Consider the following 114,278-nt stretch of genomic DNA (forward strand, 5'->3'; position numbering starts at 1 on the left):
GTCTCGAACACGGCCATGCCGATCTTCCGGTGCCCGAGCGAGGCGAGGTGGCGGAGGGCGATCCCGGCCCCGGCCTCGTGGTCGCTCCGGACGGACTCGAGCTGCGTGCCGACGGGTGCCTCGGTGAGGGAGCGCTCGACGACGACCACGGGCATCGGTGCCCGGTCGAGGAGCTCGAGGGTGTCGACGGCGTCCGCGACGGTGGTCGTCACGAGGAGCCCGTCGACCCCGGCGGCGATGAGACGTTCGACCTGCTGTCGTTCGCGGTCCGGGTCGTAGCGGGACACCCCGAGGACGACCCGTCCGCCGAGGGCCTCGGTGCGCTCGGCGACGCCCGCGACGATCTTCGGGAAGTAGTAGCCCGGGTCGGGGACGACGAGTCCGAGGGTGAACAGCGAGCCGGGTTCGGTCGCGGTCCGCGTGGTCGGCTCGGGTCGCGGTGCCGGACGGTGCGGTGCGCCGGCGGTGGGCAGTGTCTCGACCGACACCGCGCCGCCGTGCACACGTCGCACGAGTCCGCGGTCGGCGAGTTCGGACAGGTCGCGGCGCACCGTCATCGCCGAGATCCCTTCGCGCGCTGCGAAGTCCGAGGCGGACAGGCTGCCGTGGACACGGAGTTCGGCCAGGATCCGTTCCTGCCGTCTGGTCGGGTGCATCGTCGCTCCCATGTTCGTTTCGTGTGCGGGTGAATACGCCCGCTTGACCGTCATCATACGGACGTCCCAGGATGACGAAACCGCCACCGGAGGTCCGGCCGCGGACCCCAGCCACGTGAGCAAAGGAGCCACATGAGCGCGACGATGGTCGACCCGGCCACCGAGACGCGGACCCCACGGTCCGACGGCGTCCCGGTGGCCCGCAAGGTCCCGTTCACCGCGAGGTTGCGACGGGACTACCCGCTGCTGATCATGGTCGCGCCGGCGGTGGTCCTGCTCCTGCTGTTCGTGTACGTCCCGATGCTCGGGAACGTGATCGCGTTCATGGACTACCAGCCGTACATCCCGATCGCCCAGAGCCCGTGGGTCGGGTTGTCGAACTTCCAGGTGCTCTTCGCGGACCCGGACTTCTGGCGCGCGACGCTCAACACGCTGGAGATCACGTTCATCCAGCTGGTGCTGTTCTTCCCGGTGCCGATCGCCCTCGCGCTGCTCATCCACTCGCTGGTGTGGCCGTGGCTGCGGGCGACCGTGCAGTCGGTCCTCTACCTGCCGCACTTCCTGTCCTGGGTCATCGTCGTCGGGTTCTTCCAGCAGTCGCTCGGCTCGGGCGGTGTCGTGAACCACGCGCTCCGGCAACTCGACGCCGGCACGATCAGCGTGATGAGCGACCCGTCGACGTTCAAGCTGCTGCTGACGAGCCAGGTGATCTGGAAGGACGCCGGCTGGGGGACGATCATCTTCCTCGCGGCCCTCGCGGCGATCGACGACAACCTGTACGAGGCCGCCGCGATCGACGGCTCGGGTGCGTGGAGCCGGTTCTGGCACGTGACGCTGCCCGGCATCCGGCCGATCATCGTGTTGCTGCTCATCCTGCGGCTCGGCGAGGCGCTGTCCGTCGGCTTCGAGCAGATCATCCTGCAACGGAACGCCGTGGGGGCCGATGCCGCGGAAGTGCTCGACACCTACGTCTACTACCACGGCGTCGTCGACGGCAACTGGTCCACGGGCATCGCCGTCGGCCTGATCAAGGGCCTCGTCGGGTTCGTCCTCATCATGGCGGCGAACAAGGCCGCCCACATGCTCGGTGAGCAGGGAGTGTATTCGCGATCATGAGCACCATCGTCCGTCCGGTCTGGGCCGGGAAGCCCAAGCCCGTCGTCCTCGCGCTGAAGGCCGTCGCGATCGTCCTGATCCTCGCGGTGGTGCTGTTCCCGTTCCTCATCGTCTTCTCGACGAGCGTGTCGAGCCAGGCCGACGTCACGGCCGCCGGCGGCTACGTCGTCTGGCCGCGGTCCTTCGACCTCTCCGCCTACGTGCAGATCCTGTCCGGCGGGGTCGTCACCCGCGCCGTGGTGGTCACGCTCCTGGTGACGATCGTCGGCACGGCGATCAGCCTCGCGTCGACCGTCCTCGCCGCCTGGGCGCTCAGTCGGCAGGGATCGCTCTTCCAGCGGCCGCTGCTGACGTTCGTCCTCATCACGTTCCTGTTCGCGCCGGGGATGATCCCGCTCTACCTGATGGTCAAGCAGCTCGGGCTCCTCGACAACTACTGGGCGCTGATCCTGCCGAGCGCGTTCAGCGTGTTCAACATGGTCGTCGTCCGCGGCTTCATGATGAGCATCCCGCAGGAGCTCATCGACAGCGCGAAGATCGACGGCGCCGGCGAGTTCCGCATCCTCTGGCAGATGGTGCTGCCGCTGTCGCTCGCGGTGATCGCCGTCGTCGGGCTGTTCTACGCGGTCGGGTACTGGAACGCGTTCTTCAACGCCCTGCTCTACCTGTCGGACTCGACGAAGTGGACGCTCCAGCTGGTGCTCCGGACGTACGTGCTGCAGGGATCGAGCCTGGTGTCCGGCGCCGGGTCGGACGCGACCATGCAGCCGCCGGCGGAGTCGATCCAGATGGCGGTGGTGATGATCGCGATCATCCCGATCCTCGCCGCCTACCCGCTCGTCCAGCGCCACCTCACCAAGGGCGTCCTGACCGGCGCCGTCAAGGGCTGACGCGGCCCCGCCGATCCACCCTCCACCCGAACGCTTCAAGGGAGAAGCCATGACCGACACGACCACCGCCGGCCTCAGCCGACGGACCCTCCTCTCCGGCGCCGCCTTCGGCCTCGTCGCGTTCAGCGCGGCGGGCGGCCTCGCCGGCTGCTCCTCCGGCGGCACCGCCGCGACCATCTCCGACACGGTCGCCGCGCTGCCGACGTACGTGCCGATCACGAAGGGTCCGAAGCCGGACCTGCCCGGCAACGACGTCGTGCAGCCCGTGTACTACTCGTACCCCCAGGACAGCGAACTCTTCACCTCGGTGAGCGGGAAGGTCGCCGACGGGTCGAAGACGTCCGGGTTCGTCGTCACGTACACGGCGCCGCCGCCCGCCGACAACTCGTTCCTCGACTACATCGGTGGTCTGACGAACACCGAGTACGACCTGACGTTCGTCCCCGGCGACTCGTTCGACACGAAGTTCGCCACGATGACGGCGGGCAACGACATCCCGGACATCGTCGAGTTCCTGACCTTCGCGATGCCACCACGGTTCCCGCAGCTGCTCGACGCGAAGTTCTCGGACCTGTCGGAGTACCTGTCCGGCGACGCCGTGAAGGACTACCCGAACCTCGCGAACATCCCCACCGCCTCGTGGCGGAGTGCCCGCATCAACGGGAAGATCTACGGCGTCCCGGAGCACCGCCCGCCGTTCGGCTCGGTCATGGTCTGCCGCCCCGACCTCATCGAACAGCTCACCGGCGCAGCACCCACGCCGAAGGACAAGGACGAGTTCACCGAGCTCTGCAGGGCGGTCACGGACACCAAGGCCGGCCGGTACGCGATCGCCGGCGGCGGCGGGTCGAGCGGCGTCGACTGGTCGTACGACTTCATCGGCGCGACCTTCGGCGTCCCGAACCAGTGGAAGCAGTCCTCGGGCGGGACGCTCACGCACAAGAACGAGACCGGTGCCTGGCTCGAGATGCTCTCGTACATCAAGAAGCTCTGGAACCTCGGGATCTACCACCCGGACACCCCGAGCCTCGAGAGCGCCAAGGCGAAGACGTACATCAACAACGGCACCGTGCTCATGCACCTCGACGGCATCTCGGCGCTGCTCGACGTCACCATGCCGAAGGGGATCGTGACCGGCGGCATCGTGCCGTTCGGTGCCGACGGCGGGAAGGGCGCGAACTACCAGGGCACGTCGAGCTTCTCGTTCGCCGCACTGAAGAAGACCACCCCGGCGAGGATCCGCTCCCAGCTCCGGCTGCTCGACTACCTGTCGGCACCGTTCGGCTCGCGCGAGGCCTTCACGCTCACCCACGGCAAGAAGAACGTGCACCACACCGGCAGCGGACCGGATGCGGTGCTCACGAAGACCGGCGAGCAGATGATCAACGCCAGCTCGCTGTACCGGCTCGCGGCGGGTCCGCAGGTGCTCAACACCGCGGTCCGGATCGACGAGCAGCTCCGCCAGTCGCACGCGTGGCAGGTCGCCACGCAGGACATGCTCGTGAAGAACCCGGTCGACGGCTTCTACTCCCCCTCGGCCACGTCCACGCAGTCGGCGAACCAGGCGTTCAACAGCGTCTGCAACGACTACGTGCTCGGTCGGACGAACCTCGCCGCCGTCAAGGCCGGGGTGAAGACGTGGACCGCTGCCGCAGGCGACAAGATGCGCAAGGAGTACAGCGAGGCGATGGAGAAGCAGGGCTGAGCCCTGGGCTCCGAAACCGAGCGCCCGGTCAGGCGGTCCAGGCCGCCGGGTGCCGCCGCTGCCAGCGGAGCCGTCGCTCGAGCTGCGCGCCGATCGCCAGGAGCACCCGTTCGCCACCGGGACGCCCGATGAGCTGCACGCCCATCGGCAGTCCCGCGCCGTCCGGGTGCTCCTCGTCCGTCACACCGACGGGCAGCGTGATCGCCGGCAGCCCGGCCACGTTCGCCATCGACGTCCACGGCGAGTAGGCGCACTGGCGGCGGAAGTCCTCCTCCGGGTCGGACCCGTACCAGCCGAGCGGCCGCGGCGTGAGCGCGAGGGTCGGCGTGAGGACGGCGTCGAACCGGTCGAACGCACCGATGAGCGCCGCCGAGAAGGTGTCGAGCGCCGTCATCGCGTCGAGCACCTGCGTGCCGGTCAGCGCGCGGCCGCGGTCGACGAGCCACGACACCAGCGGCGTCAACCCGGACAGGTCGATCCCGGGGACCATCGGCAGCCGGGCAGCGCTCGACTCCCACGCCACCCGGAAGGCGTCGGCGTACGGCGCCCGGGGCATCCGGACGTCCTCGACGCCGTGCCCGACCTCGCCGAGCACCCGGACGGCGGTCTCGACGGCGGCGCGCGCCGCGGGGTCGACCACCACGTCGACGGTGTCGTCCCACGGGGAGCCCTCGAGCAGTCCGACGACGAAGCGCCCCTCGCCGCGGACGGCCGCGGCGGTGAACGGCCCCTCGCCGACGTCGGGCGTGACCAGCGCGTACGGGTGCGGCTCCGGGAGCCCGGTCGGCGCCACGAGCGCGTCGAGCAGCATGCCCGCGTCCGCGACGTTCCGCGTGATCGGCCCCGCCACCGACAGCCCGCCGACGCCCGAGCGCCCGGGCATCGATGGCACACGACCACGGCTCGGCTTCAGCCCCACCAACCCGGTCGCCGCCGCCGGGATCCGCACGGAGCCCCCACCGTCCGACCCCACCGCGGCCGGGAGGAGTCCGGCCGCGACCGCGACCGCCGCACCGCTCGACGATCCCCCGGGCGCGCGGCTCGTGTCGTACGGGTTCCGGGTCACGCCGAACCGGGTCTCCGACGACGAGGACATCCCGAACTCGGGCGACGCCGTCTTGCCGAGGCTCACCGCGCCGGCGGCGTCGAGCGCCGCGACGAGCGGGTGGTCGGCTGCCGCGGGGCGGTCGGGCAGACTCGTGGTTCCGTTCCGCGTGGCGACGCCGGCGCGGTCGTACAGGTCCTTGTCGGCGGACGGGAGGCCCCACAGCGGCCTCGACGTCGGCACCCGGTGGCCGAGGTGCTCGGCTCGGTCGCGTGCGGCGTCCCCGGTCACCGTCACGAAGGCGCCGAGACCGGGATCGAGCCGGGCGATCCTCGCCAGGTAGTGGTCGGTCACCTCGAGCGCGGTCGCCTCACCGCGTCGGATCCAGTCCCAGAGTTCCTGCGCGGCGAGGTGGTGGAGTTCGAACATCAGACCCCAGCCTAGACAGACCCGGAAATTTCCCTGAGTATCCATTCAGTGACGTGTCCCTCGTTCGGGGGCCGATCGGGCGGGATCCACGAGCCACCCTCACCCCGAGCCTGGACGATCCACCGACGGACTGCGGACCGGACGGGTTACGGTTCCGCGTCGCACCACCAACCTCAGGAGGAACGGGCCACGTGTTGACCAGGGACAACGACAGGGAACACCACGGGGGGCACAGGGACGACAGGGGGAAGGGGCGTCGCAGGGGCGCCCACGAGCAGAACGGACGGATCAGGACGCGACGAGTCGTCGCCGGCATGGCGATCGTCGCGGGCGGAGCCCTCGTGCTCGGGCTCTCGCAGCACGCGAACGAGACCGACGCCGCCACCCGCGCAGCGACGACGGGACGGACCACGACCGAGGCTCCGACCAGCGAGCCCTCCGCCACGAGCACCGCCGCGGCCGCGCCGACGACCACTCCGCCGCCCGCATCACCGGCGGCGCGACCCTCGGCCGCCTCGGCACGGATCACCGCGCGACCGTCGCCGGCCGCCACCGCCGCCACCGCCACCGCCACGCCGGTCCCCGCCGCTGCGGCCGGCACCTCGACCGCGTCGACGTCAGTACCCCGCGGCGACGTCACCTCGAACGGCCGGACGTGGAAGCAGGCGTACGCGGAGGACTTCACGACCAACGCGGCCCTCGGCAGCGTCCTCAGCACCTACCCGCAGCTCGGGGCCTACTCCGGCTACAGCGACACCAGCGGACGCGGGTACTACGCGCCGGACAAGGTGCTCAGCGTGTCGAACGGGAACCTCGACTTCTGGCTGCACTCGGAAGGTGGTCAGCCACTCGTGGCCACGGTGCTGCCGGACGGCTACCAGCCGCACACGACCGGCCGCGTCTCGATCCGGTACAAGACCACGAACACGGACGGCTACAAGTTCGTCGGCATGCTCTGGCCGAGCAGCAACGACTGGAACGAGGGCGAGATCGACTGGCCCGAGGGCGACCTCGGCAGCACGGTCCGACCGGCGTCCGCGATCCCGGGCACCATGAGCAACGGCATGATGACGTTCGACAGCTCGATCCAGCAGCACTCGGCATCCACCCAGAGCAGCGGGTACCACGTGGCGACCACCGAGTGGGACCACGGCGCGGTCCGGTTCTACTGGGACGGTGCGCTCGTCTCGACGACGCACAGTGCGGTCCCGACGGATCCCATGCGGGTCACGCTGCAGGCGGAGACCGCCATCGGCGGCGACGTTCCGGCGTCCGCGAGTGGCCACGTCGACGTCGACTGGGTCTCGATCTGGGACTGACCGAGTGAAGGACTGGAGGCGGGGGGGGCGCGGGCCCCCCGCCCCCCCCCCCTCCAGTCCGTGGTCCTCGCGTCCACGTCCTTGCATCCTTCGGAGGAACCCCGCGGAGTGCGTCCCTTCGCCGGTCGTCCGTCGGACGCCCCGTTCGTAGCGTCGATGCCATGACGATCACCACCGAAGACCGGCACACCGCCGGCACCGGCACCGCCCGTCGGACCGGGGTCCGCGGGGTCATCACGCGGCACCCGCTCGCCTCCTTCGCCACCCTCGCCCTCGGCCTCAGCTGGCTGGCGTGGATCCCCTACATCCTGTCGCCGCACGGCCTCGGCGTCTGGGACCTCCACTTCCCCGAGTTCCTCGGCACGGCGCAGTTCACCGGCGTCCTGCCGGGAGCGTTGCTCGGCCCCCTCGGCGGTGCCTTCCTCGTGACGGCGATCGCCGATGGCCGCCGCGGACTCCGCCGCTGGGTCGGTCGGCTCTGGCGCTGGCGGGTCGCCTGGTACTGGTACGCCCTCGCCCTCGTCGGCGTGCCCGCGATCATCGTCGCCACGGGGCTGCCCTTCGCCGGCGGCCAGGTGCAGGCGCCGAGTGCGCTCGCGCTGCTCGCCCTCGTCCCCGGACTCGTGGTGCAGCTCTTCTCCACCGGGCTGTCCGAGGAGCCCGGCTGGCGCGACTTCGCCCTGCCGCGACTGCAGGAGCGGTTCGGCCCGTTGGGCGCAGCCGCCGTCCTCGGCCCGCTGTGGGCGCTCTGGCACATGCCGCTCTACCTCAGCGACTGGGGCGGGTGGCCGGACGCGCACTGGACGGAGCCGGTCGTGTTCGCCCTGTTCACCATCACCTTCAACGTCGTGATGACGTGGGTGTTCAACCGCACCGGCGAGAGCCTGCCGGTCGCCCTCCTCCTGCACGTCGGCGTCAACAACACCATCTCGACGCTGTGGGCCGACATGTACCCGGGGATGACCGCCGGCACGATGATGCACGGCCTCGCGATCGTGTCGACCGGCGCGGCCCTCGTCCTGCTCGTGGTGACACGGGGGCGGCTCGGCTACACCGGCGGCGGACGCGGCGGCAGCGGCCGCGCCGTCGGCACGCCCCGACTCGTAGGATCGAACGATGGCACCCGCTGACGCGCCCGACCGACGCGACGCACGCGGCGTGCCCACCCGACGACGCCGCTGGACCGACCCGCTCGTCGCCGCCGGTACCGCCGTGATCACGCTCGGACTCCTGCTCGGCCTGCCGCCACTCGACGCCATGGACCCGGACACCACGGACACGATGGGAGCAGGCCCCGGGTTCCCCGATGTCGGCGGGAGCGCGTGGACCCTCCTCGCGATCACCCTGGTCGCCCAGTCGGCCCTGCTGCTCGGCGCCCGCCGAGCACCCCGCTCCGTGCTCCTCGCCGTCGGTGCGCTGCCGATCCTCCTGGCCCTCGTGTCGACGAGCGCCGCGGTCGGCCTCACCGCGCTGCCCGTCGTCGTGGCCGTCGTGCTCGCCACGCTCCGGGTCCCGCTCCCCCGCCTCTGGCCGGCCGTCGCGGGATCGGCGGTCCTCGTGGCGGTCGGCACGGGGATCACGTGGGCCCACGGCTCCGGCGCGATGCGGAGCGGCGTCGTGTCCGGGCTCGGCGCGTCGGCCGGGCAGGGCGTGCTGCAGGCCGTCGGTGCAGTCGGACTCTCCCTCGTGGTGACGCTCATCGTCCGGTCCCGCCGCGAGCTCCGTGCCGCACGCCGGGCCGAGTCGGACGCCCGCACCGCAGCAGCCGACGCCCGCACCGCAGCAGCCGACGCCCGGACCGCGGCAGCCGACGCGCGGACCGCCGAGGCAGCCGCCCTCGCCCGGGAGCAGGACGCCCGCGTCGAGGCGGCCGTCTCCCGCGAACGTGCCGCGATGGCCCGCGAGCTGCACGACATCGCGGCCCACCACCTGTCCGGGATCGCCCTGATGTCGGCCGTCGTCGACCGCCAGATCGACACCGACCCGGACGGCGCGCACGAGGGTGTCCGGCAGGTTCGCGAGCAGAGCACGGCCGTCCTCGAGGACCTCCGCCGCCTCGTCGGACTCCTCCGCGACGACACCCCCGCCGAGACCGTGGTCGAGACCGTCGCCGGCATCGTCGACCTCGTCGAGGCCGCCCGCACCCGCAGCGCGGTCGAGCTCACCGTGCAGCCGGGCGACCACCCGCTGGCGGCCGGCGTCGGTCCGCTCACCCAGCTCGTCGCCTACCGCACCGTGCAGGAGGCCCTCGCCAACGTCGCGCTCCACGCCGCAGGCGCACCGTGCCGGGTGACCGTCGACGACCGCGATCCCGACCACCTGACGGTCCGCGTCGAGAACGGGGTGCCCACCGCACCGTCCGTCGGCAGCTCGCCGTCGGGTGGGAACGGACTGCGCGGCATGCGCGAGCGGGCAGAACTGGTCGGGGCGCGCCTCCAGGTCGGACCCACCGGTGACGGTGGCTGGACGGTCGAGCTGGTGACGGCTCGGGAGGCGCGACCCGACGCCGACACGTCGGCCGACGCGCCGGAGGTGGCCGGGTGATCCGCGTGCTGGTGGCGGACGACCAGCCGCTGGTCCGCGCCGGTGTCTCCGCCCTCCTGTCCGCAGAGCCCGACATCGAGGTCGTCGGGGTCGCCGCCGACGGCGGCGAGGCCCTCGCGCTCGCCCGGAGCACCCGGCCCGACGTCGCGTGCCTCGACATCCGGATGCCGGTGCGGAACGGCATCGAGGTCACGCGCGAACTCTGCGCGCCCGGGGCCGACCCCGCGGTCCCGGTGCTCGTGCTCACCACGTTCGACCTCGACGACCTCGTGTTCGGTGCGCTCGAGGCGGGTGCGTCGGGCTTCCTCCTGAAGGACGCCGAGCCGGACGTGATCGTCGGAGCCGTGCGGCAGGTCGCCGCCGGGAACGGCACCATCGACCAGGCGCTCACCCGTCGCGTGCTGCGCGAGTTCGTCGCGCGGCGGAGCCTGCAGCCGGTGTCGGGCGACCGGGCGGACGAGGTCCTCACGGCTCGCGAGCGGGACGTGCTCCTGCTGCTCGCCCAGGGGATGTCGAACGAGGAGATCGCCGCCGCGCTCGTCGTCGAGGTCTCCACGGTGAAGTCGCACCTCGCCCGGATGCTGCCGAAGCTCGGGGTGCGGTCGCGGCTGCAGGCCGTGGTGTGGGCGTACCAGAACCGGATCGTGACGGTGCCGGGGGCGAACGGTTAGCTGCGGCGGCGGTACCGGATGTGGGTCGTCAGCGGCGAGTGCAGGACCTCGACGGGCTCGAAGTCGAACGACTCGGCGCCGTCCTCGAAGATCCGCTCCCCGGAGCCGAGCAGCACCGGGGCGACGTCGAGCGTGAGTTCGTCGACGACCCCGGCGGCGAGCGCCTGGCGGACCGTCGAGGCGCCGCCGGCGATGTCGACCCCGGCGTCACCGGCCGCCTCGACCGCGCGGGCGTAGGCGGCGTCGAAGCCGTCGGTGACGAAGTGGAAGGTCGTGCCGCCGTCGAGTTCGATCGGGTCGTGCGCCGTGTGCGAGAGCACGAAGACGGGTGCGTGGTACGGCGGTTCGTCGCCCCACCAGCCCGTCCAATCATCGGGCCGCTCGGTGCTGGGCGGCCCGAACATGTTCTGTCCCATCACGTACGCGCCGCGGGGTCGCATGAGCCAGCCCGCTGCCGTGCGGTCCGCCTCGCCGACGTCGGCGCCGGGCATGTGCCAGGTGTGGAGCTCCCCGCCCCGGCGTCCGAGGGGTTGGTCGAGGCGCTGGTCGGGCCCGGCGACGAAGCCGTCGAGGGAGATCGACATGTGGCAGGTGGTGTCGGTCATCAGGTGCGCTTCCGTTCGGGGGCTCCGGCTCGGGGCTCAGCTCCGTCGAGGGCTCCGGCTCCGACGTGTTCTGCGAGCACGTCCTTCACCGTCGTCCAGCCCTCTGCACCGTACCGCTCGTCGTCGACGTGACGCAGTGTGGCCTCACCGCTGAACATGCTGACGAAGTACTGCATGCCCTGCCACGCCGGGAACGGCTCGTCGTCGCCGGCCTTCGACAGGCGTCGTCCGACCCGGGCCATCGCCGAGAGCGTCGACGCGGTTCCCGCCCACTGCAGTCGGAAGGGGGTGCCGGTGAGCCGGGACATCGTGTCGGCGATGCTCCGCGAGGTCACCCGGTCCCCCGCGACCTCGACGAAGCGCGGTGCACCCGGGTCGAGCGCGACGAGGGCGGTGGTGCGGGCGACGTCGTCCTTCGTGGTGAAGTCGAGCACTTGGTCGGCCGAGGACCAGTAGAGCACCCGCTGTCGGTCGAACAGGATGAGCGGCGCCTGCCCGGTGAGCATGTCGGTGAACGCGCCGTTCAGCACCGAGGTCGCCCGGATGCGTGCTGCGTCGAGGTCGGCGGCGAACTCGCGGCGCAGCTCGAAGTTCCGGTTCGTCCCCGGGGTGATGGAGCGGTAGTCGGCGGCGTAGTCGGACGGGATGAACCGTTCGACGCCGGCGTCCACCGCTGCCCGGAGCAGGGCGCGCTGCGCGTCGACGATCACCGAGCGCGTGCCGCTCACCGCGGACACCACGACCTCGGCCCCGGCGAGCGCCGAGGTCAACGCTGCGTGGTCGTCGTAGTCCGCGCGGACGATCTCGACGTGGTCGTCGCCTTCGGTCGGCGCAGTCGCCGTGGACCCGGGGCGGGTCAGGACGCGGACGTGGGTGTCGTGCCGACGGAGTGCCCGGACGATGCGTCCGCCGAGGTCACCGGTCGCGCCGGCGACGAGGACGGTGGTGGTCACGCCTTCTCGACGTCGGAGAAGAGCCCGGTGAAGGTCGCTCCGGTGGCGCCGAGCTGGCCGAAGAACGCGCCCGCTTCCTCGCCGGCGACGGCTGCGGAGGCGTCGTCGTAGGAGTCGAAGTACAGGTCGAGCGTCCGGTGGGCCGGGGTGGGCGTACCGTCCTCCTTCGGCCAGACCTTGCCGGCCTCGAGGCGGCGGAGCTTCGGCAGGGCGCCGGCTGCTTCCTCGAGTGCGGGGTAGGCCTGCTCGAAGGCGGCGGGGTCGGTCGGGTTGTCGATGATGAGGGTGATCTTGGTCGTCATGGGGCCAGTGTTCTCCCTCGTCGCTGTCGCCGTCCGGAGGGGTCGGATCTCGTCGGTGCGCGCCCACTCGTCGCCGTCGCGTTCGGCTGGTCACCGGATGGTTCGGGGAGGTTCTGGTCCGCGATGCGACGCCGACTCGTGCGGTACGGCTGGCCCGAGCGAGCCCTCGGTCGCCCGCCTCGGTGGCCGATCGGCTGACGAGCCGAGCTCGCAGGCCTGTGGCTGGACGCGGCGAGTGTCAGACGCCCACCTGCCCAGGCGGACCGCAGACTGGCCGACCGGTGGAGCACCTCCCCCTCTCGGTGGATGCGCGGGCTCTCGCGCAGCTGTCAGGCTCCGACCGGCGCAACGCGTCATACCGATGAGGGGATCGAACGTGAATACAAGAACATACGCACTTCGACGCACGGCCTTCGTGAAGACCGCCCGGAACAACTGCAGTTGAGGTGCAACCGATGTTGCTGAAGTTCATCCCGATCCCGATCATCATCCTCGGCTTGATCGGTTTCCTCGCCGACATCAGTTGGTGGTTGCTCGCCATCCTCGGAGCCGCCTCGGCACTCGCCCTCATCGCCGGGGACGCCCTGATCGCTCGACGCAAGCGGCAGACGTCAGCACGCCGTTGAGACAACGAGAGCCCCAACACCCATCGGTGCTGGGGCTCTCGTTTCCCACACCGCAGCGTTCCTCGAATGCGAATCCGGTCGGAGTAGCGCAACTCAGCGTGACACTCATCACCAGAACGCCCCGCCCCGCCTACCGAACACGCGTGCGGGAGAGGATCGGCTAACGGGGCGCGATGTGCGCGACTGCTCCCGGCCTTGCTCGGTAGCGTAGGAACGGTGCCCCGATCGAAGCTTGCATTGTCTCCGATGACTCAGCGTCAAACACGACTGTCTCGCGCGTGCGTCGCAACGACCGCGAATGTCGCCCGATGACGGTTGCTCTCGGGATCCTGGCGGTGGTGGTTTGTTTCGCGCTCATCGTCGTGCGCGCCACTCGATGGGGCAATGCCGCTCGTGATCGAGTTGAGGGAAAACCCCGGAAGCCCATCACTCCGGGGACCTGGGTCGTGTTCGGGATCGTCCTCGCTCTCGCGGCGACCTCGCTCGTTGTACAGCTTGTGAGCAACTAACGCTTTGCCATCGGCAGCGCTGGTCCGACAGAGAGGACCGGTCATGGACCCGTGGAACGGGGGCACCGACGTCTCGTTGAACGATCGGCTATCGAACGTCCCGTTCGTCGCTTCGCTGTCGCCACTCGCCGCCAGCGTAGTCAAGCGTGTACAGCCCACTGATCGTGAGTGGAGAGATCGCCAGGAACACGATCATCGAGTCGACGCGGAACAACAGGAGCGCAGCGACACCCAGGAGAACGACCCCTACGAGCACCAACGTCCATAGCGGGAGGCGTCGACCTGATCGCCCAAGAGTCGTCGTGTTGGTGAAGCTATCCGGAGGTGGCCGGTAGCGGATCGGCTTACGTGCCCCTCTGTGGTCAGAGCCACGAGGATCGGCCACACTGGTCGGGTGCGTCTCGATACCGTACTGACCGAGGCGGACGTCCCCACCGTCCGAGCTGAGGTTGCTGCGCTCCGGCTCCCGGGACGTCGACTAGCGCGAGGCGTGACCACGCGACGCGACGGGCGTAAAGGCCCCTCGCAGTTTCAAACCGTCGTCGACGAGCGGAACAAGAGCTGGACGTTCGACCAGCAGGGGTATGCGCACCGCGACCGCTACCAGGACGGCGTCCTCCACACCGTTGACGGGTCTTCGGAAGTCAGCTTCGCTCGCAGCGGCACGGTTGCCTCTCCCGTCCGCCTGCTCACCCCTGAGTTGCTCCTCCTCTGGGGCTCACCCGCGAGCTACGCCCCGGTGCTCGTCCAGCGCGTCAGGGGTCATTGGCTGCTCTTCACGTTCGAGCACGAGCTCGACCCCGCACAACGCACGACGCTTGTCATCGACGAACGTGACGGAGTCGCCTACCGCTCGTACGGAGTGGATCAGGTCACGGTGATCACCGAGCTCCGCATCTTGGACGACGACGAGTCGATGCCTCCGCGCCCGCGCTTCCCGCGATTGCAGGAGTGGCCCCGGCTCGAGTACTGAAGCCACGCGCCTGTGGCGGCGACCGGTTGCCGATCAGATGTCGAGACCTTGCTCAGGGCCCGACGCTTGTCCGACCAGTCATCCGGATCGCACATGGGTGACAGGATGCTGGTCATGCCGACCATGAATGCGCTTCTTGTCATCGATCTGCAGCGGGGCGTGATGAGGAACTGTTTCGACGCGGAGGGTGTGCTCGCGCGGACCGCCCGACTCGTTGATCGTGCCCGAGCAAGCGATGTGCCTGTCGTGTGGGTGCAGGATCACGACGACTTCGCGGAGGGGTCCGCAGACTGGCAACTGGCGGCGCCGCTGGAGCGGCGATCGAACGAGCCACTGGTGAAGAAGGCGTACCGGGACTCGTTCTCGGACACGGACCTCGACGAGGTCCTGGATCGCTTGGGCGTGCGGCATCTCGTCGTCGCGGGTGCGCAGAGCGACTACTGCATCCGGACGACGACCCAGGCCGCGGCCGCGCGCGGCTTCGACGTGACGCTCGTGTCCGACGCACACACGACGACGGACGCAGAGCACGACGGTGTCCGCATCAGTGGGGAGCAGATCATCGCCCACACGAACATGTACTTCGGCGGGCTCAGGTACCCCGGCCGGCACTACGCCGCCGAGCGACACGACCGAGTGGAATTCGCGCCCGGTCCCTGACGGATCGGCTACCGGATGAGCTCCTGGATCACATCGAGGCCGTCGCGGCAGCGCTGGACGTACCCGGCGTACAGATCCGCACGGTTGTCGAGCGCCCAGCGGGTGACGTCGACGAGGTGCAGAGCGGTCGTCATCGCGAGTTCATCCCGCACCCGGTCCGAGCCGATCTGGGAGGCGGCAACCCGGTGTCCGGATCTACGCCGTCACCGCCGCGTCCCGACAAATCGGGAACACGACGAAGCCGCTGACGTTGGTACCGATGATACCCCCTGAGGGTATGGCTGAGCAGGAGCAAGCCTCGGAGATCGGAGCAGCATGGACACACATGAGCACCACCAGATGACCGGCCACGATGGCGGGAACGGGGCGTCATGGTCGATGGCGGCTCAAGCGACGCTGCATTGCCTGACCGGCTGCGCGATCGGTGAGGTCCTCGGCATGGTGATCGGTACTGCCGCTGGGTTCCACAACGCCGGCACGGTCGTGCTGTCGATCGCCCTCGCGTTCATCTTCGGCTACGCCCTGACGATGCGTGGCGTCATCAAGTCCGGCCTGTCCCTCGGAGCAGCGTTCAAAGTCGCGCTCGCGGCGGACACCGTCTCGATCGCCGTCATGGAGCTGATCGACAACAGCGTCATCGTCGCGATCCCCGGCGCGATGGACGCCGGGCTCGGTGACTGGCTGTTCTGGGGCTCCCTGCTGCTTTCCCTCGCGATCGCGTTCGTGGCTACCACCCCAGTGAACCGATGGATGATCAGCCGCGGCCTCGGCCACGCCGTCGTCCACGGCTCCCACTGACCCGGTCAGCAACCAGAGGATTCCCGGACACCATCCGAACAGGTCCCAGCGCAGCGGGCGTCGGATCGTCGCGCGGGGCCGAGCAAACCGTCGAGGAGTGAGGCAATCAGTTGCCGGGAAAACCAGCGGGATGCATTGCCCAGCTTCCAAGCAGACCCAGCGCCTCTGCGGACGGTGAGCCTGGCTCGGCGAGGTAGGTCACGATCACTATGCCGTCGCTGGACGGCAGGGTGAGTGTCTCGAACGACAGCGTCATCGGACCGACCACCGGGTGGTTGATCCGCTTGGTGCCCGTCACGTGCGTACGGACGGTGTGCCCACCCCACCAGGTCCGGAACTCGGTGCTGCGGGTCGCGAGCTCCCCGACGAGCGCCATCAGTGCACGGTCGGTCGGGTCCTGCCCCGCGAGGAGCCGCAGGGCGGACACGGCCTCGCGGGCGCTGGTCTCCCAGTCCGGATAGAACGTCTTCGCCCGCTCGTCGAGGAACAGGTACCGGGCGCCGTTCAACGGTGCCGCGCCGGCGGGGAACAGGTCGGGGAACAGTGCGCGACCGAGCGCGTTCGAGGCCGCCGAGGTTGTCACGCGGTTCATCGCCACCGCGGGCACGTCCCGCATCGTGTCGAGCAGCTGCACCACCAACGGCGACACCGCCGCTGCCGGCTTCGCCTGGCGGGTCCGTCGGATACCGCCCGCGGCCGTGCGGGCGAGGTCGAACAGGTGCGTGGATTCGGCATCGTCGAGCTGCAACGCGCGGACCAGTGCGTAGAGGACGGACTCGGACACACCGCTGAGGTCGCCGCGTTCCATCCGCGTGTAGTAGGCGGTACTGACGCCGGCCAGCTGCGCGACTTCCTCCCGGCGAAGACCGGGCACGCGTCGCTCGCCGCCGAAGGTCGTCAGCCCAGCGCGTTCCGGTGTGATGCGGGCACGGAGCGCCGTGAGGAACTGCTGCACATCGTTCACGGAGGCCATGAACGCGACGGTAGACCCGCGGCGAAGGTTCGTGGGAGTCACTGGTGTTCGCTCCCAGACGTCCGCCTGGGGGCTAACGCTGGTGGCTCCCACTCGAGCAGATCACGAACCTACGGTGAATCCACTCACCCACTTCCAAAGGAGCACCACCGTGGAGTACACCCGTCTCGGCACATCCGGCCTCAAGGTCAGCCGGCTCACCCTCGGCTGCATGAGCTTCGGCACCCCCAACGACTTCCAGCCCTGGGCCCTCGACGACGACGCCGCGGCACCGTTCTTCAAACAGGCCGTCGAACTCGGCATCACCACCTGGGACACCGCCAACGTCTACGGCGGCGGCACTTCCGAGGAGATCGTCGGCCGCGCCATCCGGGAGTACGCCTCGCGCGAGCAGATCGTCCTCGCAACCAAGATCTACTGGCCCATGTCACAAAACGCCGGCGGCGGCGGACTCAGCCGGAAGGCGATCCTCGAACAGGTCGACGGGTCACTGACCCGCCTCGGCACCGACTACGTCGACCTGATGCAGATCCACCGCTACGACCCCGACGTCCCCGTCGAAGAGACCATGGAAGCGCTCCACGACGTCATCAAGGCCGGGAAGGTCCGCTACATCGGCGCCTCGTCAATGTGGGCATGGCAATTCGCCAAGATGCAGACCACCGCCGAACTGCACGGCTGGACGAAGTTCGTGTCCATGCAGGACCAGTACAACCTCCTCCAGCGCGAGGAAGAGCGCGAGATGCAAGGCCTCCTCGCAGACCAGGGCGTCGGCAACCTCATCTGGTCGCCGCTGAACGGCGGCACCGTCGCGCGGCCCTGGGGAGACACCAGCAGCTCCCGCGCGGCATCGACACCGGCCACCGACCAGTTCGGTCGACCCCTCTTCCAGAACTCCGACAAAGCGATCATCGACGCGGTGGAGCGCATCGCGGCCGACCACGGCATCTCGATGGCGACCGTGGGCCTCGCTTGGGCCCTGAAGAACCCCGTCGTGGACTCCCCGATCGTCGGCGCGACGAAGGAGAGACACCTGACCGACGCCGTTGCCGCGCTCGACCTCGCCCTCTCCGACGACGAGATCGCCGCACTCGAGGCGCCCTACACGCCCCGCGAGCCGACCTTCTTCTGAGCACAGCTCCACCATCGAGGCGGGCGCCGGACCACTCGTCCGGTGCCCGCCTCCGTCATCTGCCTCGAACGGGAACCGTCTCGGTAGCCGATCGGCTACCGGATGAGCTGCTGGATCACATCGAGGCCGTCGCGACAGCGCTGGACGTACCCGGCGTACAGATCCGCACGGTTGTCGAGCGCCCAGCGGGTCACGTCGACGAGGTGCAGAGCGGTCATCATCGCGAGTTCATCCCGCGCCCGGTCCGAGCCGAGACCGGCGGCTTCCACGAAGTCGTCGTACTCCTGCCGATCGACCGATTCGTCGATGAAGCACCACTCGAAGACCCGCCGAGCGTCGGTCCAAGGCGTTGGTCCGGTCTCGGCGCCGCCCCAGTCGATCAGGACGGGTGGGACCTCCGGGCCTTGGGAGATGAGGTTGCGTGGCGCGAGGTCGCCGTGTGCCAGGCCGTGTTCGTAGGTCCCACTGGCCAGGTGGGCGAACATGCGATCGAGGACTGCTCGTTGCTCGTAGGCGCCGTCCGTGAAGAGCACGTCATCCTGCCCGAGGGAAGTGCGGTTGTAGTCGAGGTGCGCGGCCCACGCGGTGTCGAGGTCCTTCCCGAACCGGGAGTAGAGGGACAGTGGGGCGTCGTGCAGGGGCACCCTAGCGACCGTGCGGGCGTAGGCGCCGAGCCACGACCACGGCCGCAGGACCGCGCGGTCGTCAGGTGCGACGTAGGTCGACAGCGAGAACCGAACCCCGCCCTCCACTCCGTGAGCGAGGGGTTCCGCGGTGGCGATGCCCGTTCGGGCGGCAGCGTCCGCCGCCCAGGCCTCGACTGGGAACTCATCGGCACGGAGCGGATCGACCGGGTACCGGAGAACGACGGGGTTGCCTCCTGCGCGTTCGATGCGGAACGTGTGGTTGACCGTGCCGCCCGGGAGCGGTTCGAGACGTGTGGGCGTTCCACCGATGCTCCGCATCACCGCGCTGAGCCAGGCGTCGTCGACCATGGTGGTGTCCACCCTCCCATTGTGATGCGGATGGAGCCCGCAGCTGCGGGCCGACCGGTCGTCCGCCCGCACTCCTCTGGGTGGCGGCTGAGCGCGAGACGGGGACGGCCAGCAAGATGGATCGGACCACGCGAGCGCGGCGGTCGGAGAGGACACCGTGACGAACGACAGCAGCGATGCCGGACTGCAGGCAATGATCGACCGAGCCGGGCAGATCACCGCCGACGAGGCAGAGTCGCTCGACATCGCGTGGAAAGCCGACGAGGCGATCCTGCTGCCGGAACCGAGTGCCTCCCTCGCGATCCAGGGAGGCGCTGACGGGCGGATGGTCACGAACGCCGACCTCGTGGCCGCTTGGCAGCACGCGCTCGAGGCCGCTGGCGCAGCGGGACGCGTCGAGGAGATCGAGGCCGCGCAGGAGGCTGGACGCGCGGTGCGACAATCGGAGGCGCACCTCCGGGATCGTGCGGGCGCCGAGGAAGCAGTCCGATCCGCGGTGCTCGCGAGCGGGGTACGCGACCTCGTCTCGGACGACGAGTACGCCACGCTGACGGCCGTCTGGCGCAAGGTGCTCGGAGAGGTCTGAATCGTCGGCTGGTCGCGCTCCACCCAGAGTGCCTCGTCACCTGGTGTCGAGCCGGCGGGTCAGGGGCGAGCGACGCCGCTGAAGTCCGGGGAGCCGTCCGGCGCCGCCGGCACCGGCGTCCCGTCGACGTAGCGCGGCCACGCGAGCGCGCGGGCACCATCCGGTCGACGTTCGTAGAGCAGACCGTCGCTGCCCGTGACCGTCAGCGCCGTTTCCTGGGTCGTCGAAGCGCCGTCTGCTCGGGCCGACCGGGCCGCCTCAGCCGGAGGCACCTCGTGGTCGACGAGCCGCCCGGATGCCGCTGGAGGGACGGCAGGTCCGGGCACGCTCGTCCACTCGCCGACGGGCGGAACGGCTGCAGCGTGCCGCTCCGAGCCTGACGTCGCCGTGGGCTCCACCACCGGTGGCGTGGTGGAGGCCGCACCGTCCGGCGTCGAGGACGGTCGTGGCCACACGGCTGCGGACGGCGCGGAGGACCCACCCTGGCCCCCGCGGTCGTGGTCACGCGGTCGGAACAGCGCGTTGCTCAGCGGCACGACGACGGTTCCGAGCAGGTCGAGGATGACCACGACCCACACCAGTCGCCAGAACCCGCTGGCGAGGTCGAGGTCGGGAGCGAGGAGGGGCACCGACAGCAGCAGGGCGAGGAGCGCGATCACCCCGACGGTCGCCTTCGCGACGAGCTGCAGAAGCGGGGTCGGGTACCGCCGGTGGATGACGAGGAGCAGGTGCACGTGCAGCAGCGCGAAGCGTGCGACGAACACGATGCCGATCCACTGCATGAACCGTTCGCCGACGAGCCAGATCCCGTCCCCACCGAGCGGGTCGACCGGCACGATCCAGACCTTGGCCAAGCCGGTCACGAGCAAGTACAGCGAGACGACGATGCTCGCGAACGCGAACCTCCCGGACCGCCGCGACGACACGTCGGCGTCGTACCAGGACAGGAGCGCGAACACGACGACCACGACGACGGTCAGCAGGAGTTGCACGGCGACCCGGCCGAAGTCCCCGAGGAGCACCGCGACGATGCCGACCAGGCCAGCAGCGACGACGGCACCGATGATCGTCCGGAACACCAGTGGACGGACTCTCGCCCACCGTGGGTCGATCGTGCCCGTCACCACATCCGTGCTCGCCATGCGCGCCCTCCCTCACGTCGATGTCCCCGAACACTAGCGGCGCTCGACCGTCCGCACAGCACCGTGAACGGGGGCCGCTCGGTCCGCGCACGGCCGTCCCTTCGACCATCGGTCAGTGATCAGATGCCCGTGACGCTGTGCGCTCGGAAGAAGTACCCGTCCTGTCCGGCGGGGTAGGGCTCCACCTCGAACCGCACGGCCTGGCCGGGCCGCAGCGAGAGGAAGCCGGGACCATCCAGGACGGAGAAGTGCACGAAGACGTCAGACTCGAGCGCTTCCGAACGAAGGGCACCCCAGCCGTCGTCGTCACTCCACCAAACGCAAACGCCTTCGACGACCTGCACGACCGCAACGTACCGCGTGGAGGCAACCAGCTGGTGAAGGTCAACCACAGCGGGATCATCGGTCGGGGCCGTCCACGCCTGTCGGCGACCAATCGCTGCCCCATCCGCTGGCGCGCGGGTCGGCGACCACGCTGTTGGTGGCCTCCGACATCGCCCGCAGCGAAGTGAGGCCTACGGACCCGGCCCGGCTCGAACGGGCAGCCACCCTCGCCGTGCTGCGGGCAGGACGCACCCGTACCGGGTAGATGCGCCTTGGACGGGCTCGCGTGGAGCCTACAGCCGCTCAGCGAGCAGTCGTTCTGGGTCCTGTCGGCGGGCATCTGTGCGAACCGGCGGTCGTCGTGACCGTCGGCGCGCTCCGTGCTCGCCACGCGGGCGAGCGGTAGCGGTCCGCCGAGCAGCTGACTCCAGCACTTTCGACGACCGATCCGCTTGCACGACGACGGAGCGGGTAGCGTCCCCCTGGTGAGCACTCTGTGGATCGGGCTGGCGGCCGTGGTCTGCCTTGCTTGGGGCAGTGTCCTGCTCACCTTCCCCGAGCCGATCGCACGGTTCTCTCGGAAAGTGCAAGGCGAGTTCTGGGGAGGTCAGTTCACCCCGGAGTTGTCGAGGTTCATCGGGTGCGGTTTCGTGCTCGGCGGTGTGGTGGTGGCAGTGTCGCTGCTCGTGCACATCCTTCGTGGTTGAAGGAGCGCCTCTTCGGAGGAGCTCCCACCGAGCCAGGTCGGTCGTCCGAGCAGTCAGCTGTCGAGTGCGATGACCATGACGCCCCACGACGAGCACTTCACAAGACGACCGAGACACCGGATCAGCGCAGGTGCACGAGTCCAGCGCGCGTCGGGAAGAACCCGCAGGCCCCCTCGTAGAACGGCACCATGTCCTCGCCGTAGTCGACGAACAACCACTCGCAGCCGGCAGCCCGGACCGCGTCCACCGCGAAGCGGACGACCGCGGTCCCGAGGCCCTGGTGCTGACGAGACGGATGTGTCTTCGTGTCGATGAGGAACGCGTGGTCGGCGCCGTCCCACGCGACGTTCACGAATCCGACCAGGGCCCCGTGCGTGTCCCGGGCCGCGACCCAGCCGAGCGAGTGCGGGCGGACCCGATCCCACCAACCGGGCTCGGGCGTCCCTCCGTGCGCCGCGGTGAGGTCCACGAGCTCGTCGTCGCCGATGCTCGAGCGCCAGGTCAGGGTCACGTCCAGGTGGTGCATCGTCCCAAGCTCCCACGAGGGAGTCGGCTGCACCAGGGGCGTCAGCACGGACCGGCGTCCGACCGACCACGCCCGGAGCGGCCGTGCGAGGATCGGAGCCGTGGGGGGAACGAGAGTGTTGCCAGCGGACGCGCCCGAGGTCGCAGAACTCGAAGCGCAGGGGTGGAGCGTCACCGCCCGGTCGTTCGGCGCCCAGCTCGACGCCGACCGGATCGACCGGCAGCGGCTGCAGGCGCTCGTGGACCGCACCGCCGACATCGGGACGACGCGGCCGCTCGGTCCCGACGACGTCGACGCGGTCCTGCGGCTCGACGCGCTGACGGCCCACGACTACCCCGGCGGCGTCGCGACCCAGCACGAGCCGCTCGACCGCGGGGCAGCGACCCCGACGACGTCGAGGCCCGCGTTCGGCACGGTCACGCCGGCCGGCGAACTCGTCGCGATGACGTTCGTCGACACGGACGGGCCCCACGCGGAGACCCGCTTCACGGTCGTGTACCCCGGTCTGCGCGGCCGCGGGCTCGGACAGACGGTCAAGGCTGCGTCGGTGCTCGCGTTGGCGGACGCGGGCACCACCCGGTTCCGCACCGGCGGTTCCGCGGAGAACACCGCGATCACAGCGGCGAACGCCGCCCTCGGCTACGTCCGCGACGAGGAGTGGGTGACGCTCGAGCCGCGCCCTCGGTGAGGACGTGCGCACCGTCGGACGGGAGGCGCGGGTCGGGCCCGCGCCGCGCCTCCCGTCCGTCAGACCAGCCGCTGGGCGATGCTGCCGACCGGTCCGTCGAGCACGGCCTCGTCCTGGTGCAGCTCAGCTCCGCGACGACGCGTTCGGTTCCCAGAACTGGAGCCGGTTGCCGAACGGGTCGATGACGAGCATCGTCCGTCCCCAATCGTCGGAGTCCAGGCCGGGCCGGGACCGCGGGTGCCGCTGCGCGAGCAGGACGTCCCGGTAGGCGGCGACGTCGTCGACGACGAGCATGACGGCCCCTCCCGGTGTGGCGTCACCGTGGTGCTCGGTCAGGTGCAGCACCTTGCCGTCGAGCGACACCTGCGCGTACACGGGGAGGTCCGGTTCGAACCGGTGTTGCCATTCCCACTCGAACCCGAGGTAGTCGCAGTAGAAGGCTCGGGCGACCGCGTGGTCGAACACCCGCAACACCGGGATGACCCTCGGCGCGCTGCGCTGCTCCGAGTCTTGCCGGTGGTGCAACGCGGCCAGGGTGTTCCAGTCACGGAGGCCTGCTGCGTGGGCGGCTGCCTCGAGCACCTTCGAGTGCGGGATGTCAGTGCCGGTGCTGAGCTCGCGGGCGAGTCGCTTGGCTTCTTCGATCGTGATCACGATGTTCCAATCGCGCGATGGGGCCTGGTTCCTGCGTTGCCAGGGATCGCGGAAGGATCGAGATCGACCGGAAGAGGATCGTTCGTCGGTGTTCACCGGATGCAGGGGCTGGCCACCGGAGCCGACGTCAGCCTACCTCCGGGCGTGCTACCGGTCGAGGGTCGCTGAGCGCACGGCGCTCCGGTCGTCCGGTCGGCGTGCGCACCGACGGACGGGAGGCGCGGGTCGGGCCCGCACCGCGCCTCCCGTCCGTCAGACCAGCCGCTGGGTGATGCTGCCGACCGGTCCGTCGAGCACGACGTCGGCGAGCGCGCCGTTCACCAGCGGCATCTGCGGCGGCTGGTGGCCGGTGTCGAAGTCGAGCACCACGGGGATGCCGAGGTCGCCGAGTGCGTGCCGCACGGCCTCGTCCTGGTCCAGCTGGGGCACCGCCGCTCCCTCGGTGCGCCCGATGAGGACGCCGTTCGCGTCGTCGAACCAGCCGGCGAGCCGCAGCGACGTGAGCATCCGCAACGCGGTGACCGCGTTCGACTCCGCGACCTCGAGGTACACGATCGTGCCCTCCGGCGCGTCCCGCCGGGCGAAGCCGGGGACGTCGCCGTAGGGGGTGCCGGCGAGCAGTGACACGGTCTCGAGGCACCCGCCGATGAGGCGTCCGCGGATCGCGACCTGGGACGCGCCGTCGAGGGCGCGCCAGCGGGTCGGGGTGTCGTAGGCGCCGTCGCGGTCGAGGACCTCGTCGACCCACGCACCCCACGGGCGGCTGCGACGACGCGGGGCACTGCGCTGCTCGACCGTGCCGCCGGTTGGGAGCGCTGCGACCTCGGTCCACCTGGCGAACTCGGTGGGGAGCTCGTACGGCTCGTCCATCAGGTTCGCACCGTGCAGGGTCGCGAGGCCCGTCATCGTCGTGAGCGGGAGGAGCAGGGTCGAGATGTCCGACCAGCCGGCGAACCAGGCGCGCGAGGCGGCGAGGGCGTGCCAGTCGACCGACCCGACGAGTTCGATCGCGAGCTCACCACCCCACGGCGGGAGGACGACGTCGGCGCTCCGGAACGCGTCGTGCAGGTCGGCGACGCGTTCGGTGACGCTGGCCGGGACGAGCCCCGGTGTGGTGGCGTGCGGCCGCACGTGCACGCTGAGTCCGCGAGCCGTCAGGGCGTCCGCACCGTCCTGCAGTCGGCCGTGCAGGTGCTCGGGGACGCCCATCGACGGTGCGGGGACCTCGACGCGCCCGCCGGCGACCAGGGGCCTCGGGTAGGTGATGCCCGCCATGCTCAGGCGGGGGCCATCCGACCGGCGCCGACCGGCAGCGGTCCGGCGCGGTACACGAGCGACACGTCGGTCGCGGTCACGGTCCTGGTGGCTGCGCCGAAGCGCCACACGCGGTTGTAGAGGTAGACGCCGATCTCCGTGCCGCCGTCGTCCGGGACCGCCCACGTGCCGGTCCCCCACTGCGCCGGGTGCCCGACGCCGTCGATCGTCACGGTCGGTCGGGCGAACCAGGTGAGCATCGGGCGGGTGATCTCGAGTTCCACGCGACGCTTGGTCGTGCCGGACGGCTGTGTCGTTTCCACCGTCGCAGGATACGGGGCCGCCGCGTGCGACTCAGCCGTCGCGCATGTGCGCCGCGATCGCCGCGCGGTCGGCGGGGTCGAGCGGCGCCACCGGGTACCGGCTCGTGTCCTCGCGGAACTCGTACCCGTCCCCGGAGGCGCGCAGAGTGACGTGCAGGTGTGCGTGGGGGACGCCCTGGTCGGCCACGGAGCCGTTCGACATCACCAGGTTCGTCCCCTCGACGGCCGCGCCGAGCACCTGGCGCAGTGCACGGTCGGCGCGCTGGGCGACGAGGGCGAGCTCGGTGACCTCGCGGGTGTCGAGCGCGGCGAGGTCGGTCGCGTGCCGGAGCGGCAGCACGAGCAGGTGCCCCGGGTTGATCGGGTGCCGGTCGAGGACCGCGACGACGAGGTCGCCGCGGACGACGACCTCGAAGGAGTCGGCCGCGAGGGCGGCGCAGAAGTCGCAGTCGTGGTCGTCGGTCGTGCCCTCGACCGTACCGGGACGGATCGCGGTCGCCGGTTCCCGGACCGGCACACCGTCGAGGGGTGTAGGCCAGGAAGCACCTTGCAGGGAAGGTCGGTGGACGCCGTGGACGCCATGTCAGGAAACCGTGCTCCGCACCGACGGTTGCGGACGGCCGTCGCGGTCCTCGGCGCCGTCGCGCTCGCAGCGGGGATCGCGGCCCTGCTGCTCCCGCACGCGACGCTCGTCGCCGTGGTCTGGGTGTTCGGCATCTACCTCGTCGTCGCCGGGGGCACGCTCCTCGTGCGCGCCGTCCCGGGCGGGGCGCCGGTCTGGCGACGCGTCGCGCTCGTCGTCGTCGGCGTGCTCGTCGTCGTCGCGGGCGTCTTCGCCATCGTGCACCCGCCCGTCGGCGCTCGGTGGCTGGCCTTCGCCATCGGGTTCGCGTGGCTGCTCGAGGGCATCACCCTGCTCTACGCGCCGGACACCGGCCACCGAGCGCTCACGGTCGTCGCGGCCGCACTGAGCTTCGTGAGCGGACTCGTCCTCATCACGCTGCCGGCACTCGGCGCGGTGTTCGTCGTCGCGGTGGTCGGCGGCGTCCTCATCGTCTCCGGCATCGTCCAGCTCGTCATCGCCTTCACGTGGGGGAACATCCCCGGCACGAGGAACACCGAGAACACAGGGAACACAGGGAGCACGGGCACATGAGCACAGCAGCCATCGGACGCATCGTCGTCGGGTACGACGGATCGGAGCCGGCCGACGCCGCGCTCGAGCGCAGCCTCGGCCTCGCCGCACGACTCGGCAGCCCGGTCGAGGTCGTGACGTCCTGGCGGTGGCCGATCACCTGGAGCACCCTGCCGGTCGCGAACAGCTGGTCACCGCTGCACGACGCCGAGGAGATCCGGCAGCAGGCCGTCGACCTCGTCGAGCGACACGGCCCGCTCCCCGTCGAGGTCACGACCCGCTCGGCGGAGGGCGGTACGCCGGAGGTGCTCCTCGACGCCGCGTCCGACGCCGGACTGCTCGTCGTCGGCAGCCGCGGACGCGGTGGGTTCCGGGGGTTGCTGCTCGGTTCGGTGAGCGCTGCCTGCATCCAGCACGCGACGTGCCCCGTGCTCGTGGACCGGGGGCGAGCGGCGACCGGGACGGACGGCAGCGGTGCGTCCGGTGCCGGCGGGGCCGTCGTGGTGGGCGTCGACGGCTCCCCCGAGTCCGGGCGCGCCCTGCGGTTCGCGATCACCCTCGCCCGCGGCCTCGGGCTCCCCGTCCGGACGATCACGACGTGGCAGTGGCCGGAGGCCCTCAACCGCGACGAACCCCCGTTCGACCACTGGTCCCCCGAGCAGGACGCCCTCGCGACCGCCTCCCCCGCGCTCGAGGCCGCCGAGGACCTCATCGACGACGACGACGACGTCACGTCCGACCTCGTCGAGGGCCGCCCCGCCGAGGTCCTGCTCGACGCGAGCCGCGACGCCGCACTCCTCGTGCTCGGCAGTCGTGGCCTCGGCGGGTTCCGCGGGCTGCTCGTCGGCTCGGTCACCCAGGAGTGCGCACAGCACGCGTCCTGCCCGGTGGTGGTCCACCGTTCGTGACGGACCCCGCCGGTAGGTTGACAGCGTGACGACGATCGACCTCAACAGCGACCTCGGCGAGGGCTTCGGCGCCTGGACGATGGGCGACGACCGGGCGATGCTCGACGTGGTCTCCTCGGCGAACGTCGCCTGCGGGTTCCACGCCGGCGACCCCGCGATCATGCTCGACACCTGCCGCCTCGCCGCCGAACGGGGCGTCGCGGTCGGGGCGCATGTCGCCTACCGCGACCTCGTCGGGTTCGGTCGTCGCGCGGTCGAGGTCACACCCGACGCGCTCTACGCCGACGTCGTCCACCAGCTCGGTGCCCTGCTCGCCACGGCCCGGGTCGCCGGCACCGCGGTGACGTACGTGAAGCCCCACGGCGCCCTGTACAACACCGCCTGCGCCGACCCGGTCCAGGCCGAGGTCGTCGTCCGTGCCACGGCCGACGTGGACCCGTCCCTCGCGGTCCTCGCGCTGCCGGACTCGGAGCTCCTCCGCGCAGCGACCGCGCACGGGCTCCGCGCCGTGTCCGAGGTCTTCGCCGACCGGGCGTACGAACCCGACGGGTCCCTCGTCCCGCGCAGCCGTCCGGGCGCCGTCCTGCACGACCCGACAGCGGTCGCCGACCGGGTCCTCCGGATGGTCACCGACGGCACCGTGACCGCGGTGGACGGCTCGGTCGTCCCGGTCCGGGCGGACTCGGTGTGCGTGCACGGCGACTCCCCCGACGCCGTCGCGATGGCCCGGGCGATCCGCGCGCTCCTCGACCGGCACGGGGTCGCGACCACCCCGTTCGCCCCCACACCGTGAGCGCGCCGGCCGAGCACGCCGGACCCGCCCTCGACGTGCGTCGTGCGGGTACCCGCGCGGTGCTCGTGACCTTCGGGACGCTCGCCGAGGTCACCGCGTTCCGCGCCGGACTCGAGGCCGAGCGCGTGCCGGGCGTGACCGAACTCGTGTCCGGAGCCCGCACGCTGCTCGTCCGCTTCGACCCGGAACGCACCGATCCCTCGCGACTCGCACCGCGCCTCCAGGCCGTCGAACCCGTCGTGCCCACCCGAGCCGACGTCGGCGAGGTGACCACGATCCCCGTCGTCTACGACGGCGAGGACCTCGACACCGTCGCCGCACTGGTCGGCACCACAGCCGCCCAGCTCGTCGCCTGGCACACCGGCCAGACCTGGACGAGCGCGTTCTGCGGCTTCGCACCCGGCTTCAGCTACCTCACCGGCTCCGCCCCGTCGCTCGACCTGCCCCGACGCACCAGCGCCCGCACGTCCGTGCCCGCCGGCAGCGTCGCCCTCGCCGGCGAGTTCAGCGCCGTGTACCCGCGAGCGTCGCCCGGCGGCTGGCAGCTCATCGGCCGCACCGACGTGGCGATGTGGTCGCTCGACCGCGACCGGCCCGCGCTCGCGCCGGCCGGCACCCGGATCCGGTTCGTCGACGCCGGCCGAGCATGAGCACCCTCACCGTCCTGCAGGTCGGCCCCGGCACGTCGACGCAGGACCTCGGCCGGCCCGGGTTCAGCGACACGGGCCTCGGCGCCGCGGGTGCCGCCGACCGCGGGGCAGCCGCACTCGCCAACCGGCTGGTCGGCAACCGTCCCGACGCGGCGGTCCTGGAGGCGCTGCTCGGCTCCGTCACGCTCCGCTCGGACGCGCACGTGGTCGCGTCCCTGACCGGCGCACCCTGCCCGGTGACGGTCGAGTCCGCGGACGGCCGGGTCCGCGGCGCGGCCTGCTTCGAGGTCGTCACGCTCGCACCGGGCGACGTGCTCCGGGTGGGTACTGCCACCGCGGGACTGCGCACGTACCTGGCGGTCCGCGGAAGCCTCGCCGTCGAACCCGTGCTCGGCAGCCGCTCGTGGGACTCCCTTGCGCGCCTCGGTCCGCCTCCCGTCACGATCGGGGACGTCCTGCCGATCGGGGACGCCGCGGGTGCCTGGCCGCTCGTCGACGCCGTCGCCCCGCCGCGCTGGTCACCACCGGGCGAGGCGGTCGTGCTCGACGTCACCGCCGGACCCCGCGACGACTGGTTCACCCCGGACTGGCGGACGGTCCTGGCCGGCCAGGTCCACCACGTCACCCCCGACAGCGACCGGGTCGGCGTGCGGACCACCGCTGCCCGGCCGCTCGTCCGCGCCGTGACCCGCGAGCTGCCGAGCGAGGGCGTCGAGACCGGCTCGCTGCAGGTCCCGCCGACGGGCCACCCCGTCCTGTTCCTCGCCGACCACCCCGTCACGGGCGGCTACCCCGTCGTCGCGGTGCTCACCCCCGCGTCGGTCGACCGCGCCGCCCAGCTCCGACCGGGCGACGCGGTCCGCTTCCGCGTCCTCGACTGACTCAGCCGGCGTACTTCGGATCGGCCGCGGGGTCGTACGGCTGCCATCCCCACGAGTCGTCGTCCGACGACGGGGCGGGGTGCTCGTTCTGCCAGAGCAAGTCGACCGCGGACCACTCCGACGCGTCGCACCAGTCGAACACGTACGCGTCGTGGGCCACGGGCGCCACGAACAACGACGACCTCGGGATCCGACCGAGCGACTCCCCCCGGGCGGTCATGCACCCCTGCAGGCGGTCGAAGGCCGCGAGGTACTCGCTCCGGGTGACGACGCCGTCCTCGGTCGCCTGGTCCTGCGCCGCGCTCGCCGCGGGCATCGGGGGTGTGCGCAGCCAACCGTACGACAGCGTCCACCCGAGGTCCCCGTCCACGCTGAGCCGGATCCGGTGCCCGGCGATCTCCGACGCCGCGTACGAGCCCGTGACGTGCGACCCGGCGGCGCACGACGCCTTGCCCCCGTCGACCCCGGACCCGCGCTCGGTGATCTCGCCTCTCCCGGTGCGACACGTGGCGACCCAGGTGAACGTGTCGGCACGGGCGGGAGCGCGTCCGACCGAGATCGTCTCGTCCGACGACCCGACCCGCCCGACCGGGCTGCCGACGACCCGCAGGTACGTCGCGCCCGACCCTCCGACGACCGTCGCGGCCTGGCTCTGCGCCCCGAGGGCGGCCGGGTCCGGACTCGCCGCCGCGGTGATCGCACCACCGGCGGCGGCGCCACCGAGGACGCACACCACCGCTCCCGCGATCGTCGCCGCTCGCCACCGTCGACGCCGCCGGGGCGTGCGCTCGACCGTGTCGACGAGCAACGCCCGCAGTGCCCGGTCGCGGTCGTCGGTGTCCCTGTTCGTGGAGGTGCTCATGATCGTGCTCCGTTCCGTTCGACGGCCGGCTGGGTCGTGGGCCCGTTCGCGGTCAGTGCCGCGGCGAGGCGGGTCCGTGCGCGGGAGAGGCGCGACTTCACCGTTCCCGGCGCGATGCCGAGTGCGGCGGCGATCTCCCGCTCGCTGTAGCCCTCGAGGACCGACAGCGTGATGATCTCCTGGTCGCGGTGCCCGAGCTGCCGGAGCGCCCGGACGGCGTCCCCGTCGTCGTCCCGGTCCGCGTGGTCGGGGACGGGTTCGGGTGGTGGCAACCGGTCGAGCGCGGCCCGGTACCGCCGGGCCGCACGGGTCTGGTTGCGGGCGACGTTCGTGGCCGTGACGAGCAGCCACGGCAGGAGTGACCCGTCGACCAGCCGGACCCGAGCCCGGTTCCGCCAGGCCTCGAGGAACACGATCGCGACCGAGTCGGCCGCGTCCGTGTCGACCGGCACGAGCCGCATGCAGTGTCGCTGCACCCGGTGGCGGTGCCGGTCGAACACCCGCCCGAACGCCTCGCCGTCACCCTCGAGCGCCATCGCCCAGTCCCCGCTGTCCATACCCTGCAGTGTCCGGGACGACCGGATCGGTTCCACCCCGCCGCACCGGTCGACGGCGAGTCCGGAACACCCCGCTGCCGGGTGCGGTTGCATCCGGCAACGACGACGAAAGGTGCACCATGTCGATGACCGTCCTGCTCGAGGTCCAGCTCCGGAGCGACCTCCCCACCGAGACCACCGAGGCCGCGATCCGCGAGACCCTCGCCCAGACCGGTGCGTTCGCCGGCAACGAGTCGCTCGAGGTCCTCGTCGACGACACCGACCCGTCGCGGGTGGTCGTCGTCGAGCGCTGGACGACGCCTGAGGCCCACGACGCCTACGTCGCCTGGCGCGGCACGCCGGAGGGTGCGGCGAACGCCCTCGCCGCCGTCGTCGCCGCCCCGCCGGTCACCCGTCGGTTCGGTCGGACGATCACGCTCGACTGACGCGACACCGCTGACCCGGCCCCGCTCCGGTCGATGGTCCGCCGCGGGGATGGGACGATTGGGGCATGACCGCCACGCTCGTCGCCAAGGGACTCTCCGGCGGGTACGCCGCACGCACGCTCTTCGACTCCCTCGACCTCACCGTCGCCCCGGGGGACGTCATCGGCGTCGTGGGGGTGAACGGCGCCGGCAAGTCGACCCTGCTCCGACTCCTCGCCGGGGTGGACGAGCCGCTGGCCGGCACCGTGTCGCTCGCACCGACGGACGCGTTCGTCGGCTTCCTGCCGCAGGAGCACGAACGCCTCGCGGGTGAGACCGTCGCCGCGTACATCGCCCGGCGGACCGGGTGCGCCGAGGCCACCGCGACGATGGACGCCGCAGCCGCTGCGCTCGGCGACCCCGACGCCGGTGACGCCGCGGCGGACGCCTACTCGGCGGCGCTCGACCGCTGGCTCGCGGCAGGCGCGGCCGACCTCGACGACCGCATCCCCGTCGTGCTCGCCGACCTCGGCCTGGCCGTCGGGTCGGAGGAGGACGGCGTCGGGCCGGAGTCGCTCATGACCGCGTTGTCCGGCGGGCAGGCGGCCCGCGTCGGGCTCGCCGCACTGCTGCTCTCGCGGTTCGACATCGTGCTGCTCGACGAACCGACGAACGACCTCGACCTGGACGGCCTCGACCGGCTGGAGGGCTTCGTCCGGGGCCTCCGCGGCGGTGTCGTGCTCGTCAGCCACGACCGCGAGTTCCTGGCGCGCTCGGTGACCGCCGTCCTCGAGCTCGACCTCGCGCAGTCCACCAACCGGCTCTTCGGCGGCGGGTACGACTCCTACCTCGAGGAGCGCGAGATCGCACGGCAGCACAAGCGCGATGCCTACGAGGAGTACGCGTCCACCAAGGCCGACCTCGTGTCCCGTGCCCGGACCCAGCGCGAGTGGTCGAGCCAAGGCGTCCGGAACGCGATGCGGAAGAGTCCCGACAACGACAAGATCCGCCGCCGTGCCGCCTCCGAGTCGAGTGAGAAGCAGGCGCAGAAGGTCCGGCAGATGGAGTCCCGCATCGCCCGGCTGGACGAGGTCGAGGAGCCGCGCAAGGAGTGGCAGCTCGAGTTCACGATCGGCAGCGCGCCCCGGTCCTCGGCGGTCGTCGCGACCCTGTCCGACGCGACGTTCACCCAGGGCGACTTCACGCTCGGGCCGGTCTCCCTGCAGGTCGACGGCGGTGACCGCATCGGCATCACGGGTCCGAACGGTGCCGGCAAGTCCACGCTCCTCCGGGCGCTGCTCGGCAAGCAGGCGCCGACGACGGGCACGGCGTCGCTCGGGTCCAGCGTCGCGGTCGGCGAGATCGACCAGGCACGCGCGGCCTTCACGGGTGACCAGCCGCTGGCCGACGCGTTCGAGGCGATCGTGCCCGAGTACACGACGGCCGACGTCCGGACCCTGCTCGCGAAGTTCGGGCTGAAGGCGGACCACGTCGGCCGTCCGGCGAACGCGCTCTCCCCCGGGGAGCGGACACGCGCCGGCCTCGCGCTCCTGCAGGCCCGCGGGGTGAACGTGCTCGTGCTCGACGAGCCCACGAACCACCTCGACCTCGCCGCGATCGAGCAGCTCGAACAGGCCCTCGATTCGTACGACGGCACCCTGCTCCTCGTCACGCACGACCGCCGCATGCTCGAGACCGTCCGCCTCGACCGGCAGTGGCGCGTCGAGGCCGGCCGCGTCACCGAGGCCTGACGCGCCCGGCCTCCACCGTGATCCGTAGGCTCGGACCATGGTCGACCTGCAACTCGCGCTGAACGGGGACACCACCCACCCGGCGATGCCCCGGACCGCCGACGAGATCGCCCGGGACGCCGCGGCCTGCGTCGCCGCCGGCGCCAGCCTGCTGCACCTGCACGCGTTCGACGACGACGGGGACGAGTCGCTCGCCGCCGGTCCAGTCGGCAGGATGCTGCGCGCGGTGCGGGCGGCGTGTCCGGGCATCCCGGTCAACGTCACGACGTTCGCGGCGATCGTGCCGGACCCGCGGGAACGCCTCGACCTTGTGTCGTCGTGGACCGAACTGCCCGACCTCGTCGCGGCGAACCAGGGCGAAGCGGGCATCGACGACGTGAGCGAGGTGCTCGCGCGGCGCGGCGTCGGCATCGAGGCGTGCCTGCTCAGTGTCTCCGACGCCGATCGGTTCGTCCGGGCCGGTCGCCACGAGCGGTTCGTCCGGGTGGTCGTCGAGCCCCTCGTGGAGGACGTCGACGACGCCCTCGCGCTCGACGCCGAGCTGGAGTCGATGCTCGACGCCGCCGGTGTCACGCTCCCCCAGCTCCACCACGGCATCGGCGCTGCGTCGTGGCAGGTCAGCCGACGTGCCCTCGCCCGCGGGCACGCGATCCGCACCGGCCTCGAGGACACCTCCGTGCTCGAGGACGGGACCGCGGCGACGTCGAACCGTCAGCTCGCCGCCGCCGCGGCCGCGATGGTCAGCGGCGGAGCGCCAGCCGCTCGATGACCTCGGCGCTCTCCTCCTGCGGGGTCCGGTCCGCCGCGACGGTGATGTGGGCCTCGTCGTCCTGCGGCGGCTCGAGGGTGGCGAGCTGGGACTGCAGGAGCGAGGTCGGCATGAAGTGCCCGGAGCGCTTCGACATCCGGTCCTCGATGAGGGACCCGTCGCCGGCGACGTGCACGAACACCACACCGGGTGCCCGGAGGACGTCGCGGTAGGAGCGCTTCAGCGCCGAGCAGGTCACCACGCCGGGGGTGCCACCGTCGAGGTGCGACCGGATCCACGCCGCGATCACGTCGAGCCAGGGCCAGCGGTCCTCGTCGGTCAGCGGGGTGCCGGCGTGCATCTTGTCGACGTTCGCCTGCGGGTGCATGGCGTCGCCCTCGGCGAAGTCCCACCCGAGCTGCTCGGCGACCATCGCGGCGACGGTCGACTTGCCCGATCCGGAGACCCCCATCACCACGAGGACGCGGGCGTCGAGTGCGGTGTCGGCGCTCAATGGATGAACACCCCCGCCAGCATGACCCCGGCGAGGCCGAACACCGAGATGAGGCACTCGAGCATCGTCCACGTCTTGAAGGTCTGCCCCACCGTGGTGTTGAGGTACCCCTTCACGAGCCAGAACCCGGCGTCGTTCACGTGCGACAGGAAGACCGACCCGGCGCCGATCGCGAGCACGAGCAGCGAGGTCATCGGCGAGGACAGGTCGTGCGCGATCGGCGCCATGATGCCCGCGGCCGTGACGGTGGCGACCGTGGCCGACCCGGTGGCGACGCGAACGAGGGCGGACACCACCCAGGCGACGAGCAGCACCGAGATGCCGGAGTCCTTCACGGCGTCGGCGATCACCCCGCCGATCCCGGTGTCGATGAGCACCTGCTTGAAGCCACCGCCGGCGCCGACGATGAGCAGGACGCCCGCGACCGGCGGCAGGGCGCTCTCGAGGGACTTCGACACGGCGGAACGGTCCATGCCGCCGCCGATGGCGAAGAAGATCATCGCGTAGACGGCGGCGATGCCGATCGCGATCATCGGCGACCCGAGGAAGTCGAGCAGGCTGACCCACGAGCCCGAGGCGTCCGGGACGGTGGCCTCGCGGATGGCCTGCGCGAGCATCAGGACGACGGGCAGCAGGATGCCGACGAGCGCGACCGTGAAGGACGGGCTGCGCGGCTCGCTGATGACGCGGGTGAAGTCGCTCTTGCCGTGGGGCAGGGATGCGGTGTCCTGCGTGGCGGGGCCGCGCCGCGCCTCCCGACCCGCGTGTGCCGGGTCGTCGCCGACGGGACCCGCGTCGGAACCGCGCGACCCGAACATGTCGGGCGCGGGGATGTCGACCCAGCGGGCCGCGAAGCGCGCGAACACCGGGCCGGCGAGGACGATGACGGGGATCGCGAGCACGATGCCGAAGGCGAGCGTCGTGCCGAGGTTCGCACCGACCGTCGAGATGGCGACGAGCGGGCCGGGGTGCGGCGGCACGAACGCGTGCATCGTGGAGAGCCCGACGAGGGCGGGCACGGCGATCTTCATGATCGGGACGGAGCTGCGCTTCGCCACCAGGACGATGATCGGGATGAGCAGGACGAGGCCGACCTCGAAGAACATCGGCAGGCCGATGAGTGCGCCGATCAGGGCCATCGTCCACGGCAGCGCCGCCTTCGACGACCTCCGCACGAGGGTATCGACCACGCGGTCGGCCGCACCGGAGTCGACGAGCATCTTGCCGAACATCGACCCGAGGCCGACGAGGATGCCGACGCTCGTCATCGTCGCACCGAAGCCGTTGCCGAAGCTCGTCACCGCCTTGTCCGGAGCGAGACCCGCGCCGATCCCGACGCCGAGCGCCCCGATCGTGAGCGCGATGAACGGGTGCACCTTCAGCCAGGTGATGAGGGCGATGATCACGACGATGCCGATGATCGCCGCGATGATCAGCTGCGCGACCGGCCCCGACGGGTCGACGGCTTCGGTGCCGGCTGGTTCCGCCGCCAGGACGGTGACCGCGTGGGTCGCGGCCGCGTGGACCGTGGCCGGATCGGCCGGGAGAGCGTGAGGCATCGGTGCCCCTTCCTGGAGCCGCTGCCGCGCGGCTCCGTCGCCTTCGTGTCGAGGACGGCCTGGCGTGCTGCGCGTCGACCGTCAATAATCTGATTAATCAGACTATACGACGATCCACCGCGCGGCATCCGCCCTCCGGGGCAGTCTGCCGATTCGATGGACACCGTGTCACGCGCCGTGCGTGCCGCGTACTGCACGGAGGAACGATGGCGACCGGCCGCGGACTGCACGCCCAGGTGCTCGAGACGCTCGGGCAGCGGATCGTCGACGGCGTGCTCGCCCCGGGCACCGTCGTCCGGCCCGAGGCCGTCGCGGCGGAGTTCGGCGTGTCGAGGTCGGTCGTCCGTGAGGCGCTGCGCGTCCTGCAGTCGCTCGGGCTCGTCGAACCCCGCCAGCGCGTCGGCACGCTGGTGCTCGACATCGTGTCGTGGGAGCTGCTCGCGCCGACCGTGATCCGGTGGCGCGGCGCCTCGCCCTGGTACTTCGCCCAGCAGCGGGAACTGCTCGAGCTGCGCCTCGGCGTCGAGCCCGTCGCCGCATCGCTCACCGCGGGGACACCGGGTGCCGCAGCGGTACTCGCCGCCGCGACCGACATGATCGACGCCTGCGGTCGGGAGGACAGCCGCGCCTACCTCGAGGCCGACGTCCGCTTCCACCGAGCGCTCCTGACCGGTTCCGGCAACGCCGTCTTCGCACACTTCGCCGGGACCGTCGAGGCGCTGCTGCGGACCCGCACCTCGGAGTCGCGGGACACCATCACGCGCTGGACCCGCGATGCGGCGGCACGGCACGAGGCCGTCGGGCTGGCGCTCGTCGCGGGCGACGGCGGGGCCGCGTCGGCTGCGGCGCGCGAGCTGGTGCGGGTGACGCGGGACGAGTTCATCGCGGAGGCGCCGAGGTCCTGACCCGAGGGCGCGGCGAGGGCCGCCGGGGTCGCCGGGGTCGCCGGGGTCGCCGGGGTCGCCGGGGTCGCGCAACACGCCACGTGCGGGTCGCCGAGGTCGCACGACACGCCGCACGCGCGCGACGGGAGCGGCCGAACGCGCGACCTCGCGTGCCCGGGTGGCGCCGTGTGCGCGCGCCGGAAGCGGCAGATCGCGCGACCTCGCGGGCCCGAGACGCGACCGACGGACGGACTGGAGGCGCGGTGCGGGGCCGACCCGCGCCTCCCGTCCGACCATGGCCGGGTCGCAGGACACGCCGCGCGTTCTCCGCCGAGGTCGCGCAACACGCCGCGCGCGCGCGACGGGAGCGGCCGATCGCGCGACCTCGACGCCGGCCGCGCGCGCTACTTACGCGCGAAGAGGCGCGGACCGCGCAGGCGCAGCCGCATCGTCACCGTGCCGAGCCACCGGTCGTACTTGTAGCCGACCTTCCCCATGCGGCCGACCTCCTCGAAGCCGAGCCGCTCGTGGAGCCGGATCGACGCCTCGGCCTGGCGGTCGGCGATGACGGCGACGACCTCGCGGACGCCGGCCGAACGGCACTCGTCGATCAGCGCCTCCATCAGGGCCCGCCCGAGCCCCTTCCCGCCGGACGCGGCACCGAGGTAGATCGAGTCCTCGACGACGCGGTTCGAACGGTCGCGGGGGTTCCACGGGTCGACGAGCGCGTAGCCGAGCACCTGCCCGGAGGGGTTCTCGGCGACCAGGAACGGCAGACCCCGACGACGGATCTCGTCGTACCGACGCTTCCACGCGGCGAACGTGAACGCCGACGGGTCGAAGGTCACCGAGGAGTTCCGGACGTAGTGCGTGTGGATCTCGCGGACGTCGGGGAGGTCGCTGGGCTCGGCAGCCCGGATCGTGTAGGTGAACGCGGCTTCGGCGGGGACCGGGGCGCGCAGGTGTCGCGGCAGGACCCGCCGTCGCTGGTATTCCTCCTCGAGCACGGGTCCGAGCCTATGCCGCGGGCAGGATCCAGTCGACCGGTTCGGCGCCCTGGGCGACGAGCAGCTCGTTCACCTGCGAGAAGGGGCGGCTGCCGAAGAACCCGCGCGAGGCGCTGAGCGGGCTCGGGTGGGCGGACGCGACGACCGGGGTGTCCCCGAGGAGCGGCCGGACCGAGGCCGCCTGCGCACCCCAGAGCACGGCGACGAGGGGCTTCCCGCGGGCGACGAGGGCACGGACGGCCTGGTCGGTGACGGCCTCCCAGCCCTTCCCTCGGTGGCTGCCGGCGGCTCCGGCCTCGACGGTGAGGACGCGGTTGAGCAGCAGGACGCCCTGGGCCGACCACGCCCGCAGGTCCCCGTGTGCCGGCGGCGTCACCCCGAGGTCGGCCTCGAGCTCGCGGTAGATGTTCGCCAGGCTGCGCGGGACGGGTCGCACGTGCGGGTCGACCGCGAACGACAGGCCGATCGGGTGCCCGGGAGTCGGGTACGGGTCCTGTCCGACGACGAGGACCCGGACGTCGTCGAACGGCTCGGCGAAGGCGCGGAGGACGTGCTCCCCGGCCGGGAGGTACTGCCGACCGGCACCGGTCTCGGCGCGGAGCCAGTCGCCCATCCGGTGGACGTCGTCCTCGACCGGGGCGAGGGCCTCGGCCCAGCCGGGATCGACGAGGTCGGCGAGCGGTCGCGCCTGCACGGGGCTAGGCGCCCATCGTGGCGACGGCGACCGAGTCCTCGCCGGCGACGACGCGCCAGACGCTGCCGGTGCCGCGGACCTCGAGCGCGCCCTCGCCCACGACCAGCGTGGTGTCCTCGTCGATCGCCAGGCACGCGGTCACGAACTCGGCCTCGGCGCTCGCGATGAGCCGGGCGAGGGTGCCGGCCTGGACGGCGTGCACGTCGATCGTCAGGTCGACCAGGCCGAGCCCCTCGCGGAGTTCGACCTCGTCGAGGCCCTCGGAGGCTTCCTCGGGGCAGATCTCGACGCCGCCGATGCGCCAGCCGCCGACGAGGGCACGATCGGCGGCGATCATCGCGCCGGCCGAGTAGCCGAGGTAGGGCAGGCCGTCGGAGACGAGCAAGCGGATCTGGTCGACGAGCGGTGCGACGGCGTCGAGGTAGTCCGGCGTGACCCCGCCGCCGACCACGAGGGCGTCGACGTCGCTCAGGACCGTGGTGTCGAACACCTGGCCGGCAGCGATCTCGGTGACGAGGACCTCGGCCGTGCGCGGACCGGCGAGCACCTCGGCGATGTCGGCCGTGCTGGACGGGCTCGCACCGGACCCCCCGGCGACGGAGAGCAGGGCGATGCGCGGGACCGTGCGGCCGACGGCTGCGGAGCGGACCGTGGCCTCGGCAACGAAGGGCGCGGCGGCGTCCGAGGCGGCGAAGGGTCCGCCGCCGACGAGGTGGATGCTCACGACTCGGCCGTCACCGGCGCGAGGGCGCTCCACGGGAAGGTGATCCACCCGTCGACGCGACGCCAGACGTGGTCCGGCTCGAGCACGGTGCCGGGCTTGGAGTAGAGGCAGGCGCTGCGGACGTCGGCGCCGGCGTTCCGGATGATGTCGACCACCAGGCGGAGAGTCCGGCCGGAGTCCGACACGTCGTCGACGACGAGGACGCGCTTGCCGGCGAGGCTCGGGGCGTCGAGCGCCGGCGACAGGATGACCGGCTCCTCGAGGCGCTGCTCGACGTCGGTGTAGAACTCGACGTTGATCGAGCCGCACTCCTTGGTGCCGAGGGCGTAGGCGACCGCGCCAGCGATGATGAGCCCGCCGCGGGCCACGGCGACGACGACCTCGGGTTCGAAGCCGGAGGACAGGACGTCCTTGGCGAGCAGGCGTGCTGCGTCACCGAACTCGAGCCATCCGAGCACCTCGGGCCCGCTCGTCACGGTCACGGTCGAGGGAGCCTGGGCGGGTGACCCGGATTCGCTGCTGATCGGCATCCGACAACGGTACCGGCACGGACCCCGCGCCCGCGACCCGCACGTGCGGCCCGGGCGCGTGCGGGACGGGTGCGGGCCGGGTGCGCGGCACCCGCGGGGATCACACCCGCGGGGTCAGCTTCCCCCGCGCGAGCTTGTGCTGGGCCGACTGCGCCACCGGGCGGATCGTCACGAGGTCGAGGTTCACGTGCGCCGGCAGCTCGACCGCGTGCACGATCGCCTCGGCGACGTCCTCGGCCACGAGCGGCTCCGGCACGTCGTCGTAGACCGCCGCGGCCTTCTCCGCGTCGCCACGGAACCGGGTCAGGGCGAACTCGTCGGTCTTCACGAGGCCCGGCGCGATCTCGACGACCCGGATCGGCTCGCCGTTCAGCTCGAGCCGGAGCGCGGCCACGAGGGCGTGCTCGGCGAACTTCGCGGCATTGTAGCCGCCGCCGTTCTCGTACGCCACGTGCCCGGCCGTGCTCGTCACCGTGACGATGTCGGCGCTCCCGGCGGCCGCCGCACGCCGACGGAGGTGCGGCAGCAACGCTGCGACGACCCGCTTCGTGCCGATCACGTTCACCTCGAACATGGCGCGCCAGTCCTCGACGTCCGACTCCTCGACCGACGCGGACCCGAAGGCACCGCCGGCGTTGTTCACGAGCACGTCCGCTCCCCCGAGCTCGTCGACACGGGCGGCCAGCGCCTCGACGTCGGAGGCGCTCGTGATGTCCGCCACGAGGACGTCGGCTCCGGTCGACCCGGCGAGCGCCTCCAGCTTCGAGGCACGGCGGGCGACGGCGAGCACGTCCCACCCGTGCGCGCGGAACAGTCGGACGGTCGCTGCTCCGATGCCCGAGCTCGCTCCGGTGACGACTGCGCGACGAGATGCCATGTGCTTCCTCCAGAGGGACGGGGTGGGATGTCCCAACCGTACCGATCCGGCAAGGTCACGATCGGGTAACGTGACGGGCGATGACGACGGACGCCGCCCCTCCCGCGCCCTCGGCGCCCGCCTCGCAGCTCGAGCCCGGACGTGCGAAGCGCCGTATCCCGATGTGGGACACGGCGCGGTTCCTGGCGGTCACGCTCGTGGTGATCGGCCATGCGATCCAGCGCCAGACGGCGGCGAGCGAGCACGCCCTCGCGCTGTACACCTTCATCTACGCGTTCCACATGCCGGCGTTCGGTGTCATCAGCGGGTACTTCTCCTCCGCCGACACCCCGACCGCGAAGCGCATGCGCCGGACGATCACGGACATCGTCGTGCCGTACATCATCATGCAGACGATCTGGACCGTCGTGCAGGCCCTGGTCGAGGGCGGGAAGAAGTTCAACCCGACGCAGCCGACCTGGACCCTCTGGTTCCTGCTCGCGCTGGGGATCTTCAAGCTGATCCTCCCGTACCTCGCGCAGCTCCGATGGCCGCTGTTCTGGGCCGTCGTCTTCAGCATCGGCGTCGGCTACTTCGACAACGTCGACTCCACGCTCTCGCTGTCGCGGGCGATCAGCCTCCTGCCGTTCTTCCTGCTCGGCTGGCAGGTGAAGCAGTGGGGCGTCTTCGACCGCTGGTACGAGGCTCCGCGGCGGATCGTGGTCCGGGTGCGCATCGCGGCCGGTGCCGTGTTCGTGGCGTGGGCGGTGGCGTGTGCGATCTGGATCCCGCAGTTCAAGCAGTTCGACCTGCACCACTGGTTCTTCTACGACGACTCGTACTCGGGCCTCGGCGAGGACGCCTGGTGGGCCGGTGCGGTCCGCTTCGGGCTGATGCTGCTGGCGACCGTCCTCACCGCGTCGTTCCTGCTGCTCGTGCCCCGTCGGAACATCTGGATCACGCAGTTCGGCGCGGCGACGATGTACGTGTACCTGCTGCACACGTTCGTGCTCTACCCGATCCGCGAGTCCGGGGTGCTCGCCGGGCAGCACTCGGCGTGGCCGTACGTGCTGCTCATGGTGGCGATCGCCTGCGCGGTGAGCCTGTTCCTCGCCCAGCCGTTCGTCCGCCGGGGAATGCGCTGGCTCCTCGAACCGAACGTGCGCTGGCTCTTCCGCCGCGAGTAGTGAGACTGCGCCCGCGCGTCCGTACTGTGCGAGCCTCCGCCCACGGTGCGAGGGAACGAGCGTCCCACGGCGCGCGGAACCTCGCACAGTGCGGCGCGGGCCAGGAGGCGCGGCTCGCCTCCGCCTCGGTCGTTACGTCCCGAGGCGGGCGCGCTGGTGCCGACGCGACCACCTGCGTACCGTGACGGGCGACGCACAGCCGCGCCGCGCCTCCTGGGCCGAGCGCTGGGCGACCCGACGACCCGACGACCGCCACCGGACAGGAGCACGAGATGACCCAGAACGACGCCGCCCAGTGGCGGTTCGAGACCACGCAGATCCACGCCGGCGCACAGCCCGACCCGACCACGGGGGCCCGCGCGACGCCGATCTACAAGACGACCTCGTACGTCTTCGCGAACTCCGACGAGGCCCGTGACCTCTTCGCCCTGGCGAAGCCGGGCAACATCTACTCGCGCATCATGAACCCGACGAACGACGTCGTGGAGCAGCGGATCGCGGCGCTCGAGGGCGGCTCCGGGGCGCTCCTGGTGTCGAGCGGCCAGGCGGCGGAGACCTACGCGGTGCTCAACATCGCGGGCGCCGGGGACCACATCGTGTCCTCGTCGTCGATCTACGGCGGCACGTACAACCTGTTCAAGTACACGCTCGCGAAGCTCGGCATCGAGACCACGTTCGTCGAGGACCAGGACGACCTCGACGAGTGGCGCCGCGCGATCCGACCGAACACGAAGCTGTTCTTCGCCGAGACGATCGGCAACCCGAAGATCAACGTGCTCGACATCACCGGTGTCAGCGAGGTCGCCCACGAGTCCGGCGTGCCGCTCATCGTCGACAACACGATCGCGACGCCGTACCTCATCCGTCCGTTCGAGCACGGTGCCGACATCGTCGTGCACTCGGCGACGAAGTTCCTCGGCGGGCACGGCACCGTCATCGGCGGGATCATCGTCGACTCCGGCAAGTTCGCGTGGTCGCAGCACCCGGACAAGTTCCCCGAGTTCAACACGCCGGACCCCTCGTACCACGGCGCGGTCTTCGCCGAGGCCGTCGGCAACGAGCTCGCCTACATCGTCAAGGCCCGGGTGCAGCTGCTCCGCGACCTCGGTGCGTCGAACTCGGCGGACACCGCGTTCGCGCTGCTGCAGGGCATCGAGACGCTGTCGCTCCGCATCGAGCGGCACGTGTCGAACGCGCAGGAGATCGCCGAGTGGCTCGACCGGCACCCGGACGTCGCGACCGTCGCCTACGCCGGGCTGCCGACCTCGCCCTGGTACGCCGCGGCGAACCGCTACGCGCCGAAGGGCGTCGGGGCCGTGCTGTCGTTCGAGCTCAAGGGCGGCGTGCCCGCCGGCAAGGCGTTCGTCGACAACCTGCAGCTGTTCTCGCACCTCGCGAACATCGGCGACGTGCGCTCCCTCGTCATCCACCCGGCGTCGACCACGCACTCGCAGCTGACGCCCGAGCAGCAGCTCACCACCGGGGTCACGCCGGGGCTGGTGCGGCTGTCGGTGGGGATCGAGAACGTCGAGGACCTCAAGGCCGACCTCGAGGCCGGGCTCGCCGCTGCCCGTGCGGTCGCGCAGGAGGGCCAGCGCGCGTAGCGGTCCCGGCGCCGGGCGCGGGGGCTGTCGCGGACCCTCGCGCTCGATGCGTGTGCACCATGCGACGTCCCACGAGTCGATCGACTCGTGGGACGTCGTTGGTTGCGCACACATCCGGTGCGTGTGCATGGTGCGACGATCCACGCGTCGAACGACGAGTGCGATGTCGGAACATGCGCACGCACGCAGCCGCACCCGCCCGCACGCACGCAGCCGCGAGCACCCGCGACCCGCCGCAGTGGACCCGCGACGCGCCGGACGTGACGTAACACTGGCGGCCCGCGCCGCGCCTCCCGGCAGACTGGACCCGATGGACTGGCAGACGACCCCCGAGGACTCCGTGCCGTCCACCCTCGTGCCCGGAACCGAACTCGGCACGCTCGGCAAGCCCCCGGTGACCGGCGCCTGGCGCCCGGGCGACCACCCCGGCTCCCGGCACTTCGCGTCCCTCGGTGAGCAGTGGGTGCGGGGTGGACGCATCCCTGCCGTGCGCGTGGCGTACGAGACCTGGGGCACGCTCAACGCCGACCACGACAACGCGGTCCTGGTGTTCCACGCGCTGACCGGCGACTCGCACGTCGCCGGAGCACCCGGGCCCGGACACCGCACCGCCGGCTGGTGGGGCGACGTCGTCGGCCCCGGCCGGGCGATCGACACCGACCGGTGGTTCGTCGTCGCACCGAACATGCTCGGCGGCTGCCAGGGCACGACCGGGCCGTCGTCGGTGTCGCCGGACGGCCTCGAGTGGGGATCCCGCTTCCCGTTCGTCACCGTGCGCGACCAGGTGGCGGTGCAGGCGCAGCTGGCCGACCGGCTCGGCATCGACGTCTTCGCGGCCGTCGTCGGCGGCTCGATGGGCGGCATGCACGCGCTCGAGTTCGCCGTCACCCACCCTGCACGGGTGTCCCGGCTCGCGGTGCTGGCGAGCACGGCGCAGACCACCGCCGACCAGATCGCCGCGAACTCGCTGCAGCGCGCTGCCATCCAGATGGACCCGGCGTTCGCGGGCGGCGACTACTACGAGGCCGACGCCGGCGAGGGCCCCCACCGCGGGCTGGCGCTGGCTCGGCGGATGGCGTTGATGACCTACCGGGCGTCCGACGAGCTGAACGGCCGGTTCGCCCGCTCGTGGCAGAGCGACGTCTCACCGCTCGGCGACGACGGCCGATTCTCGGTCGAGAGCTACCTCGACTTCCACGGCAACAAGTTCACCCGTCGGTTCGACGCGAGCTCCTACGTGACGCTCACCCACGCGATGGACTCGCACGACGTCGGAGCCGGTCGGGGCGGGATCGCGGCGGCGCTGGCGCAGGTGACGGCACGCACGCTCGTGGTCGGGGTGTCGAGCGACCGGCTGTTCCCGATCGAGGACCAGCACCGCATCGCGGCCGGCGTGCCGGACACCCTCGACGGTGACCGCGCGGCCGTGATCGAGAGCGAGTTCGGCCACGACGGGTTCCTGATCGAGCACGAGGCCGTGGGGGCGCACCTCCGGCGGCTCTTGGACGCATAACGCTTGCAATAACAATCGCGGAACCATCCGACACGGGATGGCGCGCCGAACACCCCCCAACGGGTGTCGCGCGTGGAATGATGGCGTGGTGCCCAGCCTGAACCAGGCTCGGTTTTCCCTCAGCCACACCGCCACGACCAGGACACCGATGGACTTCATCGCACAGGAACGCGACCGCTTGCTCCGGTCGACGACCCGTGTCGTCGGCATCGTCTGCGCCCTGGTGTCGGTCGTCGCGGTGATCTGCGCCCTCGCGGTCCCGGTCGTCCCGCTGCTCGGCGGGCTCGCCTGCATCGCGATCATGATCGCCGGCTTCCTGGTCTTCGGGTGGAACGGCTCGGTGTGGTGGACGGCGCTCATCCTCGCCTCGGGCCTCGGCGCGCTCGCACTCCTGCTGCTCGGCGTCGACGAGACAGCGCGTCCGATCATCGCCTCCGCGGTGGTGCCCCTCGCCGCCGGCAGCATCTCCGCACCGCTCATGTCCCAGCGCGGGAAGCCCGTGGGACTCGGGCTGACCATCGTCGCCGGGGCGGCCGTCGTCGTCGCGATCGTCTGGGCGAGCGGCAGCGTCCTCGCCGCCCCGGTCACCGGCGCGCTGCTCGGGTGGGTGCTCATCGCCGTCGTGACGATCTGGATCTCCCGGAGCATCCCGCGCGTCGCCCGCCGGATCTACAGCATCGGCACCGCGCACCGCGCCGAACGCCAGGCGAGCGAGACCGAGGCGCAGCGACGACAGGGTGCCCGGCTCCTGCACGACACCGTGCTCGCCACGCTGACCCTCCTCGCGCACTCCGGCGTGGGCGTCTCCGAGCAGGCGATGCGTGAGCAGGCCGCCGAGGACGCCCGACTCCTCCGCCACCTCCGCCTCGGTGCGACGCCGCAGCCGCAGCAGTCCGGCGACTACTCGCTCACCCGCGAGGAAGAGTCCCCGCTCGGCCAGACCCTCGAGTCGGTCAAGCAGCGCTTCGGCCGCATGGGCCTCGAGGTGAGCTGGCACGGCACCGGGCAGGTCCTGCTGCCGTCGAACGTGCTCGACGCCTTCCTGCTCGCGCTCGGCGAGTGCCTCGAGAACGTCCGCCGCCACGCCGGCGTCGGCGAGGCGCACGTCACGATCGTGCACGACAACGAGATGGTCCGCGCGATGGTCACCGACTCCGGCGTCGGCTTCGACCTCACCCACGTCAGTGCCGAACGGCTCGGCTTCAAGGAGAGCGTGGTGAACCGCCTCCGCGAGGTCGGCGGCGACGCGAAGCTCTTCTCCGCGCCGGGATCCGGCACGACCGTCGTCCTGGAGGCCCCCAGATGAGCCGCGTCCCCGAGGACACCATCAGCCGCGGGCTCCCCGGCGAGACCGTGCAGCCCGCTCCGCGGACCCGACGGGAGGCGCGGGAGCGGTACCGGGGCAGCGAACGTCGGCAGGCGCGCGGCCTCCCCTCCACATCGACCGGCGCGCGCTCGCTGCGGCAGGCCGCCAAGCCCGGCGCCTCGCTCGGCGCCGGCTACCTCGGACTCGGCGCCGCGGTCCTCACCGGCATCGAAGCCGTCGCGGGGATCGTCTTCTTCCTCATCCGCTGGACGGAGTTCACCGACCCGTGGCTGCCCGCGGCGGCCTGGGCGCTCTACCTCGTCGCCGCCGTCGGGGTCGGGCTCAGCCTGCTCACGTACGGCGAACGACTGACCGGGCTCGCCTTCGCGTTGATCTGCGTCGTCCTCGGCTGCGTCGTGACGCTCGACTTCATCGGCATCTGGCCCGAGCACGACATCGCCCACTCGGCGTCCGCGTCCGTCGCCGCCGGGTTCGCGCTCCTGCCGGTCGCGACCCTGCGCCCGGCCCGCGAGGTCGCCGCCGCCATCGCCGTCCTCGGCCTCGCGTTCGTCGGGATGGCGGTCGCCTCGACGCCGATCACGAGCGACACCCTGCCCGCGATCGTGTCCACCGTGGCGCTCGTGACCGTCCCGCCGTCGATCGCGCTCTTCGTGGTGCACCGGTTCCGCCAGCTCGTGCAGCGTGAACTCGACCGGGTCCTCGTGCAGAGCAACGTGCAGGCACCGCAGTTCGCCGTGGGCATGCTCGCCTCCGACGAACTCGCCCGGCTCGACCTCGCCGCCGAGAAGCTCCTCGACGCCGTCGCCAACGGCAGCGACCCCCTCCCGCTCTCGGACGCGTCCGCCTCGGTCGCCGCGTCGCTCGCCACCGAGCTGCGCCTGCACCTCATCGAGGGCCGCCGCGAGACCTGGCTGTACCACGCGATCACGGAGTCCGACAACCTCGGCCGCTCCGTCAGCGTCGCGGATCCGCAGTCGCTCGCGGGCCACCTCTCCCCCGCGCAGCGCGACGGCCTGCTGCAGACGCTCTGGCAGATGGTCGGCGACGGCAAGCAGACCCAGGCCGGATCACCGGTCGTCTCCGTGACGCTCGGCCCCGTCGGCTCGGACGGGCACCCCGTCACCGACGAGACGATGGACGTCCCGGTCGTCTTCGAGTCGCGCGGTGTCCCCCGGCGTCGACTCGGCCCGACCGCGTGGAGCGCCCTGCAGCGGATCGGCCCGTACCAGGACTCCGTCCGCGACGGCGTGCTGCACGTCGTCGCGCACTGCGTCGTCGACCGACATCCGTCGATGTAGTCGTCGCACGGAACCGGCTGGCCCGACTGCCGGACACCCTGACCAGCCTGCCCGTGCCCCGTGGTCCGTCCCCCTAGGATCGGCCCACGACCGCCCCCGAGAAAGGACGCCACCATGGCGACTCCAGAGGAACCGATCCGACTCGCACTCGTCGACGACCACAGGATGCTCCTCGGCGCGCTCACCGAGTGGATCCGGAACGCAGCCGACGACATCACGCTCGTCGCCGCCGTCACCACCTGGCCCGAGCTCCTCACGAGCCCGGCGTTCCCGGTCGACGTCGTGCTGCTCGACCTCGACCTCAAGGACTCGATCCCGGTCTCGTTGAAGATCTCGACGCTCAAGACCGCCGGTGTGAAGACCGTCGTGATGAGCACCTACTCGGAGCCGAACGTCGTCCGCGAGGCCCTCGCCTCCGGCGCCCTCGGCTACCTCGTGAAGAGCGAGGACGCCGAGATGATCGTCGAGGCCATCCGCTCCGCCCAGCGCGGCGAGCAGTACGTCTCCGCCGAGCTCGACCTGGCGATCAACAGCGGTGACGTCGGTGGCGTGCCGAAGCTCAGCGCCCAGGAGCGTCGCGTCATGGCGCTGTACGGCGGCGGCGAGCCGGTGAAGAGCGTCGCGTACCAGCTCGGCATCTCCGAGGAGACCGCGAAGAGCTACCTCAAGCGCATCCGCGAGAAGTACCGCGTCGCGGGCTTCGACGTCGGCACGAAGGTGGCGCTGCGGAAGCGCGCGATCACCGACGGCATCATCGTCCAGGACGGCAGCCCGCTGGGTCTGTAGCGCGCCGCGCGCCGCACGCGCCGCGCGCCGCACACGCCGCACGCTTCGTGAGCAGAAGAGGTCGGGTCCCGTCACAGGACCCGACCTCTTCTGCTCACGATCAGCGGTCTGCCGCACCGTGCGACGGACTGGAGGCGCGGTGCGAGGCCGCCCCGCGCCTCCTGGCCGGTGGGACCCGCGTCAGCCCAGCGGGACGGGCGCGGTGATCGGGCCGGTGGACGGCGACGACGACCGGAGCGACGCACGGCGGGTGCTGCGGCGCTCGGCGCCGTAGCTCACCATCGTCATGAGGACGCCGAGCAGCGCCAGCACGATGCCGAGCCATCCCGGCGCCTTGAAGCCGAACCCGGCCGCGATGACGGCGCCGCCCAGGGCCGCACCGATCGAGTTGCCGATGTTGAACGCCGAGTGGTTGAGCGCCGCCGCGATGGTCCGTGCGTCTCCGGCGACGTCCATCAGGCGGGACTGCACGGCCGGCGGGATCGCGGACGAGGTCGCACCGAGCAGGAACGCCCCGAGGAAGACCCCCCACACCCACTGCGCGGTGAGGACGGTGACGAGCAGGGCGCCGATCAGCGCGAACATGCCGACGTAGATCGTGCGCTTGACGCTGTGGTCGGCCAGGTGCCCGCCGAGCACGCCGCCGATGACCATGCCGATGCCGACGACCACGAGGACGAGCGGCACGAACGACTCCGACAGCCCGGTGACGTTCTGCACGAGCGGCGAGATGTACGAGTAGACCGCGAAGAAGCCTCCGAAGCCGACGGCTCCGAGGCCCATGACCATCCAGACCTGCGGCACGCGGAACGCCCGGAGCTCGCGGCCGATCGTCGCGTGCTCGTCACGGGCGCTGCGCGGCACGAAGGCCCACACCGCGAGGAACGTCAGGGCGAACAGGACGGCGACGACGCCGTACGCGATGCGCCAGCTGGCGACCTGCCCGACCCAGGTGATCGCCGGGACGCCCACGACGTTCGCGACGGACAGGCCGAGCAGCACCATCGCGATGCCCTTGCCGCGCTTGCCCGGCCCCATGATGTCGCCCGCCACGATGGACGCGATGCCGAAGTACGCACCGTGCGGGAGTCCCGCGACGAACCGCGCCACGAGCACGAGGCCGAAGGACGGCAGGATCGCGCTCGCGACCGTCGCCAGGACGAACCCGACGAGCAGCACGAGGATCAGGCCCTTGCGCGGGAACTTCGCCGACATCGCCGCGATCGTGGGGGCACCGACGACGACACCGAGGGCGTACGCGCTCACGAGCCAGCCGGCGTGCGCGATCCCGGCGTCCGGGTCGAGGCCGTACTGGCGCGGCAGGAGTGCCTCGGCGATGTTCGGCAGGAGCCCCATCGCGACGAACTCGGTCGAACCGATGGCGAACCCGCCGAGGGCGAGGGCGATGAGCGCGAGTGCGCGACGCGCAGGCGTGAGCTGGGACATGGTGCCTGTTTCGGGACGGGAGGAGCGGGACGGGTTCCGGACGTCGACTCGCGTGAGTCGGCTGGGACCGTCGGTGCGCGTGGTCGCCGCACCGTGCCTCCGTCGCGTCGACGTCGCTGACGGTGCGACCGGGGACGGGCGGAGGGTGGTCCTGGTTCAGCGTCGAACGTGGACGACCGGCCGCCGAGAGCGACCGGTCTCAGCAGTGTAGACCGCTCCAAAGGCCGAACGGAAGTCGCCCGGCCGAATCGATTCGACCCGCGTCAGGCGGCGCGACGCTCCGGCTCCGCGTGGGCTGTGACGACGAGCCCCGGGAGTTCGTCACGGTGGACCCACCCGGCGCCGCACTCGGTGCAGCTCGCCCAGGCGGTGTCGCCGTGCTCGTCCGAGTCGATGACGACCGTCCGCAGGTCGCAGTCGGGGCACCAGCCGTCGTGCATCATCACGAGCTCCTCGTCGTCGTGCGGACGCGTTCCGTCCGACACCGACAGGACACACCCGACCACCGACATCCGTGGGAGGCGCTCGGCGTGTCGCTCAGTCGTCGAGCGCAGCCTCGAGCCGCTCGAGCTTGCCGTCGATCTCGCCGGTGTGCCCCGGGCGGATGTCGGCCTTGAGCACGAGGGACACCCGCGTGCCGTACGCCCCGACGGCCTCGGTGGCGCGCTTGACCACGTCCATGACCTCGTCCCACTCCCCCTCGACCTCGGTGAACATCGACGAGGTGCGGTTCGGCAACCCGCTCTCACGGACGATCCGCACGGCGCCCGCGACGGCGTCGTGCACGGACCCGTCCGAGCTCGCGGAGGGACCACCGGACGGGGCGACGGAGAACGCGACGATCATGCGTCCATCCTGCCCCCTGCCGGGACGACCGGCACAGCGGTGGCACGGGCCCGCACGCCGAGCCGGACGATCGCGACGACGCTCCAGACCAGCACCCCGACCTCGAGCGCGTTCCGGAGCGTGAGGACCACGAGCACCCAGGGCTGCACGGTGAGCACCTGGTCGTAGAACCCGGGGTAGATCACCTGCGTCAGCAGCGCCATCGGGATCGCGGCGACGGCGACGGGCAGGAAGCGCCGGGCGCTCGGACGACCGGCGACGAGCCCCCACACGATCGGCACGGCGAACCACCCGATGTACTGCGGCGACCCGACCTTGTTCGCGGCGACCAGCGCGGCGACCAGGAGCAGTGCCAGCAGCGGCGCGGCCTCGGCCCGGTGCGCGCCGCGGTGCACGGCCCAGAGCGCGAGCAGCACCCCGCCGACGACGACCACGGCCATGAGCGGCGTCGACACCGCGGCTGCCGCGTGCGTCCCGGCGCCGGACACCTCGAACGTCAGGATCTGCTGGTCGTAGTAGACCGCGACACCGGGGACGCCGAGCGCCGCCGCCCACATGAAGGGGGTCGCGAGGGGCGCCTCGATCTGCAGCGCACGGCCGCTCTGCTGACCCACGAACGAGAACAGGTGGGCCGCTCCGCCGTACAGGACGTCGACGAGGACGATGAGCGCCGTGAGCACGAGCGCGCCGACGAGCACCCCGCGGCGGTGTCCACGGCGGAGCAGCAGGAGCACGCCCACGAGCGCCGCGGGCCACACCTTCGTCCACGCGCCGGCGGTGAACAGCGCCGAGGCGACGGCCGGCCGCGACGCGACGAAGGCCACCCCGACCAGGGCGAGGACGGTCGCGACGGTGTCGATGCGTCCGAGGCCGATCGGCCCGAGGGCGAGCAGGAAGGCGAGCCACCACCACACGACGCGCACGCCGAGCCCACGGAAGCGCCACAGGAACGCGCACGCGACGGCGTCGAGCACGACCATGAGCACGAGCCACCCGGTGCCGATCGACGTCACGCCCCCGACGGCGGCAGCGGCCATCGGGACGATCGCGAGGATCGGGTACACCCAGTCCTCGTCGATCCCGACCCAGAACCCGGACGCGTGCCCGGTCTCGATCCAGCGCCGGTACGTGATCGTGACGTCGCCGAGCGGCAGGTTCGCCGACACGGAGGTCAGCCACCAGAGGACCGCGTGCACGGCGGCGAACGCCACGACGAACGCCGCGACCTCGGGCCACTGCGAACGCCACCGCGAACGCCACACCGTCCTCTGCACCGGACGAGCGTAGCGGCCCGCCCGTCACAGGTTCCCCCGAGCATGACGTGTCACCGTTCCCCTCGTGACCTCCGACACCCCGCGCACGCGCCGCAGAGCCGTCATCTGGATCGCGGTCGTCGCCGCGGTCGTCGTCATCGGCGTCGTCGCCGCGATCGTCGGCACGAACCTCTACACGAGCAGCGAGAACGCCAAGACCTCCGCCGCCCCGAGCGTCGCCGCGAGCCGCGCCCCGTCGACGCTCGACGCCGCGGACCTGTCCGGCGCCTGGACGGTCGGCGGGGACTCCGAGGCCGGGTACCGCGTCCACGAGGTCCTGAACGGCTCGGACGTCACCGTCACCGGGCGCACCGACAGCGTCACCGGCAGCGCGACCGTCGACGGCACCGCCATCACGAAGGCGACCATCACCGTGCAGGTCGCCGACATCGCCACGGACTCGGCCCAGCGCGACTCGTACTTCCGCGACTCGGCGCTCGACACGTCGGCGTTCCCCACCGCGACCTTCACGCTCACCGAGCCGATCGCGGACGCGGTCACGCCCGGCTCCGGCACGACCAAGGTCGAGGCCACCGGGGACCTCACCCTGCACGGCGTCACGAAGTCGGTCGCCGCGACGCTCGAGGTCGGGCTGAACGGCGACGGCGTCGACGTCTCCGGCTCGATCCCGATCACCTTCTCGGACTTCGGCGTGCAGGCCCCGAGCCTCGGCTTCGTGCAGGTCGACGACGCGGGTGCGGTCGAGTTCCTGGTGCACGCCACCCCCGCGAGCTGACGCGCACGACGCGCGTCACGCCCCGGACGTGACCACCTGACGGCCAGGAGGCGCGGTGCCGGCCCGCACCGCGCCTCCCGTCCGTCGCCGCTCGCGGCTACCCCCGGGCGTCGCCGTCGACGACGAGGTCGCGCACCACGCCCGGCAGCTGCTCGACCAGCGCCGCCATCGTGAACGGCCCACCCCCGGACGCCCGTCGCGCCGCGATCCCGTGCACCACCGCAGCCGAAGCGGCCAGGTGTGCCAGGTCGGACGGCGACAGCGACGACCCGGACGCCTCCGCCGCTCCCTGCCGAGCCGCCACGAGCGCCCCCAGCACCCCGCCGAGGACGTCGCCGGCACCGGCGGCCGCGAGCCACGGTGTCGCCGACGAGGCCACGAGCCGCACCGACCCGTCGGGTGTCGCGACGTGCGTGGCGGACCCCTTCAGGAGCACGACGCTCCCGGTCTGCGCGGCGGCACGGAGCGCGGCCGCGGCCGGGTCCTGCTCGATCGACTCCCGCGACTCGTGCAGGACGCCGGCGAGCTCCCCCGCGTGCGGCGTCAGCACCGCCAGGGGACCGAGCTCGACGAGCGGGATCGCCCCGGCGTCGACCACCACGGGGACCCCGTCGTCCGAGGCGTGCCGGAACCCCTCCGCCGTCACGTCGTCCAGGTCGTCGAGCGAGCCCGCGGAGATCCCGGAGCCGACGAGCCACGCCTGCACCCGTCCGAGCCCGGCGACGACCTCGGGACGCCGCGCGAGCACGTGGTCCGACGCGCGGGACGGTCCCACGTACCGGACCATCCCGACGCCGGTGTGCACGGCGGCGTCGACGCCCAGCACGGCGGCACCCGGGTACTGGTCGGAGCCGGTCGCGACGCCGAGAACACCCCGCCGGTACTTGGTGGAGTCGCCGTGCGGGGCGGTGGTCCAGGCGGCGGCGTCGGTCGGGGCGAAGGGGACGAAGTCGTTCACGAGACGCCACGTTACGGTGGAGCGCATGAGCCTGTTCCTGCCCGGTCGTGTGGTGGTCTTCGACTACGGCGAGGTGATCAGCCGGACGCCGCACGCCTCGCGGGACGCCCTCGTCGCGGCGACCGGAGTGCCGGCGGACGAGCTCTTCCCCGTCTACCAGGAGCTCCGGCACGACCTGGACCGCGGCGACCTCTCCGTCGTGGACTACTGGCGCGCGATCGCCGAGCGCACCGGCCGGACGTGGCGCATCACCGACATCCACCGGTTCTGGGCGATCGACTTCACCGGCTGGTTCGAGGTCGAGCCGGAGACCCTCGCGATCGTCGAGGAGCTGCACGACGCCGGCACCCGGGTCGCCCTGCTGTCGAACGCCGGGTTCGACTTCGGTGACCCGTACCGCCGGTCCCCGATGGGGTCCCTGTTCGAGACCGTCGTGGTGAGCGCCGAGGAGCACGTCCTGAAGCCGGACGCCTCGATCTACCTGGACACGTGCGCGCGCCTGGGAATCGACGCCGCGCAGATGGTGTTCGTCGACAACAGGGCCGAGAACGCCGCCGGCGCGGAAGCGATCGGGGCGGTCGGCCACCATTACACGTCGCCCGCCGGACTCCGCGCGTTCCTGCAGGGACTCGCGACCGGGGCGACCGCCGAGAAGGAGCCCGCGTGACGCACGCCCTGTTCGAACCGATCACCATCCGCGACCTGACCGTCCGCAACCGCATCTGGGTCTCCCCGATGTGCCAGTACTCGGTCGAGGCGCAGGACGGCGTGCCGACGCCGTGGCACCTCGTGCACCTCGGCGGCTTCGCCAAGGGCGGTGCCGGCGCGGTCGTGGTCGAGGCCACGGGCGTCGTGCCGGAGGGGCGGATCAGCCCGCAGGACCTCGGGCTGTGGAACGACGAGCAGCGCGACGCGTTCCGCCCGATCGTCGACTTCATCCACTCGCAGGGCGCCGCCGCGGGCGTCCAGCTCGCGCACGCCGGCCGCAAGGCGTCGACGTTCCGCCCGTGGGAGTCGACGCACGGCTCCGTCCCGGCGGACCAGGGCGGCTGGAACACCGTGGCACCGTCCGCGGTCGCCTTCGACGGGTACGCCGAGCCGCGCGAGCTCGCCCCCGAGGACATCCGCGTGGTGGCCCTGGCGTTCGCCGCTGCCGCTCGACGCTCGGTCGAGGCCGGCTTCGACCTCGTCGAGATCCACGCCGCGCACGGCTACCTGCTGCACCAGTTCCTGTCGCCGTTGAGCAACCACCGGACCGACTCGTACGGCGGCTCGCTCGAGAACCGCGCCCGCGCCCTGCTCGAGGTGCTGGACGCCGTCCGTGCCGAGGTCGGCGCGGGCTTCCCGGTCGTCGTCCGCTTCTCGGCGACCGACTGGGTCGAAGGCGGCCTGACGCTCGAGGAGACCACGCAGGTCGCGCGCTGGGCCGCCGAGCACGGTGCCGACCTCGCGGACGTCTCGACCGGTGGCAACGTCGCGAGCGCCCCGATCCCGGTCGGCCCGGGTTACCAGGTGCCCTTCGCCGACGCGATCAAGCGCGACGCCGGCATCGGCACGATCGCGGTCGGCATGATCTCGGAGGCGTTCCAGGCCGAGCAGATCGTGGCGACCGGCCAGGCGGACGTCGTCATGGTGGGCCGCGAGTTCCTGCGCGACCCGGGCTTCCCGCTCCGTGCCGCCGTCGAGCTCGGCGTCTCCGTGGACTACGAGCCGCAGCAGTACCACCGCGCGCGCGTCACGGCGTAGGCCGTTCTGTACGTTCTCTCGGCTTGGCCGCACGCCAGGCAGTACGATTGCCTCACTGTGGACGATCCCCCGAACAGTTCTTCGCCTCACTCATCCGCCGCTCACTCGGTGAGCTGCACTGCCTCGCGCCCTGCGGGAGGTGAATCATGAGTCCGATCGACATCGTCATGCTGATCGGCGGCATCCTGCTGACACTCGGCACCGGTGTCTTCGTCGCGTCCGAGTTCGCGCTGGTCAACCTCGACCGCGCCGACGTCGAGGCCCGACGAGACCGCGGTGAGACCGGCCTCGCACCCGTCATCGGTGCGTTGAAGGTCACCTCGACGCACCTCTCCAGCGCGCAGCTCGGCATCACGCTGACGACCCTGCTGACCGGCTACCTGCTCGAGCCGTCGATCGCGAAGCTGCTCGAAGCGCCGTTCCTCGCGATGCGGCTGCCCGAGGCGATCGTCGAGACCGTCGGCTCGATCGTGGCGCTCGTCATCGCGACCCTGCTGTCGATGATCCTCGGTGAGCTCGTGCCGAAGAACTTCGCGCTCGCGCTCCCCCTGCAGACCGCGAAGCTCGTCGTGCCGCTGCAGATCGCGTTCACCACGGTGTTCAAGCCGGCCGTCGCGGTGCTGAACGGCACCGCCAACGCCGTGCTCCGGGCGATGGGCATCGAGCCGCAAGAGGAACTGTCCGGTGCGCGCAGCGCCGAGGAGCTCACCTCGCTGCTGCGTCGGTCCGCGTCCGAGGGCTCCCTCGAGCAGGACACCGCGACGCTGCTGGAACGGACGATCTCGTTCTCCGAGCTGAGCGCCAGCGACGTGATGACCCCGCGCCCCCGGCTCTCCACGATCCGCGTGTCCGAGTCCGCCGACGACGTCATCGCGCTCGCCCGGAAGACCGGGTTCAGCCGCTTCCCCGTCATCGAGGAGGACGCGGACGACGTCGTCGGCATCGTGCACGTGAAGCAGGCCGTCGCCGTGCCCCGCGAGAAGCGCCCCGAGGTCCCCGTCGGCGCCCTCATGACCGACGCCGAGCGCGTCCCCGAGACCATGCCCGGCGACACGCTGCTCGCCGAGGTCCGCGGTCGCGGCTACCAGATGGTGATCGTCGTCGACGAGTACGGCGGCACCGCGGGGGTCGTGACGCTCGAGGACCTCATCGAGGAGATCGTCGGCGAGGTGTCCGACGAGCACGACCGTGCACGGATCGACGTCGTCCGGTCGCGCAACTGGCTGACGTTCCCGGGGCTCCTCCGCCCGGACGAGCTCGAGGACCGCGCCGGCGTGAAGGTCCCCGAGGACGGCCCGTACGAGACCGTCGGTGGGTTCATCATGTCGACCCTCGGGCGGCTCCCGGCCGTCGGCGACGAAGTACCGCTCGAGGACGGCGTGTTCCGCGTCGAACGCCTCGACGGGCGCCGCATCGACCGGATCCGCTGGACGCCCACGCCGCCGGAGACCCCGGCGACCGGCATCATCATCCCGGCCACGAAGGCCACGGCCACGAAGGCCTCTGCGAAGGGCGGCACCCGATGAGCTCCGACTGGTGGGGGATCTTCTGGCTCGTCGTCCTCCTGATGGGCAACGCCTACTTCGTCGCGGCCGAGTTCGCCGTCATCTCCGCACGCCGCTCCCAGATCGAGCCGCGCGCGGAAGAGGGCTCGCGCGCCGCACAGATGACGCTCTGGGCGATGGAGCACGCCACCCGCATGCTCGCCACCACCCAGCTCGGCATCACGGTGTGCTCGCTGCTCATCCTCAACGTCTCCGAGCCGGCGATCCACCACCTGCTCGAGGTCCCGCTGCACCTCACGGGCTGGAGCGTCGAGGTCATCGGCGTCGTGGCCTTCGTGTTCACGCTGCTGCTCGTGTCGTTCCTGCACGTGGTGTTCGGCGAGATGGTCCCGAAGAACATCTCGTTCTCGATGCCCGACCGTGCGGCGCTCCTCCTCGTGCCGACGCTCTGGTACATCGGCCACGGCCTGCACTGGGTGGTCGTCGGCCTGAACGAGGTCGCGAACGCCGTGCTCCGGCTCTTCCGGGTCGAGCCGAAGGACGAGGCCGTGAGCGCGTTCACCGTCGAGGAGGTCCAGACCATCGTCGAGCAGTCCCGCCGCGAGGGCACCCTCACCGACGACGGCAAGCTCGCCCTGGCGTTCGAGTTCACCGAGAAGAAGGTCAAGGACGTCGCCGTGCCGATGGCCGAGCTCGTCACCCTCCCCGAGGACGCCACCCCGGGTGACGTCGAGCGGGCCGTGGCCCAGCGCGGGTTCTCGCGGTACGTGCTCGTGGCCGAGGACGGCTCCCCCACGGGCTACGTGCACGTGAAGGACGTCATCGACCTCCGACCGGACGAGTACGACGACCCGGTGCCGCCGAAGCGGATCCGGCAGCTCATCTCGCTGTACACGGAGATGGACCTCGAGGACGCCCTCGCGACCATGCGCGCCGCCGGTCGTCACGTGGCGCGGGCGTTCGACGCCGAGGGCCGGACGCTCGGTGTGCTCTTCCTCGAGGACATCCTCGAGGAGCTCGTCGGCACCGTCGAGGACGCGACCCGACGGCGGTAGACGCGCGATTGACGGACGGGAGGCGCGGTGCCAGCCGGCACCGCGCCTCCCGTCCGTCCGTGGTCGCCACCCGAGACTCGGCTGGGCGGACAGTTTCGCGGCCTGTGTGCCACGAAACTGTCCGCGGGGCCGAGTCTCGCCGCCCCCGCGCGCTACCAGCTGACGGGGAGCGGCTTGCCCTCCTCGTAGCCGGCGGCCGACTGGATGCCGACGAGCGCCCGCTCGGAGAACTCCGCGAGGGACGACGCCCCCGCGTACGTCGCCGAGCTGCGGACACCGGTGGTGATCATGTCGAGCAGGTCCTCGACGCTCGGCCGCTCCGGGTCGAGGTAGATCGTCGACGACGAGATCCCCTCGGCGAAGAGCGCCTTGCGGGCCCGCTCGTAGGGGTCGAGGCGCTCGAAGCGCTCCCGGACGGCCTTGGCACTGGCCATGCCCCAGCTCTCCTTGTACGCCTTGCCCGCGGCGTCGCGGCGGAGGACTCCGGGCGCCTCGAGCGTGCCCGCGAACCACGAGCCGATCATCACGGCGGACGCGCCGGCGGCGAGGGCGAGCGCCACGTCGCGCGGGTACCGGACGCCGCCGTCGGCCCACACGTGCGCGCCGAGCGACCGGGCCGCGGCGGCGGTCTCGAGCACTGCGGAGAACTGCGGGCGACCGACGGCGGTCATCATGCGCGTGGTGCACATGGCGCCGGGTCCGACGCCGACCTTGATGATGGTCGCGCCGGCCTCGACGAGGTGGGCGACCGCGTCGGCGGTGACGACGTTGCCCGCGACGAGCGGGATGTCGAGACCGAGGGCGGCGACGGTGCGGAGGGCGCGGAGCATGCCCTCCTGGTGGCCGTGCGCGGTGTCGAGGACGAGCACGTCGACGCCGGCGGCCGCGAGCGCCTGCGCCTTCGCGGCGACGTCGCCGTTGATGCCGATCGCGGCGGCGACCCGCAGGCGTCCGGACGCGTCGACCGCGGGCCGGTAGATGTCCGAGCGGATCGCGCTGGTCTGGCTGACCGTGCCGACGACCTTGCCGTGCCGCATGACCGGCGCGAAGTCGACCTCGGCCGCGGTCAGCACGTCGTACACGTGCCGGGGCGTACCGGCGTCCTCGGCGTCGATCGCGGTGGAGGCGCCGTGCAGCAGGTCGCCGAGCGTGGCGTCGGGACCCGCGTCGCCGAGGCGCCCGGCGGGGACGCAGCCGAGGTACTCGCCGGCGGCGTCGCGGACGACCACGCCCCGTCCCGCGACGGGCAGGAGCTGCTCGAGGGCCTCGGCGACCGTGGTGTGCGCGCCCATGTCGTAGGCGGTGTCGAAGTCGACCGGCTGGTCCTTGACCCAGCGGATCGCGGCGTCGAGGTCCTGCAGGTGCATGTCCTGCGGCAGGACGCCCAGGCCGCCGCGTCGGGCGAGCGTCGCGGCGAGGCGCGGCCCGGTGACCGAGTTCATGTTGGCGCTGACGATCGGGATGGTCGCACCGGACCCGTCGTTCGCCGAGAGGTCCACGTCGAACCGGCTCGTCACCGCCGACCGGCTGGGGACGAGGAAGACGTCGGAGTAGGTCAGGTCGTGTGTCGGCCGCGTCTCGTAGAACCTCATGGGCCCCACTGTACGGCTCCGCAGGGTGGCCGGTCTGGGCGGCTCGGCACGCCTCCGGTGCGACACGCGCGACACCCGGTCGGGAGGCGCGACCCGCCTCCGCCTGACACCGAACGGTCATCTGCGAGCGGCTAGGCTTGGGACCTGTGCGAGGCAGGGTTGCCACGCACGACACACACGAGCATCTATCGACGGAGAGTGGGCGATCGGCTGTGTCGAGCCATCTGACCGGAACGGACGAGACCGCGGGCGAATTCGGGGCGAACGAGTGGCTCGTCGACGAGCTCTACGAGCAGTTCGTCGCCGACAAGGAGTCCGTCGACAAGTCCTGGTGGCCGGTCCTCGAGAGCTACCACCGCACCCAGGGTGGCGACGCGTCCGCACCGGCTCCGTCCCCCTCCGCCCCCGCTGCTCCGGCCGCCTCCGAGCAGCAGCAGTCCACGACCCAGCAGCCCGCGACCGGTGACGCCCCCGGCGAGGCGAAGTCCGGGCCGATCCAGGCGAAGACCACGTCGCGCCAGCCCACGCCGCAGCCGATCCCGGCCGAGGCCAACGACGAGGCCGACGACCACGAGGAGACCCACGAGGACGTGGCGACCCCGCTCCGGGGCATGGCGAAGACGCTCGCCTCGAACATGGACGCCTCGCTCACGGTGCCGACCGCGACGAGCGTGCGGACGATCCCGGCGAAGCTGATGATCGACAACCGCATCGTCGTGAACAACCACCTGCGTCGGGCCCGCGGCGGCAAGATCTCGTTCACGCACCTCATCGGGTGGGCGATGGTGCAGGCACTCAAGGACTTCCCGAGTCAGAACGTCTTCTACGAAGAGCGCGACGGCAAGCCCTTCGTGGTGGCTCCCGCGCACGTCAACCTCGGCATCGCGATCGACGTCCCGAAGAAGGACGGCTCGCGCTCCCTGCTCGTCCCGAGCATCAAGCGCGCCGAGACCCTGACGTTCGGCCAGTTCCTCTCCGCCTACGAGGACCTCGTCAAGCGTGCCCGTGACAACAAGCTCACGCCGGCCGACTTCCAGGGCACGACGATCTCGCTGACGAACCCGGGCGGCATCGGCACGGTCCACTCGGTGCCGCGCCTGACGAAGGGGCAGGGTGCCATCATCGGCGCCGGTGCCCTCGAGTACCCGGCGCAGTTCCAGGGCTCGGCGGCGAAGACCCTCGTCGAGCTCGGCATCGGCAAGACCATCACGCTGACGAGCACCTACGACCACCGCGTCATCCAGGGTGCGGGGTCGGGCGAGTACCTGAAGAAGGTGCACGAGCGGCTCATCGGCGAGCACGGCTTCTACGAGGGCATCTTCGCGGCCCTCCGGATCCCGTACAAGCCGATCCAGTGGGCGAACGACATCAACGTCGACCTCGCGCACCGGGTGAACAAGACGGCGCGTGTGCAGGAGCTCATCAACAGCTTCCGTGTCCGCGGGCACCTCATGGCGGACATCGACCCGCTCGAGTACCGGCAGCGGACCCACCCCGACCTCGAGATCGAGAGCCACGGGCTGACCTTCTGGGACCTCGACCGCGAGTTCGTCACCGGCGGGCTCGCCGGCACGACGAACGCCCCGCTGCGCGACGTGCTCGGGATCCTCCGCGACGCCTACTGCCGCACGGTCGGCATCGAGTACATGCACATCCAGGACCCGGAACAGCGTCGCTGGGTGCAGGCCCACATCGAGGTCCCGTACTCGAAGCCGTCGAAGGACGACCAGCTCAGGGTCCTCGGCAAGCTCAACGAGGCCGAGGCGTTCGAGACGTTCCTGCAGACGAAGTACGTCGGCCAGAAGCGCTTCTCGCTCGAGGGCGGCGAGTCCACCATCGCGTTCCTCGACTCGCTCATCCAGCGCGCGGCGACCGCCGGCCTCGAAGAAGTCGCGATCGGCATGGCCCACCGCGGCCGGCTCAACGTGCTGACGAACATCGCCGGCAAGACCTACGGCCAGATCTTCCGCGAGTTCGAGGGGTCGTCGCTCCCCGGCGCCGTCTCGGGCCAGGGTTCGGGTGACGTGAAGTACCACGTCGGCACCGAGGGCGTGTTCCGCGCCAGCGACGGCACCGCCATCCCGGTGACGATCGCCGCGAACCCGTCCCACCTCGAGGCCGTCGACGGCGTGCTCGAGGGCATCGTCCGCGCGAAGCAGGACCGGCAGGCCCCCGGCACGTTCGGCGTCCTGCCCGTACTGGTCCACGGCGACGCCGCGATGGCCGGTCAGGGCGTCGTGGTCGAGACCCTGCAGATGTCGCAGCTGCGCGGCTACCGCACCGGCGGCACCGTGCACCTCGTGATCAACAACCAGGTCGGGTTCACCACCCCGCCGGAGTCGGCCCGCAGCTCGGTGTACTCCACCGACGTGGCGAAGACGATCCAGGCGCCGATCTTCCACGTGAACGGGGACGACCCCGAGGCCGTCGCCCGCGTCGCCGAGCTCGCCTTCGCCTACCGCGAGGAGTTCCACCGCGACGTCGTCATCGACCTCATCTGCTACCGCCGCCGCGGACACAACGAGGGCGACGACCCGTCGATGACGCAGCCGCTCATGTACAACCTCATCGAGGCGAAGCGCTCCGTCCGCACCCTCTACACCGAGGCCCTCGTCGGCCGCGGCGACATCACGCAAGAGGAGTACGACGAGGCGCACCGCGACTTCCAGGACCGCCTGGAACGCGCCTTCGCGGAGACGCACGAGGCGCAGACCGGCACGATCCCGGTCATCACGGTCGACGACGACGGCGCCGTGCAGGGTCTCGAGCGACCGGCAGCGCAGCGCGACGACTCCGAGGTCGAGGTGCACGAGACCGCCGTGTCCGAGGAACTCGTCCGGGCCATCGGCGACGCGCACAGCAACCCGCCCGCGGGCTTCCAGGTGCACCCGAAGCTCCAGCAGCTCCTGTCCAAGCGCACCGACATGACCCGCAACGGCGGCGTCGACTGGGCGATGGCGGAGCTCATGGCCATCGGGTCGATCCTCGTCGAGGGCAAGCCGGTCCGCCTCGCCGGGCAGGACGCCCGCCGTGGCACGTTCGTGCAGCGCCAGGCCGTCTTCCACGACCGGGTGAACGGCCAGGAGTGGCTGCCGCTCGCGAACCTCACCGAGGACCAGGCCCGCCTGTACATCTACGACTCGCTGCTCAGCGAGTACGCGGCGATGGCGTTCGAGTACGGCTACTCGGTCGAGCGTCCCGAGGCACTCGTGCTCTGGGAGGCGCAGTTCGGCGACTTCGCGAACGGCGCCCAGACCGTCATCGACGAGTTCATCTCCTCCGCCGAGCAGAAGTGGGGACAGCGCTCGGGCCTCGTGCTCCTGCTCCCCCACGGCTACGAGGGCCAGGGACCGGACCACTCGTCGGCGCGCATCGAGCGGTACCTGCAGCTCTGCGCCGAGGACAACATGGTGGTGGCCCGGCCGTCGACCCCGGCGTCCTACTTCCACCTGCTGCGACGCCAGGCGTGGGAGCGGCCGCAGAAGCCGCTCATCGTGTTCTCCCCGAAGGCGATGCTGCGGCTCCGCCAGGCGACGAGCCCGGTGGACGCGTTCACGAGCGGCACCTTCTCGGAGGTCCTCGACGACGACCGCGTGACCGACAAGTCGGCGGTGCGCCGGGTGGTCCTGCACTCGGGCAAGGTGCACCACGACCTGCGCGCCGAGCTCGACAAGCGCGGCGCCACCGACGTCGCCCTCGTCCGGCTCGAGCAGCTCGCGCCGCTCCCCCTCGAGCAGATCCTCCAGGTGCTCGCGGGCTACCCGGGCGCCGACGTCGTGTGGGCGCAGGAAGAGCCGGAGAACCAGGGCGCCTGGCCGTTCGTGTGCATGAACCTGTCGCCGCACCTCGACGGTCGGTCGCTGTCGGTCGCCGCCCGTCCGGCGAGTGCCGCGCCGGCCACGGGGTCGTCGAAGCGCTCCGCACAGGAAGCCACCGACGTCATCACGCGAGCGCTGGGCTGACGCCCGACGCCCGAAGCCGGACCCCTGACGCCGGGGTGCGCTACGCGATCTTCGTGTAGCGCACCCCGGCGTCGTGGTACCCGCGCTTCTGGTAGAACCGGTGCGCGCTGTCCGTGGCCGCCGCACTGACGGCGCTGAGGCGACGCGCGCCCTGCTCGACCGCCCATGCTTCGAACGTGCCGATGAGCGCCGAACCGGTGCCGAGCCTCCTGGCCGACTCGTCGACCACCATCAGCAGCAGCTGCGCCGTCGGCTCGTCGCTCGCGTACGCCCACGTGACCTGCGCGCCGGCGACCGCGATCGCACGACCGTCGTCGTCCCGCACCACCCAGGTGCGGTGTCCGGCCTCGGGCGTGAGCCGTTCGAGGCGGGCGCGCATGGCGGCGTCGTCGACCTCGTGGCCGAGCAGTCGGACGAGGGCGGTGACGTCGGCGACGTCCGTGTCGGACCAGGTGGTGATCGACTCGACGGAGAGGGTCATGCCCGCGACACTACCGACAGCCCCGTTCGTGTGACGACGGCTGCCAGGACGTTCACGCCGGGACGTTCAGTGGGTGGCCTGCTCCAGGCGGATGCGGGCGAGGATCTCGGTGCGGAGTTCCTCGGGTGCCGTCTCCTTGCACGCACGACGGACCGTCTCGATGAGGACGACGCCGACGCGGTGCTCGGTCGTGCAGTCCTCGCAGTCGTCCATGTGCTCACGGATGTCCGCCGCGTCCTCGCGGCAGAGCTCCCCGTGCAGGAACTCCTCGAGCTCGGCCTTCGCCTTCGAGCAGTCGCAGCCGCTCATCGCGCTTCCTTCCCTTCGACGCGGCTCGACGCCGCGGCAACCTTCCGGCCTCGTCCGCGCATCGTCGCCGTCGACGCTGCGTCCGGGACGATGCCGGTCTCACGTGCGTGGTCGGCCAGGAGCCCGCGGAGGAGCCGGCGGCCACGGTGGAGGCGGCTCATGACCGTCCCCACGGGGGTCTTCATGATGTCGGCGATCTCCTGGTAGGAGAACCCCTCGACATCGGCGAAGTAGACGGCCATCCGGAAGTCCTCCGGGATGGCCTGCAGCGCGTCCTTCACGGCGGAGGACGGCAGGTGGTCGATGGCGTCGGCCTCGGCGGAGCGCGCCGAGATCGACTGCGTCACGCTCTCCGCGCCGCCGAGCTGCCAGTCCTCGAGCTCGTCGATCGTGCCCTGGTACGGGTTGCGCTGGTTCTTGCGGTACGTGTTGATGAACGTGTTCGTGAGGATGCGGTACAGCCAGGCCTTGAGGTTCGTGCCCTGCTTGAACTGGCGGAACGCGGCGAAGGCCTTGACGAAGGTCTCCTGCACGAGGTCGGACGCGTCGGCCGGGTTGCGGGTCATCCGCATCGCCGCGCCGTAGAGCTGGTCCATGAAGGGCAGCGCCTGGTCCTCGAAGAGGGAACGGAGCTCGGCCTCGGAGACGGTCTTCGCGTCGACGACATCGACCGCGGTGGCCTCGTCATCGACCGCGGGGGCCTCGTCGTCGCTGGCCTCGTCCTCGCGCAGTGCTGCTTCTTCGGACACCGCGTCGAGCTGCGCCTCGGTCTCCTCGACCAGGTCGTGCGGTGCTGCGTGCGGTTCGTCGGTCGTCATCGCCGTCGAGTCTAGGCCGACGGTGCTCCCGAGCGTCGTCGGCACGGCGGGCAGAGCCGTCCGCGGTCGTGCGAGTGTCGCTGTCGCCACTGATCCTCCCGGTGCGTTCAGTACCCTTGTGAACCGATGGCAGTCACGACGCATTCCCAGTCCCGCACCGAGCCCTGGATCGCCCCGCTCGCGCGGGGTCCGCTGCGCGGCGACGTGTCGCTGCCCGGGTCGAAGTCGCTCACCAACCGCGAACTCGTGCTCGCCGCCCTCGCCGACGGTCCGTCGACCATCCGGCTGCCGCTGCACTCGCGCGACTCGGCGCTCATGGTCGAGGCGCTCCGGCAGCTCGGCGTCGGGATCGACGAGGTCGCGCCGGCGCCCGGTGCGACCCCGAACCCCTACGGCCCCGACCTCCGCATCACACCGGCGCCGATGCACGGCGACGTCCGGGTGGACTGCGGACTCGCCGGCACCGTGATGCGCTTCCTGCCGCCCCTCGCCGCGCTCGCGGTCGGGCCGGTCACGATCGACGGCGACCCGTACGCGCGCAAGCGGCCGATGCACGCCATCATCCAGGCGCTCGTCGACCTCGGCGTGGACGTCACCGACGACGGCGGCGGCGCGATGCCGTTCTCGTTCACCGGCACCGGCTCGGTCCGCGGCGGATCGCTCTCGATCGACGCGTCCGCCTCGTCGCAGTTCGTCTCCGGGCTCCTGCTCTCCGCCCCGCGCTTCGACGAGGGCCTGCACCTCACGCACGTCGGCGAGCGCCTGCCGAGCATGCCGCACATCGAGATGACCGTCGCCGCCCTCCGTGCCCGCGGTGTCCGGGTCGACGAGCCCGCGGTCGGCGAGTGGGTCGTGCACCCCGGGCCGATCGCCGCCCGCGACGTCACCATCGAACCCGACCTGTCGAACGCCGCGCCGTTCGCCGTGGCGGCGCTCGTCGCCGGCGGCACCGTCCGCATCCGCACCTGGCCGACCGCGACGACCCAGGTCGGTGCCGACCTCGAGCGGCTCCTCCCCCTGTGGGGCGCGACCGTCACGCGGGACGGCGACGACCTCGTCTTCGACGGCGGCGTCGGGGTCCGGGGTGGCGCCTCCCTCCCGGGTCTCGAACTCGACCTCAGCCGCGGCGGCGAGCTCGCGCCTGCCCTGGTCGCGTTGGCGGCCCTGGCCGACGGCCCGTCCGAGATCACCGGGATCGGCCACCTGCGTGGGCACGAGACGGACCGTCTCGCCGCGCTCGCGTCGGACGTCAACCGTTCGGGAGGCGCGGTGCACGAACTCGACGACGGCCTGCGCATCGAGCCTGCCGCGCTCCACGGCGGCGACTGGGCCGCGTACGACGACCACCGGATGGCGACGGCCGGCGCGGTCGTGGGTCTCGTCGTCGACGGCGTCGCCGTCGACGACATCGGCTCGACCGCGAAGACGCTGCCGCAGTTCCCCGAGCTGTGGGCGGCCCTGGTCGCGACCGGGGACACGGGGGTCTGACGCGATGAGCTGGTGGGACGACGTCGACGGTGACGACTCCGACGCGGACGAGCCGTACGGGCAGTACGACGAGTCGAGCGTCCGGGTCCGACCCAACCCGAAGGGCAACCGCCCCCGCACGAAGGTCCGTCCGACGTACGAGGACGCCCCCACGGGGTGGGTGACGAACGTCGACCGCGGGCGCTTCGGTGTGCTCGTCGGGGACCGGGTCATCACGGCCACGAAGGCCCGCGAGCTGGGGAAGAAGTCCGTCGTCACCGGCGACACGGTCCACCTCGCCGGCGACGTCTCCGGCGAACCGGGCTCGCTCGCGCGCATCGTGAAGGTCGCCGAGCGCACCACGCTGCTGCGCCGGAGCGCCGACGACACCGACGAGGTCGAGCGCGTCATCGTGGCGAACGCCGACCAGATGCTCATCGTCGTGGCCGCCGCCGACCCCGAGCCGCGCACCCGACTGATCGACCGGTACCTCGTGGCGGCGTTCGACGCCGGCCTCGACCCGATCCTCTGCATCACGAAGACCGACCTCGCCGATCCCACCGAGTTCCTCGCGCACTTCGCCTGCCTCGACCTGCGCATCGTGACGAGCCGCTCCGACGACGTGCCGTTCGACGCCCTGCACGAGGTCCTCGACGACAAGGTGACCGTGACCGTCGGGCACTCGGGCGTCGGCAAGTCGACGCTCGTGAACGCGCTGACCGGGTCCTCCCGGGCCACCGGGGTCGTCAACTCGGTGACCGGTCGGGGACGGCACACCTCGTCGTCGTCGATCGCGCTGCAGGTGCGGGACGGCGGGTGGATCATCGACACCCCGGGTGTCCGGTCGTTCGGGCTCGGACACGTCGACCCGGCGAACGTGTTCCGTGCCTTCGCCTCGCACGCCGTGCCCGTCCGCGAGCCGGTGGACGGGATCCCCCTCTCCCAGGCGCACGACTGGGAGATCGTCGACCGGGTGCAGGCCGGCGAGCTCGGGTCGACCGGGGTCGAGCGGCTCGACTCGTTCCGCGCGCTGCTGACCGGCATGGGCGCCGAGGACCCGGGCACGGAGTAGCGCGCCGCGCCGACGCGCCGACGCGCCTCGCGCCTCGCGCAGTGTGCGAGGTTCCGCGCTCGGTGGGACGCCGGCGCCCTCCCACGGTGTGCGGAGGCTCGCACACTCCGGCGCCGGCCCCGCACCGTGCGCGGCGGCACCCGGGTCGACAGGTGTGCACCGACGTTGTACAGTTGCCCTTCGTGTCTGAAGTTGCAAAGTACAACTTTGCGCCGACCCCCGCCGTCGACGCCCCGTCCTCCTCCATGACGACAACGACGTCGCACGTGCACGCCACCTCCCCCCACACCCACTCGCACGCCGCTCCCCGTGCCTCCAGGGCCCCGCGTCAGCCGAACGGCCCGTCGACGCTCCGTCCGCAGGGCCTCGGTCGCACCCTGCTGAGCTTCGGCTCGCACATCCTCGTGCCCCTCTTCCTCGCGATCGGCATGGGTCTCGCCTACCTCGGCGCCTTCCACGCCCCGACGCCGCACGACCTCCCGGTCGGCATCGTCGGACAGGGTGCGGCGACCCAGGTGTTCGCGCAGACCGTCACGGACGAGTCGGACGGCGCCCTCGTCACCCACGTCGTGTCCTCCACCGCCGAGGCCGAGCGCCAGGTCCGTGACCGCGACCTCGCTGCCGTCTACGCACCGACCGCGACCGGGGCGACGCTCTACGTCTCGACCGCGGCGTCGGAGACCACCGCGAGCGCGGCCCAGAAGATCTTCATGCCGATCGCCTACGGGTCGCACCTGCCCTTCACGGTGCAGGACGTCGTGCCCTCCGGCGACGAGGACACCACCGGACAGGGCCTGTTCTTCCTGCTCGTCGCCCTGAGCGTCGGCGGCTACGCGTCCGCGATCGCGGTGGCCGCCTTCGCCACCCGGCTGCGACCGCTGTGGACCGCCGTCACCGGCCTCGCGACGGCCGGAGTGGTCGCGGGCATCGGCATCCTCATCGCCGGTCCGCTGTACGGCATCATCACGACGAACCGGTGGGAGATCTTCCTGTTCGCCTGGATGTACGACGCGATCATCGTCGCGCTCGGGGTCGGCCTCCACCCGCTGCTCGGCCGGTGGACGACGCCGATCCTCACGATGCTGTTCGTGATGCTCAACTTCACGTCGTCCGGTGGCATCTTCCAGCCGGCGTTCCAGCCGGGGTTCTTCGCCGGCCTCAACACGTTCTGGAGCGGTGCCGCTTGGCTCCAGGCTGCGCAGGACCTGCAGTACTTCCCGGGCGCCTCGCTCGGTCGGTCGTCGCTCGTGCTGGCGCTGTGGCTCGCCGCGGCCGTGCTGCTCTGCGTCGTCGTGCACGGTCTCGTCGCCCGCCGCGCCCGCATCGCCCGCGAGCGCGAGGTCACCGCCCTCGAGGAGGAAGAGGTCGTGGCGGCGTAGCCCCCGCTACGCTGGCGACCGTGGACCTCAGCGCCGACCTGGACTTCGCCCGCTCCCTCGCCGACACCGCCGACGCGATCAGCCTCGAGCGGTTCCGCGCCGCCGACCTGCACGTGTCGAAGAAGGCCGACAGCACACACGTCACCGACGCCGACCAGGCGGTCGAACGAGCGCTCCGCGAGCGGCTCGGTGCCGAACGTCCCGACGACGCCTTCCTCGGCGAGGAGACCACCGCCGACGCCGGCGCCGAGGCCGTCAGCGAGGGCCACCGCCAGTGGGTGGTCGACCCCATCGACGGCACCGCGAACTACCTCCGCGGCGTCCCGGTCTGGGCCACCCTCATCGCGCTCGCGGTGGACGGGCGCCCGGTCCTCGGCGTCGTGAGCGCACCCGCCCTCGGCAAGCGTTGGTGGGCGGCCGAGGGGCTCGGCGCGCACTCCTTCGACGGTCCCCTGCACGTCTCCGGCGTCGACTCCCTCGCCGAGGCCAGCCTGAGCTACAACAGCATCCAGCAGTGGGACGACGACGACCGCCTGGACGCCCTCGTGACGCTCTCCCGTCGGGTCTGGCGTACCCGGGCCTACGGCGACATGTGGTCGTACATGCTCGTGGCCGAGGGCGTCCTCGACGTCGCCGGCGAGCCCGACCTCAAGCCGTGGGACATGGCGGCGCTCGTGCCGATCGTCGAGGAGGCCGGCGGCCGGTTCACCTCGCTCGACGGCGATCCCGGCCCCTGGCACGGCAGCGCGCTCGCGACGAACGGACTCGTGCACGACGCCGTCGTCGAGGTCATCCGCCGCTGACGGCCCCGAACGCCCGGCGCGTGCAACTGTTGCACGCGCCGCGGTGCGACATCGTCGACGTCGTACGACAGCGGCCTCGTCGCAGACCCGCGCGCGCAACCGTTGCGCCCGCGCGGAAGCGACACCATCGACGTCGGACGACATCGGCGTTGTCGTTCCGAGTCGGCACGAACACTCGACCGACAACCCACCAGCGGGTCGGCCCTGCGGCGGACACCGGCTGTACCCCGGTTTCGTACCACGAATCGCCGCAGCCGATCCCGGAACGCCCCCCGAGGGGGGCACGTGGCCCCCCGGACTGGGGACACCGCGGGTGGACATCGGATTGCGGAGACCGGCCATCCGAGCCAGAACCTGAGTTATCTTGCTTTCAGGCGACAGGTCAGGTGCCGCTTCGGAGTCCCTAGCTCCGAACGGGATGCCAGACCGGTCGTGCTTCGTCCGAAGACCCTAACCCGAGGGGTGATACAGACGATGATTTCATCGTTCCCGAGCGGAACCGAGTGCACCCTCACTCGTCATCCGCATTCCGTTTCCGACAGCTCCGGCACGCGTTCTTCCCTGCGTGCCCCACGTCCGGCTCTGCGCGCGGTCACCCGCCGTGCCTCCGACCGGTCCCTCTCCTCCGTCGCATCCGCTTCCGGGCCCGGAGGCCGGTGAGTCATGGCACTCACCGGTCGCCGTCTCGAGGTCGACCGGATCGCGACCCTCGCTGTACTCCCTCGTGAGTCCGCGATGGTCGTCGTCGGCGACCCTGGTTCCGGACGCAGCAGCGTCCTCGACGCGGTGTCCAACCGCGTCTCCCTCCCCGTCGTACGCGTCGGAGTGAACGGGAGTGAGTCCCACTGGCCCCTGGCCGGCGTGACCTCGCTCTTCACCGCACTCGACGATCCGCGTGCGACGGCCCACATCGCGCACCTCCTCCAGGGGAGCGCACCCGTCGACCGGCAGACGCCGGGGCTGGCGGCGGCGCACGACTTCCTCGACGCCGTGCACGCCCTCACCCTGCCACCGACGCTCGTGCTGATCGACGACCTCGACCGCATGGACGTGGAGAGCCAGGAGCTCATCGCGTTCCTCGCGTCGCGGCTCGCCGGCACCGCACTGCGCGTCGTCGCCACGGTCCGCACCGTGCCGCCGGCGGGACCGCTCGCGGCCCTGCCGACGCTCCGGATCGAACCGCTGCCCTCGGACGAAGCACTCGTGCTCGCCCGTGACATGGCTCCGGAAGAGACGAACGAGGGTGTCCTCGCCGTCCTCGCCGAGGAGACCGGTGGCAACCCCGGCGCACTGCGCGAGCAGCTCGCCGTGCTCAGTCGCGAGCAGCTGATCGGCTCCGAGCCGCTCGTGCTGCCGCTCCGACCGACCCCGACCACCGAGGCCATCGCGGCCCTGGCGCTCGGTTCCGCAGCAGGACGCGATCTGGACGTCCTGGCGCGGTTGGCCCTCGTCCCCGTGGCGAAGACCACCGGTTGGGACCGCGACGAGCTCGACGACCTGGCACACGCCGGACTCGCGACCGTCAAGGGGCAGACCGTCTCGGTCCGCGATCCCCTGGTCCGTTCCGCGCTGTACTGGCGGATGCCAGCACGGGACCGTCGGGCCGCGCACACGGAACTCGCCGCGGCGAGCGCCGAGTCCGACCCGCGTGCGGCCGCGTGGCACCGCAGCTTCGTCGACGACGTCCCGGACGTGGTCGCGCTGCTCCGTGCAGCCCGCTCGTACGTGGTGGACGGCAACGCCCAGGCCGCGGTCGTGCTCACCGAGCGCGCGCTGCACATCGGTTCGGGGCACGAGGACGAGCACGCTGCGCTCCTCGGTGTCGCCGAGGCCCTGCTGGCGAACCGGCTGCTCGGCTTCGCCGCGCGGTACCTCGCCGCGATCCGGCCGTTCCGAGCGACCGCGGACGAGACCCGTCGGCTCCGGCTGTCGTACTCGGTGCAGTACCTCAGCGGCGACGCCGTGCACGCGGACGAGCTCCTCGTGCCGGTCGACCCCGAGAACGCCGCCGAGGCGGACGCGCTCGGTGGGCTCCTCGCGATGGTCGCGTGCTTCCGGGCCGAGGCCTGGGAGCTCGACCACGCCAGGGACCTCCTCGCCCGGGCGGAGCCGCTCAAGCGGTCCGCGTCGCAGCACACCCTCGAGATCACGGAGACCGCGCACGAGCTCATCGCCGCGGTCGACGGGACCCTCCCGGCCGACACGGCGCTCCACGACGGGCTCTCCACCACGACGCTGGTGGGCATGTCCGACCCGGCGCTGCTGCTCCTCGCCCACGCGTTGAGCATCGCCGAGCGGTACCGCAGCGCCCGCCGCGTGTTCGCCCTCGTCCTCGCCCGGGGACAGGAGGCCATGCCGGTCTGGACAGAGGCCGCCCGCTACCTGTCCGCCGAGAACGAGGTGCGCTCCGGGAACTTCCGACAGGCGCTCCGCGCGATCGACGTCTGGGAAGCCGGATCGTCGGTGGTCGAGCGGCTCCGCGAGCCGTCCCGTGCCATCGCGCTCGCCTGGCGGCACTTCGCCGAGGGGCGCTCCCCCGAGGCGCTCGAGGTCCTCGACCGGTGCCTCGCGCAGCGGTCCACGAACCGTCTGTGGGGTGCGACCGCCAAGCTGCACGCCCTGCGCGGTCGGGTCCTGCTGCTGGACGGTCGACTCGACGAGGCCGCGGCCTCGCTCGAGGCGGCGGACGCCATCGGTCGCTCGCTGCGGAACCCGGCGGTGCTCCGGCACCTCGGCGACCTGGTGGAGGCGTACTCGCGCCTCGACCGGATCGACGACGCCCGGGCGATCGCCGCACGGCTCGCGGCGGACCACCACGCCCGCCCGTCGCGCTGGGGCGCCCTCGTCCTGGCGCGGAGCCTCGCGCTCGTCGCGGACGACACCACCCGTGACACCGCGCGTCGCCGTGCACTGGAGCTGTTCCAGCCGCACGACTCGCAGTTCGAACGTGCTCGGACCTTCGCGGCGCTCGCTGCCGTGGGGACCCCGACGGAGCGTCCGCGCCTCGGTGCCGCCGCTGCGGCGGCGTACGAGGCGGCGGGGCTCCGGCGTCCGCTGGCCACCCCGGCCGCGACGGTCGCGATGCCGGTCTTCGGCTCGCCGACGTCGCTCCGGTCCGGTCCGGTGCTGTCCGCGCAGATGCCCGGGACGCCGCGCAGCGCGCCGGACGCCTCGGCGGTGCTCACCTCGCTCACCGCGGAGGAGCGCGCCGTCGTGCAGAAGGTGACGGAGGGGTACCGCAACCGCGAGATCGCCTCGTCGCTCTTCATGTCGCAGCGGACGGTGGAGCTGCGACTGACGCAGATCTACCGCAAGGTGGGAGCGCGCTCGCGTTCGCACCTGGTCGCGCTGCTCACGTAGTCGAGACGCGACCCACCACCGGACGGGAGGCGCGGTGCCAGCTGGCACCGCGCCTCCCGTTCGTCGTCGGTGCGGGCCGTGGATGCGGGTTGCGGGACTCCGCACGCCCTGTCCTCCGAACGGGGGACCGCTCGCGGTGAACCGCAAGAGCGGGCGACGACCGTTGCCGTGTCACCGACCGGCGGGTGATGCTTCTCGTGCACCGACCGCCGTGCTCCTCCGGGAGCCCGCCCGTGGTACCCCGTCCGGTACCCGAACCGTCGGCCCACGAACGCCGTCGTCCGTCCTCGCCTGATCCGAGGACGGGCGGCGGCCCGGGCCGGCGGACCGGACGCACGGCAGACCCGACGGCGGTCGGTGCCGCAAGGCTCCTCCCTCCCCCACCCGAGCTGCTCCTCCCACCCGAAGGGAAACCAGATGTGCGGCATCATCGCGGCCCGCGTCACCGACGACGCGTCCCCCTACCTGCTCGACGGACTCGAACGACTCGAGTACCGCGGGTACGACTCGGCGGGCATCGCCGTCCGGACCGCCCACGGCGGCACCGAGACCATCCGGTCCGTGTCGCGCGTCGGTGACCTGCGCACGCTCGTCGCCGCACGCTCCGGCGACGCGCTGACGGGGGTCGGCATCGGGCACACCCGGTGGGCGACGCACGGCGTGGTCCGCGAGGCGAACGCGCACCCGCACGCCGACTGCTCCGGCCGGATCAGCATCGTGCACAACGGCATCGTCGAGAACGCCGACCGGCTCCGTGCGACGCTCGAGCGCCAGGGCCACGTGTTCTCGTCGGACGTCGACTCCGAGGTCATCGCGCACCTCGTCGAGCGGGCGCTCGCGGTGGACCCGGACCTCATGCTCGCGGTGCAGATCGCGACCGCGCAGCTCGAGGGCTCGTGGGCGATCGTGGTGCTCGACGCCCGGGACGGCCGCATGGTCGTCGCGGCCGAGCGCTCCCCCCTCGTCGTCGCACGGTCCGCCCGCGGCGACTTCGTGGCGAGCGACATCGGGGCGATCGCCGAGTGGTGCGAGACCTTCGTGGCGCTCCGCGACGGCGACGTCGTCGAACTCGGCGAGGCCTGGACGTGGTCGTCCTCCGGCGTCACGGTCCCCGTGCCCTTCCCGACGCCGTCCCCGTTCGCCGCGACCGCGCTCGACCTCGGCGACCACCCGGACCACATGGCGAAGGAGATCGAGGAGCAGCCCGAGGTCGTTGCCTCGATCCTCGACCGGGTCGCCCGCCGGGCCGCCGACGGCAGCATGTGGGTCGGCCTGGGGCTGCCCGGGTTCCACCGACTGGCGATCGTCGCGTGCGGCACCTCGCTCAACGCCGGGCAGGTGATCGCCACCGCGCTGCGCGGGATCGGCGGCGTGCCGACGGACATCGTCGTCGCGAGCGAGGCCGACCAGGCGGTGCTCGGCCCGGGCACGCTCGTGGTCGCCATCAGCCAGTCCGGCGAGACCGCCGACGTCCTCCGCGCCCTCGACCGCTTCGAGGACCGGCACCCGGTGCTCGCGCTCACGAACAACGTGCACTCGTCCCTGGCCCGCCGGGCGGACGCCGTGCTCGACTGCCACGCCGGCCCGGAGATCGGTGTCGCCGCGACGAAGACGTTCACCGCGCAGGTCGTCGTCGGCGTCGCCGCGGTGATCTCCGCGCTCGTCGCATCGGGTCGGATCGACGGCGAACGCGCGGCCGCGCTCGTCGGCGAGCTCTCCGACCTCCCCGCCCGCATCGACCACGCTGCCGCGATCGCCGCCGACCGCATCCCGCTGCTCGTCTCGAGCGTCAAGGACGCGACCGGCTTCCTCTTCCTCGGCCGTGGCGCCGGGCTGCCCTACGCGGCCGAGGGCGCGCTCAAGCTCAAGGAGCTCAGCTACCGCTGGGCCGAGGCCTACCCGGCCGGTGAGCTGAAGCACGGCCCGCTCGCCCTCGTCGACGAGGGCACCCCGGTCGTCGTCATCGACCACGGCGACCACCGACTGCAGGCGAACATCGCCGAGGTCCGTGCCCGCGGCGGTTTCGTCATCACGATCGGCGGCGAGGGGTCGGACATCCCCGCACTCGGCCGTCGCATCGTCGGCGACCTCGCCTGGGGTCGCGCGACCGCACCGTGGGGTCCGCTCGAGGCCGTCGTCCCGCTGCAGATGCTCGCCCGCGAACTCGCGCTCCAGCTGGGGTGCGACGTGGACAAGCCGAGGAACCTCGCCAAGTCGGTGACGGTCGAATAGCCAGGCACACGCGCTTCAACCGCCTGACGGTGTTCCTCGCCGTCCTCACGGCGCTCGCCATCGTCGCGACGGTCATCGTGATCGCCGCGACGCTGGTGCCGTCGTTGCTCCCCCAGGGTCTTGCCGGGTTCGTCACGGACGGTGCTGCGATCCTGGTCCCTTGACCACCGCAGCCCCGCCCCTCGTCGTCGTCGCGCTCCTCGTGGGCGCGGTCCTGCCGTTCGTGCCGTTCGTCGGCCGGGTGGCGCGCATCGCCGCGACGATCGCGCACGAGGTCGGGCACGCCGTCGTCGTCGTGCCGTTCGGCGGACGCATCCAGCGCATCGAGCTGCACCCGGACGGCTCGGGCGAGGCATGGGTCCAGCTCGGCCGGGTCCCCGGTGCGATCCGGTGGCTCGTGCGGATCGTGAACCTGTACGCCGGCTACAGCGCGCCGCTCTGGGCCGGCGTGCTGCTCGTGACCGGGGTGCTGCACGGGTCGAGGTGGGTGCCCGTCGTGGTCCTCGGCGTCGTCGGGCTCGTCGCACTCGCGTTCGTGCGGAACTGGTTCGGGATCCTCGTGGTCCTCGGCTTCGACGCGCTCGCGCTCTGGGTCGCCCTGCGCCCGTCCGAGACGACCGTGCTCGTGGTCGCCGCGGTCGGTGCGTTCTTCGTCGTGGACGGACTGCGCTCGGTGGTGCAGGTCGCCCGGTGGCTCGCGACCGGGGCCCGTGTGCAGACCGACTTCCACATCGCCGCGGCCGAGATGCGGGTGCCGGCGACGGTCTGGTTCGTGCTGTTCGTCGCCGTGAACGCCGCCGCGGTGTGGCTTGCGCGCGGTCCGCTGCTCGAGGTGTGGGCGACCGTCTCCGACGGGGTGCGCGCGCTGTTCTGACGCGTGCGGCGGGCGGCGGGCGGCGGGCGGCGGGCCGACTCGGAACGACATCGTCGCTGTCGTACGACATCGACGTCGTCGCACCCCCGCGAGCGCAACAGTTGCGCACGCGCGGCAACGACGAGCCCGCTGTCGTACGACATCGACGTCGTCGCAACCCCGCGCGCGCAACGACCGATGCGACGATGGCACGATGCACCTCGACGACGTCACCGCTGCCCTCGCCGGCACGTCTGCGCCCGACCGCGACCGCTTCCTCGCGTTCGTGCGGACCCACGGCGACGCGGCACTCCGACGCGACGGCGGCCCGGAGCACCTCACCGCGTCGTGCTTCGTGTTCTCGCCCGACCTCGGGAGCGTGCTGCTGTGCCTGCACCGCAAGGGCCGGTTCTGGGTGCAGTTCGGTGGACACCTCGAACCGGGCGACCGCGACCTCGCCGAGGCCGCCCGTCGCGAAGCCCGCGAGGAGTCGGGCATCGCCGACCTCGACCTGCTCAGCACCTCCGCCGCCGACCTCGATCGTCACGACCTGCACGGGGGCTTCGCCTGCGCCGCGCACTGGGACGTCGGCTTCGTCGCCGTGGTCGATCCCGCTCGGGCGACCACCGTCAGCGACGAGAGCGACGACGTCCGGTGGTTCGCCCTCGACGCACTGCCCGAGGGCCTCGCGCCCGGGCTGCCCGCACGCCTGGCCGCGGTGGTCGCCACGGTCGCGCACCGCGACTGACACCGGACGGGAGGCACGGGGCGGCGCCGACCCGCGCCTCCAGTCCGGTGCGTGCGCACCTTCCGACGTGACACGCGTCGATCGACGGGTGCAGTGTCGCGATCGCCGCGCGAACCGCGCCGCGCGCCGCCCGCTGCGCGCCGCGCTACTCCCAGGGGTGCTGCGCCAGCTCCGCCGGGTCGACGACCCGCCCACCGGCCACCACGAGCGACCGCGGCACGCGGCGCACCAGCGCGTCCATCGGGTTCTCCGCGTCGACCAGGACGACGTCCGCGCGCGCACCGGCGACGATGTCGTGCTCCTCGTCCGTGACGAACCGTGCGCCGTCGCGCGACGCGATCTCGACCACCCGCACCAGGTCCTCGTCCCGCACCACCCCGCCGGCCCGCGCGTACTGCCACGCGATGCCGAGCAGGTCGCCGTCGCCGTAGGGGCTCCACAGGTCGCGGATGCCGTCGGTGCCGAAGCCGAACCGCACCCCCGCGTCGTCGAACTCGTGCAGCGGCAACTGCTTCATGCGCACCGGCGCGACCGTCGTCATCGTGACCCCGAGGCCCGCCATCCGGGCGAGCAGGTCGCGGCGCCGGACCGGGTCGACGTCGACGATCGCGAAGCCGTGCGCGACGTTGACCCTGCCGGGCGCGATGCCGAGCCGCTCGACGCGGTCGAGGACCAGGTCGAACGAGAACGCCCCGAGCTCGGCGGGCTCGTGCAGGTGGACGTCGATCCCGCACCCGGTGTCGGCGGCGATGTCGAACAGGCCGTCGAGGTGCCCGACGGGGTCGCGGTCGATGAGCGACGGGTCGAGGCCGCCGATGTTGTCCGCTCCGCCCTCCGCCGCACGGCGCAGCAGATCGAGCACGCCGGGGCGCCGGAGCACGCCGTCCTGCGGGAACGCCACGATCGACAGCTCGACCGCGTCGTCGAGCGCGGCACCGGCGGCGCGGACCGCCTCGATGCCCCGGAGTCCGACGCCGAGGTCGACGTCCACGTGGGTGCGCACCCGGGTGGTGCCGGTGCGGAGCGACTCCCGCAGGACCCTGGTCGCGACGGCCTCGCCCGGGATCCCGAGGGCGTCACGTCGGGCGCGCTCGTGGGCGATCCGGCCCTGGGTCCCGCCCTCGCCGCCGTACGACTCCCACGGGTGGCCCCACCAGCTCTTGTCGACGTGCGCGTGCGTGTTCACCAGCCCGGGGAGCGCGAGCTGCCCACGACCCTGCACCTCGGTCGCGCTGCCGGCCGGGACGGTGCCCGGGAGTGTGACCGCGGTGGTGCGGGAGCCGGTGACGACGACGTCGGCCCGTTCCCCTCCCCACGGTCGCACGTCGCGGATGATCAGGGTCGCGTCCTCGTCCACCATGCCCCCACCCTGCCAGTCCGGCCGCACCGGGTGTGCGCGGGACCCGCCGTAACGGAACGCCGCAAACGGGAACCGCGGAGGGAAGCCTGCGAGAGTACCGGCACGACGACGGCAGGAGGTGTCCCGTGACGGACGAGGCGCACGGTTTCGCGACCGAGCAGGTGCACGGCGGGTTCCAGCCCGACCAGGGCCACGGAGCGAGGGTCCCCGCGATCCACATGTCCTCGGGCTTCCTGTTCGACGACTTCGACCAGGCCCGCGACCGCTTCGCCGGGACCGACGACGGCTACACCTACACGCGGCTCGGCAACCCCACGAACGCCGACGTCGAGCGCCGGGTCGCGCTGCTCGAGCGCGGCGTCGAGGCGATCCTGGTGGGCAGTGGGCAGGCCGCCGCCACCGTCGCGTTCCTCGGCATCCTGCAGGCCGGCGACCACGTCGTCGCGGCGCGCAGCATCTACGAGGGCACCAAGGGCCTGCTCGTGCAGAACCTCGGACGCCTCGGGATCGAGGTCGACTTCGTCGCGGACCAGCGCGACCTCGACGAGTGGGCGCGACTCGTCCGACCGAACACGAAGGCCTTCTTCGCCGAGACGATCCCGAACCCGAAGAACGACGTCCTCGACATCACCGGCGTCGCCGACACCGCGCACCGTGCGGGTGTGCCGCTCATCGTCGACAACACCCTCGCGACGCCGTACCTCGTGCGTCCGGTCGACCACGGTGCCGACATCGTCGTCCACTCGGCGTCGAAGTTCCTCTCCGGCCACGGTGCCGGGCTCGGCGGCGTGGTCGTCGACGGCGGCACCTTCGACTGGTCGGCCTCCCTGGACCGATGGGTGCACCTGACCAGCCCGGAACGGTCGCTCGGCGGCGAGAGCTACGTCGAGCGCTACGGCAGCCGCGCGTTCGTCGTCTTCGCACGCGACGTCGTCGCCTCGCGCATCGGCCCGACGCCCTCCCCCTTCAACTCCTTCCTGCTCCGCCAGGGCATCGAGACGCTGTCGCTGCGCGTGGAACGCCACAGCGCGAACGCGCTGGCCGTCGCGTCCTTCCTGGAGCAGCAGCCGGAGGTGACGAGCGTCGACTACGCGGGTCTCGCCTCCAGTCCGTTCAACGACCTCGCCCAGCGCTACCTGCCGCGCGGTGCCGGGTCCGTCTTCGCCTTCACGCTGGACGGCGGCGAAGCCGCCGCACGGACCTTCATCGACAGCGTCCAGCTGTTCAGCCGGATGACCCACCTCGGTGACGTCCGCTCGCTGATCCTGCACCCCGCCACCACGACGCACGCCGGCAAGACGCCCCAGGAGCGCGCCGACCAGGGCATCGACGACGGCCTCATCCGCCTGTCGGTCGGCATCGAGGACGTCGCGGACCTGGTCCGCGACCTGTCGCGCGGGTTCGCCGCGTTGCGCGGCGCGGGGGCGGGCGCTGTCGGCGCTGTCGGCCAGGAGGCGCGGGTCGGCGCCGACTCGGAGCTCGCCTCCCTCGAACACGCCGTTCCCGGCAACCACGTCATCGCGGAGGAACTCTAGGCAATGGCCGGACTGCAGCACTTCGGGTACTTCTTCTCGCGCGGGTTCGGCCCGCAGGCGTGGGGCCGGTCCGACTGGGACTGGGGGCACGACTGGACGAAGCCCGACCTGTACCAGCAGTCCGTCCGCGCCCTCGAGCAGGCCGGCATGGACCTCGTCATCGCCGAGGACGCGATCTCGCTCGGCAACCCGTCGACGCTCGACCTGCGGATCCGGCAGGCGTACGGCGGCCCGAAGCACGACCCGCTCCTGCTCGCGCCGTACCTGTTCGCCGCGACCTCGCACATCGGCATCGCCCCGACCGTGAACGCGGGGTTCACCCCGCCGTACCTCGCCGCACGGCAGTTCGCGACGCTCGCGCACCTCTCCGGCGACCGCTTCGGCGTCAACGTCGTGACGGATACCGGGAGCGCGCGGCACGCCGGGCTCGCTCCGCTCCCGCACGACGCCGCGTACGACCGCGCCGAGGAGTGGTTGCAGCTCGTGCGGCGGCTCTGGCACTCGTGGGGCTCCGGCTACGTCGGGGACCGCTCCGACTGGCACTTCGCCGACGGCGACGCCCTCGACGCGTTCCACCACGAGGGCGCCTACTTCACCGCGGACGGCCCGCTCAACGCCCTCCCGCTCGACTCCGACCCGATCGTGGTCTCCCCCGGCGGCTCCGGCCGGGGGCTCGGGTTCGCCGGCACGCACTCGGACGTGCAGCTCGCGCTCGCACCGCTGTCCGCGGCGGCCGTGCGGGACTACCGCGCACGGGTGCTCTCCGCCGCGGCCGACGCCGGACGCACCGCCGACGCGCTGCGGATCCTGTTCGTGCTCAAGCCCGAGATCGTGTCGTCGGCGGCCGAGGCGGACCGCGTCGTCGACGCCTCCCGGCACCCGTCCGACGACGACCTCCGCACCGCGGCGATCGCGTGGTCGAGCGATTCCGAGACGGACCTGCTCGCGCTCGACCTCGATTCGCCGATCCCGGCGGGGACGTTCGGCGACCACGTCTCGGCCGGCACCATCCGCGGCCTCGTCGGCGACACCCCAGACGCACCGCTGCGCACGCTCCTCGAACGCAAGGCCCGGAAGGGTCGGGTGTCCTCGCGCGAGGGCTTCGTCGGGACCGCCGACGAGTTCGCGGACTTCATCGAGGAGCTCGGCGCGGACGCCGACAACGACGGCATCATCTTCTCGGGCGACCTGCACCCGGCGCAGGTCTACCGGATGCTCGGCGACCTCGTGCCGGTGCTCCGGCGCCGTGGGCTCCTGCGACGGGAGTACGGCGCCGGAGGCATCCGGCAGAACCTGTTCGACTTCTGAGACCGCGCGCCCCGTGGCGCGGGTCCTAGTGGTGGACGGGCTCCACGACGCCGCTCTCCTCGACGTCGCGGACGTCCTCGGCGGTGCGGAGGATCTCGTCGCGGTCGGACGCCGAGTTGATCGCCCAGTAGTAGATCACCAGGGAGAACACCGCCACCACGACGATGTCGATCCACAGCGGGAACACCGGGTGCGTCAGCGGACCGAAGTCGCTGAGGAACACGATGAGCCCCATGCCGATCAGGTACGGCAGCAGCCACTGGGCCGCCTTCCAGTCCCAGCGCGGGCGGACGCTCGAGGCGCCGCGGAACACGTTGTTCAGGATGATCACCACGGCACCGATGAGGATCGCGACCCCGAGCTTCCAGTCCGTGTCCCACCCGGTCCAGAGGATGATGAGGTTCGCGACGACGAACGCGATCGGTGAGAGCAGCGTCGCGGCCGGCATCCGGTAGGGGCGCTCGACCTCGGGGATCCGCTTCCGGAACGCGCCGAGGGCCAACGGTGCACCCGCGTACATCAGGACGGACGCACTCGTGATGAGGCTGACCAGCCCCTGCCACGACGGGAACGGCGCGAAGCACGCGCACCCCACGACGAACGCCACGATGAGGCCGACCCAGGGCACGCCCTGCTTCGTCGTCCACTCGAAGGCCTTCGGGAAGTACCCGTTGCGGCTGAGCCCGTACGAGATGCGGCTCGTGGCCGTCACGTAGATGAGACCGGTGCCGGCGGGCGAGATGATCGCATCGATGAAGATGACCACGGCGAGCCAGGTGATGCCGGCCGCCATCGCGATGTCGGCGAACGGTCCGGTGTACTTCGTGAAGTCCGCGGTCGCCCACGAGCCCTGGATCGCGTCGGAGCGCAGGACGCCGAGGAACACGATCTGCAGCAGCAGGTAGATCACGAGCCCGATGAGCACCGAGCCGATGACGGCGCGCGGGATGTCGCGCTTCGGGTTCTTGGCCTCGCCGGCGAGCTGGTCCGCCTGCTCGAAGCCGAGGAACGCGAAGATGATGCCCGACGTCGACACCGCGGCGAGGATGCCCTTCGCACCCTCGGGCATGAAGCCGTCCGCCGCCGTGAAGTTCGAGCCGTGGAACCCGCTGAACGCCAGGACGATGATGACCAGCAGGGGGATGGCGACCTTCCACCAGGTCGCCGCGGAGTTCGTGTTCGCGAGGATCTTCACGCTGAGCATGTTGATCACCGTGACGACCGCCATCAGGACGATCGCCACCGCGATCCCGGCGCCGGTCAGCAGCTGCTGGGTCTCCCCCTCGATGACCACGGTGTGCAGCCACGGGTGGGCGAACTGCCAGTGCTGTGCGTACTTGATCATCGCCTCGACCTCGATCGGGGCGACCGTCACGGACTGCAGCCACGAGAACCACCCGAAGGAGGCCCCGGCGATGCCGCCGAAGGCGATGTGGGGGAACCGCGCTGTTCCACCCGCGATCGGGAACATGCCGCCGAGCTCGGCGTGCACGAGTGCGAGGACGAGGATCGCCACGCCACCGATGAGCCACGAGATGATCGCGGCGGGCCCGGCGGTCTTCAGGGCCTCCTGCGAACCGAAGAGCCAGCCGGAGCCGATGATCGACCCCGTCGAGGCCCAGATGAGCCCGATGAAGCCGACGTTGCGCTTGAGGCCGGAGTCCGGCAGCGCCTGTGTCGTTGTAGCCACTGTTGCTCCTGTCGATGAGCGCCGCCCCTCGGACGGGGGCTGCGCCCCTCGACTCTGGCACCGTGACAGCACTTTGGTCGGATTGTTTAACACAATGGAAACAAACGTGCTGTACAAGCCCTCAGGCTACTTCTTGTCGTGCTTCTTCCTGCTCTTCTTGTCCGACTTCTTCTTGTCGTCCTGCTTCTTGTCCGACTTCTTGTCCGACTTCTTGTCCGACTTCTTCTTCGCATCCTGCTTCTTGCCGGACTTCTTCTTGTCGGACTTCTGCTTGCCCTTCTTGTCCGGCTCGGGCTCGGGCGACTCCACCCCGTCGACGGGTTCGACCACCACCGCGCTCCCCGTGTCGGCGAGGACGTCGACCTCGCGCTCCTCGAGCGTCGGCGCGAGGGCGTCCTCCACCCGCTCGACGACGATCGACGCACCGTCCTCGGCGAGCCGGACGAGCGCCTGGGCTGCCCGGACGCGGGTCGTCGTCTTCCGGGCGAGCACGTCGGCGCGGGCACCCTCGAGGAAGGCACGGAGCGACCGTTCGACCACCGAACGACCCCGCGGCGCCGAACGGTCGAGGCGGTCGAGCTCACCGGCCACACCGGACACGTCGTCCTCGACGTGCTCGTGCCGCACGGACTCGATGAGCGCGGCGATCGCGGCCGCCCCACGCTCGACCGCTGCGGACCGCTGGTCGAGCACGACGAGCATCTCGATCACCGAGCCGTACGTCACCGTCTCGAGGCGGACCGGCTCGGCCCCACGCCCGCGGATGACGAGCCGGGCGTCCGGCGTCGGCAGCCACGCGGCCAGCGCAGCGACGGTCGCGACCGAGGCCACCGCCCGCTCGTAGTCGGCGAGCACCACTCGCTCCTGCTCTCGCAGACGGACTCGGATCGCGATCTCCTGCACCACGTGGACCTCCCGTTCGTGGGCACGGGCGTGTTCCCGCGCCTGCTGCGGATCGTAGTCCTCGGAGGTGGCGGGACAGCGAACGCCCCGGCATCGTCCGGGGACGGTGTCGGGGCGTTCGGTGTGGCAGTGCGTGACAGCGGTGCGGCGTCCGGCGAATGGTGGAGATGGGGGGAATCGAACCCCCGTCCATCGCTGCAATTCGACGTCTTCTACGGGCGTATCCGGATGGTTCGTTCTGCTCGGCCCCGTCCTTTGCTACCGGCTTCTAGGACGACGGGCCCAGTCTCAGTGCAAGTCCCGCACGGCCCTGAGGCGCAACCGTGCAGCAAGTCCTCTGGATGACGCCGGAACTCAGGTTAGAAGACGATCACCTGGCCGACGGACTTCATGTGCTGGGCTGCTTACGCAGCGAGAGCGAAGTCAGTGCGCTTGGAATTGGCACTTGTTGTTTTCCACGGATCGTTGACGAGATGACCGTGGGTCCTCGGCCCGCTTCCCGTCGGCACACAGGCAATGTCGAAACCGATCATCCCCATGCGGGCCGGACGTGCGAACCGCTGTCACGCTCTTGAGTTGCCAATGCTCCGATCGGAGCAGTCCCTCAGTCTAGCCGACCGAGGTGCGACGGCGCTACTCGCCGACTCGGTTCCGGGTGCGCATGGCCCGCTCGGCCTCGCGCTTGTCCGTCTTCTCGCGCAGGGCCTGGCGCTTGTCGAACTCCCGCTTGCCCTTCGCGACCGCGATCTCCACCTTGGCCCGGCCGTCGTGGAAGTAGATCTGCAGCGGCACGAGCGTGTAGCCGCCCTGCGCCGTCTTGTGCGAGATCTTCACGATCTGCTGCTTGTGGAGGAGCAGCTTCCGCTTGCGCCGGGGAGCGTGGTTGTTCCACGTGCCCTCGGTGTACTCGGGGATGTGCACGGCGTCGAGCCAGGCTTCGCCGCCGTCGATGAAGGCGTACCCGTCGACGAGCGAGGCGCGCCCTTCGCGGAGGGACTTCACCTCGGTGCCGGACAACACCATGCCGGCCTCGTACGTGTCCTCGATCAGGTAGTCGTGACGCGCGCGACGGTTCGTCGCCACGATCTTCTCGCCGCGTTCCTTCGCCATGCGTGTCTCCTTCCGTGCGGTCGCTGCGGATGCGCAGCCCTACAGACTACCCAACGCGCGGCACCCACCGCACCTTCCCGGCGCGCCGCCCGGTGCCGGACCGGTGTCGGCCGCCGCCGAGACTCGGCCACGCGGACACTTTCGCGGCACCGGAGGCACGAAAGTGTCCGCCGGCCCGAGACTCGGCCAGCACGACTGCCGGCGCGTCAGACCTTCAGGTAGCGGCGGATCGCGACGAAGGCGGACAGTCCCGCCAGCACGATGCCGATCACGATCACCGACGGCACCACGACGGCCGCGTCCCCCATGCCGATGAACGCCGTGCCCGAGAACCGCTGCGCGAGGTAGTTCCGCACGAAGAACCAGACCACCGCAGTGATCGCGCCACCGGCCAGGACGGCCCCGATGGCAGCGGCGATCACCCCCTCGAGCACGAAGGGTGTCTGGATGAACCGGTTCGACGCCCCCACCAGGCGCATGATGCCGAGCTCTCGCCGTCGACTGAACGCGGACAACCGGATGGTCGTCGCGATGAGCAGCACGGCGGCGACGAGCATGAGCGCCGCGATGCCGATCGCCGTGTACGACGAGGCGTTGAGCAGGTTGAAGATCGGTTGCAGGTACCCGCGCTGGTCGACCACGCTCTGCACGCCGGCGACCTTCGACAGGCTCTCGACGAGGACGTCCGCCTGCGACGGGTTCTTCAGGTTCACCCAGAAGGTCTCGTTGAGGTACTCGGGCTTGACGAACTCCGTCGCCGGCGAGTCCTTGAACTGCTGCTTGAACCGGTCGTACGCCTGGTCCTGGTCCTCGTAGTACGTCTTCTCGATGTACGGCTTGAGGGTCGACGAGTCGAGCTGCTCCTGGACCTGCTTGCGCTGGTCGTCGGTGGCCTTTGCCCCCGTGCAGTTACCAGTGGTGTCGGTGTCGGTGCAGAGGTAGACCGCGACCTGCGCCCGGTCGTACCAGTACCCCTTCATCTGGTTGATCTGCATCTGGAGCAGGATCGCGGTGCCGACGAAGGTGAGCGAGATGAAGGTCACGAGGACGACGGACACGACCATGGACGCGTTGCGCCGCAGGCCCGAGCCGACCTCGGACATGACGAGCCCGAGCCTCATCGGATGATCCCCGGGATGGTCTGGATGCCGGTGGTGTTCGAGACGCCCGCGCGCTGGATCGGCACGGCCTGGGTCTGGTAGCCGCCGGACTGCTCGTCGCGCAGGATCGTCCCGTTCGAGAGCTCGATGACGCGGCGCTGCATCTGGTTGACGATGCTGGCGTCGTGGGTCGCCATGAGCACGGTGGTGCCTCCCTGGTTGATGCGTTCGAGGAGCGCCATGATGCCGGCCGAGGTCGTCGGGTCGAGGTTGCCGGTGGGCTCGTCGGCGAGGAGGATCGCCGGCTTGTTGACGACGGCGCGGGCGATCGCCACGCGCTGCTGCTCACCACCGGAGAGTTCGTGCGGCATGCGCGTCGCCTTGCCGGCGAGGCCCACGAGCTTCAGCACGTCGGTGACGGCCTCGCTGATGAAGCCCTTGCTCTTGCCGATCACCTGCAGCGAGAACGCGACGTTGTCGAACACGTTCTTGTTCGGCAGGAGCCGGAAGTCCTGGAAGACCACGCCGAGGTTGCGGCGGAAGTACGGGACCTTGCGCGACGACAGGGCGCCGAGCCGCTGCCCGAGCACGTGGATCTGCCCGCGCGACGGCTTCTCCTCCTTCAGCACGAGGCGGAGGAAGCTGGACTTGCCGGACCCGGACGCGCCCACGAGGAAGACGAACTCCCCCTTGAGGATCTCGAGGGAGATGGCGTCGAGGGCGGGGCTCGGGTTGCCCGAGTACACCTTGGTGACCTGGTCGAATTTGATCATGACCGGATCAGGGTAGGTCGCGTCGCCCGGAAATCAACCGAGGCGCGCGGCTCAGGAATCGTCGGATTGCTTGCGCCAGCGGATGCCCGCGTTGATGAACCCGTCGAGGTCACCGTCGAACACGGCTGAGGGGTTGTTCACCTCGTGCTCGCTCCGCAGGTCCTTGACCATCTGGTACGGCGCCAGCACGTACGAGCGGATCTGGTCGCCCCAGCTCGCCGTGATGTTGCCGGCCAGTTCCTTCTTCTTCGCGTTCTCCTCTTCCTTCTTGAGGAGCAGGAGGCGCGACTGCAGCACGCGCATGGCGGCGGCACGGTTCTGGATCTGCGACTTCTCGTTCTGCATCGAGACGACGGTGCCGGTCGGGATGTGGGTCAGGCGGACCGCGGAGTCCGTCGTGTTGACCGACTGCCCACCGGGGCCCGACGAGCGGAACACGTCGACGCGGATGTCGTTCTCGGGGATGTCGATCGACTCGGTCTCCGGCATGAGCGGGATGACCTCGACCGCGGCGAACGACGTCTGCCGCTTGCCCGCGGCGCCGAACGGCGACATCCGGACGAGGCGGTGCGTGCCGGCCTCGACCGACAGGGTGCCGAAGGCGTGCGGGGCGTCGACCTCGAACGTGGCGGACTTGATGCCCGCTTCTTCCGCGTAGGACGTGTCCATCACGGTGGTCTTGTAGCCGTGCTGCTCCGAGTAGCGGAGGTACATGCGCAGCAGCATCTCGGCGAAGTCCGCGGCGTCGACACCACCGGCACCGGCACGGATCGTGATGACCGCGGGGCGGTCGTCGTACTCGCCGTCGAGGAGCGTCTGCACCTCGAGGTCGCCCATCGTCTTCTGGATCGCCTTGAGCTCGGCTGCGGCTTCGTCGGCGGAGTCCTGGTCGTCGGCCTCGTTCGCCATCTCGACCAACACCTCGAGGTCGTCGATGCGGCGCTCGGTGTCGGTGATCTTCTTCAGCTCCGACTGCCGGTGCGAGAGCGCGCTCGTCACCTGCTGCGCGTGCTCGACGTCGTCCCAGAGGTCCTGGGCCCCGGCCTGCTCGCTGAGATCGGCGATCTCACGCTGCAGGCGGTCGACGTCGACCACCGAGCGGATGTTGCCGAAGGTCTCGCGGAGGGCGGAGAGCTGCTCGGTGAAGTCCAGTTCGACCATGATCACCGATCCTACCGGTGCTTCCCAGCCCCGGAGGCGCGGGTCGGCCCCGGTGGACCGGTCAGCGCCCCAGGAGCGGTTCCCTCGACGCCATCCCCGCGGCTCCGGCGCGCGCCACCGCGTCCGGCAGCGCGGCGAGGAACGCGTCGACGTCGGCGTCGGTCGTGGTGTGCCCGAGCGTGATCCGGAGCGCACCGCGGGCGTCCTGCTCCGACAGCCCCATGGCGAGCAGGACGTGCGAGGCCTCGGGCACGCCGGCCTGGCACGCCGAGCCGGTCGACACCGCGACCCCGGCGGCGTCGAGCAGGAAGAGCAGCGAGTCCCCCTCGCAGCCCGGGAACGTGAAGTGCGCGTTGCCGGGGAGCCGGTCGACCGGGTCCCCCATCAGCACCGCGGTGGGCACCGCTGCCCGGACCCCGGCGACGAGCCGGTCCCGCAGTGCCCGGACGTCCGCGTGCGGCATCGCGGCCGCGACCCCGAAGGCCGCCGCAGCCGGGGCGTCCTGCGTCCCGCTCCGCACCTGGCGCTGCTGCCCGCCCCCGTGGATGAGCGGCTCGACGGTCGCACGACGGCCGAGCACGAGCGCGCCGATGCCGACCGGGCCGCCGATCTTGTGCGCTGACACGCTCAACGCGTCGAGCCCGGAGGCGGCGAACGACACCGGGACCTGGCCGTACGCGGCGACCGCGTCGCTGTGGACGGGCACGCCCGCGGCGTGCGCGAGCTCGACGATCCGCGACACCGGCGCGATCGTACCGACCTCGTTGTTCGCCCACAGGAACGTGACCAGGGCGACGTCCGAGGCGTCGGCGAGCCGCGCCTCCAGGGCCACCAGGTCGACGCGACCCTGTGCGTCCAACGGGACCACGTCGACGACCGCGCCCTCGTGGCGCTCGAGCCACTCGACGGTGTCGACCGTCGCGTGGTGTTCCCCACCGGGGACGACGATGCGCGGGCGCGGACGGTCCTGCTGCCGCGCCCAGAACATGCCCTTCACGGCGAGGTTGATGCTCTCGGTGCCGCCGGAGGTGAAGACGACCTCGACCGGGTCGGCGTCGAGCGAGGCGGCGACGGCGGCGCGGCCGTCCTCGAGCAGCATCTTCGCCTGCTGCCCCGCGCTGTGGATCGACGACGGGTTGCCGACGGTGCCGAGCGCGGCGGTGAACGCGGCGAGCGCCTCCGGCAGGATCGGCGTCGTCGCGGCGTGGTCGAGGTAGACCGGCATCTGCACCCCCTGAACGAGCGTTTCCAGGATACTCGTCGGTCCTCGTACCCTTGGTGCCATGCACGAGACGGCGATCGACGAGACCCCGGGGTTCCTCCTGACCGCCGACGTCCCGCGGTTCTCGGTGCGGTCGGCGACGGCGACGGCCGTGTCGGTCGTGGTCGACGGCCGCGGCACGTTCCCGCTGACGCGGTCCGGCGACGTCTGGGCGGGTGCCGTGCCGGGAGTCGGACCCGGGGACACGTACCACCTGCTCGTGGACGGTCCCGCCGGTCCGCGCGACGCGTTCGACGCGGTGCGTCCGCTGCTCGACCCGTACGCCCGTGGGATCGTGCGCGGCACCGGACCACGCTGGACGGGTGTCGTGGTCGACGACACGTTCGACTGGGGCGGGGTGGTCAAGCCGACGACGCCGCTCGACCGGGTCGTCGTGTACGAGGCGAACGTCCGGACCCTGACCGCGACGAACCCGGCCGTCCCGGAGGACCTCCGCGGCACGTACGCCGGCGTCGCCCACGAGAGCACCATCGCGCACCTGCACCGGATCGGTGTGACCACGCTCGAGCTGCTGCCCGTGCACGCCTTCGACACCGAACGGTGGCTGCGGGACGCCGGACGCGAGAACGCCTGGGGCTACAACACGCTCGGGTTCTTCGCGCCGCACGCCGCCCACGCCTCCCCCGGTGCACGGGCCGAGGGTGCCTCCGCGGTGCTGCGCGAGTTCAAGGGCATGGTCCGGCTCCTGCACGCAGCCGGGATCCAGATCGTCCTCGACGTCGTCTACAACCACACCGCGGAAGAGGGCCTCGGCGGCCCGTCGACCTCGCTCCGGGGCATCGACGGGGCGAACCGCTACCGGTGGACCGCCGACGGCGCCTCGTACTACGACACCACCGGCTGCGGGAACACCCTCGACACCTCGGTCGAAGCCACGGCCGACCTCATCGTCGACAGCCTGCGCTACTGGGCGCGCGAGGTGCAGGTCGACGGGTTCCGGTTCGACCTGATGGCGGCGCTCGGCCGCGACGCCGACCACGTGTTCGACCCGTCGCACCCGCTGCTCGAGCGGATCCGGAACCACCCGGACCTGCAGGACACCCTGGTCATCGCCGAACCGTGGGACGTCGGACCGGACGGGTGGAAGACGGGCTCGTTCGGCGCGCGGACGAGCGAGTGGAACGACGGCTTCCGGAACACCGTGCGGCAGTTCTGGCTCACCGACATCGCCGAGGAGCGACGCCACGGCGCCCCCGCCACCGGCATCGGCGCGCTCGCCGGGGCCCTGACCGGCTCGCGCCACCTCTTCGACACGGCACGCGGGCCGCTCGCCGGCATCAACTTCGTCACCGCCCACGACGGCTTCACCCTGCTCGACCTGGTGTCGTACGACGGCAAGCACAACGAGGCGAACGGCGAGGAGAACCGCGACGGCTCGAACGACAACCGCTCGTTCAACCACGGCATCGAGGGCGACACCGCCGACCGCGGCGTGCGGGCGGCGCGGGGCCGGTCGATGCGGAACCTCGTCGCGACGCTCATGCTCTCCGCGGGCGTGCCGATGCTCACCGCCGGCGACGAGCGGAGCCGGACGCAGCACGGCAACAACAACGCCTACGTGGTGTCCGAGGACCTCACCCCGGTCGACTGGTCGGACGACGAGGACGCCGAGGCGATGACCGAGGCCGTCTCCGCACTCGCACGGCTCCGCGCCGCGCACCCCGCCCTCCGGCCGACCCGGTTCGGCGTCGAGGGGCAGGAGACCCCCGGTGCGTCCCGGATGTCCTGGTACGGGCCCGACGGCCACCCGATGACGGCCGAGGGGTGGGACCAGCCGATCCACCGCGCGCTGCAGTACTTCGTCGAGTCGACGCCGGAGCACGAGCCGTTCGACCGCGTCCTCGTGGTGGTGCACGGCAGTGGGCGCACGCGGGACATGACGCTGCCCGTGCGCGAGGACGTGCTCGGGTACCGGCTCGCCTGGTCCAGCGAGAAGCACCGCGACCACGAGCGGCTCCGGCCCGCGGGTCAGGTGTTCACGGCGTACGGGCCGGGCATCCACGTGTTCGAGATCGCCTGACGGCGGCCCGTCCAGGAGGCGCGGGTCGGCTCCGGCACGACGGTCGCGCGGTGCTCCTCCACAGCGCCACGGCGCGCCCGGGTCTCCACGGACGGCACGTTCCGGGGAACGCGGAGGCGCTCGCCGGGTAGCGTCGGCTCCGTGGCCACTGCAGACCGACCCCGCCGACCGAAGATCGGGCGCATCCCGATCACCGAGCTCGCCCCCACGACGCCCAACGGGTTCCCCGGCAAGGCGTTCGACGGCGAGGTGATCACGTTCGGTGCGACCGTCTTCCGCGAAGGGCACGGTGTCATCGGCGCCGACCTCGTCCTCGAACGACCGGACGGCGGCACCAGGACCGTCCCGATGGTGCTCGTCGCCCCGGGCACCGACCGCTACGAAGCGACCGTCCAGGTCGACCACACCGGTGTGTGGACGTGGCACGTCGAGTCCTACGCCGACGACTGGTCGTCCTGGCTGCACGGTGCCCGCCTGAAGATCGCCGCGGGCGTCGACACCGAGGCCACCCTGCTCGACGGGGCGGCGCTCCTCGACCGACTCGCCGACGAGACCGACTCCCCCGCCGCCACGCGTGCGGCGGCGCGCATCCGCGACACCGACCTCGACCCGGCCGAACGACTCGCCGCCGTCGACGACCCGCGCATCACGGGCGAGGTCGAAGAAGCGCCGCTCACCTCGCTCCGGACGCACTCGCCCACGCAGTTGCTCGACGTCGAGCGCACCCGCGCCGGTGTCGGCGCCTGGTACGAGTTCTTCCCCCGCAGCGAAGGCGCGAAGAAGAACCCCGACGGCTCGTGGAAGAGCGGCGACTTCCGCACCGCGGCACGACGGCTCCCGGGCGTCGCGCGCATGGGCTTCGACGTGGTGTACCTCCCGCCGATCCACCCCATCGGCACGACCGCGCGCAAGGGTCCGAACAACACGCTCACCCCCGGGCCGCACGACCCCGGCAGCCCGTGGGCCATCGGCGGCCCCGACGGCGGGCACGACGCCATCCACCCGGACCTCGGCACCGAGGACGACTTCCGCGACTTCGTCGAGACGGCGAAGAACACCGGGATGGAGGTCGCGCTCGACTTCGCTCTGCAGTGCTCGCCCGACCACCCCTGGGTCACCGAGCACCCCGAGTGGTTCACGGTCCGCGCGGACGGCTCCATCGCCACGGCCGAGAACCCGCCGAAGCGCTACCAGGACATCTACCCGATCCAGTTCGACACCGACCCCGAGGGGCTCGTCGCCGAGGTCCTGCGGGTCCTGCGCCACTGGATCGCCCTCGGCATCCGGATCTTCCGCGTGGACAACCCGCACACCAAGCCGCTCTGGTTCTGGGAACGGGTCATCCGCGAGATCCGCGACGAGCACCCCGACACCGTGTTCCTCGCCGAGGCGTTCACGCGCCCGGCGATGATGCGGGCCCTCGCCGAGGTCGGGTTCCAGCAGTCGTACTCGTACTTCACGTGGCGGAACTCGAAGGACGAGATCGCCGACTACTTCGACGAGCTCTCGCACGAGACGAGCGCGTACCTGCGTCCGAACCTGTTCGTGAACACGCCCGACATCCTCACCGAGTACCTGCAGTTCGGCGGCCGCGCCGGGTACAAGATCCGTGCGGCGCTCGCGGCCACCGGTGCGCCGACGTGGGGCATGTACTCCGGGTACGAGCTGTTCGAGGACGTCGCACGCCCCGGCTCGGAAGAGAACATCGACAACGAGAAGTACGAGTACAAGCCGCGTGACTTCGCCCTGGCCGAGGCCGAGGGCGCGAGCCTGGCGCCGTACGTCACGATGCTCAACCGCTTCCGGCAGGCACACCCGGCGCTCCGCCAGCTCCGGAACCTGCACGTGCACGACGCCGAGGACCCGGCGATCGTCGTGTACTCCAAGCACCTGCCCGGACGGTTCATCCGCTCCGGGCGCGACGACACCGTGATCGTCGTCGCGAACGTCGACCCCCACTCGGCCCGTGAGACCACGGTCCACCTCGACCTCGCCGCCCTCGGCCTCGACCCGGAGCAGGCGTTCGACGTCCGCGACGTCGTGACCGGGCAGCGCTGGGTCTGGGGATCGTCGAACTACGTCCGCCTGGACGCGTTCCAGGAACCCGCGCACCTGCTCGTCGTGGAGGGACCCCACCGATGACCGACACCCACCCCGAGGACGACGCACCGAAGGCAGCGCCGAACGACCGGGGGCAGGGGCCGAGCGTTCCGCCGGTGCCGCCGCCCCCGCCGCCCGTGCTGCCCCGCCGCATGCCGGCCGACACCCCGCGCCCGACGCACCCGGCGCAGCACGTCGCACCGGAGACGCCGGCAGCCGGAGGACCGCGTCCGTCGGCATCGCCGGAGCCTGCGACCCCCCGCTACGAGCCACGTGTCTCGGCGCCCGGCGAGGACCTGCCGGGTGCACCCCCGGCCCGACGGGAAGCGCCGGACCGCGACGTCGCCGAATCGGCCACGCTCGCCGGACACGCGTCCGACGCGGCCCACCCGCGCCACGTCACGGTCGAGGCGGTCGAGTCCGTCGAGCGGTCCGCGGCCGCCGGTGACGGCACAGGAGGCGCGACCGGCGTCACGACGTCGGCCGACGCGGGCGACACGGACGGCCCCGGCGACGGGGCGGACGCGCCGACCAGCGAAGGCGGCAGCCCGCTCGCCGCGACGAGCGAGGCGGGGTCGACCCGCGCCTCCCGTCCGACCGACACCACGCCGGAGACGACCGGCCCGCGTCCCGCCCCCGTCGAGGAGTGGCTCCGCCAGCAGGTCGCCGAGGCCCGCTGGTCCCAGCCCCACGACGTCCTCGGACCGCACCCCGTCGACGGCGGCACGAGCGTTCGTGTGGTCCGCCACCTCGCGACCGCCGTGCGGATCGTCCGGCCGGACGGCGACGACGTCGAGCTCACGCACGAAGGCGACGGCCTCTGGGCCGGCGCGACCCCCGGCGAGCTCGGACGGTACCGGGTCGAGGCCGACTACGACCCGGACCCGTCGACCGACAGCGACGACATCACCTGGACGACCGACGACGCGTACCGGTTCCCCCTGACGATCGGCGAACTCGACCTGCACCTCTTCGGCGAGGGCCGTGACGAGCAGCTGTGGCACCACCTCGGCGCCCACGTCACCACGGTCGACGGCGTGGACGGCGTCTCGTTCACGCTCTGGGCCCCGCGGGCGACCGCAGCCCGGGTGATCGGTGACTTCGAGGGCTGGGAAGGCCGCACCACCGCGATGCGTCGTCTGACCGACCTCGGTGTCTGGGAGCTGTTCTGGCCCGGCGCCCTCGTCGGTCAGCGGTACAAGTTCCAGCTCCTCACCGACTCCGGCTGGGTGGAGCGGGCCGACCCGTTCGCCCGGCGGACCGAGGTCCCGCCGCTGACCGCCTCCGTGATCGACGAGTCGCACCACGAATGGTCCGACGGCGACGCGCAGTGGATGGAGCACCGGGCACGGACGACCACGCACGACCGTCCGATGAGCGTCTACGAGGTCCACCTCGGTTCGTGGCGTCCGGGGCTGTCCTACCGCGAGGTCGCCGACCAGCTCATCGGCCACGTCCAGTACACGGGCTTCACCCACGTGCAGTTCCTGCCGCTCGCCGAGCACCCCTTCGGCGGATCGTGGGGCTACCAGGTCACGGGCTACTACGCCCCGACTGCCCGGTTCGGCTCCCCCGACGACCTCCGGTACCTCGTCGACCGCCTGCACTCCGCCGGCATCGGCGTGATCATGGACTGGGTCCCCGGGCACTTCCCGAAGGACGAATGGGCGCTGGCGAAGTTCGACGGCTACGCGCTGTTCGAGCACCCGGACCCCCGCCGTGGCGAGCAGCTCGACTGGGGCACGTACGTGTTCGACTTCGGGCAGCCGCAGGTCCGCAACTTCCTCGTCGCGAACGCGCTCTACTGGCTCGAGGAGTTCCACATCGACGGGCTCCGCGTGGACGCCGTCGCCTCGATGCTCTACCTCGACTACTCGCGCACCGAGTGGCTGCCGAACATCCACGGCGGACGCGAGAACCTCGAGGCGATCTCGTTCCTGCAGGAGACGAACGCCACCGCGTACAAGCGCTACCCGGGCATCGTGATGATCGCCGAGGAGAGCACCTCGTGGCCGGGCGTCACGCAGCCGACCAGCGCGGGCGGGCTCGGGTTCGGCCAGAAGTGGAACATGGGCTGGATGCACGACACCCTGCAGTACATCGAGCGCGACCCGGCGTACCGGAGCTACCACCACGACGAGATCACGTTCTCGTTCGTGTACGCGTTCAGCGAGCAGTTCACCCTGCCGATCAGCCACGACGAGGTCGTGCACGGCAAGGGATCGCTCTACGGCAAGATGCCCGGCGACGAGTGGCAGAAGCTCGCGAACGTGCGGGCCTACCTCGCGTTCATGTGGGCGCACCCCGGCAAGCAGCTGCTCTTCATGGGGCAGGAGTTCGCCCAGCCCAGCGAGTGGTCCGAGGCACGCGGGCTGGACTGGTGGCTCCTCGACGACCCGGGGCACCGCGGTGTGCAGGACCTCGTGTCCTCGCTCAACCGGGTGTACCGCGAGACGCCGGCGCTCTGGACGCACGACGCCACGGCCGACGGCTTCGAGTGGATCGAGGGTGGCGACGCACCGCACTCGACGCTCGGGTTCCTGCGGAAGGACGGCGACGACCGGCTCGCGGTGTTCGTGAACTTCTCCGGCGTGCCGGTCGAGCGACGCTTCGGGTTGCCGGCGGCCGGTGCCTGGCACGAGGTCCTGAACACCGATGCCGCGGAGTACGGCGGGTCGGGCGTGGGGAACCTCGGCGTGGTCACGGCCGAGGACACCCCGTGGGCGGGGCGTCCGGCGTCCGCGCACCTCGTGGTGCCGCCGCTCGGCGCGGTCTGGCTGAAGCTGGCGCGCTAGCCGCGCGCACACGACGGACGGGAGGGGGGGGGGGGGCGGGGCCCCCCCCCGCCCCCCGCCGGTCGGGGGGGCGCGTCCTGACCGCGACACGACCGCGGTGCACAACCACGGTGTAGAACCACGACACCGACGTCGAACCAGGGTGCGACCGTGGTTCGACGTCGGTTTCGTGGTTCGACGCCTGCGCCGGCGCGCCTGGCGCGTCAGGCGCGCCCCGCGCCGACGCGTCGGCGCTCAGTACAGCGCGCTCGCCAGACGCCGGCGTGCGGCGACCACGCGCGGGTCCTCGGTGCCGATCAGCTCGAAGTACTCGACGAGCCGCACGCGGAGCGCCTCTCGCTCGTCCCCGAACACCGTCGGGACGAGGTCGAGCAGCCGGCCGAACGCGTCGTCGACGTGCCCACCCGAGATGTCGAGGTCGGCGACCGCGAGCTGCGCCTGCACGTCGGAGGGCCCGGCGGCCGCAGCAGCCCGGATGTCGTCCGCGGTGCGACCGTTCAGCCGGTCGAGCAGCGACACCTGTGCGAGCCCGGCGACGGCCATCTGGTCGTGCGGGTCCTGCGCGATCGCGGTCTTGTACTCCTGGATCGCGGTGGCGTAGTCGCCCTGCTCGATCGCGTCGTACGCGGCCTGGTGGTGCGGCGGCAGCGGCTCCGGCTCGGGCTCGCCCTGCTCGACGGCGTCGGCCGGGGCCGCTCCGTCGACCGTGACGCGGCCGGAGACACCGTTCTCGGCGGCTGCGGCGAGGACCTGCTCGTAGACATCGCGGACCTGCGCCTCGGGCAGCGCACCGACGAAGAGCCCGAGGGGGCGTCCGCCGATGAGCGCGGCCACGGTCGGGATCGACTGCGCCTGGAACGCCTGCACGAGCTGCGGGTTCGTGTCTGCGTCGACCTTGGCGAGCAGCACGCGGCCGTCGTACTCGGCGGTGAGCTGCTCGAGGATCGGCGAGAGCTGCTTGCACGGCCCGCACCACTCGGCCCAGATGTCGACGATCACGGGGACGATCGTGGAGAGCTGCAGGACGTCCTGGAAGGTCTGGTCGGTGACGTCGAGGACGAGCGACGGGACGGTCAGGTCGGCACCGGTCTCGCTGCCGGGAGCACCGGCGGCGACGCCGGACCCGGGGCCGCCGGCAGCGGCCCCGCCGGGCTGGGGCGGCCGCTGGGCGCGGTCCACCAGGGACGACAGGTCGACGGCTCCGCGGAGACCGGACGGGGTCGGGGGGACGTTGGTCATTGCACCTCACTCGCTGCTGTCAGGCCCTGCGTGAACCCGAGCAGGACCACTTTGTCATCGGTGCCCACCGGGGGCACGTAGAAGAGCAGCTGCACACCGTAGGTCGCGCTGATGCCCTTCGTGCTGGAGTCGACACCGGAGAGCGCCTTCACAGCACCCTCGGTGTTCACCTCGGCGCCGGCCGCGGTCGGCGTGACCTTCTCGACCTCGTTCAGGTCGGCGGACACGAGCGCTCCGGCGCCGTCCGTCGCGATCGCCACGGCGCTGTCGTCGGGGACCTCGGACGAGTACTCGATCTTCGCGGTGTCCGGCAGCGACTCGGACTTCTTGTCCTTGTAGGCCTTGCCGATGGTCGACCGGAGGCCGTCGCCGTCCGCCTGGAACAGCGACGCGTACGAGCTGTCCTTGTCCTTCGAGAGGATGTCGCCGTACGCCTTCGCGATCTCGTCGGGTGCGATGGCGAGCAGCTTCGTGTTCGACGCGAGCAGGGCGGCACCGATCGACGTGGGCGCGAGGCTCGGGATCTTCGCCGCGGCCTCGAGCGAGACGTCGTAGGCGACCTTGTAGTCGTCGCGGGCGGAGTCCTGCACGAGCGTCAGCGCCTGCGGGGCCGACTTCGCGTCGCAGTCCTCGGCGACGACCGCGAACACGGTGCGCGGCCACGAGTCGGTCTGCTGCGGCAGCGCCACGCACACCTGCTCCCCCGAGATCGTCGGCGGGGCGTCGACGTCCGAGTCCTTGCCGCGGATCGTGTAGTTCGCCGCGCGCAGGTCGAGGGCCGCGCCGGTGAAGCGCTGCTCGGCGAGCTTCGCGTCGCGAGCGTCGTCGGCACGTTTCGCCACGTACGCGACCCGCTGGACGATCCGGGTGATCTGCTGCTTCGTGGCGGCGGTCGGCTCGGTCTGCGCAGCCGTCCCGGTCGCCGTCGCGGTGGGCGTCGGGCTGGCCGCGGACGCCCCCTGCGGCCAGTAGTCGGACGAACAGCCGGCGAGACCGAGGGCCCCGACGAGCAGGACCGGGATCGCCACGAACGCCCGGCGGCCGCGACGACCGCGGACCGGTACCTGGGCGCCGGCGGCCGCGGCACGGCGCGAGGCACGCACGCGCGGCGGACGGGAGCCCCCGCTGCGGCGGCGCGGTCCGCGACCACGACGCTGGTGCACGAACGCCCAGACGAGCAGGACGATGCCGCCGACGAGGAACACGCCACCGGCGACGAGGAGCGGACCGACCGACGGCGTCGCGGTGTCGCGCGGCCACGTGACCGAGACGTCGCTCGGGGCCGCGGCCGTGCCGTCGCCGACGATGATCACGCTGACGTCCTCGGGCAGACGGACCGTGAACTGTCCGGCACTGTCGTACTCCTGGTACCAGAGGTCGCTTCCCGCGGGGTCCGGCACGGTGGACTCGGACCCGGTCGTGCGGCCGACGAGCTTCGCCTGCTCGGCGTCGAACCGCATCGTCGTGTGCTTCGCATCGCCGATCCAGGCGTCGACGTCGCTCGTCTTGCCGTAGGCCGCGAACACCTTGCCCGAGCCGGAGACGTTGATGCGCTGGTAGCCGGGGTTGGCGTTGAGCGTCGAGCCCGGGATCACGGTCACCGGGGCGGAGCTCTTCGAGGACGATGCCGCGACGAGCGACGACGGTGGCTCGAACACGGTCCGCTGGCCGACCGCGAGGGCGACGAGCAGCAGCCCGATGACGAAACTGACGATCGCCAGGACGAATCGCACGGATCTTCTCCCTACCGCGCCGGGGTGGGGGTGTCGGCGCGCGAATCAGCGCTCCAGGATAGCGAGGGAGTCTGGACGGCGCATCCCCCACCGCTGTCCGCGGTCACAGCCCACCGTCTCCGCGCGCCACTACAATCGTGCCGGGCCTTCCCTGTGCCCTCCGCCGAGCACCCAGGAGCGAACACGTGGCGAACGACGAGGCAGAGTTCGGGACCGAGCTGCGCGGGTACCGCCGCGAAGACGTGGACCGCTCGCTGAACGATCTGCGCCGCGAGCTCATCAAGTCGAACAACGACCGGGCCGACGCCGCGAAGGAGATCCGCCTCCTGCAGGCGCGCGTCTCCGAGCTGCAGGGCGAGCTCGACGAGGCCGGCACCCCCACGTACAGCGGACTCGGCACCCGTCTCGAGTCGACCCTCCGCGTCGCCGAGGAACAGTCCACGCGGCTCATCAGCCAGGCCGACATCGACGCGCAGCGGCTCCGTGCCTCGAGCCGTGCCGAGGCCGACCGCACCCTGCGCGAGGCGCAGGACGAAGCCCGCGACACGCTCGAGGACGCCCGCACCCGGTCGACGAACGAGCTCACCCGTGCCCGCGCCGAGTCGGCCGACACCGTCGAACGCGCCCGCGCCGAGGCCGGGCTCCTGACGCAGGATGCCCGCAACGAGGCCGCCGCCATCCGCGGTGCCGCCGTGACCGAGGCGGCCGAGGTCCGCTCGGTCGCGATCCGCGAGACGAACGCGCTGCGTGCCCAGGTCGAGCACGAGGTCGCCGAGCTTCGCGAGATCACCCAGCGCGAGTCCGCCGAGGCCCGTCGCGCCGCCGCCGACCTCGACCGCGAGACCGAGCACCGCCGCAGCGTGTTCGAGGCCGACCACGCCCGCCGTGTCGAGGACCTCGACCGCGACGAGACCACCCGCCGCGACGCCCTCGAGCGCGAGATCGCCGAGGGTCGCGCCGCCTGGCACCGTGAACGCGACGACGAGCAGCAGGCCCACGCGCTCGAGCTCGAGACCGGGCGCGCCGACCTCGCCGCCGAGGTCGACCGCCGTCGCGCCGAGCTCGACACCGAGCTCGGCGACCGCCGCCGTGTCCTCGACGAGGAACTCGCGGCCGCCCGCGCAGAGTGGGACCGCGAACTCGCCTCGGCCCGCGCCGCGCTCGAACAGGAGATCGAGGCGGCACGAGCCCAGCTCCGCGTCGACGAGGAGCAGACCCGCACCGAGAACGCCCGGCTGGTGCAGGAGACCGCGGACCGCATCGCCCGCGAACTCGACGAGCATGCGACGCGCATCGAGCGGGAGCGCGCCGAGGCCGAGGCGACCGCGGAACGCGCCGCCCGCGAGCACGAGAACGAACTCGACGCCCGCCGCGAACGCGAGCACGCCGAGGTCGACACCGAGATCGCCGACCGCCGCACCGCCGAGCTCGGCACGCTCGAGGCCGAGCGCACGGCACTCCGGCAGGAGATCGACACGGCCCGTGCCGACCTCACCCGCGAGCGCGACGAGGTCCGTGCCGAGATCGCCCGCGAACGCGACGAGGCCCGCACGACCCTCGAGTCAGAACTCGCCGCCCGACGTGACGACGCCGAGCAGGACTACCTGCAGAAGCACCACGACACCGTCACCGAGACGCAGAAGTACCTCGACGAGGCGAACCTGCAGCTCGCCGAGGCGACGCGCCGCGCGACCGAGGCACGCGAACGGGCCGAGCGCCTCCAGCAGGAGGCCGACGACCTCGAGCGCTCCAGCACCTCGGACGCGCAGGAGCACGCACGCACGATCGTCGCGGACGCCCAGGACCGCGTGCACAAGATGATCGCCGACGCCGAGGAGCGCACCGCCGCGATCATCGCCGAGTCCGAGGACCGCCTCGCGGCCATCCGGACCGAACGCGACGCCGTCGCCGGCTACCTCGAGAACCTCCGCGGGGTCCTGACCAACGCGACCGGCCTGCTCGGCACGGCACCGTCGGTCGACGCCGCGGAGCCGGCGGAGCTCGTGATCGAGCCCGACGACGAGTCGGTCACCGACGACGCGACGGTCACCGACGACGAGGACGCGACCACGCGCTGAGCGTCGGCCGGTCCCCAGGAGGCGCGACCCGCGCCTCCTGGACCGGCCCGCGTCGTCGACGCGACCCGTCCCCCGCGACCCTGCCCGTCCGTCAGTCGGCGACGTGCGTCGGCAGCGGTGCACTGCCCGGCACGACGAGGTCCGCGATCGCGTCGAGCACGATCCGGACGTACTTCTCCCCCACCCAGAGGTGCTTCGCCCCCTCGACCGGGACGACACGGACGTTCGGCGCGATGGCGAACCGACGTGCCGCCTCGTCCGGCTGCAGGAAGTCGTCGTGCTCGGGGACGAGGGCCACGACGGGGACGGACACCTCCGCCCAGCGGGCGATCTCGTCGTCGGTGGTGCGGTGCAGCGGCGGCGAGAGCAGGACGACACCGGCGACCCGGCCGGCCTCGACGTGCTCGAGCGCGTGCTTGAGGATCACCTCGGTGCCGAACGACCACCCGACGAGCCACGGTGTCGGCAGACCGCGGTCGACGACGTCCGTGACGGCGGCGCGCAGGTCGAAGCCCTCGGAGACGCCGTCGCCGAAGACGCCCTCGGACGTGCCGCGCGGGGACGTCACCGAACGGAAGTTGAACCGGAGCACCGCGATGTCCGCGAGGGCCGGGAGCCGGGCCGCCGCCTTCTTCAGCACGTGCGAGTCCATGAAACCGTGCGCGGTCGGCAGCGGGTGCAGCGTGACGATCGTGCCGCGAGCAGCGTGCTCCAGCGGCTCGGCGAGCTCTCCGACCAGGGTGAGGTGGTCGTCCGTGACGAGCTCGATGTCGGTGCGTCGGGCCGGCAGCTCGGTGTTCGACCGGATCTCGGTGGTCATGCGATGCTCCAGCAGTGGTTGTGCCAGTGGCGGCGGGACGCCAGGTCGGCCTCGTCCCCGAGGACACCGTCGGCACGCCAGACGACGACGTGCGCCACGCCGGGCAGCACCGTGCCGCCGCAGCCCGGGCAGATGTACTCCTTCTGCGCCGAGGCAGCGGAGATGGGCTGCACGAGGTACTCACGGCCGCGGCGCACCTCGGTGCGCTTCCACGAGCTCATCATCCGGTCGAGACCGGTCGGCTCGTCGTCCTGCTCGGGACCGCGGCCCCGAGGGCGTCGCGGCCGGTTGCTCCGCGGCACCTGCGTTCAGCCGATCAGTACCAGTTGTTCGCGACGCTGTGGCCCCAGGCACCGCACGGCGTGCCGTAGACGCCGGAGATGTAGTTGAGGCCCCAGGTGATCTGCGTCGCCGGGTTCGTCTGCCAGTCGGCGCCGGCCGTGGCCATCTTGCTGCCGGGGAGCGCCTGCGGGATGCCGTAGGCACCGCTCGGGTTGTACGCGTTCACGCGCCAGCCCGACTCCTTGTTCCAGAGCGAGACGAGGCAGTTGTACTGGTCGGTCCCCCAGCCGCGCGCGGCCACCATCTCCTGCGCGATGGCCTGGGCGCTGCCCGGGTCCGGCGTCGCAGCGGTCGCCGCGAGGGTGTTCGAGGCGCTCACCGAGGCGGTCTCGTCCGTGGCGGTGTCCGCGTCGGCATCCGTGGTGTCGGTCTCGGTCTTCGGCTTCTCGACGACCTTGGGCTTCGGGAGCGTCACGCCGTACGCGTCGCGGGAGACGTCGAACGCGGCGTAGGTGCCGTGCGCCGTGTACTCCTGCGGGGCCGCCGGCGCCTTGACGAGCACCGGAGCGGAGACCGCTGCCTGGGCCACGTCGGGCTGCAGCGGGTTGAACAGCGAGCCGACGACGATGCCGGACACCGCGAAGAAGGACAGCACCGGCACTGCCGCACGCTTGCGCACGAAGGTGTTCATGCTCTGCGGGGACGACGACGGCTTCGCGGCCGCGGCGACGGCGCGGGCACGACGCTGCTTGACGATGCGGGCGTCGGCAGGGGTGGCGGGCACCGCGTGGGCGACCGACGCCTGCGCGTCCGTCGTGTCCGACACGCGGTTCGCCGCGACCGACTTGGGCGCGACGGCCGGAGCGGTCGGCACCGATGCCGTGACCACCGTCGGGTTCGCCGGGAGGACCGAGTTCTCCGCCGTGCGGGTTCGGTTCAGTGCCGCGCGGCGCTCACCGGCGGCCGTGAGGCCGAGGTGCTCGCGGGTATCGCGGTCGGAGCTGATGTCTGCCGTGTGCCTGCCCATGAGTTCGACCAGGATAACGGAACGATCACGGAAAGCGAAGCACCCGCCACCAGCGCGTCGTCAGCGGACAGCGAGCATGACCTCGACGACGGCGTCGAGCAGCGCGTCGACCTGCGCTTCGCGGTAGCCGCCGTGCTTCGGTCGGAAGACGATCGAGCGGACCTCGGTCAGGCTGAGCGGCTTGCCGTCGCGGAAGTAGCCCTCGAGCCGCTTCGCGAAGGCGTCGACGTCCTTCGGGTGGTACCCGGTGCCGAGGAAGCTCACACGACCGAACCGCTGTCCGTCCGGACGCTCGAGACGCGCCACGACGTCGGAGGCCTTCGACCGGGCTTCGGCGTACCAGGCCTTCTGCCCGATGTCCGCGATCTCCCGCTCGCGCTCACGAGCCGCGAAGGCATCTTCGAGCCGTTCGAGTGCGGCGTCGACGTGTGCGGTGGAGTAGCCGCCCTTGCGCATCGAGAAGGCGGTGGCCCGGATCTTCGCGGCCTCGATCGCCGGAGCGGTGTCGTTCGCCGTGTAGGCGCGGCGGGCGTCCTCGAGGAAGCGCTCGACCTCGTCGACGTCGTATCCGAGGGCGGAGCGGTCTGCGTTCGGGAAGGTGGTGGCCACGGCGACATTCTGCCAGGACCGGACCATGGTGTGACCTGGACGCGCTGGGGCGTGGACCAGGGGTCCGTTCAGTGGTTGACGACGAGGTACAGCACGTAGGCGACGGCGGCGGACGGCAGGATGCTGTCGATTCGGTCGAGGAGTCCACCGTGCCCGGGCAGGAACGACGAGATGTCCTTGATGCCGAGGTCGCGCTTGATCATCGACTCGGTGAGGTCGCCGAGCGTGGCGGACCCGGAGATGAGCACGCCGAGGATGATGCCCGTCCACCAGGGCAGCCCGAGCATGAGCCACGAGACGAGGATGCCGACGATGATGCTGGCGGCGACCGAGCCGGCGAAGCCCTCCCACGTCTTCTTCGGGCTGATCCGCGGCGCCATCGGGTGCTTGCCGAGGTTGAGCCCGGTGGCGTACGCGCCGGTGTCGACCGCGACGACCACGAGGATGAAGCCGATCACCCAGAGCTGCCCGCTGGGCTGTGCCGCCAGCAGCACCACGCAGGCGCCGAGGAGCGTGATGTAGGCCTGCACGAACAAGCCGTTCGTGAGGTCCCGCACCACGTTGCCCGCGGCCGGCTTCGGACGCGCGAGCGCGACCTCGACCAGGCGCCAGAGGCTGATGAACACGATGCCGCCGAGGAGCGTGAACAGCGCCGGGATCTGACCGCCGATGAACGCCGCCGGCACGATCGCCACACTGACGATGACGCTCGGGATGCGCGGCACGTCGCGCCCGGCGAACCGCATGGCGCTCGCGAGCTCGTAGACGCCGACGCCGAGCAGGAACGCCCCGACGACCATGAACGACGGCTTCCAGATGAGCAACGAGCCGAGCATCACGACCGCGAACGCCAGGGCGATCCCGATCGCGGCCGGCAGGTTGCGTCCGGTGCGTGCCGTCAGCGCCTCGTTGCGGGCGCCGAAGTCGGCCTTCCGTTGCCGGAGCTGCGCCTCGAAGTCGGTGCGTGCGGCTCGTGCGCGCGCGTCGAAGTCCTGACGCAGCCCCTTGGCGGAACGCTTCTCTGCTGTGGGGCGGTCACCGCCCTGGTCCGGACGGTGCATCAGACCTCGAGGAGTTCGGCTTCCTTCTTCTTCAGCGAGTCGTCGATCTGGTCGACGTGCTTCTTCGTCAGGGCTTCGAGGTCCTTGTCGCCACGGGAGATCTCGTCGTCGGAGATCTCGCCCTTGAGCGCGTCGAGGTCGTCCTTGGCCTTGCGGCGGATGTTGCGGATGACGACCTTGTGGTCCTCGCCCTTGCTCCGGACGAGCTTGACGAACTCCTTGCGGCGGTCCTGCGTGAGCTCCGGGATCGTCACGCGGACGATGTCACCGTCGTTCGTCGGGCTGGCGCCGAGGTTCGGGAACGTCGCGATCGCGCGCTCGATCTCCTTGAGCGCCGTCTTGTCGTACGGCGTCACGATGAGCGTGCGGGCCTCGGGGGTCTGCAGCGACGCGAGCTGCGCGAGCGGCGTCGGCGTGCCGTAGTACTCGACCGGGATCTTCTGGAAGAGCGCCGCGTTGATGCGGCCGGTGCGGACGGTCGAGAAGTCGTCCTTGGCGACCTCGACCGCCTTCGCCATCTTCTCGGTGGCTTCGGTCAGGACATCACTGATCACGGTGTTACTCCTTCGGTACTGGCGTCGAGTCTAGTCAGCGGACGGGGTCAGTTGCTGACCACCGTGCCGATGCGCTCGCCCCGGATCGCGGCGGCGACGTTGCCGTCGCCCTCCATGCCGAAGACGTGCATCGGCATGCCGTTGTCCATGCAGAGCGAGAACGCGGTGGCGTCGACGACCTTGAGGCCCTTCAGGAGCGCGTCCTGGTAGGTGACGTGGTGGAGCTTCTCCGCCGTGGCGTCCTTCTTCGGGTCCGCCGTGTAGACGCCGTCGACGCCGTTCTTGGCGACGAGGACCTCTTGCGCGTCGATCTCGAGGGCACGCTGCGCGGCGACCGTGTCGGTGGAGAAGTAGGGCAGGCCCGCTCCGGCACCGAAGATGACGATGCGCCCCTTCTCGAGGTGCCGCTCGGCGCGCCGCGGGATGTACGGCTCGGCGACCTGGGTCATGCTGATCGCCGACTGCACGCGCGTGGCGGCTCCGGCCTGCTCGAGGAAGTCCTGCAGCGCGAGGGCGTTCATGACCGTCCCGAGCATGCCCATGTAGTCGGCGCGCCCGCGGTCCATGCCCCGCTGGGAGAGCTCGGCACCGCGGAAGAAGTTCCCGCCGCCGACGACGATCGCGACCTCGACCTCCTGCGCGGCGACCGCGATCTCCTTCGCGATCGTGCTGATGACGTCCGGGTTCACACCGAGCGAACCGGCACCGAACGCCTCCCCCGACAGCTTCAGCAGGACCCGGCGGCGTCCGGTCTTCTCGTTCGTCATGTGGTCGCACCCTTCGTCGAATGTCTCGTGGGAATCTACCCGGCCGCAGCCGGTCCGGCGGAGGCGGGTCGCGCCTCCAGTCGGTGCTCGCGCGTGTCGGCGCGCGAAAACGGGGCCCGGAACCTGGTGGTTCCGAGCCCCGTCACGGGTTCGTTACGCGCCGACCTTGACGCGGGCGAAGCCCTGGATCGTGATGCCGGCGTTCTCGGCGGCCTTCGCGACGGAGATCTTGTTGTCCTTCGCGTAGTCCTGGTCGAGGAGCGCGACCTGCTTGCGGTAGGCGTTGAGGCGACCCTCGACGATCTTCGGCAGGGCTGCCTCCGGCTTGCCCTCCTCGCGCGTGATCGCCTCGACGGTCGCGCGCTCCTTCTCGATCGCCTCGGCCGGGATCTCGTCCCGCGTGAGGTAGGTCGGGTTCGCGAACGCGACGTGCTGCGCGATGGAACGGGCCTCGGCCGCGTCGGAGCCCGAGTAGGCGATGACGACGGCGATCTGCGGCGGGAGGTCCTGGCTGGTCTTGTGCAGGTAGACCTCGAAGGCGTCGCCCTCGACACGGGTGACCGTGCGGAGCGCGAGCTTCTCACCGAGCGCGGCGGCAGCCTCGTCGATGACCTCGGCGACCGTCTTGCCGTCCAGCGGCGCGGCGTTGCCGGACTCGACGTCGGCGGCACCGGCGGCGGCGACCGCGGCGACGACCTTGTCGGCGAGGGTGGTGAACTTCTCGTTCTTCGCGACGAAGTCGGTCTCGCTCGCGAGCTCGACGACGGTCGCGGCGCCACCGTCGGTCGACGCGACGACGACACCCTCGGAGGTCGCACGGTCGTCGCGCTTGGCGACGGCCTTCGCGCCCTTGATGCGGAGCAGCTCGACGGCCTTGTCGTAGTCGCCGTCGGCCTCGACGAGCGCGGTCTTCGCGTCCATCATGCCGGCCCCGAGTTCCTCGCGGAGCTTCTTCACGTCAGCAAGGCTGTAGTTGGCCATTGACTGGAGTCCTTTCTGGACTGAGCGTTTGTGGAGAGTGGAGCAGGGGCGCCGGACCGATCGGCCCGACGCCCCCGATGGTCACTCGGCGGGGGTGGTCTCCGCAGCGGCCTCGGCCTCGGCCGTCGGCTCTGCGTTCTTCGCGTCGTCGGCGATCGGCTCGCCGATCTCCTTCGCGGCGACCTGCGCGTCAGCGTCGTTCTCTTCGACCGGGGTCTCGGCCTCGGCAGCGGCGGGCGTCGCGGTCGCAGCGGCCGGCGCGGCGGTCTCGCCACCGAGGAGCTCCTGCTCCCACTCGGCGAGGGGCTCGGCCGCAGCCTCGTCGTCGCCACCGTTGTGGCGGGTCTTCAGGCCCTCGGCCGCGGCGTCGGCGACGATGCGGGTGAGGAGACCGACGGAGCGGATCGCGTCGTCGTTGCCCGGGATCGGGTACGTGATCTCGTCGGGGTCGCAGTTGGTGTCGAGGATGCCGATGATCGGGATACCGAGCTTCTGCGCCTCGTCGACGGCGAGGTGCTCCTTCTTGGTGTCGACGATCCAGAGCGCGCTCGGGGTCCGCGTGAGGTTGCGGATACCACCGAGGGTCTTGTGGAGCTTGTCCAGCTCGCGCTTCTTGATGAGGAGCTCCTTCTTGGTGAAGCCCTTCGTCGTGTCGTCGAAGTCGATCTCCTCGAGCTCCTTCATGCGCGCGAGGCGCTTGGAGACCGTCTGGAAGTTCGTGAGCAGACCGCCGAGCCAACGCTGGTTGACGTAGGGCTGGCCGACGCGGGTCGCCTGCTCGGCGATGGAGCCCTGGGCCTGCTTCTTGGTGCCCACGAAGAGGATCGTGCCACCGTGCGCGACCGTCTCCTTGACGAAGTCGTACGCGCGGTCGATGAAGGCCAGCGACTGCTGCAGGTCGATGATGTGGATGCCGGAGCGCTCGGCGAGGATGAATCGCTTCACCTTCGGGTTCCACCGACGGGTCTGGTGTCCGAAGTGGACGCCGCTGTCGAGCAGCTGGCGGATGGTGACGACGGCCATGTGCCGTCCTCCTTCTGTCTTCTCGGCGCGCAGCCGTGCTCTCGCACGTCGCTGCGGACCTGTTGCGGTTGTGTCGATCACGACCGTCGGTCGTGGCCCCTGGTGCCCTGGCACGCGACCGCCCGCTCGTGAGAGCGAGACCGATGGTCGGGTGCCGCGCCGGTGATGGCGCTGTGGACACGCGAAGTCAGCGCGCCGGAGCGCACTGCTGAGGAGATGCTAGCAGACGGTGGACGCACAGGAGGGGGGGGGGGGGGGGGGGGGCGCCCCCCCCCCCCCCCGCCTCCTGGACGGTGGTGACGCTGGTGCGTCAGGCCTTGGCGTCCACCGTGTCGCCCTCGGCCGTGATGCCCATCTCCTCGAGGGAGCGGCCCTTGGTCTCCGGGATCTTCGCGATGACGAAGAAGAGGGAGAGCAGGGCGAACAGCGCGTAGATGCCGTAGGTCACGGTCAGGTTGAAGCCGGACAGGACCGGGAACGTGATGGTGACGAGGAAGTTCGCGATCCAGTTCGCCGCGGACCCGATGCCGAGTGCCGTCGCACGGATGCGGTTCGGGAACATCTCACCGAGCAGGACCCACATGAGCGGACCCCACGTCGCGCCGAACGACACGACGAAGAGGTTCGCGAAGATCAGCGCGATGACGCCCCACGCACCGGGGAGGTTCGGCTCGCCGTTCACGATCGTCGCCTGCGAGAACGCGATCGCGACCATGAGCAGCGACACGAACATGCCCGTCGAACCCGCGATGAGCAGCGGCTTCCGGCCGAGCTTGTCCACCGTGAAGATCGCGATGAAGGTGACGGCGACGTTCACGACCGAGGTGATGGTCGAGATGAGGAAGGACTGGTCCTCCTTGAAGCCGACCGCCTGCCAGAGCGTCGTCGAGTAGTAGAAGATCACGTTGATGCCGACGAACTGCTGCAGCACCGCGAGGATGATGCCGACCCAGACGATCGGCTGGAGTCCGAAGCGGTTGCCCCGGATGGAGCCCTTCTTCTCGCTGGCCTCCTTCTTGATGCCGTCCTGGATCTCCTCGAGGCTGGTGTTCACCGTGTCGCGCGGCACGATCTTGCCCATCACCTCGCGCGCGTCGTCCGTCCTGCCCTTGGCGAGGAGGAAGCGCGGCGATTCGGGGAGCGTGATGGCGAGGACGCCGTACACGACCGAGGGGATCACGCCGACCAGGAACATCCAGCGCCATGCGGCGAGGCCGAGCACCTGCTCCGAGGCGCCGCCGGCGGTCACCGCGAAGAGCTGGTCGGACAGGAGCGCGGCGAAGATACCGAGCGTGATCGCGAGCTGCTGGAACGAGGCCAGACGACCGCGGATGGCCTTCGGCGAGACCTCGGAGATGTACGCCGGCGCGATGACCGACGCGGTGCCGATGCCCAGACCGCCGACGAGGCGCCAGATCACGAGGTCCCACGTGGCGAACGCGAACGCGCTGCCGATCGAGCTCACGAAGAACAGGACGGCGGCCCAGAACATGACGCGCGTGCGACCCCAGCGGTCCGCCAGGCGGCCGGCGAAGTAGGCGCCGAACGCGCAGCCGATGAGTGCCGAGGCGACGGCGAAGCCGCTCGCGGCCTCGGACAGACCGAACTCGCCCTTGATTGCCTCGACCGCACCGTTGATGACGGACGAGTCGAATCCGAAGAGGAAGCCGCCGACCGCTGCCGCGATGGCGAACAGCGTGACCTTCCCCTTGAAGGCACGGTCTTCGCCGTGCTGCGTTGTCGCGTTCGACACGATGCTCCAGGTTTCCCGCCGCCGTGCGGGATGCTGCACGGTGCCCCGGCGGTCGGCTGGTTCGCCGTCCGAGCGGCGTTGCGTGTTCCGGAGCGGCCCCGACTGTACTCCCGGATCGGGCGCGGGGGCCAACCGGGCGCGCGGGGCTGTGGGTGGCCGGTGGGCGGGCGGGTGCAGTCCGACTCGGAACGACGTGGTCGACGTCGTACGACACCGGCGATGTCGTTCCAGCGCGCGCGCAACGGTTGCGTCCGCCCGGTTGCGACATGGTCGACGTCGTACGACACCGATGATGTCGCCCGTTGCGCACGCATCGGGCGCGCTTCACCCTCCACAGGCCAGGAGGCGCGGCTCGCCCTCCACAGTTCGACGCACCGCCGACACGCTCCGCGTCCACCGCCGGGAGGCTGTGCCCATGCCGTTCCGTCATCCAGTCCCCGCCGTCGCCGTCGGCGCGGTCGTGGTGCTCGTCGTATGGCTGCCGTCCGCGGGCACCCGGCGGGCGGCCGGCGCACCCCTGGTCGAGCCCGGCCGACTCGTTGCCGGACTCGACGCCGGCCAGACCGCGGTGGATCGGGCCGTCCTGACGCCGCTCGAGAATTCCCGCGCCGACCTCGGCCGCGCGACGGCGGAGGCACCGTGGGTGTGGCCGACCGGTAGCCGGGTGGTCGGCCGGCCGTGGGAGGCCCCGGCGGACGACTACGCAGCGGGCCACCGCGGGATCGACGTCGCGGCGCCGCTCGGGACCGTGGTGGTGGCCGTCGACGACGGGACGGTGACGTTCGCCGGGCAGGTCGCCGGACGCGGGGTCGTGACGATCGACCACGGCGGCGGGCTCCGGAGCACGGTGGACTCCGTCGCGCCCGGGGTCGCGACGGGAGACACCGTGGCGCAGGGTGACGCGGTGGGCACGGTGTCGGTCGGCCACTGTCCGGCAGCGAACCCGTGCCTGCACCTCGGCGCACGGCTCGACGACCGGTACGTCGATCCGACGCCGTACCTGCCCGCGGCGGCGTGGCCGGTGCTGCTGCCCGAGTCCGCCTGGACGGGGTGAGTCCGGTCAGGCGCGGGGGTGTGCCGTCCGGTAGACCTCGCGCAGCCGTACGGAGGAGACGTGCGTGTAGATCTGGGTCGTCCCGAGGCTGGCGTGCCCGAGCAGCTCCTGCACGGCACGGAGGTCCGCTCCCCCGTCGAGCAGGTGCGTCGCCGCGGTGTGACGGAAGGTGTGCGGACCGCTCGGGCCCTCGCCCGGCAGGTCCTGCAGGAGCCGAGCGACGATCCGGTACGCGCCACGGACGCCGAGCCGACCGCCGCGATCACCGAGGAACAGCGCGTCCGCTGCCGGCGCGGCGTTCCGGGCACCGCCGCCCGCCGCGCGGCCACCGCCCGCCGCGCGGCCACCGCCCGCCGCGCGGCCACCGCCCGCCGCGCGGCCATCGCCCGCCGCGTGGCCGTTGCCCGTCGCGTGGCCGTCACCCGCCTGCGCGCTGGCGAGCAACGCCGGGCGACCACGGTCGAGCCACGCCTCGAGCGCATCGCGTGCGGGCACCCCGAACGGCACGACGCGCTCCTTCCCGCCCTTGCCGAGCACCCGGACGGTCAGCCGGCCCCGGTCGAGGTCCCGCACGTCGATGCCGACGAGTTCGCTCACCCGGATCCCCGCCGCGTACAGGAGTTCCACGACCGCGAGGTCGCGGAGCGCTCCGGGATCGTCGGTCGCAGCACGAGCGGCCAATCCGTCGAGCATCGTCCGGACCTGGTCGGACGACACCACGCGCGGGAGGTGCGACGCCCCCTTCGGCGCCCGGAGCCGCACGCCCGGGTCGGACGCGATCCACCCGGACTCGCTCGCCCACCGGGTGAACGCCCGGACCGACGACGACTTGCGAGCGATGGTGGACCGAGCCAGGCCCCGGTGGTCGGCGTCCCACAGCCAGTCGCGCAGCAGCTCGAGGCCAAGGTCCGACAGCCGATCGACTCCGCGGGCGGTGGCGAACGCGACGAGCTGCTCGAGGTCGTTGGCGTAGGCGCGGACGGTCTGCTCGCTGAGTCCGCGGCCGTGGTGGGCGTGCGAGAGGAACGCGTCCACCGCCACTGCGAGCCGTTCCCCGGTGCGTTCCGTCACCCGCCCAGCGTAGGTCCGACGTCCGTCATCGACGGCACCATCCCTCGGCCAGTGCCACCACCAGCCCCTCGAGCTGCGCCAGGGCGAGGGCGTCCGCCGTGTCGTCGACGGAGAGCCCGCTCCGACGGGCGATCTCCTCCACCGGGAGCGGCCGCCGGTCGAGCGCGTCGAGCGCCCGCGTGACGTGCGGATCCGACCGGGTCCCGAGGACGAGGACCTCCGCCACCGGCGGCGCGTCGTGGACGACGACCGCGGACACCGCTGCGACCGGGTCGCGGGGCTGGACGACGATCTGCGCGGTGCCGTCGGCGATCAACCGGTGGCACCCGACCGAGGCGGCCGACGCGAAGGGACCGGGCACGGCGAACACCGGACGACCGAGGTGCAGCGCGTGGTGGGCGGTGTTGAGCGCCCCCGACCGAGCAGCGGCCTCGACGACCACCGTCGCCCCGGCCAGGGCAGCGATCAGCCGGTTGCGGTGCAGGAAGCGCCACCGCGTCGGCCGGGTCCCCGGTGGCGACTCGGACAGCACCCGGCCCCGTCCGAGCACGTTGCGCAGCAGGTCGTGGTTGCCCGCCGGGTAGAACTGGTCGACCCCGCCGGCGAGCACCGCCGTCGTGGGGGTCCCGGCGGCGACGGCGACCCGATGGGCCACGGCGTCGATGCCGTACGCGCCGCCGGACACGATCTCGACGCCGTCGTCCGCCGCGACGGAGGCGATCTCCGCCGTGGCCTCGGCCCCGGCGACGGTGTTCGCCCGGCATCCGACGATCGCGAGCGCCCCGCGGCAGCCGGCTGCACCGACCGGGTCGTCCAGCTCCGAACGACTCCACAGCACGAACGGCGCGTGCGGCCCGAGGTCCTCCAACCCGCTCGGCCACTCGGGCGTGCCCGGGACGAGGAGGCGCGCGCCGACCGCGGTGGCGGACGCCATGGCCGCGACGGCGCGCTCGTCCGCTCCGCCGAGGCGCGGTCGCCACCGGTCGAACGCCGACTCGAGCGCCGCGCGGACCCGGTCGGGGCCGTCGGCGAACGACGCGTCCGAACCGACCTGCTCGAGGAGTTCGCTCGCGCCGCCCGCAGCCGCACGACGGACCAGTGCGAGGGACTCGTCCGGTCCGAGCGCCGCGACGAGTTCTCCCGCGACGGCGTCGCCCGGTTCGGCGAGGACGCTCCAGACGACGCGGGCGAGGGTGTCGTCGCCGGACGGCGCGGTCACAGCGCGCTCCGCAGCGTCAGCGCGCGACGGACCTCGACGGAGCCCGGACGCTCGACGTCGTCGAGGTCGGCCATCGTCCACGCCAACAACTGTCCAGGGCTAGGGCGTAGGTAGTTGCCCGAACTCGTCGTGAAGAGATGCGATTTGACGTCGGAAGTTTGTGCGCTCGAAGTGGTCGAAGCGGAAGAGACGGTGCCCCTTGAAGCGAATGTCGATGCGTCGAATCAACCTCTCCACCTTGCCCCTCAACGCCAGCGCGTCGGCTCGCTCGAGCAGGGCAGTCTCCAGCCCGAACTCCAGCCGGCCTAGGGTCGACCCCGGCCGCAGCACCTCGATTTCCGCCTCCTCCGCCGCTAGTTCTACCTCTGCCCACTGCGGGTCGACGTGCATATCCGGTGGGAGTGCCGCATGGAAGCGCCGCATCGCGTCAAGTCGCTCACGGTACTTCTCGGCCTCAGCGATCGCTTCCCGAGTCTGTCGAAGCAGCGCCTCACGTTGCCGGAGCCGGACGTCTATGTCGTCTCTAAGAAGCATGGACTCTTTGCGCGCGGCGCGGAGTTCACGGCGCTGACGCCTCCACCGGGACCACGGTGGTAAGCGCTGGATGACCGTGCGCACTTCCGGATTGGTGCGGAAGGCGATATCGGACAACGGCGCGGCAACGAGAATCAGTAGCGACGCGGAGAGCAGCGACCCGACAAAGGTAGCTCGCTCGAACCCGTCACGATGAATCAGCGCGTCAACTGATATATAGAACGACACAATGAGGGCGAGTGCGTACCCAACGAAGATCACTGTCGTGCTCAAACGAAGGCGCCAACTTACATCCTCGGTGTGGCGCATCTGTCGCCCTGCTTCGACCCCGAGAGCGAGCGCGAGAACGGGGATAGTGGTCAGCATCGCCGACCAAAA

At 71.5% G+C, this 114,278-nt stretch carries 108 protein-coding genes and 1 other RNA gene (2 of these 109 cut by a window edge); 52 read left to right on the forward strand and 57 right to left on the reverse strand.

Features of this window, described 5'->3' with window-relative positions; translation table 11 throughout:
- A protein-coding gene (locus WFH25_RS01545; protein ID WP_336696586.1) for a substrate-binding domain-containing protein crosses the window boundary here: on the reverse strand, positions 1-656 show its 5' portion. It extends 454 nt beyond the left edge of the window; only the first 656 of its 1,110 coding nucleotides appear in the window; its start codon is at positions 654-656; its stop codon lies beyond the left edge, outside the window.
- A gap of 132 nt (positions 657-788) precedes the next feature.
- On the opposite strand from WFH25_RS01545, the gene WFH25_RS01550 reads away from it, so the two are divergent.
- The 3 genes from WFH25_RS01550 to WFH25_RS01560 are packed head-to-tail and all read left to right on the forward strand — an operon-like array spanning position 789 to position 4,367.
- Positions 789-1,772 (forward strand): ABC transporter permease, encoded by a 984-nt coding sequence (locus WFH25_RS01550; protein WP_229085653.1) that lies wholly within the window; start codon positions 789-791, stop codon positions 1,770-1,772.
- Positions 1,769-2,662, forward strand: a complete 894-nt coding sequence (locus WFH25_RS01555; protein WP_336696589.1) for a carbohydrate ABC transporter permease — start codon at positions 1,769-1,771, stop codon at positions 2,660-2,662. The genes WFH25_RS01550 and WFH25_RS01555 overlap by 4 nt, the downstream gene beginning before the upstream one ends.
- A gap of 49 nt (positions 2,663-2,711) precedes the next feature.
- Positions 2,712-4,367: an extracellular solute-binding protein gene (locus tag WFH25_RS01560; RefSeq protein ID WP_336696590.1), complete on the forward strand. Its 1,656-nt coding sequence runs from the start codon at positions 2,712-2,714 to the stop codon at positions 4,365-4,367.
- 28 nt (positions 4,368-4,395) lie between these two features.
- On the opposite strand, the gene WFH25_RS01565 is transcribed toward WFH25_RS01560, so the two are convergent.
- Complete coding sequence (locus tag WFH25_RS01565) at positions 4,396-5,841, reverse strand: amidase (protein WP_336696591.1); 1,446 nt, start codon at positions 5,839-5,841, stop codon at positions 4,396-4,398.
- A gap of 314 nt (positions 5,842-6,155) precedes the next feature.
- On the opposite strand from WFH25_RS01565, the gene WFH25_RS01570 reads away from it, so the two are divergent.
- The 4 genes from WFH25_RS01570 to WFH25_RS01585 all read left to right on the forward strand — a co-directional run bounded on the left by WFH25_RS01570 (position 6,156) and on the right by WFH25_RS01585 (position 10,375).
- The gene (locus WFH25_RS01570; RefSeq protein WP_336696592.1) at positions 6,156-7,160 is read left to right on the forward strand and encodes a glycoside hydrolase family 16 protein; all 1,005 of its coding nucleotides are present in this window, start codon (positions 6,156-6,158) and stop codon (positions 7,158-7,160) included.
- 161 nt (positions 7,161-7,321) lie between these two features.
- On the forward strand, positions 7,322-8,290 hold the full coding sequence (locus WFH25_RS01575; RefSeq protein WP_336696593.1) for a CPBP family intramembrane glutamic endopeptidase: 969 nt from the start codon (positions 7,322-7,324) through the stop codon (positions 8,288-8,290).
- Entirely contained in the window at positions 8,277-9,704 is a 1,428-nt protein-coding gene (locus WFH25_RS01580) for a sensor histidine kinase (RefSeq protein WP_336696594.1), read from the forward strand. The genes WFH25_RS01575 and WFH25_RS01580 overlap by 14 nt, the downstream gene beginning before the upstream one ends.
- A complete protein-coding gene (locus WFH25_RS01585; RefSeq protein ID WP_070416329.1) occupies positions 9,701-10,375 on the forward strand; it encodes a response regulator in 675 nt (224 codons plus the stop codon). Before WFH25_RS01580 ends, WFH25_RS01585 begins: the two co-directional genes overlap by 4 nt.
- Here WFH25_RS01585 and WFH25_RS01590 read toward each other — a convergent pair.
- Genes WFH25_RS01590 through WFH25_RS01600 form a run of 3 tightly spaced genes read right to left on the reverse strand, consistent with a single transcriptional unit; the run spans position 10,372 to position 12,235 of the window.
- Positions 10,372-10,980 carry a dihydrofolate reductase family protein gene (locus WFH25_RS01590; RefSeq protein ID WP_336696595.1) on the reverse strand — a complete coding sequence of 203 codons (609 nt, stop codon included), beginning with the start codon at positions 10,978-10,980 and terminating at the stop codon, positions 10,372-10,374. The two genes, WFH25_RS01585 and WFH25_RS01590, sit on opposite strands and share 4 nt — an antisense overlap.
- Positions 10,980-11,933: an NmrA family NAD(P)-binding protein gene (locus WFH25_RS01595; RefSeq protein ID WP_336696596.1), complete on the reverse strand. Its 954-nt coding sequence runs from the start codon at positions 11,931-11,933 to the stop codon at positions 10,980-10,982. The genes WFH25_RS01590 and WFH25_RS01595 overlap by 1 nt, the downstream gene beginning before the upstream one ends.
- Positions 11,930-12,235 carry an EthD family reductase gene (locus WFH25_RS01600; RefSeq protein ID WP_336696597.1) on the reverse strand — a complete coding sequence of 102 codons (306 nt, stop codon included), beginning with the start codon at positions 12,233-12,235 and terminating at the stop codon, positions 11,930-11,932. The genes WFH25_RS01595 and WFH25_RS01600 overlap by 4 nt, the downstream gene beginning before the upstream one ends.
- Positions 12,236-12,690: 455 nt before the next feature.
- Between WFH25_RS01600 and WFH25_RS01605 the strand changes: the two genes are divergently transcribed.
- The 3 genes from WFH25_RS01605 (at position 12,691) to WFH25_RS01615 (ending at position 15,003) form a co-directional block, all read left to right on the forward strand.
- On the forward strand, positions 12,691-12,861 hold the full coding sequence (locus tag WFH25_RS01605; RefSeq protein WP_175475883.1) for a hypothetical protein: 171 nt from the start codon (positions 12,691-12,693) through the stop codon (positions 12,859-12,861).
- Between the two features lie 999 nt (positions 12,862-13,860).
- Positions 13,861-14,343: a hypothetical protein gene (locus WFH25_RS01610; protein ID WP_071296207.1), complete on the forward strand. Its 483-nt coding sequence runs from the start codon at positions 13,861-13,863 to the stop codon at positions 14,341-14,343.
- Positions 14,344-14,457: 114 nt separating this feature from the next.
- A complete protein-coding gene (locus WFH25_RS01615; RefSeq protein WP_071296348.1) occupies positions 14,458-15,003 on the forward strand; it encodes a cysteine hydrolase family protein in 546 nt (181 codons plus the stop codon).
- Positions 15,004-15,011: 8 nt separating this feature from the next.
- Here WFH25_RS01615 and WFH25_RS01620 read toward each other — a convergent pair whose 3' ends face one another.
- Positions 15,012-15,137 (reverse strand): hypothetical protein, encoded by a 126-nt coding sequence (locus WFH25_RS01620; RefSeq protein WP_336696598.1) that lies wholly within the window; start codon positions 15,135-15,137, stop codon positions 15,012-15,014.
- A 181-nt stretch (positions 15,138-15,318) separates the two neighbouring features.
- Here WFH25_RS01620 and WFH25_RS01625 point away from each other — a divergent pair, with 181 nt between their 5' ends.
- Positions 15,319-15,801, forward strand: coding sequence for a DUF4396 domain-containing protein (locus WFH25_RS01625; protein ID WP_336696599.1), 483 nt, complete (start codon positions 15,319-15,321; stop codon positions 15,799-15,801).
- A gap of 106 nt (positions 15,802-15,907) precedes the next feature.
- Here WFH25_RS01625 and WFH25_RS01630 read toward each other — a convergent pair whose 3' ends face one another.
- Positions 15,908-16,774, reverse strand: coding sequence for a helix-turn-helix transcriptional regulator (locus WFH25_RS01630; protein WP_336696600.1), 867 nt, complete (start codon positions 16,772-16,774; stop codon positions 15,908-15,910).
- Between the two features lie 151 nt (positions 16,775-16,925).
- Here WFH25_RS01630 and WFH25_RS01635 point away from each other — a divergent pair, with 151 nt between their 5' ends.
- Complete coding sequence (locus tag WFH25_RS01635) at positions 16,926-17,906, forward strand: aldo/keto reductase (RefSeq protein WP_336696601.1); 981 nt, start codon at positions 16,926-16,928, stop codon at positions 17,904-17,906.
- 95 nt (positions 17,907-18,001) lie between these two features.
- Here WFH25_RS01635 and WFH25_RS01640 read toward each other — a convergent pair whose 3' ends face one another.
- Positions 18,002-18,913, reverse strand: a complete 912-nt coding sequence (locus tag WFH25_RS01640) for a phosphotransferase (protein WP_336696602.1) — start codon at positions 18,911-18,913, stop codon at positions 18,002-18,004.
- A 145-nt stretch (positions 18,914-19,058) separates the two neighbouring features.
- Here WFH25_RS01640 and WFH25_RS01645 point away from each other — a divergent pair, with 145 nt between their 5' ends.
- Entirely contained in the window at positions 19,059-19,487 is a 429-nt protein-coding gene (locus tag WFH25_RS01645) for a hypothetical protein (protein ID WP_336696603.1), read from the forward strand.
- A gap of 59 nt (positions 19,488-19,546) precedes the next feature.
- Here WFH25_RS01645 and WFH25_RS01650 read toward each other — a convergent pair whose 3' ends face one another.
- A complete protein-coding gene (locus WFH25_RS01650) occupies positions 19,547-20,629 on the reverse strand; it encodes a hypothetical protein (protein WP_336696604.1) in 1,083 nt (360 codons plus the stop codon).
- Positions 20,630-20,748: 119 nt separating this feature from the next.
- Positions 20,749-20,973, reverse strand: a complete 225-nt coding sequence (locus WFH25_RS01655) for a cold-shock protein (protein ID WP_309888744.1) — start codon at positions 20,971-20,973, stop codon at positions 20,749-20,751.
- Between the two features lie 465 nt (positions 20,974-21,438).
- On the opposite strand from WFH25_RS01655, the gene WFH25_RS01660 reads away from it, so the two are divergent.
- Positions 21,439-21,660, forward strand: a complete 222-nt coding sequence (locus WFH25_RS01660; RefSeq protein ID WP_092386858.1) for a hypothetical protein — start codon at positions 21,439-21,441, stop codon at positions 21,658-21,660.
- Between the two features lie 121 nt (positions 21,661-21,781).
- On the opposite strand, the gene WFH25_RS01665 is transcribed toward WFH25_RS01660, so the two are convergent.
- Positions 21,782-22,186, reverse strand: coding sequence for a GNAT family N-acetyltransferase (locus WFH25_RS01665; protein WP_336696605.1), 405 nt, complete (start codon positions 22,184-22,186; stop codon positions 21,782-21,784).
- A gap of 100 nt (positions 22,187-22,286) precedes the next feature.
- On the opposite strand from WFH25_RS01665, the gene WFH25_RS01670 reads away from it, so the two are divergent.
- A complete protein-coding gene (locus tag WFH25_RS01670; protein WP_336696606.1) occupies positions 22,287-22,874 on the forward strand; it encodes an acetyltransferase in 588 nt (195 codons plus the stop codon).
- Between the two features lie 123 nt (positions 22,875-22,997).
- Here the strand turns inward: WFH25_RS01670 and WFH25_RS01675 are convergent, their stop codons facing one another.
- The 4 genes from WFH25_RS01675 to WFH25_RS01690 form a co-directional block, all read right to left on the reverse strand.
- On the reverse strand, positions 22,998-23,528 hold the full coding sequence (locus tag WFH25_RS01675; RefSeq protein ID WP_092386844.1) for a glyoxalase superfamily protein: 531 nt from the start codon (positions 23,526-23,528) through the stop codon (positions 22,998-23,000).
- A 252-nt stretch (positions 23,529-23,780) separates the two neighbouring features.
- Complete coding sequence (locus WFH25_RS01680; protein ID WP_092386842.1) at positions 23,781-24,803, reverse strand: S66 family peptidase; 1,023 nt, start codon at positions 24,801-24,803, stop codon at positions 23,781-23,783.
- 2 nt (positions 24,804-24,805) lie between these two features.
- Positions 24,806-25,105, reverse strand: coding sequence for a hypothetical protein (locus tag WFH25_RS01685; RefSeq protein WP_229085629.1), 300 nt, complete (start codon positions 25,103-25,105; stop codon positions 24,806-24,808).
- A gap of 31 nt (positions 25,106-25,136) precedes the next feature.
- Positions 25,137-25,622, reverse strand: a complete 486-nt coding sequence (locus WFH25_RS01690; protein ID WP_336696607.1) for an HIT family protein — start codon at positions 25,620-25,622, stop codon at positions 25,137-25,139.
- A gap of 63 nt (positions 25,623-25,685) precedes the next feature.
- Here WFH25_RS01690 and WFH25_RS01695 point away from each other — a divergent pair, with 63 nt between their 5' ends.
- The 5 genes from WFH25_RS01695 to WFH25_RS01715 are packed head-to-tail and all read left to right on the forward strand — an operon-like array spanning position 25,686 to position 29,472.
- Entirely contained in the window at positions 25,686-26,261 is a 576-nt protein-coding gene (locus WFH25_RS01695; RefSeq protein WP_336696608.1) for a DUF308 domain-containing protein, read from the forward strand.
- Positions 26,258-27,148 (forward strand): universal stress protein, encoded by an 891-nt coding sequence (locus tag WFH25_RS01700; RefSeq protein WP_336696609.1) that lies wholly within the window; start codon positions 26,258-26,260, stop codon positions 27,146-27,148. Before WFH25_RS01695 ends, WFH25_RS01700 begins: the two co-directional genes overlap by 4 nt.
- Before the next feature lie 25 nt (positions 27,149-27,173).
- Complete coding sequence (locus WFH25_RS01705; RefSeq protein WP_336696610.1) at positions 27,174-27,941, forward strand: LamB/YcsF family protein; 768 nt, start codon at positions 27,174-27,176, stop codon at positions 27,939-27,941.
- A complete protein-coding gene (locus WFH25_RS01710; protein ID WP_336696611.1) occupies positions 27,938-28,591 on the forward strand; it encodes a 5-oxoprolinase subunit B family protein in 654 nt (217 codons plus the stop codon). The genes WFH25_RS01705 and WFH25_RS01710 overlap by 4 nt, the downstream gene beginning before the upstream one ends.
- Positions 28,588-29,472, forward strand: a complete 885-nt coding sequence (locus tag WFH25_RS01715; protein ID WP_336696612.1) for a biotin-dependent carboxyltransferase family protein — start codon at positions 28,588-28,590, stop codon at positions 29,470-29,472. The genes WFH25_RS01710 and WFH25_RS01715 overlap by 4 nt, the downstream gene beginning before the upstream one ends.
- 1 nt (position 29,473) lies before the next feature.
- On the opposite strand, the gene WFH25_RS01720 is transcribed toward WFH25_RS01715, so the two are convergent.
- Together WFH25_RS01720 and WFH25_RS01725 are read right to left on the reverse strand one after the other, a co-directional pair.
- Entirely contained in the window at positions 29,474-30,334 is an 861-nt protein-coding gene (locus WFH25_RS01720; protein WP_336696613.1) for a hypothetical protein, read from the reverse strand.
- Positions 30,331-30,891: an RNA polymerase sigma factor gene (locus WFH25_RS01725; RefSeq protein ID WP_336696614.1), complete on the reverse strand. Its 561-nt coding sequence runs from the start codon at positions 30,889-30,891 to the stop codon at positions 30,331-30,333. The genes WFH25_RS01720 and WFH25_RS01725 overlap by 4 nt, the downstream gene beginning before the upstream one ends.
- 119 nt (positions 30,892-31,010) lie before the next feature.
- Here WFH25_RS01725 and WFH25_RS01730 point away from each other — a divergent pair, with 119 nt between their 5' ends.
- The 3 genes from WFH25_RS01730 to WFH25_RS01740 all read left to right on the forward strand — a co-directional run bounded on the left by WFH25_RS01730 (position 31,011) and on the right by WFH25_RS01740 (position 33,815).
- Positions 31,011-31,316, forward strand: a complete 306-nt coding sequence (locus WFH25_RS01730; RefSeq protein WP_070416347.1) for a putative quinol monooxygenase — start codon at positions 31,011-31,013, stop codon at positions 31,314-31,316.
- Between the two features lie 65 nt (positions 31,317-31,381).
- Positions 31,382-33,046, forward strand: a complete 1,665-nt coding sequence (locus tag WFH25_RS01735) for an ABC-F family ATP-binding cassette domain-containing protein (RefSeq protein ID WP_336696615.1) — start codon at positions 31,382-31,384, stop codon at positions 33,044-33,046.
- A gap of 37 nt (positions 33,047-33,083) precedes the next feature.
- Positions 33,084-33,815 (forward strand): 3-keto-5-aminohexanoate cleavage protein, encoded by a 732-nt coding sequence (locus tag WFH25_RS01740; protein ID WP_336696616.1) that lies wholly within the window; start codon positions 33,084-33,086, stop codon positions 33,813-33,815.
- Here WFH25_RS01740 and WFH25_RS01745 read toward each other — a convergent pair.
- Entirely contained in the window at positions 33,787-34,266 is a 480-nt protein-coding gene (locus WFH25_RS01745) for a gluconokinase (protein WP_309780442.1), read from the reverse strand. The genes WFH25_RS01740 and WFH25_RS01745 overlap by 29 nt on opposite strands.
- A gap of 38 nt (positions 34,267-34,304) precedes the next feature.
- Positions 34,305-35,867, reverse strand: a complete 1,563-nt coding sequence (locus WFH25_RS01750; RefSeq protein WP_336696617.1) for a GntP family permease — start codon at positions 35,865-35,867, stop codon at positions 34,305-34,307.
- 206 nt (positions 35,868-36,073) lie between these two features.
- Between WFH25_RS01750 and WFH25_RS01755 the strand changes: the two genes are divergently transcribed.
- Positions 36,074-36,772, forward strand: a complete 699-nt coding sequence (locus WFH25_RS01755) for a FadR/GntR family transcriptional regulator (protein ID WP_092386820.1) — start codon at positions 36,074-36,076, stop codon at positions 36,770-36,772.
- 383 nt (positions 36,773-37,155) lie between these two features.
- On the opposite strand, the gene WFH25_RS01760 is transcribed toward WFH25_RS01755, so the two are convergent.
- From WFH25_RS01760 to WFH25_RS01780, 5 genes are all read right to left on the reverse strand, one after another.
- Complete coding sequence (locus tag WFH25_RS01760; RefSeq protein WP_336696618.1) at positions 37,156-37,758, reverse strand: GNAT family N-acetyltransferase; 603 nt, start codon at positions 37,756-37,758, stop codon at positions 37,156-37,158.
- A 10-nt stretch (positions 37,759-37,768) separates the two neighbouring features.
- Positions 37,769-38,452, reverse strand: coding sequence for a uracil-DNA glycosylase (locus WFH25_RS01765; RefSeq protein WP_336696619.1), 684 nt, complete (start codon positions 38,450-38,452; stop codon positions 37,769-37,771).
- Positions 38,453-38,456: 4 nt separating this feature from the next.
- Positions 38,457-39,176 (reverse strand): Type 1 glutamine amidotransferase-like domain-containing protein, encoded by a 720-nt coding sequence (locus tag WFH25_RS01770; RefSeq protein ID WP_336696620.1) that lies wholly within the window; start codon positions 39,174-39,176, stop codon positions 38,457-38,459.
- Complete coding sequence (locus tag WFH25_RS01775) at positions 39,173-39,706, reverse strand: phosphoribosyltransferase (protein ID WP_175473674.1); 534 nt, start codon at positions 39,704-39,706, stop codon at positions 39,173-39,175. The genes WFH25_RS01770 and WFH25_RS01775 overlap by 4 nt, the downstream gene beginning before the upstream one ends.
- A gap of 100 nt (positions 39,707-39,806) precedes the next feature.
- Positions 39,807-40,583, reverse strand: a complete 777-nt coding sequence (locus WFH25_RS01780; protein WP_071296185.1) for an SDR family oxidoreductase — start codon at positions 40,581-40,583, stop codon at positions 39,807-39,809.
- 80 nt (positions 40,584-40,663) lie between these two features.
- On the opposite strand from WFH25_RS01780, the gene WFH25_RS01785 reads away from it, so the two are divergent.
- From WFH25_RS01785 to WFH25_RS01810, 6 genes are all read left to right on the forward strand, one after another.
- The gene (locus WFH25_RS01785) at positions 40,664-41,749 is read left to right on the forward strand and encodes an acyltransferase family protein (RefSeq protein ID WP_336696621.1); all 1,086 of its coding nucleotides are present in this window, start codon (positions 40,664-40,666) and stop codon (positions 41,747-41,749) included.
- Between the two features lie 272 nt (positions 41,750-42,021).
- The gene (locus WFH25_RS01790; RefSeq protein ID WP_336696622.1) at positions 42,022-43,353 is read left to right on the forward strand and encodes a bifunctional o-acetylhomoserine/o-acetylserine sulfhydrylase; all 1,332 of its coding nucleotides are present in this window, start codon (positions 42,022-42,024) and stop codon (positions 43,351-43,353) included.
- Positions 43,354-43,663: 310 nt separating this feature from the next.
- Positions 43,664-44,866 carry a homoserine O-acetyltransferase MetX gene (gene metX / locus WFH25_RS01795; RefSeq protein WP_336696623.1) on the forward strand — a complete coding sequence of 401 codons (1,203 nt, stop codon included), beginning with the start codon at positions 43,664-43,666 and terminating at the stop codon, positions 44,864-44,866.
- A 148-nt stretch (positions 44,867-45,014) separates the two neighbouring features.
- The gene (locus WFH25_RS01800) at positions 45,015-46,172 is read left to right on the forward strand and encodes a sensor histidine kinase (protein ID WP_071296181.1); all 1,158 of its coding nucleotides are present in this window, start codon (positions 45,015-45,017) and stop codon (positions 46,170-46,172) included.
- The gene (locus tag WFH25_RS01805) at positions 46,169-47,491 is read left to right on the forward strand and encodes a hypothetical protein (RefSeq protein WP_083294960.1); all 1,323 of its coding nucleotides are present in this window, start codon (positions 46,169-46,171) and stop codon (positions 47,489-47,491) included. Before WFH25_RS01800 ends, WFH25_RS01805 begins: the two co-directional genes overlap by 4 nt.
- 114 nt (positions 47,492-47,605) lie before the next feature.
- Positions 47,606-48,277 (forward strand): response regulator, encoded by a 672-nt coding sequence (locus WFH25_RS01810; RefSeq protein ID WP_070416359.1) that lies wholly within the window; start codon positions 47,606-47,608, stop codon positions 48,275-48,277.
- A 180-nt stretch (positions 48,278-48,457) separates the two neighbouring features.
- Here WFH25_RS01810 and WFH25_RS01815 read toward each other — a convergent pair whose 3' ends face one another.
- The 4 genes from WFH25_RS01815 to WFH25_RS01830 all read right to left on the reverse strand — a co-directional run bounded on the left by WFH25_RS01815 (position 48,458) and on the right by WFH25_RS01830 (position 51,843).
- Positions 48,458-49,723: an MFS transporter gene (locus tag WFH25_RS01815; protein ID WP_070416360.1), complete on the reverse strand. Its 1,266-nt coding sequence runs from the start codon at positions 49,721-49,723 to the stop codon at positions 48,458-48,460.
- A 263-nt stretch (positions 49,724-49,986) separates the two neighbouring features.
- Positions 49,987-50,208, reverse strand: coding sequence for a hypothetical protein (locus WFH25_RS01820; protein WP_336696625.1), 222 nt, complete (start codon positions 50,206-50,208; stop codon positions 49,987-49,989).
- A gap of 52 nt (positions 50,209-50,260) precedes the next feature.
- Positions 50,261-50,569, reverse strand: coding sequence for a thiamine-binding protein (locus tag WFH25_RS01825; RefSeq protein ID WP_336696626.1), 309 nt, complete (start codon positions 50,567-50,569; stop codon positions 50,261-50,263).
- Positions 50,566-51,843 carry a hypothetical protein gene (locus WFH25_RS01830; protein WP_336696627.1) on the reverse strand — a complete coding sequence of 426 codons (1,278 nt, stop codon included), beginning with the start codon at positions 51,841-51,843 and terminating at the stop codon, positions 50,566-50,568. Before WFH25_RS01830 ends, WFH25_RS01825 begins: the two co-directional genes overlap by 4 nt.
- Before the next feature lie 64 nt (positions 51,844-51,907).
- Between WFH25_RS01830 and WFH25_RS01835 the strand changes: the two genes are divergently transcribed.
- Positions 51,908-52,618, forward strand: coding sequence for a YceI family protein (locus WFH25_RS01835; RefSeq protein ID WP_336696628.1), 711 nt, complete (start codon positions 51,908-51,910; stop codon positions 52,616-52,618).
- 97 nt (positions 52,619-52,715) lie between these two features.
- Here the strand turns inward: WFH25_RS01835 and WFH25_RS01840 are convergent, their stop codons facing one another.
- Positions 52,716-53,603: an ADP-dependent NAD(P)H-hydrate dehydratase gene (locus tag WFH25_RS01840; RefSeq protein ID WP_336696629.1), complete on the reverse strand. Its 888-nt coding sequence runs from the start codon at positions 53,601-53,603 to the stop codon at positions 52,716-52,718.
- Here WFH25_RS01840 and WFH25_RS01845 point away from each other — a divergent pair.
- The 4 genes from WFH25_RS01845 to WFH25_RS01860 all read left to right on the forward strand — a co-directional run bounded on the left by WFH25_RS01845 (position 53,602) and on the right by WFH25_RS01860 (position 57,882).
- Positions 53,602-54,243, forward strand: a complete 642-nt coding sequence (locus tag WFH25_RS01845; protein ID WP_336696630.1) for an HAD family hydrolase — start codon at positions 53,602-53,604, stop codon at positions 54,241-54,243. The genes WFH25_RS01840 and WFH25_RS01845 overlap by 2 nt on opposite strands.
- Complete coding sequence (locus WFH25_RS01850; protein WP_336696631.1) at positions 54,240-55,322, forward strand: NADH:flavin oxidoreductase/NADH oxidase; 1,083 nt, start codon at positions 54,240-54,242, stop codon at positions 55,320-55,322. The genes WFH25_RS01845 and WFH25_RS01850 overlap by 4 nt, the downstream gene beginning before the upstream one ends.
- A 146-nt stretch (positions 55,323-55,468) precedes the next feature.
- Complete coding sequence (locus WFH25_RS01855) at positions 55,469-56,848, forward strand: hemolysin family protein (RefSeq protein ID WP_336696632.1); 1,380 nt, start codon at positions 55,469-55,471, stop codon at positions 56,846-56,848.
- The gene (locus WFH25_RS01860; RefSeq protein WP_070416367.1) at positions 56,845-57,882 is read left to right on the forward strand and encodes a hemolysin family protein; all 1,038 of its coding nucleotides are present in this window, start codon (positions 56,845-56,847) and stop codon (positions 57,880-57,882) included. Before WFH25_RS01855 ends, WFH25_RS01860 begins: the two co-directional genes overlap by 4 nt.
- Positions 57,883-58,034: 152 nt before the next feature.
- Here the strand turns inward: WFH25_RS01860 and WFH25_RS01865 are convergent, their stop codons facing one another.
- Positions 58,035-59,474, reverse strand: a complete 1,440-nt coding sequence (locus WFH25_RS01865; protein ID WP_070416368.1) for a GuaB1 family IMP dehydrogenase-related protein — start codon at positions 59,472-59,474, stop codon at positions 58,035-58,037.
- A gap of 212 nt (positions 59,475-59,686) precedes the next feature.
- On the opposite strand from WFH25_RS01865, the gene WFH25_RS01870 reads away from it, so the two are divergent.
- Positions 59,687-63,436: a multifunctional oxoglutarate decarboxylase/oxoglutarate dehydrogenase thiamine pyrophosphate-binding subunit/dihydrolipoyllysine-residue succinyltransferase subunit gene (locus WFH25_RS01870; RefSeq protein ID WP_336696633.1), complete on the forward strand. Its 3,750-nt coding sequence runs from the start codon at positions 59,687-59,689 to the stop codon at positions 63,434-63,436.
- Positions 63,437-63,476: 40 nt separating this feature from the next.
- Here the strand turns inward: WFH25_RS01870 and WFH25_RS01875 are convergent, their stop codons facing one another.
- From WFH25_RS01875 to WFH25_RS01885, 3 genes are all read right to left on the reverse strand, one after another.
- Positions 63,477-63,917: a GNAT family N-acetyltransferase gene (locus tag WFH25_RS01875; protein WP_336696634.1), complete on the reverse strand. Its 441-nt coding sequence runs from the start codon at positions 63,915-63,917 to the stop codon at positions 63,477-63,479.
- 66 nt (positions 63,918-63,983) lie between these two features.
- Positions 63,984-64,226 (reverse strand): zf-HC2 domain-containing protein, encoded by a 243-nt coding sequence (locus tag WFH25_RS01880; RefSeq protein WP_070416370.1) that lies wholly within the window; start codon positions 64,224-64,226, stop codon positions 63,984-63,986.
- Positions 64,223-65,044 (reverse strand): sigma-70 family RNA polymerase sigma factor, encoded by an 822-nt coding sequence (locus WFH25_RS01885; protein WP_336696635.1) that lies wholly within the window; start codon positions 65,042-65,044, stop codon positions 64,223-64,225. The genes WFH25_RS01880 and WFH25_RS01885 overlap by 4 nt, the downstream gene beginning before the upstream one ends.
- A 126-nt stretch (positions 65,045-65,170) precedes the next feature.
- Between WFH25_RS01885 and aroA the strand changes: the two genes are divergently transcribed.
- The 9 genes from aroA to WFH25_RS01930 all read left to right on the forward strand — a co-directional run bounded on the left by aroA (position 65,171) and on the right by WFH25_RS01930 (position 76,958).
- The gene (gene aroA, locus WFH25_RS01890; RefSeq protein WP_336696636.1) at positions 65,171-66,532 is read left to right on the forward strand and encodes a 3-phosphoshikimate 1-carboxyvinyltransferase; all 1,362 of its coding nucleotides are present in this window, start codon (positions 65,171-65,173) and stop codon (positions 66,530-66,532) included.
- Positions 66,533-66,536: 4 nt separating this feature from the next.
- Positions 66,537-67,583 carry a ribosome small subunit-dependent GTPase A gene (gene rsgA, locus WFH25_RS01895; protein ID WP_071296175.1) on the forward strand — a complete coding sequence of 349 codons (1,047 nt, stop codon included), beginning with the start codon at positions 66,537-66,539 and terminating at the stop codon, positions 67,581-67,583.
- A 182-nt stretch (positions 67,584-67,765) separates the two neighbouring features.
- Complete coding sequence (locus WFH25_RS01900; protein WP_336696637.1) at positions 67,766-68,962, forward strand: hypothetical protein; 1,197 nt, start codon at positions 67,766-67,768, stop codon at positions 68,960-68,962.
- Positions 68,963-68,982: 20 nt separating this feature from the next.
- Positions 68,983-69,765 (forward strand): inositol monophosphatase family protein, encoded by a 783-nt coding sequence (locus WFH25_RS01905; protein WP_336696638.1) that lies wholly within the window; start codon positions 68,983-68,985, stop codon positions 69,763-69,765.
- Positions 69,766-70,428: 663 nt separating this feature from the next.
- Positions 70,429-73,125: a helix-turn-helix transcriptional regulator gene (locus tag WFH25_RS01910; protein ID WP_336696639.1), complete on the forward strand. Its 2,697-nt coding sequence runs from the start codon at positions 70,429-70,431 to the stop codon at positions 73,123-73,125.
- Between the two features lie 417 nt (positions 73,126-73,542).
- Positions 73,543-75,357 carry a glutamine--fructose-6-phosphate transaminase (isomerizing) gene (gene glmS / locus WFH25_RS01915; protein WP_309888822.1) on the forward strand — a complete coding sequence of 605 codons (1,815 nt, stop codon included), beginning with the start codon at positions 73,543-73,545 and terminating at the stop codon, positions 75,355-75,357.
- 29 nt (positions 75,358-75,386) lie between these two features.
- Complete coding sequence (locus tag WFH25_RS01920; protein ID WP_261647065.1) at positions 75,387-75,521, forward strand: hypothetical protein; 135 nt, start codon at positions 75,387-75,389, stop codon at positions 75,519-75,521.
- Positions 75,518-76,231, forward strand: coding sequence for a M50 family metallopeptidase (locus tag WFH25_RS01925; RefSeq protein WP_071302148.1), 714 nt, complete (start codon positions 75,518-75,520; stop codon positions 76,229-76,231). The genes WFH25_RS01920 and WFH25_RS01925 overlap by 4 nt, the downstream gene beginning before the upstream one ends.
- Before the next feature lie 193 nt (positions 76,232-76,424).
- The gene (locus WFH25_RS01930; RefSeq protein ID WP_336696640.1) at positions 76,425-76,958 is read left to right on the forward strand and encodes an NUDIX domain-containing protein; all 534 of its coding nucleotides are present in this window, start codon (positions 76,425-76,427) and stop codon (positions 76,956-76,958) included.
- A gap of 145 nt (positions 76,959-77,103) precedes the next feature.
- Here WFH25_RS01930 and WFH25_RS01935 read toward each other — a convergent pair whose 3' ends face one another.
- A complete protein-coding gene (locus tag WFH25_RS01935; protein ID WP_336696641.1) occupies positions 77,104-78,318 on the reverse strand; it encodes an amidohydrolase family protein in 1,215 nt (404 codons plus the stop codon).
- A 125-nt stretch (positions 78,319-78,443) separates the two neighbouring features.
- Between WFH25_RS01935 and WFH25_RS01940 the strand changes: the two genes are divergently transcribed.
- A complete protein-coding gene (locus WFH25_RS01940; protein ID WP_336696642.1) occupies positions 78,444-79,853 on the forward strand; it encodes an O-acetylhomoserine aminocarboxypropyltransferase/cysteine synthase family protein in 1,410 nt (469 codons plus the stop codon).
- A gap of 3 nt (positions 79,854-79,856) precedes the next feature.
- On the forward strand, positions 79,857-81,161 hold the full coding sequence (locus tag WFH25_RS01945; RefSeq protein ID WP_336696643.1) for an LLM class flavin-dependent oxidoreductase: 1,305 nt from the start codon (positions 79,857-79,859) through the stop codon (positions 81,159-81,161).
- A gap of 25 nt (positions 81,162-81,186) precedes the next feature.
- Here WFH25_RS01945 and WFH25_RS01950 read toward each other — a convergent pair whose 3' ends face one another.
- From WFH25_RS01950 to WFH25_RS01985, 8 genes are all read right to left on the reverse strand, one after another.
- A complete protein-coding gene (locus WFH25_RS01950; RefSeq protein WP_070416379.1) occupies positions 81,187-82,851 on the reverse strand; it encodes an APC family permease in 1,665 nt (554 codons plus the stop codon).
- Positions 82,852-82,977: 126 nt separating this feature from the next.
- Positions 82,978-83,757 carry a hypothetical protein gene (locus WFH25_RS01955; protein WP_336696644.1) on the reverse strand — a complete coding sequence of 260 codons (780 nt, stop codon included), beginning with the start codon at positions 83,755-83,757 and terminating at the stop codon, positions 82,978-82,980.
- A gap of 156 nt (positions 83,758-83,913) precedes the next feature.
- Positions 83,914-84,291: a transfer-messenger RNA gene (ssrA, locus tag WFH25_RS01960) on the reverse strand.
- Positions 84,292-84,387: 96 nt separating this feature from the next.
- Positions 84,388-84,864 (reverse strand): SsrA-binding protein SmpB, encoded by a 477-nt coding sequence (gene smpB, locus WFH25_RS01965; RefSeq protein ID WP_022907777.1) that lies wholly within the window; start codon positions 84,862-84,864, stop codon positions 84,388-84,390.
- A 206-nt stretch (positions 84,865-85,070) separates the two neighbouring features.
- A complete protein-coding gene (ftsX, locus tag WFH25_RS01970; protein WP_070416381.1) occupies positions 85,071-85,985 on the reverse strand; it encodes a permease-like cell division protein FtsX in 915 nt (304 codons plus the stop codon).
- Positions 85,982-86,737 (reverse strand): cell division ATP-binding protein FtsE, encoded by a 756-nt coding sequence (gene ftsE / locus WFH25_RS01975; protein WP_070416382.1) that lies wholly within the window; start codon positions 86,735-86,737, stop codon positions 85,982-85,984. Before ftsE ends, ftsX begins: the two co-directional genes overlap by 4 nt.
- 51 nt (positions 86,738-86,788) lie before the next feature.
- A complete protein-coding gene (gene prfB, locus WFH25_RS01980; RefSeq protein ID WP_070419094.1) occupies positions 86,789-87,898 on the reverse strand; it encodes a peptide chain release factor 2 in 1,110 nt (369 codons plus the stop codon).
- 61 nt (positions 87,899-87,959) lie between these two features.
- Positions 87,960-89,123: a cysteine desulfurase family protein gene (locus tag WFH25_RS01985; RefSeq protein ID WP_309779820.1), complete on the reverse strand. Its 1,164-nt coding sequence runs from the start codon at positions 89,121-89,123 to the stop codon at positions 87,960-87,962.
- A 58-nt stretch (positions 89,124-89,181) separates the two neighbouring features.
- Here WFH25_RS01985 and WFH25_RS01990 point away from each other — a divergent pair, with 58 nt between their 5' ends.
- From WFH25_RS01990 to glgB, 3 genes are all read left to right on the forward strand, one after another.
- Positions 89,182-91,200: a glycogen debranching protein gene (locus WFH25_RS01990; protein ID WP_336696645.1), complete on the forward strand. Its 2,019-nt coding sequence runs from the start codon at positions 89,182-89,184 to the stop codon at positions 91,198-91,200.
- Between the two features lie 141 nt (positions 91,201-91,341).
- On the forward strand, positions 91,342-93,342 hold the full coding sequence (locus WFH25_RS01995) for an alpha-1,4-glucan--maltose-1-phosphate maltosyltransferase (RefSeq protein WP_336696646.1): 2,001 nt from the start codon (positions 91,342-91,344) through the stop codon (positions 93,340-93,342).
- Entirely contained in the window at positions 93,339-96,095 is a 2,757-nt protein-coding gene (gene glgB, locus WFH25_RS02000; RefSeq protein ID WP_336696647.1) for a 1,4-alpha-glucan branching protein GlgB, read from the forward strand. Before WFH25_RS01995 ends, glgB begins: the two co-directional genes overlap by 4 nt.
- A gap of 234 nt (positions 96,096-96,329) precedes the next feature.
- Here glgB and WFH25_RS02005 read toward each other — a convergent pair whose 3' ends face one another.
- Both WFH25_RS02005 and WFH25_RS02010 read right to left on the reverse strand, forming a co-directional pair.
- Entirely contained in the window at positions 96,330-97,334 is a 1,005-nt protein-coding gene (locus tag WFH25_RS02005) for a tetratricopeptide repeat protein (RefSeq protein ID WP_309779823.1), read from the reverse strand.
- On the reverse strand, positions 97,331-99,067 hold the full coding sequence (locus WFH25_RS02010) for a hypothetical protein (protein WP_071296164.1): 1,737 nt from the start codon (positions 99,065-99,067) through the stop codon (positions 97,331-97,333). The genes WFH25_RS02005 and WFH25_RS02010 overlap by 4 nt, the downstream gene beginning before the upstream one ends.
- A 185-nt stretch (positions 99,068-99,252) precedes the next feature.
- Between WFH25_RS02010 and WFH25_RS02015 the strand changes: the two genes are divergently transcribed.
- The gene (locus WFH25_RS02015) at positions 99,253-101,145 is read left to right on the forward strand and encodes a hypothetical protein (protein WP_336696648.1); all 1,893 of its coding nucleotides are present in this window, start codon (positions 99,253-99,255) and stop codon (positions 101,143-101,145) included.
- 91 nt (positions 101,146-101,236) lie between these two features.
- Here WFH25_RS02015 and WFH25_RS02020 read toward each other — a convergent pair whose 3' ends face one another.
- The 10 genes from WFH25_RS02020 to WFH25_RS02065 all read right to left on the reverse strand — a co-directional run bounded on the left by WFH25_RS02020 (position 101,237) and on the right by WFH25_RS02065 (position 110,022).
- Positions 101,237-101,965: an alpha/beta hydrolase gene (locus tag WFH25_RS02020; protein WP_336696649.1), complete on the reverse strand. Its 729-nt coding sequence runs from the start codon at positions 101,963-101,965 to the stop codon at positions 101,237-101,239.
- Entirely contained in the window at positions 101,962-102,267 is a 306-nt protein-coding gene (locus WFH25_RS02025) for a hypothetical protein (protein ID WP_070416388.1), read from the reverse strand. Before WFH25_RS02025 ends, WFH25_RS02020 begins: the two co-directional genes overlap by 4 nt.
- A gap of 14 nt (positions 102,268-102,281) precedes the next feature.
- Entirely contained in the window at positions 102,282-102,938 is a 657-nt protein-coding gene (locus WFH25_RS02030) for a transglycosylase SLT domain-containing protein (RefSeq protein WP_441294445.1), read from the reverse strand.
- A gap of 396 nt (positions 102,939-103,334) precedes the next feature.
- Positions 103,335-103,883, reverse strand: coding sequence for a DivIVA domain-containing protein (locus WFH25_RS02035; RefSeq protein ID WP_070419098.1), 549 nt, complete (start codon positions 103,881-103,883; stop codon positions 103,335-103,337).
- Between the two features lie 68 nt (positions 103,884-103,951).
- Complete coding sequence (locus WFH25_RS02040; protein WP_336696651.1) at positions 103,952-104,944, reverse strand: phosphatidate cytidylyltransferase; 993 nt, start codon at positions 104,942-104,944, stop codon at positions 103,952-103,954.
- Positions 104,944-105,498: a ribosome recycling factor gene (gene frr / locus WFH25_RS02045; RefSeq protein ID WP_070416389.1), complete on the reverse strand. Its 555-nt coding sequence runs from the start codon at positions 105,496-105,498 to the stop codon at positions 104,944-104,946. Before frr ends, WFH25_RS02040 begins: the two co-directional genes overlap by 1 nt.
- Before the next feature lie 47 nt (positions 105,499-105,545).
- A complete protein-coding gene (gene pyrH, locus WFH25_RS02050; RefSeq protein ID WP_070416390.1) occupies positions 105,546-106,265 on the reverse strand; it encodes a UMP kinase in 720 nt (239 codons plus the stop codon).
- A 153-nt stretch (positions 106,266-106,418) separates the two neighbouring features.
- On the reverse strand, positions 106,419-107,246 hold the full coding sequence (gene tsf, locus WFH25_RS02055; RefSeq protein ID WP_071296161.1) for a translation elongation factor Ts: 828 nt from the start codon (positions 107,244-107,246) through the stop codon (positions 106,419-106,421).
- An 81-nt stretch (positions 107,247-107,327) separates the two neighbouring features.
- The gene (gene rpsB, locus WFH25_RS02060) at positions 107,328-108,269 is read right to left on the reverse strand and encodes a 30S ribosomal protein S2 (protein WP_070416392.1); all 942 of its coding nucleotides are present in this window, start codon (positions 108,267-108,269) and stop codon (positions 107,328-107,330) included.
- Positions 108,270-108,579: 310 nt separating this feature from the next.
- On the reverse strand, positions 108,580-110,022 hold the full coding sequence (locus WFH25_RS02065; protein ID WP_071296160.1) for a sugar porter family MFS transporter: 1,443 nt from the start codon (positions 110,020-110,022) through the stop codon (positions 108,580-108,582).
- A 415-nt stretch (positions 110,023-110,437) separates the two neighbouring features.
- Between WFH25_RS02065 and WFH25_RS02070 the strand changes: the two genes are divergently transcribed.
- Positions 110,438-111,076: a M23 family metallopeptidase gene (locus WFH25_RS02070; protein WP_336696652.1), complete on the forward strand. Its 639-nt coding sequence runs from the start codon at positions 110,438-110,440 to the stop codon at positions 111,074-111,076.
- Positions 111,077-111,082: 6 nt separating this feature from the next.
- Here the strand turns inward: WFH25_RS02070 and WFH25_RS02075 are convergent, their stop codons facing one another.
- The 3 genes from WFH25_RS02075 to WFH25_RS02085 all read right to left on the reverse strand — a co-directional run.
- On the reverse strand, positions 111,083-112,147 hold the full coding sequence (locus tag WFH25_RS02075; RefSeq protein WP_336696653.1) for a tyrosine recombinase XerC: 1,065 nt from the start codon (positions 112,145-112,147) through the stop codon (positions 111,083-111,085).
- A gap of 25 nt (positions 112,148-112,172) precedes the next feature.
- Positions 112,173-113,366: a DNA-processing protein DprA gene (gene dprA / locus WFH25_RS02080; protein ID WP_336696654.1), complete on the reverse strand. Its 1,194-nt coding sequence runs from the start codon at positions 113,364-113,366 to the stop codon at positions 112,173-112,175.
- 99 nt (positions 113,367-113,465) lie between these two features.
- Positions 113,466-114,278: the 3' portion of a hypothetical protein gene (locus WFH25_RS02085; protein ID WP_336696655.1), read on the reverse strand. 45 nt of this gene lie beyond the right edge of the window; the window shows 813 of its 858 coding nt (coding positions 46-858); the start codon falls outside the window, past its right edge; it ends in the stop codon at positions 113,466-113,468.

Source organism: Curtobacterium sp. USHLN213, from assembly GCF_037144815.1.
Taxonomy (GTDB): domain Bacteria; phylum Actinomycetota; class Actinomycetes; order Actinomycetales; family Microbacteriaceae; genus Curtobacterium.

Coding starts and splice junctions, on each gene's coding strand:
- WFH25_RS01810 (WP_070416359.1), top strand. CDS start 47,606: ATGGCGACTCCAGAGGAACCGATCCGACTCGCACTCGTCGACGACCAC.
- WFH25_RS01775 (WP_175473674.1), bottom strand. CDS start 39,706: ATGCCGATCAGCAGCGAATCCGGGTCACCCGCCCAGGCTCCCTCGACC.
- WFH25_RS01865 (WP_070416368.1), bottom strand. CDS start 59,474: ATGAGGTTCTACGAGACGCGGCCGACACACGACCTGACCTACTCCGAC.
- WFH25_RS01550 (WP_229085653.1), top strand. CDS start 789: ATGAGCGCGACGATGGTCGACCCGGCCACCGAGACGCGGACCCCACGG.
- metX (WP_336696623.1), top strand. CDS start 43,664: ATGGACTGGCAGACGACCCCCGAGGACTCCGTGCCGTCCACCCTCGTG.
- WFH25_RS01935 (WP_336696641.1), bottom strand. CDS start 78,318: ATGGTGGACGAGGACGCGACCCTGATCATCCGCGACGTGCGACCGTGG.
- WFH25_RS01780 (WP_071296185.1), bottom strand. CDS start 40,583: ATGGCATCTCGTCGCGCAGTCGTCACCGGAGCGAGCTCGGGCATCGGA.
- ftsE (WP_070416382.1), bottom strand. CDS start 86,737: ATGATCAAATTCGACCAGGTCACCAAGGTGTACTCGGGCAACCCGAGC.
- WFH25_RS02070 (WP_336696652.1), top strand. CDS start 110,438: ATGCCGTTCCGTCATCCAGTCCCCGCCGTCGCCGTCGGCGCGGTCGTG.
- smpB (WP_022907777.1), bottom strand. CDS start 84,864: ATGGCGAAGGAACGCGGCGAGAAGATCGTGGCGACGAACCGTCGCGCG.
- WFH25_RS01745 (WP_309780442.1), bottom strand. CDS start 34,266: ATGGGGGTCTCCGGATCGGGCAAGTCGACCGTCGCCGCGATGGTCGCC.
- WFH25_RS01815 (WP_070416360.1), bottom strand. CDS start 49,723: ATGTCCCAGCTCACGCCTGCGCGTCGCGCACTCGCGCTCATCGCCCTC.
- WFH25_RS01885 (WP_336696635.1), bottom strand. CDS start 65,044: ATGACGACCGACGAACCGCACGCAGCACCGCACGACCTGGTCGAGGAG.
- WFH25_RS01720 (WP_336696613.1), bottom strand. CDS start 30,334: ATGAGCACCTCCACGAACAGGGACACCGACGACCGCGACCGGGCACTG.
- WFH25_RS01575 (WP_336696593.1), top strand. CDS start 7,322: ATGACGATCACCACCGAAGACCGGCACACCGCCGGCACCGGCACCGCC.
- WFH25_RS01730 (WP_070416347.1), top strand. CDS start 31,011: ATGTCGATGACCGTCCTGCTCGAGGTCCAGCTCCGGAGCGACCTCCCC.
- WFH25_RS01740 (WP_336696616.1), top strand. CDS start 33,084: ATGGTCGACCTGCAACTCGCGCTGAACGGGGACACCACCCACCCGGCG.
- WFH25_RS01570 (WP_336696592.1), top strand. CDS start 6,156: ATGGCGATCGTCGCGGGCGGAGCCCTCGTGCTCGGGCTCTCGCAGCAC.
- WFH25_RS01880 (WP_070416370.1), bottom strand. CDS start 64,226: ATGAGCGGCTGCGACTGCTCGAAGGCGAAGGCCGAGCTCGAGGAGTTC.
- pyrH (WP_070416390.1), bottom strand. CDS start 106,265: ATGACGAACGAGAAGACCGGACGCCGCCGGGTCCTGCTGAAGCTGTCG.
- WFH25_RS01910 (WP_336696639.1), top strand. CDS start 70,429: ATGGCACTCACCGGTCGCCGTCTCGAGGTCGACCGGATCGCGACCCTC.
- WFH25_RS01755 (WP_092386820.1), top strand. CDS start 36,074: ATGGCGACCGGCCGCGGACTGCACGCCCAGGTGCTCGAGACGCTCGGG.
- WFH25_RS01565 (WP_336696591.1), bottom strand. CDS start 5,841: ATGTTCGAACTCCACCACCTCGCCGCGCAGGAACTCTGGGACTGGATC.
- WFH25_RS01665 (WP_336696605.1), bottom strand. CDS start 22,186: ATGCACCACCTGGACGTGACCCTGACCTGGCGCTCGAGCATCGGCGAC.
- prfB (WP_070419094.1), bottom strand. CDS start 87,898: ATGGTCGAACTGGACTTCACCGAGCAGCTCTCCGCCCTCCGCGAGACC.
- rpsB (WP_070416392.1), bottom strand. CDS start 108,269: ATGGCCGTCGTCACCATCCGCCAGCTGCTCGACAGCGGCGTCCACTTC.
- glmS (WP_309888822.1), top strand. CDS start 73,543: ATGTGCGGCATCATCGCGGCCCGCGTCACCGACGACGCGTCCCCCTAC.
- WFH25_RS01840 (WP_336696629.1), bottom strand. CDS start 53,603: ATGCGCTCCACCGTAACGTGGCGTCTCGTGAACGACTTCGTCCCCTTC.
- WFH25_RS02005 (WP_309779823.1), bottom strand. CDS start 97,334: ATGACCAACGTCCCCCCGACCCCGTCCGGTCTCCGCGGAGCCGTCGAC.
- WFH25_RS01680 (WP_092386842.1), bottom strand. CDS start 24,803: ATGGCGGGCATCACCTACCCGAGGCCCCTGGTCGCCGGCGGGCGCGTC.
- WFH25_RS01805 (WP_083294960.1), top strand. CDS start 46,169: ATGAGCCGCGTCCCCGAGGACACCATCAGCCGCGGGCTCCCCGGCGAG.
- rsgA (WP_071296175.1), top strand. CDS start 66,537: ATGAGCTGGTGGGACGACGTCGACGGTGACGACTCCGACGCGGACGAG.
- WFH25_RS01930 (WP_336696640.1), top strand. CDS start 76,425: ATGCACCTCGACGACGTCACCGCTGCCCTCGCCGGCACGTCTGCGCCC.
- glgB (WP_336696647.1), top strand. CDS start 93,339: ATGACCGACACCCACCCCGAGGACGACGCACCGAAGGCAGCGCCGAAC.
- WFH25_RS01800 (WP_071296181.1), top strand. CDS start 45,015: ATGGACTTCATCGCACAGGAACGCGACCGCTTGCTCCGGTCGACGACC.
- WFH25_RS01790 (WP_336696622.1), top strand. CDS start 42,022: ATGACCCAGAACGACGCCGCCCAGTGGCGGTTCGAGACCACGCAGATC.
- WFH25_RS02030 (WP_441294445.1), bottom strand. CDS start 102,938: ATGAACACCTTCGTGCGCAAGCGTGCGGCAGTGCCGGTGCTGTCCTTC.
- WFH25_RS01985 (WP_309779820.1), bottom strand. CDS start 89,123: ATGCCGGTCTACCTCGACCACGCCGCGACGACGCCGATCCTGCCGGAG.
- WFH25_RS01590 (WP_336696595.1), bottom strand. CDS start 10,980: ATGACCGACACCACCTGCCACATGTCGATCTCCCTCGACGGCTTCGTC.
- WFH25_RS01825 (WP_336696626.1), bottom strand. CDS start 50,569: ATGATCGTCGCGTTCTCCGTCGCCCCGTCCGGTGGTCCCTCCGCGAGC.
- WFH25_RS01725 (WP_336696614.1), bottom strand. CDS start 30,891: ATGGACAGCGGGGACTGGGCGATGGCGCTCGAGGGTGACGGCGAGGCG.
- WFH25_RS01620 (WP_336696598.1), bottom strand. CDS start 15,137: ATGACGACCGCTCTGCACCTCGTCGACGTCACCCGCTGGGCGCTCGAC.
- WFH25_RS01845 (WP_336696630.1), top strand. CDS start 53,602: ATGAGCCTGTTCCTGCCCGGTCGTGTGGTGGTCTTCGACTACGGCGAG.
- WFH25_RS01555 (WP_336696589.1), top strand. CDS start 1,769: ATGAGCACCATCGTCCGTCCGGTCTGGGCCGGGAAGCCCAAGCCCGTC.
- WFH25_RS01735 (WP_336696615.1), top strand. CDS start 31,382: ATGACCGCCACGCTCGTCGCCAAGGGACTCTCCGGCGGGTACGCCGCA.
- WFH25_RS01945 (WP_336696643.1), top strand. CDS start 79,857: ATGGCCGGACTGCAGCACTTCGGGTACTTCTTCTCGCGCGGGTTCGGC.
- tsf (WP_071296161.1), bottom strand. CDS start 107,246: ATGGCCAACTACAGCCTTGCTGACGTGAAGAAGCTCCGCGAGGAACTC.
- WFH25_RS01855 (WP_336696632.1), top strand. CDS start 55,469: ATGAGTCCGATCGACATCGTCATGCTGATCGGCGGCATCCTGCTGACA.
- WFH25_RS01700 (WP_336696609.1), top strand. CDS start 26,258: ATGAGCACAGCAGCCATCGGACGCATCGTCGTCGGGTACGACGGATCG.
- WFH25_RS01785 (WP_336696621.1), top strand. CDS start 40,664: ATGACGACGGACGCCGCCCCTCCCGCGCCCTCGGCGCCCGCCTCGCAG.
- WFH25_RS01750 (WP_336696617.1), bottom strand. CDS start 35,867: ATGCCTCACGCTCTCCCGGCCGATCCGGCCACGGTCCACGCGGCCGCG.
- WFH25_RS01990 (WP_336696645.1), top strand. CDS start 89,182: ATGCACGAGACGGCGATCGACGAGACCCCGGGGTTCCTCCTGACCGCC.
- aroA (WP_336696636.1), top strand. CDS start 65,171: ATGGCAGTCACGACGCATTCCCAGTCCCGCACCGAGCCCTGGATCGCC.
- WFH25_RS01600 (WP_336696597.1), bottom strand. CDS start 12,235: ATGACGACCAAGATCACCCTCATCATCGACAACCCGACCGACCCCGCC.
- WFH25_RS01605 (WP_175475883.1), top strand. CDS start 12,691: ATGTTGCTGAAGTTCATCCCGATCCCGATCATCATCCTCGGCTTGATC.
- WFH25_RS01630 (WP_336696600.1), bottom strand. CDS start 16,774: ATGGCCTCCGTGAACGATGTGCAGCAGTTCCTCACGGCGCTCCGTGCC.
- WFH25_RS01695 (WP_336696608.1), top strand. CDS start 25,686: ATGTCAGGAAACCGTGCTCCGCACCGACGGTTGCGGACGGCCGTCGCG.
- ftsX (WP_070416381.1), bottom strand. CDS start 85,985: ATGAGGCTCGGGCTCGTCATGTCCGAGGTCGGCTCGGGCCTGCGGCGC.
- WFH25_RS01715 (WP_336696612.1), top strand. CDS start 28,588: ATGAGCACCCTCACCGTCCTGCAGGTCGGCCCCGGCACGTCGACGCAG.
- WFH25_RS01580 (WP_336696594.1), top strand. CDS start 8,277: ATGGCACCCGCTGACGCGCCCGACCGACGCGACGCACGCGGCGTGCCC.
- WFH25_RS01875 (WP_336696634.1), bottom strand. CDS start 63,917: ATGACCCTCTCCGTCGAGTCGATCACCACCTGGTCCGACACGGACGTC.
- WFH25_RS01625 (WP_336696599.1), top strand. CDS start 15,319: ATGGACACACATGAGCACCACCAGATGACCGGCCACGATGGCGGGAAC.
- WFH25_RS01560 (WP_336696590.1), top strand. CDS start 2,712: ATGACCGACACGACCACCGCCGGCCTCAGCCGACGGACCCTCCTCTCC.
- WFH25_RS01860 (WP_070416367.1), top strand. CDS start 56,845: ATGAGCTCCGACTGGTGGGGGATCTTCTGGCTCGTCGTCCTCCTGATG.
- WFH25_RS01615 (WP_071296348.1), top strand. CDS start 14,458: ATGCCGACCATGAATGCGCTTCTTGTCATCGATCTGCAGCGGGGCGTG.
- WFH25_RS02040 (WP_336696651.1), bottom strand. CDS start 104,944: ATGCACCGTCCGGACCAGGGCGGTGACCGCCCCACAGCAGAGAAGCGT.
- WFH25_RS01650 (WP_336696604.1), bottom strand. CDS start 20,629: ATGGCGAGCACGGATGTGGTGACGGGCACGATCGACCCACGGTGGGCG.
- WFH25_RS02020 (WP_336696649.1), bottom strand. CDS start 101,965: ATGACCACCGAGATCCGGTCGAACACCGAGCTGCCGGCCCGACGCACC.